The organism is Streptomyces sp. NPDC088810, from assembly GCF_044750305.1.
GTDB lineage: Bacteria > Actinomycetota > Actinomycetes > Streptomycetales > Streptomycetaceae > Streptomyces.
In genome coordinates, this window is record NZ_JBIVJQ010000015.1 from 57,672 (window position 1) to 173,014 (window position 115,343).

95 protein-coding genes, 1 pseudogene and 1 riboswitch (1 of these 97 only partly in view) are annotated in these 115,343 nt (G+C 71.6%); of the genes and pseudogenes, 70 read left to right on the forward strand and 26 right to left on the reverse strand.

Annotated elements, in window-relative coordinates:
- Positions 1–267: 267 nt before the first annotated feature.
- Positions 268–1,794, forward strand: a complete 1,527-nt coding sequence (gene miaB / locus ACIP4Y_RS34560) for a tRNA (N6-isopentenyl adenosine(37)-C2)-methylthiotransferase MiaB (protein ID WP_401399976.1) — start codon at positions 268–270, stop codon at positions 1,792–1,794.
- Between the two features lie 154 nt (positions 1,795–1,948).
- Positions 1,949–2,662, forward strand: a complete 714-nt coding sequence (locus ACIP4Y_RS34565) for a class III extradiol dioxygenase subunit B-like domain-containing protein (RefSeq protein ID WP_401399979.1) — start codon at positions 1,949–1,951, stop codon at positions 2,660–2,662.
- A 136-nt stretch (positions 2,663–2,798) separates the two neighbouring features.
- On the opposite strand, the gene ACIP4Y_RS34570 is transcribed toward ACIP4Y_RS34565, so the two are convergent.
- Both ACIP4Y_RS34570 and ACIP4Y_RS34575 read right to left on the reverse strand, forming a co-directional pair.
- On the reverse strand, positions 2,799–3,086 hold the full coding sequence (locus ACIP4Y_RS34570) for an antitoxin (protein ID WP_358642524.1): 288 nt from the start codon (positions 3,084–3,086) through the stop codon (positions 2,799–2,801).
- A 24-nt stretch (positions 3,087–3,110) separates the two neighbouring features.
- Positions 3,111–3,410, reverse strand: coding sequence for a hypothetical protein (locus ACIP4Y_RS34575; protein ID WP_401399984.1), 300 nt, complete (start codon positions 3,408–3,410; stop codon positions 3,111–3,113).
- A 183-nt stretch (positions 3,411–3,593) separates the two neighbouring features.
- On the opposite strand from ACIP4Y_RS34575, the gene miaA reads away from it, so the two are divergent.
- The 6 genes from miaA to hflX all read left to right on the forward strand — a co-directional run bounded on the left by miaA (position 3,594) and on the right by hflX (position 11,986).
- Positions 3,594–4,532: a tRNA (adenosine(37)-N6)-dimethylallyltransferase MiaA gene (miaA, locus tag ACIP4Y_RS34580; protein ID WP_401399987.1), complete on the forward strand. Its 939-nt coding sequence runs from the start codon at positions 3,594–3,596 to the stop codon at positions 4,530–4,532.
- Positions 4,533–4,864: 332 nt separating this feature from the next.
- Positions 4,865–5,347 carry a hypothetical protein gene (locus ACIP4Y_RS34585; RefSeq protein ID WP_401400197.1) on the forward strand — a complete coding sequence of 161 codons (483 nt, stop codon included), beginning with the start codon at positions 4,865–4,867 and terminating at the stop codon, positions 5,345–5,347.
- A gap of 47 nt (positions 5,348–5,394) precedes the next feature.
- Positions 5,395–6,264 carry a diaminopimelate epimerase gene (gene dapF / locus ACIP4Y_RS34590; RefSeq protein ID WP_401399990.1) on the forward strand — a complete coding sequence of 290 codons (870 nt, stop codon included), beginning with the start codon at positions 5,395–5,397 and terminating at the stop codon, positions 6,262–6,264.
- Between the two features lie 188 nt (positions 6,265–6,452).
- Complete coding sequence (locus ACIP4Y_RS34595) at positions 6,453–8,723, forward strand: RelA/SpoT family protein (protein ID WP_401399993.1); 2,271 nt, start codon at positions 6,453–6,455, stop codon at positions 8,721–8,723.
- A gap of 82 nt (positions 8,724–8,805) precedes the next feature.
- On the forward strand, positions 8,806–10,332 hold the full coding sequence (locus ACIP4Y_RS34600; protein WP_401399995.1) for a M1 family metallopeptidase: 1,527 nt from the start codon (positions 8,806–8,808) through the stop codon (positions 10,330–10,332).
- A gap of 163 nt (positions 10,333–10,495) precedes the next feature.
- Positions 10,496–11,986: a GTPase HflX gene (hflX, locus tag ACIP4Y_RS34605; RefSeq protein ID WP_401399997.1), complete on the forward strand. Its 1,491-nt coding sequence runs from the start codon at positions 10,496–10,498 to the stop codon at positions 11,984–11,986.
- Positions 11,987–12,077: 91 nt separating this feature from the next.
- On the opposite strand, the gene ACIP4Y_RS34610 is transcribed toward hflX, so the two are convergent.
- Positions 12,078–13,301 carry a trypsin-like serine peptidase gene (locus ACIP4Y_RS34610; RefSeq protein ID WP_401400000.1) on the reverse strand — a complete coding sequence of 408 codons (1,224 nt, stop codon included), beginning with the start codon at positions 13,299–13,301 and terminating at the stop codon, positions 12,078–12,080.
- A 512-nt stretch (positions 13,302–13,813) separates the two neighbouring features.
- On the opposite strand from ACIP4Y_RS34610, the gene ACIP4Y_RS34615 reads away from it, so the two are divergent.
- The 4 genes from ACIP4Y_RS34615 (at position 13,814) to ACIP4Y_RS34630 (ending at position 20,924) form a co-directional block, all read left to right on the forward strand.
- Positions 13,814–15,286 carry a diaminobutyrate--2-oxoglutarate transaminase family protein gene (locus ACIP4Y_RS34615; protein ID WP_401400002.1) on the forward strand — a complete coding sequence of 491 codons (1,473 nt, stop codon included), beginning with the start codon at positions 13,814–13,816 and terminating at the stop codon, positions 15,284–15,286.
- A gap of 182 nt (positions 15,287–15,468) precedes the next feature.
- Positions 15,469–17,643, forward strand: coding sequence for an IucA/IucC family protein (locus ACIP4Y_RS34620; RefSeq protein WP_401400005.1), 2,175 nt, complete (start codon positions 15,469–15,471; stop codon positions 17,641–17,643).
- A 109-nt stretch (positions 17,644–17,752) separates the two neighbouring features.
- The gene (locus tag ACIP4Y_RS34625) at positions 17,753–18,523 is read left to right on the forward strand and encodes a GNAT family N-acetyltransferase (protein ID WP_401400008.1); all 771 of its coding nucleotides are present in this window, start codon (positions 17,753–17,755) and stop codon (positions 18,521–18,523) included.
- 409 nt (positions 18,524–18,932) lie between these two features.
- Positions 18,933–20,924: an ATP-dependent DNA helicase gene (locus ACIP4Y_RS34630; protein WP_401400011.1), complete on the forward strand. Its 1,992-nt coding sequence runs from the start codon at positions 18,933–18,935 to the stop codon at positions 20,922–20,924.
- A gap of 185 nt (positions 20,925–21,109) precedes the next feature.
- Here the strand turns inward: ACIP4Y_RS34630 and lexA are convergent, their stop codons facing one another.
- The gene (gene lexA, locus ACIP4Y_RS34635; RefSeq protein ID WP_030342891.1) at positions 21,110–21,889 is read right to left on the reverse strand and encodes a transcriptional repressor LexA; all 780 of its coding nucleotides are present in this window, start codon (positions 21,887–21,889) and stop codon (positions 21,110–21,112) included.
- A 564-nt stretch (positions 21,890–22,453) separates the two neighbouring features.
- Here lexA and nrdR point away from each other — a divergent pair.
- Together nrdR and ACIP4Y_RS34645 are read left to right on the forward strand one after the other, a co-directional pair.
- Entirely contained in the window at positions 22,454–23,005 is a 552-nt protein-coding gene (gene nrdR / locus ACIP4Y_RS34640) for a transcriptional regulator NrdR (protein WP_401400015.1), read from the forward strand.
- Positions 23,006–23,170: 165 nt separating this feature from the next.
- Positions 23,171–26,065, forward strand: a complete 2,895-nt coding sequence (locus ACIP4Y_RS34645; RefSeq protein WP_401400018.1) for a vitamin B12-dependent ribonucleotide reductase — start codon at positions 23,171–23,173, stop codon at positions 26,063–26,065.
- 70 nt (positions 26,066–26,135) lie between these two features.
- On the opposite strand, the gene ACIP4Y_RS34650 is transcribed toward ACIP4Y_RS34645, so the two are convergent.
- Entirely contained in the window at positions 26,136–26,669 is a 534-nt protein-coding gene (locus ACIP4Y_RS34650; RefSeq protein ID WP_401400020.1) for a TerD family protein, read from the reverse strand.
- A 152-nt stretch (positions 26,670–26,821) separates the two neighbouring features.
- On the opposite strand from ACIP4Y_RS34650, the gene ACIP4Y_RS34655 reads away from it, so the two are divergent.
- The 3 genes from ACIP4Y_RS34655 to ACIP4Y_RS34665 all read left to right on the forward strand — a co-directional run bounded on the left by ACIP4Y_RS34655 (position 26,822) and on the right by ACIP4Y_RS34665 (position 29,155).
- On the forward strand, positions 26,822–27,427 hold the full coding sequence (locus tag ACIP4Y_RS34655) for a YdbC family protein (RefSeq protein ID WP_358642495.1): 606 nt from the start codon (positions 26,822–26,824) through the stop codon (positions 27,425–27,427).
- 150 nt (positions 27,428–27,577) lie between these two features.
- Positions 27,578–28,237, forward strand: a complete 660-nt coding sequence (locus ACIP4Y_RS34660) for a histidine phosphatase family protein (RefSeq protein ID WP_401400023.1) — start codon at positions 27,578–27,580, stop codon at positions 28,235–28,237.
- Positions 28,238–28,249: 12 nt separating this feature from the next.
- Positions 28,250–29,155, forward strand: coding sequence for an ADP-ribosylglycohydrolase family protein (locus tag ACIP4Y_RS34665; protein ID WP_401400026.1), 906 nt, complete (start codon positions 28,250–28,252; stop codon positions 29,153–29,155).
- A 343-nt stretch (positions 29,156–29,498) separates the two neighbouring features.
- On the opposite strand, the gene ACIP4Y_RS34670 is transcribed toward ACIP4Y_RS34665, so the two are convergent.
- Positions 29,499–31,049, reverse strand: a complete 1,551-nt coding sequence (locus tag ACIP4Y_RS34670; RefSeq protein ID WP_401400028.1) for an MFS transporter — start codon at positions 31,047–31,049, stop codon at positions 29,499–29,501.
- Positions 31,050–31,233: 184 nt separating this feature from the next.
- Between ACIP4Y_RS34670 and ACIP4Y_RS34675 the strand changes: the two genes are divergently transcribed.
- The 3 genes from ACIP4Y_RS34675 to ACIP4Y_RS34685 all read left to right on the forward strand — a co-directional run bounded on the left by ACIP4Y_RS34675 (position 31,234) and on the right by ACIP4Y_RS34685 (position 33,332).
- Positions 31,234–31,857: a TetR/AcrR family transcriptional regulator gene (locus tag ACIP4Y_RS34675; protein WP_401400031.1), complete on the forward strand. Its 624-nt coding sequence runs from the start codon at positions 31,234–31,236 to the stop codon at positions 31,855–31,857.
- A gap of 81 nt (positions 31,858–31,938) precedes the next feature.
- Positions 31,939–32,640 (forward strand): ribonuclease HII, encoded by a 702-nt coding sequence (locus ACIP4Y_RS34680; protein WP_401400034.1) that lies wholly within the window; start codon positions 31,939–31,941, stop codon positions 32,638–32,640.
- A gap of 68 nt (positions 32,641–32,708) precedes the next feature.
- On the forward strand, positions 32,709–33,332 hold the full coding sequence (locus ACIP4Y_RS34685; protein ID WP_358642487.1) for a hypothetical protein: 624 nt from the start codon (positions 32,709–32,711) through the stop codon (positions 33,330–33,332).
- 417 nt (positions 33,333–33,749) lie between these two features.
- Here the strand turns inward: ACIP4Y_RS34685 and ACIP4Y_RS34690 are convergent, their stop codons facing one another.
- Together ACIP4Y_RS34690 and ACIP4Y_RS34695 are read right to left on the reverse strand one after the other, a co-directional pair.
- A complete protein-coding gene (locus tag ACIP4Y_RS34690; RefSeq protein WP_401400038.1) occupies positions 33,750–34,370 on the reverse strand; it encodes a hypothetical protein in 621 nt (206 codons plus the stop codon).
- A 338-nt stretch (positions 34,371–34,708) separates the two neighbouring features.
- Positions 34,709–36,874: a RecQ family ATP-dependent DNA helicase gene (locus ACIP4Y_RS34695; protein WP_401400039.1), complete on the reverse strand. Its 2,166-nt coding sequence runs from the start codon at positions 36,872–36,874 to the stop codon at positions 34,709–34,711.
- A gap of 142 nt (positions 36,875–37,016) precedes the next feature.
- On the opposite strand from ACIP4Y_RS34695, the gene ACIP4Y_RS34700 reads away from it, so the two are divergent.
- The gene (locus ACIP4Y_RS34700; RefSeq protein ID WP_401400040.1) at positions 37,017–38,558 is read left to right on the forward strand and encodes a DUF4192 family protein; all 1,542 of its coding nucleotides are present in this window, start codon (positions 37,017–37,019) and stop codon (positions 38,556–38,558) included.
- A gap of 32 nt (positions 38,559–38,590) precedes the next feature.
- On the opposite strand, the gene ACIP4Y_RS34705 is transcribed toward ACIP4Y_RS34700, so the two are convergent.
- Entirely contained in the window at positions 38,591–38,965 is a 375-nt protein-coding gene (locus ACIP4Y_RS34705) for a hypothetical protein (protein ID WP_401400203.1), read from the reverse strand.
- A gap of 420 nt (positions 38,966–39,385) precedes the next feature.
- On the opposite strand from ACIP4Y_RS34705, the gene ACIP4Y_RS34710 reads away from it, so the two are divergent.
- From ACIP4Y_RS34710 to ACIP4Y_RS34735, 6 genes are all read left to right on the forward strand, one after another.
- Positions 39,386–41,581 (forward strand): glycogen debranching N-terminal domain-containing protein, encoded by a 2,196-nt coding sequence (locus ACIP4Y_RS34710; RefSeq protein WP_401400043.1) that lies wholly within the window; start codon positions 39,386–39,388, stop codon positions 41,579–41,581.
- 151 nt (positions 41,582–41,732) lie between these two features.
- The gene (locus tag ACIP4Y_RS34715; RefSeq protein WP_358647454.1) at positions 41,733–42,491 is read left to right on the forward strand and encodes an NUDIX hydrolase; all 759 of its coding nucleotides are present in this window, start codon (positions 41,733–41,735) and stop codon (positions 42,489–42,491) included.
- 162 nt (positions 42,492–42,653) lie between these two features.
- On the forward strand, positions 42,654–45,287 hold the full coding sequence (locus ACIP4Y_RS34720; protein ID WP_401400046.1) for an ATP-binding cassette domain-containing protein: 2,634 nt from the start codon (positions 42,654–42,656) through the stop codon (positions 45,285–45,287).
- Between the two features lie 162 nt (positions 45,288–45,449).
- Complete coding sequence (locus ACIP4Y_RS34725; protein WP_358647450.1) at positions 45,450–46,337, forward strand: FadR/GntR family transcriptional regulator; 888 nt, start codon at positions 45,450–45,452, stop codon at positions 46,335–46,337.
- Positions 46,338–46,783: 446 nt separating this feature from the next.
- Positions 46,784–48,325: an RNA polymerase sigma factor gene (locus ACIP4Y_RS34730; protein ID WP_401400050.1), complete on the forward strand. Its 1,542-nt coding sequence runs from the start codon at positions 46,784–46,786 to the stop codon at positions 48,323–48,325.
- A gap of 122 nt (positions 48,326–48,447) precedes the next feature.
- Positions 48,448–49,308 (forward strand): S1 family peptidase, encoded by an 861-nt coding sequence (locus ACIP4Y_RS34735; protein WP_401400053.1) that lies wholly within the window; start codon positions 48,448–48,450, stop codon positions 49,306–49,308.
- A 97-nt stretch (positions 49,309–49,405) separates the two neighbouring features.
- Here ACIP4Y_RS34735 and ACIP4Y_RS34740 read toward each other — a convergent pair whose 3' ends face one another.
- Positions 49,406–49,636: a hypothetical protein gene (locus ACIP4Y_RS34740; RefSeq protein ID WP_030342923.1), complete on the reverse strand. Its 231-nt coding sequence runs from the start codon at positions 49,634–49,636 to the stop codon at positions 49,406–49,408.
- A 441-nt stretch (positions 49,637–50,077) separates the two neighbouring features.
- Between ACIP4Y_RS34740 and ACIP4Y_RS34745 the strand changes: the two genes are divergently transcribed.
- From ACIP4Y_RS34745 to ACIP4Y_RS34770, 6 genes are all read left to right on the forward strand, one after another.
- Positions 50,078–52,201, forward strand: coding sequence for a type IIA DNA topoisomerase subunit B (locus ACIP4Y_RS34745; RefSeq protein ID WP_401400056.1), 2,124 nt, complete (start codon positions 50,078–50,080; stop codon positions 52,199–52,201).
- Positions 52,202–52,817: 616 nt separating this feature from the next.
- The gene (locus ACIP4Y_RS34750; RefSeq protein WP_401400059.1) at positions 52,818–53,339 is read left to right on the forward strand and encodes a DUF1453 domain-containing protein; all 522 of its coding nucleotides are present in this window, start codon (positions 52,818–52,820) and stop codon (positions 53,337–53,339) included.
- Positions 53,336–54,487, forward strand: coding sequence for a sensor histidine kinase (locus ACIP4Y_RS34755; protein ID WP_401400061.1), 1,152 nt, complete (start codon positions 53,336–53,338; stop codon positions 54,485–54,487). Before ACIP4Y_RS34750 ends, ACIP4Y_RS34755 begins: the two co-directional genes overlap by 4 nt.
- The gene (locus tag ACIP4Y_RS34760) at positions 54,484–55,173 is read left to right on the forward strand and encodes a response regulator (protein WP_401400064.1); all 690 of its coding nucleotides are present in this window, start codon (positions 54,484–54,486) and stop codon (positions 55,171–55,173) included. Before ACIP4Y_RS34755 ends, ACIP4Y_RS34760 begins: the two co-directional genes overlap by 4 nt.
- 162 nt (positions 55,174–55,335) lie before the next feature.
- The gene (locus ACIP4Y_RS34765) at positions 55,336–55,791 is read left to right on the forward strand and encodes a DUF485 domain-containing protein (RefSeq protein WP_401400067.1); all 456 of its coding nucleotides are present in this window, start codon (positions 55,336–55,338) and stop codon (positions 55,789–55,791) included.
- A complete protein-coding gene (locus tag ACIP4Y_RS34770; protein WP_401400070.1) occupies positions 55,788–57,380 on the forward strand; it encodes a cation acetate symporter in 1,593 nt (530 codons plus the stop codon). The genes ACIP4Y_RS34765 and ACIP4Y_RS34770 overlap by 4 nt, the downstream gene beginning before the upstream one ends.
- Before the next feature lie 18 nt (positions 57,381–57,398).
- On the opposite strand, the gene ACIP4Y_RS34775 is transcribed toward ACIP4Y_RS34770, so the two are convergent.
- Positions 57,399–58,091, reverse strand: a complete 693-nt coding sequence (locus tag ACIP4Y_RS34775) for a response regulator (protein ID WP_401400073.1) — start codon at positions 58,089–58,091, stop codon at positions 57,399–57,401.
- Positions 58,092–58,248: 157 nt separating this feature from the next.
- Here ACIP4Y_RS34775 and ACIP4Y_RS34780 point away from each other — a divergent pair, with 157 nt between their 5' ends.
- The 3 genes from ACIP4Y_RS34780 to ACIP4Y_RS34790 all read left to right on the forward strand — a co-directional run bounded on the left by ACIP4Y_RS34780 (position 58,249) and on the right by ACIP4Y_RS34790 (position 61,035).
- The gene (locus ACIP4Y_RS34780) at positions 58,249–59,064 is read left to right on the forward strand and encodes an ABC transporter ATP-binding protein (RefSeq protein ID WP_401400076.1); all 816 of its coding nucleotides are present in this window, start codon (positions 58,249–58,251) and stop codon (positions 59,062–59,064) included.
- Positions 59,054–59,917 carry an ABC transporter permease gene (locus ACIP4Y_RS34785; protein WP_401400079.1) on the forward strand — a complete coding sequence of 288 codons (864 nt, stop codon included), beginning with the start codon at positions 59,054–59,056 and terminating at the stop codon, positions 59,915–59,917. The genes ACIP4Y_RS34780 and ACIP4Y_RS34785 overlap by 11 nt, the downstream gene beginning before the upstream one ends.
- Positions 59,918–59,979: 62 nt before the next feature.
- On the forward strand, positions 59,980–61,035 hold the full coding sequence (locus ACIP4Y_RS34790; RefSeq protein WP_401400081.1) for an ABC transporter substrate-binding protein: 1,056 nt from the start codon (positions 59,980–59,982) through the stop codon (positions 61,033–61,035).
- Between the two features lie 26 nt (positions 61,036–61,061).
- On the opposite strand, the gene ACIP4Y_RS34795 is transcribed toward ACIP4Y_RS34790, so the two are convergent.
- From ACIP4Y_RS34795 to ACIP4Y_RS34810, 4 genes are all read right to left on the reverse strand, one after another.
- Positions 61,062–61,742, reverse strand: a complete 681-nt coding sequence (locus tag ACIP4Y_RS34795; RefSeq protein WP_358647424.1) for a response regulator — start codon at positions 61,740–61,742, stop codon at positions 61,062–61,064.
- Positions 61,739–63,418 carry an ATP-binding protein gene (locus ACIP4Y_RS34800; RefSeq protein WP_401400084.1) on the reverse strand — a complete coding sequence of 560 codons (1,680 nt, stop codon included), beginning with the start codon at positions 63,416–63,418 and terminating at the stop codon, positions 61,739–61,741. Before ACIP4Y_RS34800 ends, ACIP4Y_RS34795 begins: the two co-directional genes overlap by 4 nt.
- A 112-nt stretch (positions 63,419–63,530) precedes the next feature.
- Positions 63,531–64,472 (reverse strand): sucrase ferredoxin, encoded by a 942-nt coding sequence (locus tag ACIP4Y_RS34805; protein WP_401400087.1) that lies wholly within the window; start codon positions 64,470–64,472, stop codon positions 63,531–63,533.
- A 54-nt stretch (positions 64,473–64,526) separates the two neighbouring features.
- On the reverse strand, positions 64,527–65,783 hold the full coding sequence (locus ACIP4Y_RS34810) for a citrate synthase (protein ID WP_401400089.1): 1,257 nt from the start codon (positions 65,781–65,783) through the stop codon (positions 64,527–64,529).
- A 113-nt stretch (positions 65,784–65,896) separates the two neighbouring features.
- Here ACIP4Y_RS34810 and ACIP4Y_RS34815 point away from each other — a divergent pair, with 113 nt between their 5' ends.
- Together ACIP4Y_RS34815 and ACIP4Y_RS34820 are read left to right on the forward strand one after the other, a co-directional pair.
- On the forward strand, positions 65,897–67,063 hold the full coding sequence (locus ACIP4Y_RS34815; protein WP_401400092.1) for a citrate synthase: 1,167 nt from the start codon (positions 65,897–65,899) through the stop codon (positions 67,061–67,063).
- Positions 67,064–67,194: 131 nt separating this feature from the next.
- Positions 67,195–68,286 (forward strand): CobW family GTP-binding protein, encoded by a 1,092-nt coding sequence (locus tag ACIP4Y_RS34820; protein WP_401400095.1) that lies wholly within the window; start codon positions 67,195–67,197, stop codon positions 68,284–68,286.
- A 16-nt stretch (positions 68,287–68,302) separates the two neighbouring features.
- Here the strand turns inward: ACIP4Y_RS34820 and ACIP4Y_RS34825 are convergent, their stop codons facing one another.
- The gene (locus ACIP4Y_RS34825) at positions 68,303–70,762 is read right to left on the reverse strand and encodes a DNA topoisomerase (ATP-hydrolyzing) subunit A (protein WP_401400098.1); all 2,460 of its coding nucleotides are present in this window, start codon (positions 70,760–70,762) and stop codon (positions 68,303–68,305) included.
- A gap of 297 nt (positions 70,763–71,059) precedes the next feature.
- Here ACIP4Y_RS34825 and ACIP4Y_RS34830 point away from each other — a divergent pair, with 297 nt between their 5' ends.
- From ACIP4Y_RS34830 to ACIP4Y_RS34845, 4 genes are all read left to right on the forward strand, one after another.
- A complete protein-coding gene (locus ACIP4Y_RS34830) occupies positions 71,060–72,454 on the forward strand; it encodes a M16 family metallopeptidase (RefSeq protein ID WP_401400101.1) in 1,395 nt (464 codons plus the stop codon).
- Positions 72,451–73,839, forward strand: coding sequence for a M16 family metallopeptidase (locus ACIP4Y_RS34835; RefSeq protein ID WP_401400103.1), 1,389 nt, complete (start codon positions 72,451–72,453; stop codon positions 73,837–73,839). Before ACIP4Y_RS34830 ends, ACIP4Y_RS34835 begins: the two co-directional genes overlap by 4 nt.
- Positions 73,840–74,047: 208 nt before the next feature.
- Positions 74,048–74,208: riboswitch (cyclic di-AMP (ydaO/yuaA leader) on the forward strand.
- A gap of 12 nt (positions 74,209–74,220) precedes the next feature.
- Positions 74,221–74,976: a M23 family metallopeptidase gene (locus ACIP4Y_RS34840; protein WP_358645019.1), complete on the forward strand. Its 756-nt coding sequence runs from the start codon at positions 74,221–74,223 to the stop codon at positions 74,974–74,976.
- A 198-nt stretch (positions 74,977–75,174) separates the two neighbouring features.
- Complete coding sequence (locus ACIP4Y_RS34845; RefSeq protein ID WP_401400106.1) at positions 75,175–75,861, forward strand: GntR family transcriptional regulator; 687 nt, start codon at positions 75,175–75,177, stop codon at positions 75,859–75,861.
- A gap of 190 nt (positions 75,862–76,051) precedes the next feature.
- On the opposite strand, the gene ACIP4Y_RS34850 is transcribed toward ACIP4Y_RS34845, so the two are convergent.
- Positions 76,052–76,333 (reverse strand): HPr family phosphocarrier protein, encoded by a 282-nt coding sequence (locus tag ACIP4Y_RS34850; RefSeq protein ID WP_014675499.1) that lies wholly within the window; start codon positions 76,331–76,333, stop codon positions 76,052–76,054.
- A 178-nt stretch (positions 76,334–76,511) separates the two neighbouring features.
- Here ACIP4Y_RS34850 and ACIP4Y_RS34855 point away from each other — a divergent pair, with 178 nt between their 5' ends.
- The 5 genes from ACIP4Y_RS34855 to ACIP4Y_RS34875 are packed head-to-tail and all read left to right on the forward strand — an operon-like array spanning position 76,512 to position 82,241.
- Positions 76,512–79,322, forward strand: coding sequence for a GNAT family N-acetyltransferase (locus ACIP4Y_RS34855; RefSeq protein WP_401400109.1), 2,811 nt, complete (start codon positions 76,512–76,514; stop codon positions 79,320–79,322).
- A 19-nt stretch (positions 79,323–79,341) separates the two neighbouring features.
- Entirely contained in the window at positions 79,342–79,755 is a 414-nt protein-coding gene (locus ACIP4Y_RS34860; protein WP_401400112.1) for a hypothetical protein, read from the forward strand.
- Positions 79,756–79,765: 10 nt separating this feature from the next.
- Complete coding sequence (locus tag ACIP4Y_RS34865) at positions 79,766–80,353, forward strand: DUF5998 family protein (protein WP_234335867.1); 588 nt, start codon at positions 79,766–79,768, stop codon at positions 80,351–80,353.
- Positions 80,353–81,543 (forward strand): alkaline phosphatase family protein, encoded by a 1,191-nt coding sequence (locus ACIP4Y_RS34870; protein ID WP_401400115.1) that lies wholly within the window; start codon positions 80,353–80,355, stop codon positions 81,541–81,543. Before ACIP4Y_RS34865 ends, ACIP4Y_RS34870 begins: the two co-directional genes overlap by 1 nt.
- Positions 81,544–81,590: 47 nt before the next feature.
- A complete protein-coding gene (locus ACIP4Y_RS34875; protein ID WP_358645009.1) occupies positions 81,591–82,241 on the forward strand; it encodes a thymidine kinase in 651 nt (216 codons plus the stop codon).
- Positions 82,242–82,310: 69 nt separating this feature from the next.
- Here ACIP4Y_RS34875 and ACIP4Y_RS34880 read toward each other — a convergent pair whose 3' ends face one another.
- The gene (locus ACIP4Y_RS34880) at positions 82,311–83,102 is read right to left on the reverse strand and encodes a VOC family protein (protein WP_401400118.1); all 792 of its coding nucleotides are present in this window, start codon (positions 83,100–83,102) and stop codon (positions 82,311–82,313) included.
- Positions 83,103–83,420: 318 nt separating this feature from the next.
- Here ACIP4Y_RS34880 and ACIP4Y_RS34885 point away from each other — a divergent pair, with 318 nt between their 5' ends.
- Complete coding sequence (locus ACIP4Y_RS34885; protein ID WP_401400121.1) at positions 83,421–84,272, forward strand: sulfurtransferase; 852 nt, start codon at positions 83,421–83,423, stop codon at positions 84,270–84,272.
- A 55-nt stretch (positions 84,273–84,327) separates the two neighbouring features.
- Here the strand turns inward: ACIP4Y_RS34885 and sepH are convergent, their stop codons facing one another.
- The 3 genes from sepH to ACIP4Y_RS34900 all read right to left on the reverse strand — a co-directional run bounded on the left by sepH (position 84,328) and on the right by ACIP4Y_RS34900 (position 88,297).
- A complete protein-coding gene (gene sepH, locus ACIP4Y_RS34890) occupies positions 84,328–85,368 on the reverse strand; it encodes a septation protein SepH (protein WP_401400123.1) in 1,041 nt (346 codons plus the stop codon).
- 411 nt (positions 85,369–85,779) lie between these two features.
- Complete coding sequence (locus ACIP4Y_RS34895; protein WP_401400125.1) at positions 85,780–87,099, reverse strand: D-arabinono-1,4-lactone oxidase; 1,320 nt, start codon at positions 87,097–87,099, stop codon at positions 85,780–85,782.
- Complete coding sequence (locus ACIP4Y_RS34900; protein WP_401400128.1) at positions 87,059–88,297, reverse strand: MFS transporter; 1,239 nt, start codon at positions 88,295–88,297, stop codon at positions 87,059–87,061. The genes ACIP4Y_RS34895 and ACIP4Y_RS34900 overlap by 41 nt, the downstream gene beginning before the upstream one ends.
- A 172-nt stretch (positions 88,298–88,469) precedes the next feature.
- Here ACIP4Y_RS34900 and ACIP4Y_RS34905 point away from each other — a divergent pair, with 172 nt between their 5' ends.
- Both ACIP4Y_RS34905 and ACIP4Y_RS34910 read left to right on the forward strand, forming a co-directional pair.
- Positions 88,470–89,597: a ferrochelatase gene (locus ACIP4Y_RS34905; RefSeq protein ID WP_401400131.1), complete on the forward strand. Its 1,128-nt coding sequence runs from the start codon at positions 88,470–88,472 to the stop codon at positions 89,595–89,597.
- 8 nt (positions 89,598–89,605) lie between these two features.
- Positions 89,606–90,421, forward strand: coding sequence for an inositol monophosphatase family protein (locus ACIP4Y_RS34910; RefSeq protein WP_358644995.1), 816 nt, complete (start codon positions 89,606–89,608; stop codon positions 90,419–90,421).
- Positions 90,422–90,498: 77 nt separating this feature from the next.
- Here ACIP4Y_RS34910 and ACIP4Y_RS34915 read toward each other — a convergent pair whose 3' ends face one another.
- A complete protein-coding gene (locus ACIP4Y_RS34915) occupies positions 90,499–90,672 on the reverse strand; it encodes a hypothetical protein (protein ID WP_165951500.1) in 174 nt (57 codons plus the stop codon).
- A 412-nt stretch (positions 90,673–91,084) separates the two neighbouring features.
- On the opposite strand from ACIP4Y_RS34915, the gene ACIP4Y_RS34920 reads away from it, so the two are divergent.
- The 4 genes from ACIP4Y_RS34920 (at position 91,085) to ACIP4Y_RS34935 (ending at position 94,609) form a co-directional block, all read left to right on the forward strand.
- Entirely contained in the window at positions 91,085–91,738 is a 654-nt protein-coding gene (locus ACIP4Y_RS34920) for a response regulator transcription factor (RefSeq protein ID WP_007387794.1), read from the forward strand.
- 6 nt (positions 91,739–91,744) lie between these two features.
- Positions 91,745–93,001, forward strand: coding sequence for a sensor histidine kinase (locus ACIP4Y_RS34925; RefSeq protein ID WP_401400135.1), 1,257 nt, complete (start codon positions 91,745–91,747; stop codon positions 92,999–93,001).
- A gap of 392 nt (positions 93,002–93,393) precedes the next feature.
- Complete coding sequence (locus ACIP4Y_RS34930) at positions 93,394–93,690, forward strand: DUF4193 domain-containing protein (RefSeq protein ID WP_003997302.1); 297 nt, start codon at positions 93,394–93,396, stop codon at positions 93,688–93,690.
- 13 nt (positions 93,691–93,703) lie between these two features.
- A complete protein-coding gene (locus tag ACIP4Y_RS34935) occupies positions 93,704–94,609 on the forward strand; it encodes a hypothetical protein (protein WP_401400137.1) in 906 nt (301 codons plus the stop codon).
- A gap of 7 nt (positions 94,610–94,616) precedes the next feature.
- Here the strand turns inward: ACIP4Y_RS34935 and ACIP4Y_RS34940 are convergent, their stop codons facing one another.
- Positions 94,617–95,081, reverse strand: a complete 465-nt coding sequence (locus ACIP4Y_RS34940) for a DUF3093 domain-containing protein (RefSeq protein WP_358644987.1) — start codon at positions 95,079–95,081, stop codon at positions 94,617–94,619.
- Positions 95,082–95,139: 58 nt separating this feature from the next.
- Between ACIP4Y_RS34940 and ACIP4Y_RS34945 the strand changes: the two genes are divergently transcribed.
- From ACIP4Y_RS34945 to ACIP4Y_RS34980, 8 genes are all read left to right on the forward strand, one after another.
- Positions 95,140–95,724 (forward strand): PaaI family thioesterase, encoded by a 585-nt coding sequence (locus ACIP4Y_RS34945; RefSeq protein ID WP_358644985.1) that lies wholly within the window; start codon positions 95,140–95,142, stop codon positions 95,722–95,724.
- A complete protein-coding gene (dut, locus tag ACIP4Y_RS34950) occupies positions 95,721–96,272 on the forward strand; it encodes a dUTP diphosphatase (RefSeq protein ID WP_358644983.1) in 552 nt (183 codons plus the stop codon). The genes ACIP4Y_RS34945 and dut overlap by 4 nt, the downstream gene beginning before the upstream one ends.
- A 1-nt stretch (position 96,273) precedes the next feature.
- Positions 96,274–97,032: a DUF3710 domain-containing protein gene (locus ACIP4Y_RS34955; RefSeq protein WP_401400141.1), complete on the forward strand. Its 759-nt coding sequence runs from the start codon at positions 96,274–96,276 to the stop codon at positions 97,030–97,032.
- Positions 97,033–97,229: 197 nt separating this feature from the next.
- On the forward strand, positions 97,230–97,922 hold the full coding sequence (locus tag ACIP4Y_RS34960) for an ABC transporter ATP-binding protein (RefSeq protein WP_401400143.1): 693 nt from the start codon (positions 97,230–97,232) through the stop codon (positions 97,920–97,922).
- Between the two features lie 137 nt (positions 97,923–98,059).
- Positions 98,060–100,615 (forward strand): ATP-binding protein, encoded by a 2,556-nt coding sequence (locus tag ACIP4Y_RS34965; protein ID WP_401400146.1) that lies wholly within the window; start codon positions 98,060–98,062, stop codon positions 100,613–100,615.
- Positions 100,612–101,298 (forward strand): response regulator, encoded by a 687-nt coding sequence (locus tag ACIP4Y_RS34970; RefSeq protein WP_401400149.1) that lies wholly within the window; start codon positions 100,612–100,614, stop codon positions 101,296–101,298. Before ACIP4Y_RS34965 ends, ACIP4Y_RS34970 begins: the two co-directional genes overlap by 4 nt.
- Before the next feature lie 62 nt (positions 101,299–101,360).
- Positions 101,361–101,759 carry an OB-fold nucleic acid binding domain-containing protein gene (locus ACIP4Y_RS34975; protein ID WP_078629620.1) on the forward strand — a complete coding sequence of 133 codons (399 nt, stop codon included), beginning with the start codon at positions 101,361–101,363 and terminating at the stop codon, positions 101,757–101,759.
- A gap of 3 nt (positions 101,760–101,762) precedes the next feature.
- Positions 101,763–102,530 carry a DUF3159 domain-containing protein gene (locus ACIP4Y_RS34980; RefSeq protein ID WP_358644975.1) on the forward strand — a complete coding sequence of 256 codons (768 nt, stop codon included), beginning with the start codon at positions 101,763–101,765 and terminating at the stop codon, positions 102,528–102,530.
- Positions 102,531–102,593: 63 nt separating this feature from the next.
- On the opposite strand, the gene ACIP4Y_RS34985 is transcribed toward ACIP4Y_RS34980, so the two are convergent.
- Together ACIP4Y_RS34985 and ACIP4Y_RS34990 are read right to left on the reverse strand one after the other, a co-directional pair.
- A complete protein-coding gene (locus tag ACIP4Y_RS34985; protein WP_189305043.1) occupies positions 102,594–103,262 on the reverse strand; it encodes a TrkA family potassium uptake protein in 669 nt (222 codons plus the stop codon).
- On the reverse strand, positions 103,262–103,933 hold the full coding sequence (locus ACIP4Y_RS34990) for a TrkA family potassium uptake protein (protein WP_358644973.1): 672 nt from the start codon (positions 103,931–103,933) through the stop codon (positions 103,262–103,264). Before ACIP4Y_RS34990 ends, ACIP4Y_RS34985 begins: the two co-directional genes overlap by 1 nt.
- Before the next feature lie 371 nt (positions 103,934–104,304).
- Here ACIP4Y_RS34990 and ACIP4Y_RS34995 point away from each other — a divergent pair, with 371 nt between their 5' ends.
- From ACIP4Y_RS34995 to ACIP4Y_RS35015, 5 genes are all read left to right on the forward strand, one after another.
- Positions 104,305–106,353, forward strand: a complete 2,049-nt coding sequence (locus ACIP4Y_RS34995) for an APC family permease (protein WP_401400154.1) — start codon at positions 104,305–104,307, stop codon at positions 106,351–106,353.
- An 88-nt stretch (positions 106,354–106,441) separates the two neighbouring features.
- Positions 106,442–107,770 carry a class I SAM-dependent RNA methyltransferase gene (locus ACIP4Y_RS35000; protein WP_401400157.1) on the forward strand — a complete coding sequence of 443 codons (1,329 nt, stop codon included), beginning with the start codon at positions 106,442–106,444 and terminating at the stop codon, positions 107,768–107,770.
- A gap of 365 nt (positions 107,771–108,135) precedes the next feature.
- Complete coding sequence (locus ACIP4Y_RS35005) at positions 108,136–108,339, forward strand: cold-shock protein (RefSeq protein ID WP_014145516.1); 204 nt, start codon at positions 108,136–108,138, stop codon at positions 108,337–108,339.
- Between the two features lie 660 nt (positions 108,340–108,999).
- Positions 109,000–109,308 (forward strand): hypothetical protein, encoded by a 309-nt coding sequence (locus ACIP4Y_RS35010; protein ID WP_401400200.1) that lies wholly within the window; start codon positions 109,000–109,002, stop codon positions 109,306–109,308.
- 48 nt (positions 109,309–109,356) lie between these two features.
- Positions 109,357–109,683, forward strand: a complete 327-nt coding sequence (locus ACIP4Y_RS35015; RefSeq protein WP_401400160.1) for an SCO5918 family protein — start codon at positions 109,357–109,359, stop codon at positions 109,681–109,683.
- A 68-nt stretch (positions 109,684–109,751) separates the two neighbouring features.
- On the opposite strand, the pseudogene ACIP4Y_RS35020 reads toward ACIP4Y_RS35015, so the two are convergent.
- A pseudogene (locus tag ACIP4Y_RS35020) lies at positions 109,752–109,961 on the reverse strand (hypothetical protein); the annotation flags it as partial.
- Between the two features lie 811 nt (positions 109,962–110,772).
- Between ACIP4Y_RS35020 and ACIP4Y_RS35025 the strand changes: the two are divergent.
- The 3 genes from ACIP4Y_RS35025 to ACIP4Y_RS35035 form a co-directional block, all read left to right on the forward strand.
- Complete coding sequence (locus ACIP4Y_RS35025) at positions 110,773–111,111, forward strand: MerR family transcriptional regulator (RefSeq protein WP_401400163.1); 339 nt, start codon at positions 110,773–110,775, stop codon at positions 111,109–111,111.
- A gap of 548 nt (positions 111,112–111,659) precedes the next feature.
- Positions 111,660–113,345 (forward strand): ribonuclease J, encoded by a 1,686-nt coding sequence (locus tag ACIP4Y_RS35030; RefSeq protein ID WP_401400166.1) that lies wholly within the window; start codon positions 111,660–111,662, stop codon positions 113,343–113,345.
- 1,264 nt (positions 113,346–114,609) lie between these two features.
- Positions 114,610–115,343, forward strand: partial view of an erythromycin esterase family protein gene (locus tag ACIP4Y_RS35035; protein ID WP_401400168.1) — the 5' portion only. The gene runs 517 nt beyond the window's last position; only the first 734 of its 1,251 coding nucleotides appear in the window; the start codon lies at positions 114,610–114,612; the stop codon falls past the right edge of the window.

Here is a 115,343-nt window from a genome sequence, read left to right on the forward strand (position 1 = left end):
GGGACTCGTGGTGGCTCTCGCTCATTCTCTGCGGCCCCAGCCTGGTGGCCATGGGCAAGCTGTACGTGCTGCGCCGTAGCGACCCTGATGACGTGAAGGCTGTGTGCGCGGCCACCAGAAGCGCGACGAACGCGGGTCAGCAGGCACAGCCTCCGCCTGTCCCGTGACACGTCCTTGAGCTGGGACGCCCACGGCAACTCTCCGCGCAGGCAGCGCTACGCGGACAGAGGGCGGCAGTGGTCCACGAGAACCGCCTACCCTTGAGGAATGACCAGCAGCAGCGACCGGAGCCCGGCAGTGGACGTTCCCACCCCCAAGAGTTACGAGATCCGCACCTACGGGTGCCAGATGAACGTCCACGACTCCGAGCGATTGGCCGGGCTGCTCGAGGAGGCCGGATACGTGCGGGCCCCCGAGGGCTCGGACGGCGACGCGGACGTCGTCGTCTTCAACACCTGCGCGGTCCGGGAGAACGCCGACAACCGCCTCTACGGCAACCTCGGCCGGCTCGCCCCGAAGAAGGCCGGCCGCCCCGGCATGCAGATCGCGGTCGGCGGCTGTCTCGCGCAGAAGGACCGCGACACCATCGTGAAGAAGGCGCCCTGGGTGGACGTCGTCTTCGGCACGCACAACATCGGCAAGCTGCCCGTCCTGCTGGAGCGCGCCCGCGTCCAGGAGGAGGCGCAGGTCGAGATCGCCGAGTCCCTGGAGGCCTTCCCCTCCACGCTGCCGACCCGGCGCGAGAGCGCGTACGCGGCCTGGGTGTCGATCTCCGTCGGCTGCAACAACACCTGCACCTTCTGCATCGTCCCGGCCCTGCGCGGCAAGGAGAAGGACCGCCGCCCCGGCGACATCCTCGCCGAGATCGAGGCCCTGGTCGGCGAGGGCGTCTCCGAGATCACCCTGCTCGGCCAGAACGTCAACGCCTACGGCTCCGACATCGGCGACCGCGAGGCCTTCAGCAAGCTGCTGCGCGCCTGCGGGAACATCGAGGGCTTGGAGCGGGTCCGCTTCACTTCCCCGCACCCCCGCGACTTCACCGACGACGTGATCACCGCCATGGCCGAGACGCCGAACGTGATGCCCCAGCTGCACATGCCGCTGCAGTCCGGCTCGGACACCGTCCTGAAGGCGATGCGCCGGTCGTACCGGCAGGAGCGTTACCTCGGGATCATCGAGAAGGTGCGGGCCGCCATCCCGCACGCCGCGATCACCACGGACATCATCGTGGGCTTCCCCGGCGAGACCGAGGAGGACTTCGAGCAGACCCTGCACGTCGTCCGCGAGGCCCGCTTCGCCCAGGCCTTCACCTTCCAGTACTCCAAGCGCCCCGGCACCCCGGCCGCGACCATGGAGAACCAGATCCCCAAGGAGGTCGTCCAGGCGCGCTACGAGCGGCTGGTCGCCCTCCAGGAGGAGATCTCCTGGGAGGAGAACAAGAAGCAGGTCGGCCGCACGCTGGAGCTGATGGCCGCCGAGGGCGAGGGCCGCAAGGACGGCGCCACCCACCGCCTCTCCGGCCGCGCCCCCGACAACCGCCTCGTCCACTTCACCAAGCCGGACCAGGAGGTGCGCCCCGGTGACGTGGTCACGGTCGAGGTGACGTACGCCGCCCCGCACCACCTCCTCGCCGAGGGCCCCGTCCTCCACGTGCGCCGCACGCGCGCGGGCGACGCCTGGGAGAAGCGCAACGCCGAGGCGGCCGCCAAGCCGGCCGGCGTCATGCTCGGCCTGCCGAAGATCGGCGTCCCGGCCCCGCTGCCGGCGGCGGCGAGCGCCTGCGGCTGCGACTGAGGTCCTGGCACGCTGCCCGCCGGCCCGACTTCCCCTGGAGTACGTGACCGGTGACGGCAAGCCCGTGCAGCTCGTGCTGACGGTGATCGACGTGACGGACGTGCTGATCGAGGAGTGAGCCGGCGCCCGCCCGCGGCGGGTTACCCTGCCGATCATGCTTGTCGCCTCCGCCGTATGCCCCTGCCCGCCCCTGCTCGTCCCCGAGGTCGCCGCCGGTGCCGCACCGGAACTGGACGCCGCGCGCGCGGCGTGCACGGACGCGCTCGGCGTGCTCGCTGCCGCCCGCCCCGACCTGCTGGTGGTCGTCGGCACCGCCGAGCAGGGCCGGAGCGGTGCGTTCCCGCAGGGCAGCCCGGGCACCTTCCGCGGCTTCGGGGTCGACGTGGACGTCCGGCTCGGACCCGCCGCCCACCCCGTCCCGGAGCGCGAGCTGCCGGCCTCGCTGGCCGTCGGGGCCTGGCTGCTGGAGCGGACCGGCTGGGCCGACGCCCCGATCGAGGGACTCGGCGTGGCGGACACCCTGGAGCCGGAGCAGTGCGCCGGGACCGGGCGGGAACTGGCCGGCCGGGCCGGACGGGTGGCGCTGCTGGTGATGGCGGACGGCAGCGCCTGCCGCACGCTGAAGGCACCGGGTTACCTGGACGAGCGGGCGGCCCCCTTCGACGCGGAGGTCGCGCGGGCGCTCGGAGCGGCGGACGCGGCGGCCCTGCGGGCCCTGGACCCCGGGCTGGCCCGCGACCTGAAGGCGTCCGGCCGCGCCCCCTGGCAGATCATGGCCGGCGCCGCCGAGGACGCGCACCTCACGGGCAGCCTGCTGTACGAGGACGCGCCGTACGGCGTGGGCTATCTGGTCGCGACCTGGTCCTGAGCCCCGCACCGCCGGCTCTCCGTACGGCCGCCGGGGCGCCCCCAAGGTCACGGGACGCCCCGCGCACGGAGCCACCAGGACGGCCGCCGGCTCCTCAGGAAGTCGGCGGCGAACCCCTGCGAAGCCGGGCCGGATCTCACGAAGCCGGCGGCGGACCTTCCGGAGGTGCCGGGCGGGTCGGGGTCGTCGGGTCGTGGGGGGCCGCTCCCGGGCCGCTCTTGTGCGCGAGGCGGTCCATCGCCTCCTTGGCCTTGCCCGTGCCGGCCTGGATCTTGTCGCTGTACTTGTGCTTGGTCCGGTCGTCGACGGCCTTGGCGGCCTTGTCGAGCCCGTGCTGGACCTTGTCCCCGTGCTGCCGCGCGAGGTCCGACACCTTGTCCTTGGCCGGGCCGAGCTTGGCCTTCATGTTGTCCATCAGACCCATGGTCCACCTTCCCTCACGGGACAGTCATCTGCGGGCGTCCTCGCCGGCCTCGCTGTCGGCGGCCTCGCCGGCGGACTGCTGCCGGGGGATCCCGGCACCCTCGGACGCGTCGTCCGTACCGGAGTCCGACTGCACGGTCCCGTCCTCGGACGCGTCACCGGAGGCGTTCTCCGCCTCCGCCGACCCGGCCCGCGCCGTCACCGCCTCCGTCGCCTCGTCCTGCTCCGCCTCGGCTCCCGCCGGCTCCGCGCCGGAGTCCGCCGCTGCGGCAGACGCCTCCGGAGCCGCCTTCGACCTGCCGAGAAGCCGTGCAATTACGCCCATATCCACTCCATACGGTACTCGTGCGGGCGAATTCCCGCGTCGACCGGTGCGTACGGTTGCGCCGCCCGGGTCACCGCCTCCGGCACCCCGGCGGGCGGCACCTCGCCACGGGCAACGACCCGGGAAGCGCGCCGTCACGTAACTCGTTCGAGACCTCGCCAGGAGGTTTGCGAGACTGGTGCGGTGAGCAGCGCACCCCCCGCCCCCCGCGTCATCGCCGTCGTCGGACCCACCGCGGCCGGAAAGTCCGATCTCGGCGTCTTCCTGGCCCACCAGCTCGGCGGCGAGGTCGTCAACGCCGACTCCATGCAGCTGTACCGAGGGATGGACATCGGTACCGCCAAGCTGACGCCCGAGGAGCGCGACGGCGTCCCGCACCACCTGCTGGACATCTGGGACGTGACGGTCACCGCCTCGGTCGCCGAGTACCAGAAGCTCGCCCGCGCGCGGATCGACGCCCTGCTCGCCGAGGGCCGCTGGCCGATCCTGGTCGGCGGCTCCGGGCTGTACGTCCGCGGTGCCGTCGACAACCTGGAGTTCCCCGGCACCGACCCCGAGGTCCGGGCCCGGCTGGAGGAGGAGCTGGCGCTGCGTGGCTCCGGCGCGCTGCACGCCCGGCTGGCCGCCGCCGACCCCGATGCGGCCCGCGCCATCCTGCCGAGCAACGGCCGCCGCATCGTCCGCGCCCTCGAAGTGATCGAGATCACCGGCCAGCCCTTCACGGCCAACCTGCCCGGCCACGACTCCGTCTACGACACCGTCCAGATCGGCGTCGACGTGGCTCGACCGGAACTGGACGAGCGCATCGCGCGGCGCGTCGACCGCATGTGGGACGCGGGCCTCGTGGAGGAGGTGCGCGCACTGGAGGCGCAGGGGCTGCGCGAGGGGCGCACGGCCTCACGCGCGCTCGGCTACCAGCAGGTCCTCGCGGCGCTCGCCGGGGAGTGCAGCGAAGCGGAAGCGCGGGCCGAGACCGTCCGTGCCACCAAGCGCTTCGCGCGCCGCCAGGATTCATGGTTCAGGCGCGATCCCCGGGTGCACTGGTTGAGTGGGGCCGCCGCGGACCGGGGGGAACTTCCGCAGCAGGCCCTGGCGTTGGTCGAACGACCGGTTACAGCCTGATCACGTCATGGCATCGGGATGCGCCGCCGGTCATCGCGGCCTTCGGCGCCGTGCCATCATCGAGCTTCGATCGACCAAGTGGAGCCTAGTTGGGAGGGCGCGTGGCGATGGAGGCCGGCCCTCGCGACACCGCACAAAGTGCCGAGCACCTCACCACTGAGGGTGACGAACCGGACCGCGACGAGTCCTGCTCCGGCGAGGACCGCCCGCGGGTGAACGGTCTGTCCGACGGCGCTCCGCACGGCCACGGACCGATCCGCGACCACGGCCTGATCGGTGATCGCCTGACCGACGCGGGTCTGTCCGAGGACCCCCTGTCAGATGATCGTCTGATTGACGACTCGCTGCCCGGCGACTCCCTGTCCGACCTGTCGGACCTGTCGCAGGACAGTCTCGCCGACGACGGTCCCGACGACACCCCCGCGGGCGGTGTGACCGACGACGGGCCGGAGCCGGAGGAGATGTACCCGGGCGGTCCCGAGGTCGAGGTCGAGCTGCGCCCGCAGCGCCGGCTGCGCATCTGGCAGCTCGCCCCCATCGTGGGCCTCGCCGCCGTCGGCTCCCTGATGTTCGCCTTCCCGCTCGCCTTCGACTTCGGCGACAGCGGCGCGGTCATCGCCATGCTCGGCCTGCTGATCTGCTCCTGCGCGGCGGGCTGGGGCATGATGGCCGCCCGCCGGGTGGGCTACACCTGGCCCGGCCTGCCCCCGCGCGGCTCCGGCCGCCGCCCCGACTGGCGGGTCGTCCTCGCCTACGTCCTGCTGGTCGCCCTGGTGGTCGTGCTCGCGGTGTGGCGCGTGGCCCGGCTGCGCTAGCCCCCGCCCGGACGGGCACTGTCCTACCCACCCCGTACGATCGAGGAATGAGCACACGGATCGCCTTCCTCAAGGGGCACGGCACCGAGAACGACTTCGTGATCGTCCCGGACCCCGAGAACGCCCTCGACCTGTCCCCGGCCGCCGTCGCCGCCCTGTGCGACCGCCGGGCGGGCATCGGTGGCGACGGCGTGCTCCACGTCGTGCGGTCCGCGGCACACCCGGAGGCCCGGGAGATGGCCGCCGAAGCCGAGTGGTTCATGGACTACCGCAACGGCGACGGCTCGGTCGCCGAGATGTGCGGCAACGGCGTTCGTGTGTTCGCGCGCTACCTCCAGCACGCCGGGCATGTGGCCGAAGGTGACCTCGCGATCGCCACGCGCGCGGGCGTGCGGACCGTCCACCTGGCCAAGGACGGCGACGTCACCGTCGGCATGGGCCGCGCCCGTCTCCCCGAGGGGGAGGTCACCGTGACCGTCGGCGAGCGCAGCTGGCCCGCGCGCAACGTGAACATGGGCAACCCGCACGCGGTGGCCTTCGTCGCCGACCTCGCGCACGCCGGTGATCTGTACACCGCCCCGCCGGTCGGCCCGGCGGCCGCCTACCCGGACGGGGTGAACGTCGAGTTCGTCGTCGACCGCGGCCCCCGCCACGTCGCCATGCGCGTGCACGAGCGCGGCTCCGGCGAGACCCGCTCCTGCGGCACGGGCGCGTGCGCCGTCGCCGTGGCCGCCGCCCGGCGCGACGGCATCGACCCGGCCGTCACCGGCACCCCGGCGACGTACACCGTCGACCTGCCCGGCGGGCGCCTCGTCATCACCGAGCGGCCCGACGGCGAGATCGAGATGACCGGGCCCGCCGTGATCGTCGCCGAGGGCCAGATCGACGCCGACTGGCTGGCCCACGCGCTCGGCTGAATCGAAAACCTCAAACCTCGATTCCATCGCTCGAATGGGTGATCCGTTTCACGCTCGGCGAGAGGCGGTCGGTCGTGCGTGGTGGGCTCGGTAGCATCAAGCACCGGCACGGACGGGGGAACGTCGCCATTCCCTGAGCCGCGTATGCCCTGGGGCTCCGTCCGCCGGTCCACGAGCCGGAGGTGCCCATGAGTGCGGAGGCCACGAATCCTGCGACCGCTGGCCCGGTAGCGCCCGCAGCGCCACAAGCGCTCACAGCGTCCGTGGCGCCCGCGGCGGCGCGCAGAAAGTCCCGGCCCCGGATCGACCTGCGCCGGCTGGGCCGGGCCGCGCTGCTCGGCCCCGCCGGCCGCGACAAGCTGCCCGACGCGATCGGCCACGTCGTGGAGGCGCACCGGGCCCACCACCCCGACGCCGACCTCGAACCCCTGCGCCGCGCCTACGTCCTGGCGGAGTCCTCGCACCGCGGACAGATGCGCAAGAGCGGCGAGCCGTACATCACGCACCCGCTCGCCGTCACCCTGATCCTCGCCGAACTGGGCGCGGAGACCACGACCTTGACGGCCTCCCTGCTGCACGACACCGTCGAGGACACCGAGGTGACGCTGGATCAGGTGCGGGAACAGTTCGGCGAGGAGGTTCGTTATCTGGTCGACGGCGTCACGAAACTGGAGAAGGTCGACTACGGAGCCGCCGCCGAGCCGGAGACCTTCCGCAAAATGCTCGTCGCCACCGGCAACGACGTGCGCGTGATGTCGATCAAACTCGCCGACCGCCTGCACAACATGCGCACCCTCGGCGTGATGCGCCCCGAGAAACAGGCGCGGATCGCCAAGGTCACCCGCGACGTCCTCATCCCGCTCGCCGAACGCCTCGGCGTGCAGGCCCTGAAGACCGAGCTGGAGGACCTGGTCTTCGCCATCCTCCACCCCGAGGAGTACGAGCGCACCAGGGAACTCATCGCGGAGAACACCGCCCGCCCCGGCGACCCCCTCGCCGAGGTCGCCGAGGAGATGCGCGGGGTGCTGCGCGAGGCCGGCATCCCCGCCGAAGTCCTCATCCGCCCCCGGCACTTCGTCTCAGTCCACCGCGTGGCCCGCAAGCGCGGGCAGCTGCGCGGCACCGACTTCGGCCGCCTGCTGGTCCTGGTGAACGAGGACGCGGACTGCTACGGCGTCCTGGGTGAGCTGCACACCTGCATGACGCCGGTGGTCTCGGAGTTCAAGGACTTCATCGCCGTACCGAAGTTCAACCTCTACCAGTCCCTGCACACCGCCGTCGCCCGCCCCGACGGCCAGGTCGTCGAAGTCCTCATCCGCACCCACCAGATGCACAAGGTCGCCGAGGCCGGTGTCGTCGCCCTCGGCAACCCGTACGCACCCGCCTCCGACACCGCCGCCCCCGACTCCGCCACGGCCGGCCCCGCCACTTCCGACGCCCCGGCCGACGGCGAGCGCGCCGACCCCACCCGTCCCGGCTGGCTCTCCCGCCTCCTCGACTGGCAGCAGGCCGCCCCCGACCCCGACACCTTCTGGTCCACCCTGCGCGAGGACCTCGCCCAGGACCGAGAGATCACCGTCTTCCGCCCCGACGGCGGTACCCTCGGCCTGCCCGAGGGCGCCACCTGCGTGGACGCGGCCTACGCGCAGTACGGCGAGGACGCCCACGCCTGCATCGGCGCCCGTGTCAACGGCCGGCTGGCCACCCTCAGCACGGTCCTGCGCGACGGCGACACCGTCCAGCTCCTGATGGGCCAGGACCCGGCCTCCGAGCCCTCCCGGGAGTGGCTGGAGCACGCCCACACGCCGGCCGCCCGTATCGCCATCCAGCGCTGGCTGGCGGCCCATCCCGGCGGCGGTACCGGCACCGCCGAGCCGGGCACCCCCGCCGACTCCCTCCACCCGGCTCCGGCCCGGGACGGGGGGGCCGTCCCGGCCGAGCCCGGAGCCGCCCCCGCCGCCTCGTCCGCGCGCCCCTCGGACGGTGCACCGGCCCCGTACTCCCGGCGCGCCGACGTCCTCGTGGACCGGCCCGGCGCCGCCGTACGCCTCGCCGGGTGTTGTACGCCCGTACCGCCCGACGCAATCACCGGGTTCGCGGTGCGCGGGGGAGTGGTGACCGTGCACCGCATGGAGTGCGCCGCGGTGGCGCACATGAAGAGCAGGGGGCGCCCGGAGATCGGCGTGCGCTGGGGGGACACCACCGAATGCCGGGTCACCCTGGTCGCTGAATCGTTCGGCCGCCCCCACCTCCTCGCCGACCTCACCGAGGCGATCGCCCTCCAGGGCGCCGAGATCGTCTCCGCCACCGTCGAACCGCCCAGCCAGCAGCGGGTCCGCCACACCTACACCCTCCAGCTCCCCGACGCGGCCCACCTCCCGGCCCTGATGCGCGCCATGCGGGACGTACCCGGGGTGTACGACGTGAGCCGCGCCCAGCACCAGGCACCGGCCTCCTGACGACGGCGCCCGCCCTACCCGTTCGGGTGGGCCGGGCGCGCGTCGCCGCCGCGGGGCGGGCGCGCACTGGTAGCGGTGGTCCATGCTGCTCACCCCCCGCCCCCGGACCCAGCCTCCGCTCACCCGGCGCCGGATCCTGCGCACGCTCTCGCACCGGAAGGCGGCCCTGCTCGCCTCCGCCGTCTCCGTCTGCCTCGTCGCCGCCGCGGCTCCCGCCGAGCCGCTCGGCGTCGGCGACCGGCTCTACCCGTACCTGGGCAATCCCGGCTACGACGTCGCCTCGTACGACATCTCCCTCACCTACCCCGGCACCCACGACCAGCCGTTGCAGGCCGTCACCACCATCGACGCCTGGACCACCGACGACCTGGAGCGGTTCAACCTCGACTTCGCGCACGGCACCGTCCGGTCGGTCCAGGTCGACGGGCGTCCCGCGCGCTTCACCAGCGCCGGCGAGGACCTGGTCGTCACGCCCGAGCACCCCCTGAGCGAGCGCAGCTGGACCCGGATCACCGTGCGGCACACCAGCGACCCCGTCTACGGCAAGGACCAGCAGGGCGGCTGGGTACGCACCTCCGACGGCCTCGCCATGGCCAACCAGGCCGACGCCGCCCACCTGGTGTTCCCGTGCAACGACCACCCGTCCGACAAGGCGATGTTCACCTTCCGGATCACCGCGCCGAACGGCTACACGGCCGTGGCCAACGGCCTGCCCGCCGGCGCCGACCGGGTCGGCCGCACCACCACCTGGACCTACCGCACCCAGCACCCCATGGCCACCGAACTCGCCCAGGTGTCCATCGGCCGCTCCGCCGTGGTGCACCGCGAGGGCCCGCACGGGCTGCCCGTGCGGGACGTCGTGCCCGCCGGCGACCGCAAGGCCCTCGAACCATGGCTCGCGAAGACACCCGGCCAGATCGCCTGGATGGAGAGCAAGCTCGGCCACTACCCGTTCGAGACCTACGGCCTGCTCATGGCACAGGCCGACACCGGCTTCGAACTGGAGACCCAGACCCTCTCGCTCTTCGAGAAGGGCCTGTTCACCGAGCCCGCCTACCCGAAGTGGTACGTCGAGTCGGTCATGGTGCACGAGCTGTCCCACCAGTGGTTCGGGGACAGCGTCACCCCCCGCAGCTGGTCCGACGTCTGGCTGAACGAGGGCCACGCCACCTGGTACGAGGGGCTGTACGCCGAGGAGACGGCGCACCGGCCCATGGAGGAGCGGATGAAAGCCGCCTACGGCGCCTCGGACCGCTGGCGCCAGGCCGGCGGCCCGCCCGCCCGGCCCAAGCCCCCCGTGCCCGGCCAGAAGATCAGCATCTTCCGGCCCAACATCTACGACGGCGCCGCCCTCGTGCTCTACGCCCTCCGGCAGGAGATCGGTCGGCCGGCCTTCGAGCGGCTGGAGCGGATCTGGGTCCAGGAACACCGCGACACCACCGCCACCACCAGCGACTTCGTCCGACTGGCCACGGCCGTCGCCGGCCGCGACCTCAGGGGCTTCCTCACGCCCTGGCTGTACGGCGAGAAGACCCCGCCGATGCCCGGCCACCCGGACTGGAAGCCGCTGCCCCCGCCTAAGACCGCCCCGCCCCGAGCCCGGCGATAACCCGGTGACGAGACGGGCCGTGCCGTGCGACCATCTAGGGGTCGGCACGCGCACGGGACACGGGAATCTTCCGGGGTACTCGTACGTTGAACACGACGAGCGGCCAGGGCGACCGACCGCAGTACCGACGCCGCAACGGCAGTCCCATCGACGTAAGGATCCAATGACCTCCTCTTCTTCCTCTTCCCAGGACACCAAGCGCCTCGCGCACGCCTATCCCGAGGGTCTTCGGGCCGATGCCCTGATGGAAGAGGACGTCGCCTGGAGCTACGAGATCGACGGCGAGCGGGACGGCGACCAGTTCGACCGCTCCGAGCGCGCGGCCCTGCGCCGCGTGGCGGGCCTCTCCACCGAGCTGGAGGACGTCACCGAGGTCGAGTACCGCCAGCTCCGCCTGGAGCGGGTCGTGCTCGTCGGCGTGTGGACCACCGGCACCGCGCAGGACACCGAGAACTCCCTCGCGGAGCTGGCCGCCCTCGCCGAGACCGCGGGCGCGGTCGTGCTCGACGGCGTGATCCAGCGCCGCGACAAGCCCGACGCGGCCACGTACATCGGCTCCGGCAAGGCCAACGAGCTGCGCGACATCGTCCTCGAAACGGGCGCGGACACCGTCATCTGCGACGGTGAGCTGAGCCCCGGCCAGCTGATCCAGCTGGAGGACGTCGTCAAGGTCAAGGTCATCGACCGTACGGCCCTGATCCTCGACATCTTCGCCCAGCACGCCAAGTCCCGCGAGGGCAAGGCGCAGGTCGCGCTCGCGCAGATGCAGTACATGCTGCCGCGGCTGCGCGGCTGGGGTCAGTCGCTGTCCCGGCAGATGGGTGGCGGTCGCGGCGGCCTCGCCACGCGTGGCCCCGGTGAGACCAAGATCGAGACGGACCGGCGCCGGATCCGCGAGAAGATGGCGAAGATGCGCCGGGAGATCGCGGACATGAAGACCGGCCGCGAGATCAAGCGCCAGGAGCGCCGGCGCAACAAGGTGCCGTCCGTCGCCATCGCGGGCTACACCAACGCCGGCAAGTCCTCCCTGCTCAACCGCCTCACGGGCGCCGGCGTCCTGGTCGAGAACGCCCTGTTCGCGACCCTGGACCCGACCGTCCGCCGGGCCGAGACCCCGAGCGGCCGGCTGTACACGCTGGCGGACACCGTCGGCTTCGTCCGGCACCTGCCGCACCACCTGGTCGAGGCGTTCCGCTCCACCATGGAGGAGGTCGGCGACTCCGACCTGATCCTGCACGTGGTGGACGGCTCGCACCCGAACCCGGAGGAGCAGCTCGCCGCCGTGCGCGAGGTGATCCGGGACGTCGGCGCCACCGACGTGCCCGAGATCGTCGTGATCAACAAGGCGGACGCGGCCGACCCGCTGGTCCTCCAGCGGCTGCTGCGGGTCGAGAAGCGCTCGATCGCCGTCTCGGCGCGCACCGGCCGGGGTCTCGAGGAACTGCTCGCCCTGATCGACGACGAGCTGCCCCGCCCCTCGGTCGAGATCGAGGCGCTCGTGCCCTACACCCACGGCAAGCTCGTCGCCCGCGCCCACACCGAGGGCGAGGTGATCTCCGAGGAGCACACCGCGGAGGGCACCCTGCTCAAGGTCCGGGTGCACGAGGAACTGGCGGCGGACCTGGCGCCGTACGCCCCGGTCTCCGCGGCCTGAACCGCCTACGCACGAAGGCCCGCCACCCCGCAAGGGTGACGGGCCTTCGTCATGCTCACCGCGTCAGGCGGACCGCCGGCTCACGGTCGGCTCACCGCCCGGCGAACTGCTTGCTCACCGAGTCGTACACGCCCTTGGCCACCTCACCCAGCCGGGGACCGGCCAGCCAGCCCGCGCTCACCGGTCCGATGGACGTGTTGGACACCAGGGCGGGCTTGCCGTCCGCGCCCGTCTCCACCCAGCCGCCACCGGAGGAACCACCGGTCATCGTGCAGCCGATCCGGTACATCGTCGGGTCGGACTGCTCGATGGAGAGCCGGCCCGGCTTGTCCTGGCACTGGTACATCAGCTGACCGTCGTACGGCGCCGCCGCCGGGTAGCCGGACGCCGTGATGCTCTTGACCTGCGACACGGCCGGCGCGTCGAAGTCCACCGGCAGCGCCCCGCCGACAGTCTCCTCCAGGGACTTGCCGCCGCCGCCCTGCTCCGGCGTCACATGGATGACGGCGAAGTCGTACGAGGCACCGTTGCCGCCCGTCTGACCGCCCTCGCTGATCCACTGCTGCGAGGTCTTCGCCGCGTCGGCCCACCACACGCCGTACGGGGCGACCTCGGACCGGCTGGCGTTCTGCAGCGCGGCCGCCGACTTGCCCTGGTCGTTGTACGACGGCACGAAGGCGATGTTCCGGTACCAGCCGCCCTTCTTGCCGGCGTGCACACAGTGCCCCGCCGTCCACACGAGGTTGGACTTGCCCGGGTGCGCCGGGTCCGTCACGACCGTCGCCGAACAGACCATGGTGCCCTCGGGGGCGTCGAAGAGCAGCTTGCCCGAGGTGGCCGCACTGCTGTGGTACGGCGGCGCGACCGCCTGCGCCTTCACCGGCTGCGGTGTCGGGTCCGTCACGCCCTGGTCACCGGAGATGTCGCTGTCGTCGACGCCCTGGTCCGGGTCGTCGGCGTGACGCATCCGGTCCGGGTCCCACAGGCCCTTGATGATCGGGTTGATGAAGTCGTTGGCCTCGCGCAGCCAGTCCTGCTTGTTCCAGTTCTTCCAGGCGCCGTTCTTCCACTTGTCGACGTCGATCCCGTGCTCCTTGAGCCTCTTCTTGAGGTCGTCCGGGATCGTGATCTTTCCGTCGCCGGTGCCGGCCGCGGTCGCGGTGGAGGTCGGCTTGGCGTCGGCGTTGTCGTCGCCGTTGCAGGCGGTGGCGGTCAGCGCCAGCGCCGACACGAGGGCGACCGCCGTCAGCGAGGTGGAGGTGCGGCGACCGCCCCTCCCTCGCCGAGCGGTGAACGACGGCCGTATGGATCGCATGTTCTTGACTCCCCCTGCTGTGAAAGGAACTCGGCGCTTCGGCCCCGACACCGGCGGCGAACCGTTGGAAGGCTCATGCCGGTCTCACGACCTTCTGGGAACGGCAACACACACTATGCCGTCGCCGCAGGCAAGTTCTGACGGGAGGGCAACGGTTCCGTCACAGGGCGCCTGAACTGGGCGTTTTGCGCAGGTGGTCGTGCGGAGGTCCGGCCGGCGCTCGGGGCGGGGGCGTCGGGGCCCACCGGGTAACTCCGGTGTCGGCGTACAGCGGTTGGTGGATCCCGCGCGCCCCGCGTGGGCCGCCGGCCCACGCGCGCCACTGACGGCCGGCTGCGCGGCGGTGCTCTCCGGTGGGACGTCGAGACACGTGCCCCCCACCGTCCCGCCAAGGAACTCCGGGCGACCCCGTAACCGCCTGAACGGTCCGCGGTTGTAGCCGGTGGGGCCAGCTGTCCGTGTCCGGTCCCGAGGATCAACTCGTCCTTGAACAGCGGGGAGGACAACGCGCAGTGGCCGTTACGGAGTCGACCGCCGGAGGCACACCCGGGGAAGCGGGGGCCGGGCACGAGGGCATCCTGAGACGCCAGTCGGCGCGGGAGTCCTCTGCGCGCACCTACGCCCGCGCCCTGCCCATCGTGCCCGTCCGGGCACGCGGGCTCACCATCGAGGGCGCCGACGGCCGCCGCTACCTCGACTGCCTCTCGGGTGCCGGCACCCTCGCCCTCGGCCACAACCACCCGGTCGTGCTGGAAGCCATCCGCAGCGTCCTCGACTCCGGCGCCCCCCTCTCCGTCCTCGACCTCGCGACCCCCGTCAAGGACGCCTTCATCACCGAGCTGTTCCACACCCTCCCGCCCGGCCTCGCCGACCGCGCCCGCGTCCAGTTCTGCGGACCCGCCGGCACCGACGCGGTCGAGGCCGCCCTCAAACTGGTCCGGGCCGCGACCGGCCGTTCCGGCATCCTCGCCTTCACCGGTGCCTACCACGGCATGACCGCCGGCGCCCTGGCCGCCTCCGGTGGCGCCCGCGACATCCAGGTCGCCCGCCTGCCCTACCCGCAGGACTACCGCTGCCCCTTCGGCGTCGGCGGCCGGCCCGGCGCCGAACTCGCCGCCCGCTGGACCGAGTCCCTCCTCGACGATCCCAAGTCCGGCGTACCCCTGCCGGCCGGCATGATCCTCGAACCCGTCCAGGGAGAGGGCGGAGTGATCGCCGCGCCGGACGACTGGCTGCGCCGCATGCGCCGGATCACGGCGGACCGGTCCATCCCGCTGATCGCCGACGAGGTACAGACCGGAGTCGGCCGCACAGGCGCCTTCTGGGCCGTCGACCACAGCGGAATCACCCCCGACGTCATGGTCCTGTCCAAGGCCATCGGCGGCAGCCTCCCGTTGGCGGTGATCGTCTACCGCGACGACCTCGACGTCTGGCAACCCGGTGCCCACGCCGGCACCTTCCGCGGCAACCAGCTCGCCATGGCCGCGGGCACCGCCACCCTCGCCTACGTCCGCGAGAACGCCCTCGCCGAACGCGCCGCCGCCCTCGGCACCCGCATGCTGGCCCAACTCACGCAACTCATTCACCAGTTCCCCTGCGTGGGAGACGTACGGGGGCGCGGACTGATGATCGGGCTCGAACTGGTGGACCCGGACGCCGCCCCCGCCACCGCCCGCCAGACACCCCCGGCCGGCCACCCCGATGCCACCCCGGCCGCGCTGGGGCCCACCCGCACCCCGCACCCGGCCGCACCCGAACTGGCCGCCGCCGTACAGCGGGAGTGTCTCCAGCGCGGACTGATCGTCGAACTCGGCGGACGTCACGCGTCCGTGGTCCGGCTGCTTCCGCCCCTGACGATCAGCGACGAACAGGCGACCGCCGTACTCGACCGCCTGGCCGACGCGGTGGCAGCGGCTGCCCGCCACCACCAGACCCACGGCCCACACCAGCAACGACACCCCGGCCGTGCCCAGCGCACGGGCTGAACCCCACACACTCCCCGCCCTCATCCCGGCACCGGCCTGCAGACCACCACCCCAGTCCATCCCCTCTCCGTCCCCTCTCGTCCACGCCCCGCTCTCCACCCCGCCCGCCCTCGGCCACGAAGCAACGGCCACCGAGTGGGAGCGGACGACGCAACGCCCGCACCAGCCCCAGAGGAGCCGTCATGAACGCCACCCCCAGCCCCGACGGCCGCTCCGGCGCCCCCGACGACCAGGGAGCCTTTGGCGCTCCCTCCTCTGCCGTACCGCTCACCGAGTCGGTCCCGCAGCAGAAGAAGCGACAGGCGGACCCCACCCGGCGGACCGCATCCGGCGCCGACCCGCTGGAAGAGCCCGATCCCCGCGCCGTGGCCCAGGCCGCCGCCGTCGAGAACCTCCTGCGCTGCTGGGCCCGCGAAACCGGCCTCGCCGCTCCCACGACCGGCAGCCTCCGCATCCCACTGCCCGCCAGCGGCATCGCTCTCATCGCACCGGTCCGTTATTGGTCCCCGACCGGCTGGCACCGCTTCGGCCCACCACGCCTCGCCCACGCCGCCGACACGGCACCCCCCATCGACGCCGTCACCCTCGCCGCGCTGCTCGCCAGAGAGTCCGCCGGCAGCCCCGACAGCACCGGCCACTCCTCGGGTCACACGGCCACCGGGTCCTGCTACGGCACCGGTGACGACAGCGGCGACGGTGACGGCAGCGGCACCGGATACGGCACCGGCGACGGTGACGGCACGCCTCCTGGCTCCCGTGACGACACCGGTGAGTTCTGCCCCGGCCTTGCTCCCGGCAGTGCCACTGCTGTTGGCTCCGGCGAGGGTGCCGCCGTTGATGTCGGCATCGGCACCGCCCCCGGCAACGGCACCGCCCCCACCCCCGGCGACAGTGCCGCCCTCGTGGCCAGGGTGGCCGACTCCGTTCGCCGTACCGAAACCTTCGTCCGGCACCGGCGTGAACACCCCGCCGACACCCCCGACCTCTTCCTCAGCGCCGAACAAGCCCTCATCCTGGGGCACCCCCTGCACCCGACCCCGAAGAGCCGGGAAGGCCTCACCGAGGCCGAGGCCGACCGGTACTCACCGGAGTTGCGCGGCTCCTTCCCCCTGCACTGGCTGGCCGTCGCCCCCTCTCTCCTCGCGACCGACTCGGCCTGGACCGAGCGCGGCCGTCCCGTTCCCGCGCGCCACCTCATCCGACGGCTCGCCGGAGCCGAACTGCCCCTGCCCGACGGTTACACCGCCCTGCCGCTGCACCCCTGGCAGGCGCGCGAAGTGCACCTCCGCGCATCCGTAGCCGCACTGCTCGACTCCGGACTCCTCCGCGACCTCGGCCCTCTCGGCCCTCCCTGGCACCCCACCTCCTCCGTAAGAACCGTCCACCGATCCGGTGCCGCCGCGATGCTCAAGCTCTCGCTGGCCCTGCGCATCACCAACTCCCGCCGTGAGAACCTCCGCAAGGAACTCCACCGCGGAGTCGAGGTGCACCGACTGCTCCGCACCGGCCTGGCCCGTCAGTGGCAGGCGGTGCACCCCGGCTTCGACATCGTCCGGGACCCTGCCTGGCTCGCCGTCGACGACCCGGACGGCCTACCCGTGCCGGGACTCGACGTGGTGATCCGGCACAACCCGTTCGCCCCGGCCGACGACGCCGGCTGCGTAGCCGGACTGGTCTCACCCCGCCCGCTCGGCGAGCCGGCCGCCGGCACCCCGCCACGCCACACTGCATGGCCGATGCGGTCCCGCTTGGCCCAGCTCGTCGTAGGCCTCGCCACACGCACCGGCCGGCCCGTCGGCGCCGTGGCCGCAGAGTGGTTCCTGCGCTACCTGGAGCAGGTCGTCCGGCCCGTCCTCTGGCTGGACAGCGAGGCCGGCATCGCCCTCGAAGCGCACCAGCAGAACACGCTGCTCGTGCTGGACGGCCACGGCTGGCCGGCCGGCGGCCGTTACCGGGACAACCAGGGCTACTACTTCCGCGAGTCCCGGCGAGCCGAACTGGACGCCCGGCTGCCCGGCATCGGCGAGCACAGCGACACCTTCGTTCCCGACGAGGTCACCGACGAACGCTTCGCCTACTACGTCGCCGTCAACAACGTGCTCGGCCTGATCGGAGCGTTCGGCTCCCAGCGCCTCGCCGACGAGCGACTGCTCCTCGCGGCGTTCCGCCGTTTTCTCACCGACCTCGTCTCAGGGCCCGCCCCGCTGCGCACCTCCCTCCCCGGCCGCCTGCTCGACTCGCCCGTCCTGCGTTGCAAGGCCAACCTGCTGACCCGGCTGCACGGCCTCGACGAACTCGTCGGCCCGGTCGACACCCAGTCCGTCTACGTCACCATCGCCAACCCCCTCCACTTCTGAACGACACACCTCCGCGTACCGCCTGAGCGGACCGCACCTTCAACGAGCCGCACCGTCTCCCGCACATCCGAGGAACATGACCCACCTCGTCTCCTGAGAGGAGCGCACCGTGCCTCCCACCGACGCGAGCGCCGGAACCGGTCCCGCTTCTGCCCACCCGGACAGCGCCGGCCCCCGAGCGGACGCCGCAGGCCCGGGGAACTCTCGGTTCGGCCGGCTCACCGTCAACGACGACGACCCGGACAGCGAGGACACACTGGACCTGTGCCTGCCCGCCCAGTTCATCGCCCTCTACGCCGGGGCGCCGGGCGGCCTCCTCAGCCGACTCGCCACATGGGGTCCGGTCACGACGCCCGTCGGCTCCTTTCGACTCGTGCCCGTACGCATCGATCAGGACATTCCGCTCGTCCACCGCTGGATGAACGACCCCGCCGTCGCGGAGTTCTGGGAACTGGCCGGGCCCCGGAACCGGACGCAGGAGCACCTGCTGGCGCAACTTCACGGCGACGGGCGCAGCGTGCCGTGTCTCGGCGTCCTCGACGGCACACCGATGAGCTACTGGGAGATCTACCGGGCCGACCTGGATCCGCTGGCCCGCCACTACCCGGCCCGCCCGTACGACACCGGCATCCACCTCCTCATCGGTGACGCCGCAGGCCGGGGGCGCGGGCTGGGTTCCGCCCTGCTCCGAGCCGTGGCCGACCTGATCCTCGACCGGTGTCCCACCTGCGCAGGTGTCGTGTCAGAACCCGATCTTCGCAACACCCCCTCCGTCGCCGCGTTCCTGAGCGCCGGCTTCCGGTACGCGGCCGAGGTCGACCTGCCCGGCAAGCGGGCCGCCCTCATGATCCGGGACCGAGTCCTGCGCGATGTTCTGTAGCGCCTCGTGATCGGGCGCTCACAATGAGATACGAGTGGCGGGCCCGCGATGTTCCCGGCTCGGGAAAAAATTCGACGGACATCCGGCGGGCCCGTCCTGCGAGCCGAAGACCGGGGCCGGCACCGGCCGCGGTACAGCGCCGGCACCGCCCGTCACCGCCGTCCCGGCCAGCCCAAGCGCTGAGGTCCCGCACCGACGAGGTACCAGCGCCTTGCCCGGCACCGGCGCTTGGCCTGAGCCGCCGATGCTGCCCGAAAAGGCCGGGCGCCCGCACGTCCGAACCACTCCCCGCCGTCAACCGACTCCCAGTCCCAGCCCACCCTCGTCCCGGAGTCCCGGCCGTGATCCCACCCCCTCCCCCCGCCGTGACCACCCGCTTGTCAGTGCAGGGCCGTAGGGTGGTCTGGCTATGACGAAGCCCTCCCTCCCCGAACTCCTGCATGCCGCCGTCGCAGCCGTCGGCGGCACCGAGCGCCCCGGCCAGGTGACCATGGCCGAAGCGGTCGCCGAGGCGATCGACGACGGATCCCACCTGCTGGTCCAGGCCGGCACCGGCACCGGAAAGTCGCTGGGCTATCTCGTGCCCGCGCTCGCGCACGGAGAACGGGTGGTCGTCGCGACGGCCACGCTCGCCCTGCAGCGCCAGCTCGTGGAGCGGGACCTGCCGCGCACGGTCGACGCCCTGCATCCGCTGCTGCGCCGCCGCCCGGAGTTCGCGATGCTCAAAGGCCGGTCGAACTACCTGTGCCTGCACCGCCTGCACGAGGGCATGCCGCAGGACGAGGAGGAGGGGCTGTTCGACCAGTTCGAGGCCGCCGCGCCCACCAGCAAGCTGGGCCAGGACCTGCTGAGGCTGCGGGACTGGTCGGACGAGACGGAGAGCGGCGACCGCGACGATCTCACCCCGGGGGTCTCGGACCGCGCCTGGGCGCAGGTGTCGGTGTCGTCGCGGGAGTGCCTGGGTGCGTCGAAGTGCGCGTACGGCGCCGAATGCTTCGCCGAGATGGCCCGGGAGCGGGCCAAGCTTGCCGAGGTCGTGGTCACCAACCACGCCCTGCTGGCCATCGACGCCATCGAGGGCGCCCCGGTGCTGCCCCAGCACGAGGTGCTGATCGTGGACGAGGCGCACGAACTCGTCTCCCGTGTCACCGGCGTCGCCACCGGCGAACTCACGCCCGGGCAGGTCAACCGTGCCGTGCGCCGTGCCGCCAAGCTGGTCAACGAGAAGGCCGCCGATCAGCTCCAGACCGCCGCCGAGGGCTTCGAGCGGCTCATGGAACTCGCGCTGCCGGGCCGCCTGGAGGAGATCCCGGAAGACCTCGGCTACGCCTTGATGGCGCTGCGTGACGCCGCCCGCACGGTGATCACCGGGATCGGCGCGACCCGCGACAAGTCCGTCCAGGACGAGGACGCGGTCCGAAAGCAGGCGCTGGCCTCGGTGGAGACGGTGCACGACGTGGCCGAGCGGGTCCTGAACGGCTCGGAGTGGGACGTCGTCTGGTACGAGCGGCACGACCGCTTCGGCGCGTCCCTCCGGGTTGCCCCCATGTCGGTCTCCGGCCTGCTCAGGGAGAAGCTCTTCGCCGACCGGGCCGTCGTCCTGACCTCGGCGACGCTCAAGCTGGGCGGCGACTTCAACGGCGTCGGCGCCTCCCTGGGACTCGGCCCCGAGGGTACGGAGGGCGAGGACCTGCCGAAGTGGAAGGGCGTCGACGTCGGCTCGCCCTTCGACTACCGCAAGCAGGGCATCCTCTACGTCGCGAAGCACCTGGCGCGCCCCGCGCGTGACGGGGAGCGCGCCGACATGCTGGACGAGCTGACCGAGCTGATCCAGGCGGCCGGAGGGCGCACTCTCGGTCTGTTCTCGTCCATGCGGGCCGCCCAGCTCGCCGCGGAGGAGCTGCGCTCCCGGATTCCCGAGTTCCCGATCCTGCTCCAGGGTGAGGAGACGCTCGGCGAACTGATCAAGAACTTCGCGGCCGACCCGAAGACCTGCCTGTTCGGCACGCTGTCGCTGTGGCAGGGCGTCGATGTCCCGGGCCCCAGCTGCCAGCTCGTCGTCATGGACAAGATTCCGTTCCCGCGGCCCGACGATCCGCTGATGAGCGCACGCCAGAAGGCGGTGGAGGACGCCGGCGGCAACGGCTTCATGGCGGTGGCCGCCACCCACGCGGCCCTCCTCATGGCCCAGGGCGCCGGCCGTCTCGTCCGGGCGTCCGGCGACCGCGGCGTGGTGGCCGTCCTGGACCAGCGGCTGGCCACCGCGCGGTACGGCGGCTATCTCAAGGCGTCACTGCCGGACTTCTGGTACACCACGGACCGCAATCAGGTCCGCAAGTCGCTCGCGGCGATCGACGCGGCGGCGAAGCAGGCGGAGACGCAGTCAGCGGTGGCGAAGTGATCGCGGGGTAGCCCGACCGGCGCCGGTCGGGCTACCCCGCGAGAGAATCGGCCCCGGCCGCCCCGGCCCCACCCAGGACCACTGGTCACACGCACGGTCCGCCGGACACGTGCAGGGCCCCGGAACCGGCGCAGGGGTTCCGGGGCCCGGTCAGGGAGCGAGCGGTCGCCCGCCCGCAGCGGTCGTCACACGCGGCGCAGCACTGCGACGACCTTGCCGAGGATGGTCGCGTCGTCGCCGGGGATCGGCTCGTAGGCCGCGTTGTGGGGGAGGAGCCACACGTGACCGTCCTCGCGCTTGAAGCGCTTGACGGTGGCTTCGCCGTCGAGCATGGCGGCCACGATGTCGCCGTTCTCGGCGACCGGCTGGCGACGCACGGTGACCCAGTCGCCGTCACAGATGGCGGCTTCGATCATGGAGTCGCCGACGACCTTGAGGACGAACAGTTCACCGTCACCGACGAGCTGGCGCGGGAGGGGGAAGACGTCCTCGACGGACTCCTCGGCGAGGATCGGACCGCCGGCCGCGATACGGCCGACCAGCGGGACGTACGACGCGGCGGGCTTGCCGGCGGTGTCCGTCGGCTGCACGGTGACGGCCTGGTCGGATCCGCGCACCTCGTACGCGCGCGGGCGGTGCGGGTCGCGGCGCAGGAAGCCCTTGCGCTCCAGCGCCATCAGCTGGTGAGCGACCGAGGACGTGCTGGACAGGCCCACGGCCTGGCCGATCTCCCGCATCGACGGCGGGTAGCCGCGCCGCTGCACCGAATCCCTGATGACCTCGATCACCCGGCGCTGCCGGTCGGTGAGTCCGGAGCTGTCCGCCCGGATGCCCGGAGGTCGCCCCGGCAGGGAGCGCTTGTGTGCCTCGGGATTCGTGGCTTCGTTCATCGCGTGTACCGGCTCGACTCGGCCCTGGGAGCGGTCCTGGGCGGTGATGGTGGCACTGTCTGCGGTGGTGGTCACGTCGGCCCCTCTCGATGGTCTCCCTGCTGCACAACGGTAGTTGCTTTCGAAAGGTTGCGCCAAACACACGTTCGAGTGAAAAAGTGCGTTTTGCCTGACGCGATCATGAGTCTGGGTGTATGGCTGGCGTGACACTTGGCGGGCAAAAGCACCCATTGTTGTACTCTTCACCGCCGGGGTTGTTCGCCTCGTGGGCTGCGCCCCAGTCTGCCATCCGGAATCCCGCAGTCCGGGATCCGGGGTCCTTTCTGCGCGGGAGTGCCACGCGTCCTCCCTGTGGCGCCCACGGTATCCCCGCGAGCGCCCACGGCGACACCGCTCGGCGCCCGCGTGTCCCCCTCTGGTTGCCGCCGATGCCTGGGCCTGCTGTTTTCGCGCGACACGCGCGTGTGCCCCCGTTTGTGAGCCGAGCCCCACATGTAGTGGTTGGATGGCTACAGCAGCCCAGAAGTTGTGGTCCCCCGGGTCCGAGACGGCTCCGCGATCGCCTATGCTTAGGGCTGCTTCGCGGGGCCCCTGGGTTCAGCGAGGCTGATGAGTCTGCTGTGAGGAGGGTTGGAGAACATGCACTGCCCCTTCTGCAGGCACCCCGACAGCCGTGTGGTCGACAGTCGTACGACGGACGACGGCACGTCCATCCGCAGGCGCCGCCAGTGCCCTGACTGCTCCCGTCGTTTCACGACCGTGGAGACGTGCTCGCTCATGGTGGTCAAGCGGTCCGGAGTCACCGAGCCTTTCAGTCGTACCAAGGTCATCAATGGCGTGCGCAAGGCGTGCCAGGGGCGGCCTGTCACCGAGGACGCGCTCGCCCAGCTCGGCCAGCGGGTCGAGGAGGCGGTGCGCGCGACCGGAAGCGCCGAGCTGACCACCCACGACGTGGGGCTGGCGATACTCGGCCCGTTGCAGGAGCTCGACCTCGTCGCGTATCTGCGGTTCGCCTCCGTCTACCGGGCGTTCGACTCGCTCGATGACTTCGAGGCCGCCATCGCGGAGTTGAGGGAAGCGACGCGAGACCCCGCCGCGGACGAGAACGACGCGGGTACGGGGAGCCAAGAAGACGACCGCGGGCCCGGCGGGACCACTCAGGTCCCCGTGCCCGCCCGCGCCGCCGACTGACCGGCGGGCCGGAAACCGGGAGGAGACCCGGGTTCCGGTCGGGAGGCGGCGACCAAAGACCTGTTGCGGGCGGCAGCTGAGGGTGCCCGCAACGACAGACAGAAACACGTGCCCACGGGAACAAATGGGCACTTCAGGGCGTTTTTGCCCGTACAGGGAGGCGGCATGACAGAGACGGCGAGCGGTCCGGCACGAGGTTCCCGAGCCAAGGGCGCCAAGGCCACCAAGGGGCTGCGTGTCGAGCGCATCCACACCACCCCCGGCGTACACCCGTATGACGAGGTGTCGTGGGAGCGCCGTGACGTCGTCATGACCAACTGGCGCGACGGCTCGGTCAACTTCGAGCAGCGTGGCGTCGAGTTCCCCGACTTCTGGTCGGTGAACGCGGTCAACATCGTCACCAGCAAGTACTTCCGCGGTGCCGTCGGCACCCCGCAGCGCGAGACCAGCCTCAAGCAGCTGATCGACCGCATCGTGAAGACGTACCGGAAGGCCGGTGAGGACTACAAGTACTTCGCCTCGCCCGCCGACGCCGAGATCTTCGAGCACGAGCTGGCGTACGCCCTCCTGCACCAGATCTTCAGCTTCAACAGCCCCGTCTGGTTCAACGTCGGCACCCCGCAGCCCCAGCAGGTCTCCGCCTGCTTCATCCTGTCCGTCGACGACTCCATGGAGTCGATCCTCGACTGGTACAAGGAAGAGGGCATGATCTTCAAGGGCGGCTCCGGCGCCGGCCTGAACCTCTCCCGCATCCGCTCCTCCAAGGAGCTGCTCTCCTCCGGCGGCAACGCCTCCGGCCCGGTCTCCTTCATGCGCGGCGCCGACGCCTCCGCCGGCACCATCAAGTCCGGTGGTGCCACCCGCCGCGCCGCCAAGATGGTCGTGCTCGACGTCGACCACCCCGACATCGAGGACTTCATCGAGACCAAGGTCAAGGAGGAGGAGAAGATCCGCGTCCTGCGCGACGCGGGCTTCGACATGGACCTGGGCGGCGACGACATCACGTCCGTCCAGTACCAGAACGCCAACAACTCGGTCCGCGTGAACGACGAGTTCATGCAGGCGGTCGAGAACGGCGGCAAGTTCGGCCTGCGCGCCCGGATGACCGGCGAGGTCATCGAGGAGGTCGAGGCGAAGGCCCTCTTCCGCAAGATCGCCGAGGCCGCCTGGGCCTGCGCCGACCCGGGCATCCAGTACGACGACACGATCAACAACTGGCACACCTGCCCCGAGTCCGGCCGGATCACCGCGTCGAACCCGTGCAGCGAGTACATGCACCTGGACAACACGTCCTGCAACCTGGCCTCGCTGAACCTGATGAAGTTCCTAAAGGACGACGGCAAGGGCGACCAGTCCTTCGAGGCCGAGCGCTTCCAGAAGGTCGTCGAGCTGGTCATCACCGCGATGGACATCTCGATCTGCTTCGCGGACTTCCCGACCCAGAAGATCGGCGAGAACACGCGCGCGTTCCGCCAGCTCGGCATCGGCTACGCCAACCTCGGCGCCCTGCTGATGGCCACCGGCCACGCCTACGACTCCGACGGCGGCCGCGCCCTGGCCGGCGCCATCACCTCCCTGATGACGGGTACGGCCTACCGCCGCTCCGCCGAGCTGGCCGCGGTCGTCGGCACCTACGACGGCTACGCCCGCAACGCCGACGCCCACAACCGCGTCATGAAGCAGCACGCCGACGCCAACGGCAAGGCTGTCCGCATGGACGACCTGGACACCCCGGTGTGGGCCGCTGCCACGGAGGCCTGGCAGGACGTCCTGCGTCTCGGTGAGAAGAACGGTTTCCGTAACTCCCAGGCGTCCGTCCTCGCGCCGACCGGCACCATCGGTCTCGCGATGTCCTGCGACACCACCGGTGTCGAGCCCGACCTGGCGCTGGTGAAGTTCAAGAAGCTGGTCGGCGGCGGCTCGATGCAGATCGTCAACGGCACCGTCCCGCAGGCCCTGCGCCGCCTGGGCTACCAGGAGGAGCAGATCGAGGCGATCGTCGCCCACATCGCCGAGCACGGCAATGTGATCGACGCCCCCGGCCTCAAGCACGAGCACTACGAGGTGTTCGACTGCGCCATGGGCGAGCGCGCCATCTCCCCGATGGGTCACGTCCGCATGATGGCCGCCATCCAGCCGTGGATCTCCGGCGCCATCTCCAAGACGGTCAACATGCCGGAGACGGCGACCGTCGAGGAGGTCGAGGAGATCTACTTCGAGGCCTGGAAGCTGGGCGTCAAGGCGCTCGCGATCTACCGCGACAACTGCAAGGTCGGCCAGCCGCTCTCCGCCAAGACCAAGGAGAAGGAGAAGGCCGAGGTCACGGAGAAGGCCGAGGCGACCATCCGCGAGACGGTCGAGAAGGTCATCGAGTACCGCCCGGTCCGCAAGCGCCTCCCGAAGGGCCGCCCCGGCATCACGACGTCCTTCACGGTCGGCGGCGCCGAGGGCTACATGACCGCCAACTCCTACCCGGACGACGGTCTCGGCGAGGTCTTCCTGAAGATGTCGAAGCAGGGCTCCACCCTCGCGGGCATGATGGACGCCTTCTCCATCGCCGTCTCTGTCGGTCTGCAGTACGGCGTGCCCCTGGAGACGTACGTCTCGAAGTTCACCAACATGCGCTTCGAGCCGGCCGGTATGACGGACGACCCCGACGTGCGGATGGCGCAGTCGATCGTCGACTACATCTTCCGCCGCCTGGCGCTGGACTTCCTGCCCTTCGAGACCCGTTCCGCGCTCGGCATCCACTCCGCCGAGGAGCGCCAGCGTCACCTGGAGACCGGCTCGTACGAGCCGGCCGACGACGAGGTCGACGTCGAGGGTCTGGCCCAGTCGGCCCCGCGTGCCCAGGAGCTGAAGGCGGTCGCCACGCCGAAGGCCGAGTCGGAGGCGGCCAAGCCCGCCACGCGCCAGGCGCACACCAGCGCCGAGCTCGTGGAGATGCAGCTGGGCATTCAGGCCGACGCCCCGCTGTGCTTCTCCTGCGGTACGAAGATGCAGCGGGCCGGTTCCTGCTACATCTGCGAGGGCTGCGGCTCGACCAGCGGCTGCAGCTGATGACACGCCGCTCGTGAAGTAAGGGGCGCCGGCCCTTGCCGGCGCCCCTTACTCGTACGGGAGGAAGGCATCAGGACCGGTGCGCCCGGCCCATCACCCGGGTGAAGGCCGCCGGGTCCTCGTCGAAGCCGCGCACGCCGGGATGGAAAGTCCAGTCGGCGGCGTCGTCCCGGACGAACTCGGCGATCGTGGCGGCCGTCGACGCGAGGACCGAACCGAAGTCGTCCTCGGCGAGCACGGTGTAGCCCTCACGGACGCGTACGGCGGGACCGAGCACGTCGGCGAACGTCTTGGGCCCGGACCGCTGCTGGATGACGACACCCACCACCACGCGCGCGTAGCGGTCGCTCAGGCGGTCCAGTTCGAGCGTCATGACCTCGTCCCAGCCGAAACCCCTGCCGTCGGTGCTGTCACGGTTGAGGAGGATCGTGCCGTCCGGCGAACGGCTGTCGAAGTGCACCAGATAGGCCGGCGCTCCGTACGGGTCGCCGGACGAGAAGGTCGCGGCGACGATGTCGAGATCGGTCGGCGGGCGACCTGCCGGACTGGGGTCCCACTTGAGCGCGACCTCGACCTTGCGGATTCCCTTACTGAAGCCGGTCACCAGGCTCTTCCCTTCCCCCTGTGGCTCGCTCGAACCAACTCCCCATCCGTCGGGGTTCCTTGCCCATCGTGCCACGCGTGTGGGGGCGCATGCTCGGGCGATCTCCGCCGGAGCGTGACCGACGCCACGCCCGCTGGCCTTACGATGGCGCGGTGCTGGTCAAGTGGATTCGCTGCACCGTGGTGGACCGCCGCGGGTTCGAGCGGGGGCAGCGGAAATGGGCGGGGCTTCTGGGGGAGCCGGGTTTTCGGGGACAGGGCGGGGGCTGGAGCCGGCAGCGACCGGGGGTGGTGCACATCTTCGCCTTCTGGGAGAGCCGTGCCTTCTACGACTCCTTCATGGCTCGTTCCCACGACCGCCTGGCAGCCGCCCAGTCCGGCACCTTCAAGGACGCCCAGGCCAAGCTGTTCGAGTACCGCTTCGATGTGAAGACGGGCTTCGAGCCGCGGTTCACCGACGCGGACCTGATCCGCGTGGCGCTGTGCCGGATCCACGAGGAGCGCGTCGAGCACTTCACGCTCATGCAGGAGAAGGTCTGGAACCCCGCGATGGCCGGCTCGCCCGGCATGATCCGCGGCATGTTCGCCGAGGCCCCCGAGCAGGAGTTCCTGATCCTGTCGATGTGGCGCTCGGCGGCCGAGCACGGCAAGTACCGCACGGAGCGTGTGGAACGCCTAGCGCTGCGTGCCCAGACCGAGGCGGACGTCGCGGCGCTCTCCGGCGACATCGTGGACCTGGAGCCGTCCTGGACGGTTTGAGCCGTCCCTTGGTTTGATGAACGAATGCACCGCGGTGAGGTGCCGTACGCCAGGCCCGCAGACGGTCCCGGACACGCGAAACATGTGACCTACGCCGTATGAGGGCCGTACGAGTGCTCGACTCACCGCCGTTCGATCTAGGGTTTCGGCATGGCACGACCACGGCGCATCGTCCTTGTCCGACACGGCGAGTCAACGGGCAACGTCGACGACTCCGTGTACGAACGCGAGCCCGACCACGCCCTCGCGCTGACCGAGCGCGGCTGGCGGCAGGCCGAGGAGACCGGCAAGCGGCTCCGCGAGCTCTTCGGCCGGGAACGCGTGAGCGTGTACGTCTCCCCGTACCGCCGCACCCACGAGACGCTTCACGCGTTCCACCTCGACCCCGACCTCATACGTGTCCGGGAGGAACCCCGACTGCGCGAGCAGGACTGGGGCAACTGGCAGGACCGTGACGACGTGCGCCTGCAAAAGGCCTACCGCGACGCGTACGGCCACTTCTTCTTCAGGTTCCCCCAGGGCGAGTCCGGCGCCGACGTGTACGACCGGGTCGGCGGCTTCCTGGAGAGCCTCTTCCGCAGCTTCGAGGCGCCCGACCATCCTCCGAACGTCCTGCTCGTGACGCACGGGCTCGCGATGCGGCTGTTCTGCATGCGCTGGTTCCACTGGACGGTCGCGGAATTCGAGTCCCTGGCCAATCCCGGGAACGCAGAGATGCGGGTGCTCGTTCTGGGAGAGGACGGCAAGTACACACTCGACCGGCCCTTCGAGCGCTGGCGGGAGCCTGACCCGTACTGGGTGACCGGATAGAGTGGCAGGGCGATGACCGCTGACTCCTCTTCCCTCGGGCGCCTGGAGCGCGCCCTGGTGAGCCTCCGTGGCCTGGCCGTGGGGGACGCACTGGGCTCCCAGTTCTTCGTTCCCGTGAACTATCCCCTGCTGAAGCGCCGTGAGCTGCCCGCAGGACCCTGGCAGTGGACGGACGACACCGAGATGGCCTGCTCCGTGGTCGCCGTCCTCGCCGCCCATCAACGCATCGACCAGGACGCGCTCGCCCGCTCGTTCGCCGAGCACCACGACTTCGACCGTGGCTACGGCCCTGCAGTCAACCGGCTGCTGCGGCTGGTCCGGGAGGGCGGGGACTGGCGCGAGCTGGCTGCCGGCCTCTTCAACGGACAGGGGTCCTGGGGCAACGGCGCGGCCATGCGGATCGCGCCTCTGGGTGCCTGGTACGCGGACGATCCCGAGCAGGCGACCCACCAGGCGGAGATCTCGGCCTACACCACCCACCAGCACCGGGAGGCCGTGGTCGGCGCCATGGCCGTGGCCGCCGCGGCGGCACTGGCCGGCTCGCCGGACGGGCCGCCCACCCCCGAGGCCCTCCTGGACGGCGTCGTCGCACTCGTGCCGAAGAGCGCGGTAGGCCAAGGCCTGCGCCGCGCCCGGGACATGCTCGACTACGGCGACGCGGGCACTGTCGCGGCCGTCCTCGGCTGCGGACGCCGTACGACGGCCCATGACACCGTCCCCTTCGCCCTCTGGTCCGCCGCACGTGCCCTGGGGGACTACGAGACGGCGTTCTGGACGACTGCCCAGGTGGGCGGGGACGTCGACACCACCTGCGCCATCGTGGGCGGCGTACTCGCCGCCGGCAAGGCCGGGACACCGCCCGCCGAGTGGGTGCAGCGCACCGAGGCTCTGCCGGACTGGGTGCCCACGGGAGTCTGACGGCGTCGGCCGGCCCGGCGCCGGACCTGCACCCACCGCAGGAAAACTCTCCGTGCGCGTCGGGAACTCTGCGTGACCGTCGCCCGTTCTTCCGGTATCCGCCGTGCTTCCCGTCCGTGGGGGCGAGGGCCGGCGGAGCCGTGACGACGAGGGACGGAGGGGCGCGATGGCGATCGTCTCACCGGTGCCGGTGCTGCGCCTGGTCCCGGCTCTGTTTCTCGCCCTGTTCCTCGTTCCGGCATGTGTGCTGGTGGCCGTAGTGCGGCCGACCGGACCGCCGCGTGCGCCGTCTGCCCCCCGGCAGCGGTCCGGTCGGCCGCGGCTTCGCGCGGCCCGGCCTGGATCAGCCGAGGTGCGGGCCCGCCGTGCCCGCGAGGGAGTCGAGGTCGCTCTTGCGGACCCTCAGTACCAGCCAGGCGGTGAGGAAGGCGAGCGCGGCCATCGCGGCGGCCGGTATGAAGGCGGTGGAGATGCCGTGGGCGAGCACCTCGTGCCCCCAGGGCGCGGGCAGCTGGTGCGTCTCGGCGAACCGCGCCTTCTGCTCCGGCGAGGCTCCGGCGAGGAACTTCGGCAGCTGCTTCTTCGCCTCGTCCGTGCTGGCCGAACCGAAGACGGTCGTCAGGATGGACAGTCCGAGCGAACCGCCGACCTGCTGCATGGCGTTGAGCAGCCCCGAAGCCGCGCCCGCCTCGTGCGGGGCGACACCGGACACGGCGGTGACGGTGGCCGTCACGAAGTTCAGGCCCATGCCGAAGCCGAAGACCAGCATGGGTCCCAGTACTCCGCCCACGTAGGTGCTGTCGGGTCGGATGAAGGTCTGCCACACCAGCCCGATCACCACGAGCGCCGAGCCGCCCATCATGAACGGCTTGGGGCCGAGCACCGGCAGGAAGCGCTGCGACAGACCCGCACCCACCGCGATCGCGACTGTCACGGGAAGGAAGGCCACACCGGCCTCAATGGCGCTGTAGCCGAGCACGTTCTGCACGAACAGCACGATGTAGAAGAACATGCCGAACATCGCCGCGGCCAGGCTCAGCATGATCACATAGGTGCCCCAGCGGTTGCGGTCGGCGAACATCCTGAGCGGGGTGATCGGCTCCTTCGCCCGCATCTCGGTTACGACGAAGGCGAACAGCAGCACCACGGCCGCCCCGAAGGAGCCGAGGGTGAGCCCGTCGCGCCAGCCGTCCTCGGCGGCGCGGATGAACCCGTACACCAGCGAGGCCATGCCGACGGTGGAGGTCAGCGCACCGGTGAGGTCGAAGCGTCCCGGGTGCCGCTCGGACTCGTTGATGTACAGCGGCGCGAGCGAGGCGATCAGCACGCCGATGGGCACGTTGACGAAGAGCACCCACCGCCAGTCGAGCCAGTCGGTGAGCATGCCCCCCGCAAGGAGGCCGATGGCCCCGCCGCCCGCGGACACGGCGGCGAACACCCCGAAGGCCCGGTTGCGTTCGGGACCTTCGGGGAAGGTCGTTGTGATCAGCGCCAGCGACGTGGGCGACGCGATCGCGCCACCTACGCCCTGCAGGGCTCGTGCGGCCAGCAACTGCCAGGGTTCCTGGGCCAGACCGCCCAACAGGGAGGCGAAGGTGAACAGCAGGATGCCGGCCATGAACACCCGGCGGCGGCCGAGGATGTCACCGGCTCGCGCGCCGAGCAGCAGCAGGCCACCGAAGGTGAGCGTGTACGCGCTGACCACCCAAGTCAGGTCGGTGGTGCTGAACTTGAGAGCGTCTTGAATGTGCGGGAGCGCGATATTCACAATCGTCGCGTCGAGTACCACCATGAGTTGGCAGGCCGCGATGACGGTGAGTGCGATGCCGGGATGCCCCTCCCGGCGGGCCATGCCCGGCTTCCGGTCGTCCTTGAGCAGCTGAGAGGTCGTCACTATGGGTCCCCCCTAATGGCATTAGTGAACGCTCGCGTTCACTGTCGCGTCCACGGTAGTGAGTCCCCAACAGTGAACGCAAGCGTTCACTTAATCGCGCGTCGCGTCCCGCGTCCCCCTGTTGCTGCAGCGCGGCGCCACTGCCCCGGAATCCCCGCTTCCCACGCATGCTGGAGAAACACAGATGGTTACCTCGCGCTGGACGGCCGCGCCTGCCCGGACGGCTTCCCCTCGTCGGCGCGGTGCGGTACTGGAGCGCGCGATCCTGAACGCCGCTCTGGAACAGCTCAGTACGGTCGGCTGGAAGGGGCTGACCATGGAGGGCGTCGCGGCCGGCGCCCAGACCGGCAAGGCCGCGGTCTACCGCCGCTGGCCCTCCAAGGAGGACCTCGTCGCGGATGCCCTGGTGTCCGGACTGCCCCAGGTGGAGAAGGCTCCGGACCTCGGCAGCGTGCGCGAAGACCTGCTCACCCTGTGCCGACAGGTGCGGGAGATCATGTACTCCCGCCCCGGTGTCGCGCTGCGTTCAGTCATTCACGAATGCGACCATGTGCAAGCCGCGCGATTCGAAGGGGTCATCTTCGGGAGCGTCGTGGAGCCCACCGTCAAGCTCCTTCGTGAGGTCATCACCCGCGGGATAGAGCGTGAAGAGGTCCGTGCGGACGCGGCCAACGGATACGTCTTCGACGCCATTCCGGCCATGATGATGTATCGATCGAAGATGTGCGGCAGCGAATGGAGTGATCAGGATCTCGCGGAGATGGTCGACCAGCTGATGCTCCCGCTGCTGCGGCCCTACGGGACCTGATCGCCCGCGCCGGCTCTCCTGGCGCGGGCCGGGTGGCCGGGGTGTCGCGCGGCGATGGCGGCGGCGTACGCTAAGGGCGCCATGCCGTACGAACCCCCTACTCACACCGTCGAGCGCTCCCTGCGCGCCACGACCGGAGCGAAGGTCATTGCCGGTGTCGACGAGGTGGGGCGCGGCGCCTGGGCCGGGCCCGTCACCGTCTGCGCGGCGATCACCGGACTGCGCCGACCGCCCGAGGGGCTGACCGACTCCAAACTGCTGACCCTCAAGCGGCGCACGGAACTCGCCCAGACCCTGCAGTCGTGGGTGACGGCCTATGCGCTGGGGCATGCTTCCCCCGAGGAGATAGACGACCTGGGGATGACGGCCGCGCTGCGGCTGGCCGCGGGCCGTGCGCTGGACGCCCTGCCGGTCCGTCCCGAGGCCGTGATCCTCGATGGGAAGCACGACTACCTCGGTGCCCCCTGGCGGGTGCGCACAGTGATCAAGGGCGATCGGTCGTGCGTGGCCGTGGCGGCGGCGTCGGTGATCGCCAAGGTTCAGCGCGACAAAATGATGGCCGAACTGGGTGTCGACCATGCACACTTCGGATTTGCGGACAACGCCGGGTATCCGTCGCCCGTGCACAAGGCCGCACTGGCGGAGTGGGGGCCCACCCCGCACCACCGCTTGTCGTGGGCGTATCTTGATGCGTTGCCTCAGTGGCGGCACCTCAAGAAGGTCCGCAGCTGGGCGGACGGAAGCGTTCCGGAAATTGAGGGTCAGCTCGGCTTCGATTTCTGACGGTTCCGCTCGCACTGATGTGCCACCCGGTCATCCGCGCCGCACCAACGTTTGATAAATATCAGCTCATGCCTCTCATTCCCGAGGAGCCTCAGATTCACGAGAGTGCCCAGGGTCCCCGCGCCACTCCGGCCAGCAGCCGTACCGCGCCGACCCCCCGCCCCGTACCCGGCCCCCGCCCCGCGGCTCCGTCCCGCCCCGGTCGTCCCGGCCCTCTGCGGCCCACGCCTCCGGTGCAGCGCACGCCGCGTGACGTGGCTCCGGCCAATCCCGGCCCGGCCGCTCCCGCCGCCACCGCGGCGAGCCCGCAGATCCAGCTGATCCCGGCCTCGGCCGAGGGTGCGCTCGACGCCGCCGAAGAGGCGGTGGACCTGCTCCTGGACTCGGGCCGTGCCCCCGGTGACGTGCTGGTGATCACCACTGGTGCCCAGCACCCGTGGGCCGAGCACGAGCTGTCCTTCGGCGAAGCGTCCTACTGGGCGCAGCACGACGCCGGTGACGACGTGTTCTATGCGGACGCCGCCGTCGCCTCCCGTGCCGCGTCCCGCCCGGTGGTCGTCGTGGCCGTCAACGGAGGTCCCGCCTCCGCTGCTGCCACCGCCCTCCCGCTGGCGCACTCCCGAGCCGGTGCACTGCTGATCGTCTGCGGCGACCCGCAGCAGATCAACTCGGTGCTGGGCGCCGGCGTCTGAGCCGCGCCCGGCCCTCGGGACATCGGGGTGCCGAAGGAGCCGCTCCGGCGGAATCCGCACGGTGCGGCTTTTGGCATGCCCGGATGACGGGCTGCCGTCGTAATGGTGGTGAGGCTGCTCCCCTGGGTACGCCGGGGAGCGGCACCGGGGTTGTCCGGCGGGCTTGATCCAGCTCGCCGTGGTGGCGCGCCAAGGCCGAAGCGTGCGGCCGGCCTGCGCAGCCGTGGCGCAGACGACCGCGCCGGGCCGCTTCCGGAGCTGATTTCGTGCCGGAACTGCAGGCGCGAGCCCGTCTGTGCTCTTCGGCGCGGTTCGCGGTGCATGTCGGCTCGCCCCGGTCATCGCCACACCGGCCCCGAGCGCCGCTCGTGCCGCTGACCGGCGGCACGAGCCGTCGTACCGCCGGCCTCGCTCTCGTCAGCGGGCCGCCGCCCGGCGCAGCACATCGGAGACCGGGCCGCCGGTGCGCGGCGCCAGCGGCGGTGCCTCCGCGGTGGCGACGGGCTCCGGTACCGAGTGCGCGTTGGGCTGGCGTCCGCCGCGGCCCTCGCCGAGCACCTGCCAGCCCTCGTGCGTCAGCGTGATGTACGCCCCGCACCGCAGGCCGTGCAGTGTGCAGGCATCGCGCAGCCCCCACATCCAGGCGCCGTCCTCCTCGGTCCAACGCGCGTCGCCCTCCCGGCAGTAGAGCAGGACGGCCGTGCGCACGGGGGTACGGCGACGCAGGTCGTGGGGGATCACCCGGCGCAGCTGGGCCAGCAGCGCGTTGCGGAACATCCAGCCGTCGGCCGGGGCCGGACGGCGCGTGAACGAGGCGCTGGCCCGCAGCCGCTCGTCCGGGTCGAGAACCGCCACGATCGCCGTGAGCGGCTTCGGGTGGTGGCGGGCGTGCAGCCCGCTGACGACCTCTCGGGGGTTGCGCAGCAGAGGGATTCCGGCGGCGGCCCACTCGGCCGGCTCGAGCAGGCGACTGGCGGAAGCGGCGGACGCGGACGTCGACAAAGAGGCCGCCGAGGACGAGGCGAATCCGAAGGTCACGTTCCTCCCTTCGGCTACGCGCCCACACTGCGGGCGAGGTCGGATTCGGGGGAGCGCGCACCGCAGCGGAGCCCAACCGGATCACGGACGAGCCGTGCGGGGAGCGGACCTCAATTCTTCCTGTCGAACTTGGTTGCGGCAACGAGCAATTGGGGCCGCCGACTGTTATCAGGTGGTGCGTGGCTTATATCCCTACCCAAAGGGTTGGCTGATGACGCCTGACGTGTCCCGTCAGCGTCCGGCGACCCGCCGCGAGCGGCCACCCGGACGTCCCGGACTCGCGAGGCCCAACCACAACACACCGCTCGGTCCCGGGCGGCGCAGTGGCCACGCGCCAGTCACCCCTGAACCGCGAGGACGAGGGGCAGCACCCCGCGCGCCCCGGACTTCCGGAGCAGGCGTGCCGCGATGGCCAGGGTCCAGCCCGTCTCCGTGAAATCGTCGACGAGCAGCACCGGACCCTGCGCCTCGGCCAGCATGGACGCCAGTGCGGGCGGCACCGTCAACGCGCCGTCGAGGGCTTTCAGCCGTTGCGCGCTGTTGCTGCGCGGCAATCGGGGCGCGTCTCCGGCGTATTCCACCGAGCCGAGCAGCGGGAGCCGGCCGATCTCGGCGATTCGCGCGCCCAGGGAGTGGATCAGCCGGGGCCGGCTGCGTGAGGCCACGGTGACCACGCCCACCGGCCGGGGCCGGGCGTCGGACGCACCGGAGGCCCAGCCGCCGGGACCTCGGGCCCAGTCCGCCAGGACATCGACCACGGCTCGCGCCACGTCGTCCGGCACCTCGGCGTCCGGCGTCTGGGGCGCGAGCAGGGGTCGCAGCCGGTTGCCCCAGCCGATGTCCGACAGGCGTCCCAGGGCACGCCCCGGTGATGCCTGCTCCCCGGCAGGGATGCGGCCCTTGAGGTCGATGCCGATGGCCGGGAGGCCGGTCGGCCACATGCGACGGGGCTCCACCTCCACCCCCGCACGCCCCAGGTCGCTCCGCGCCGCGTCCAGCGCCGTGGTGGACAGGCTGGATGTGAAGCGGGGGCCCGCGCAGTTGTCGCAGCGGCCACAGGGTTTGGCACCCTCGTCGTCCAGGTGGCGTTGCAGGAACTCCATCCGGCACTCGGTGGTGGTCGCGTACTCGCGCATCGCCTGCTGCTCGGCCGCGCGCTGCCGGGCCACCCACGCGTAGCGCTCGGCGTCGTACGACCACGGCTGCCCGGTCGCGATCCAGCCGCCCTTGACGCGGCGCACCGCTCCGTCCACGTCGAGGACCTTCAGCATGGTTTCCAGGCGTGAGCGGCGCAGCTCGACCAGCGGTTCCAGAGCGGGCAGTGACAGGGGCCCGTCCGCCCGGGCGAGGACGTCCAGCGTGCGCCGCACCAGGTCCTCGGAGGGGAAGGCCAGCGAGGCGAAGTACTCCCAGATCGCCTCGTCCTCCTTGCCCGGCAGCAGCAGTACCTCGGCGTGGTCGACGCCGCGGCCGGCCCGGCCGACCTGCTGGTAGTAGGCGATGGGGGAGGAGGGCGAGCCGAGATGAACCACGAAACCGAGATCAGGCTTGTCGAAGCCCATGCCGAGCGCGGAGGTGGCGACCAGGGCCTTGACGCGGTTGGCGAGCAGGTCGTCCTCGGCCTGCTGCCGGTCGGCGTTCTCCGTCTTGCCCGTGTACGAGGCGACGGTGTGCCCGCGCTGCCGCAGGAAGGCGGTGACCTCCTCGGCGGCGGCGACGGTGAGCGTGTAGATGATGCCGGAGCCCGGCAGGTCGTGGAGATGGTCCGCGAGCCAGGCCATCCGATGCGCGGCGTCCGGGAGGCGCAGCACGCCGAGGCTCAGACTCTCCCGGTCGAGCGGCCCGCGCAGCACCAGCGCGTCGGAGGTGCCACCCGTGCCGAGCTGCTCGGCGACGTCCGCGGTCACCCGCGCGTTGGCCGTCGCGGTGGTGGCCAGCACGGGGACACCGGGCGGCAGGTCGCCGAGCATGGTGCGCAGGCGGCGGTAGTCGGGGCGGAAGTCGTGGCCCCAGTCGGAGATGCAGTGGGCCTCGTCCACGACCAGCAGGCCGGTGGCGGCGGACAGCTTGGGCAGGACCTGGTCACGGAAGTCGGGATTGTTCAGGCGCTCCGGCGAGACGAGCAGCACATCGACGTCGCCCGCCGCGATCTCGGCTTGGACGGCCTCCCACTCCTCGGTGTTGGCGGAATTGATGGTCCGGGCGTGGATGCCGGCCCGGCCCGCGGCCTCCACCTGGTTGCGCATGAGTGCGAGCAGCGGCGAGACGATCACCGTGGGCCCGCTTCCTCTGGCCCGCAGCAGCGACGTCGCCACGAAGTACACCGCGGACTTGCCCCATCCCGTGCGCTGCACGACCAGGGCACGGCGCCGGTCGGCGACCAGTGCCTCGATCGCCCGCCACTGGTCCTCGCGCAGCCGGGCGGCGCCGGTGGCATCCCCGACGAGCCGGGCGAGTACGGCGTCGGCCTGTGCGCGGAGATCCGCGTTGCTCGTGTGCTCCATGCGTCCCATACAACAGGACGGGACCGACAACCGGGCGGGCCCGGGGCGAAGCTGTGGACGACGACAGCGGCCTTGTCGTGTCCCTGATTCGACTTATCCACAGGCCCAACCGGAATCTCAAGATCCGCGAGATCGTCGGCGCATGACGAATCACAGCGAAACGACCGGACCCTTCGAAAGCAACGACATCTCGGGGCAGGAGCTGCCGGCCGGACCGACCGAACACGCCACGCAGGTCACTCTGCGCACCCCGGCCGAGCTGGCCGACGCCCTGCCCTACCTCCTCGGTTACCGCCCGGAGGACAGCATGGTGCTCGTCGCCCTGCACGACCACGCAGGCCGCGGCAGGTTCGGCGGCCGGGCCCGGCTCGGCATCCCCGCGAATGACGAGGACTGGGAGGCCGCCGCCCGGCAGCTGGCCCGCGGGCTGGTGACCGGCAGTGAGCGGCGCGGCGGCCGGCCCGAGCGGATGGTGGCCTACGTCTGCCAGGAGCCGGGCCCGGGGGAGTCCGGCCGGGACGTCAAACGGCGGCTGGAGAGGCTGACCCACCTGATGCGCACCGAGTGCGGCAACCTCGACGTGCCGGTCATCGAGGCCCTGTGCATCTCGGACGGCCGTTTCTGGTCGTACTGCTGCCCGGTCGAGGGCTGCTGCCCCGAGGACGGCTCGCCGATGGGCCTGCCCGGCACCTCCGTGCTCGCGGCGGCGGCCACCTACGCCGGCATCCAGGTGCGCGGCACCCTACGGGAGCTGCGCGCCAGGCTCCAGCCGTGGGAGACCGGCGCCGCCCTGGAACAGGAGATCGCTCTGGACGCGGCTGGCATGACCCTGGTGGCGCGCATGCTGGACGAGACGAGCCGCCTGGAAGTGGCGGAGGAGACCATCGCACTCGCCGAGCGGATCATCCGCCGCTACGCCACGGCCACACCGGTCTGCGGCACCCACCCCGCGGACGTACGCGACGACGACCTCCTCGCGGACGACGAGGCGGCGACCCTGATCCTCGGGCTCCAGGACCGCACGACCCGGGACAAGGCCGCCGCCTGGATGGAAGGGGACGAGGCCGGTCCGGCGCTCCGCCTCTGGCGCGCCCTGGCCCGCCGCTGTGTCGGACCCTACGGCGAGCACGCCGCCGCACCGCTGACCCTCGCGGGCTGGGTCGCCTGGTCCATGGGCGACGAACTGGAGGCGCGAGAAGCACTGGCCATGGCCTTGGCCGCGGACCCCGACTACCTCTTCGCCCGCCTGCTGCACCAGGCCTGCAACGAAGGACTCGACCCCGAGGCGGTCCGCCGCTGCCTGCGCGCGGAACGGGCGGAGGCCACGCAGGCACAGCCGACGACCCCGGCACCTCGGACTGCTCACTCCGAGCCCCCGCAGGCCCCGCCCCTGGCCTCCGGAGCCAACACCCAGGAGAGCGACCAGCGTGCCGAACCCGGCTCCAGGAAGGGCGGGCAGCGACGGCGCCGTACACGCAACGAGCAGGAAGACGGCCGCCACACGGCCCGGACGAAGCGAGACCGACGGAGGCCGGCCGACTCCCGCCCCCGAACGCCCGCCACCGGCGCCACCGGCCCCGGCACCCGCGGCCCGGCCGCCACGCGCACGCGTGCGGCGGCACCGGGCGAGGCCACGCCTGGCGGCGTCCCGTCGGACAGCCGACAGCCCGAGGTCGACGGATGAGCGTCGGCCGGTGGGAGTGGGAGGGGCGGGCTTCATCGGAACGGCCGTCGCCAGCCGAGGCCGCCGGGCCGGGCACCCGCGGTCCGAGTGCCGCGCGCATCCGTGCGGGTGGGCGGCGCCTTGTCGGCCAGCCGGCACCTCCGGTCCGAGGTGCACGGACGAGCGTCGGCCGGTGCGGGCCCGGCGAGCGGGGCGTCCTCGGCCGGTGCGGGGTCCACGGGGCGCGGGGTGCCGGCGGGCTGTCCGGTTCCGGGCTCGTAGGCGACCTCGCAGCGTTCGGTGCGCAGTTCGGTGACCCGCTGCTGGAGCAGGTCGAGCAGCTGCTCGACCGGGCAGGGCTCGGCCTCACGGGAATGGGTGTCGCTCGCCGATGCCGCCGGTCCCGGCGCCCGCGGCTCGGCCGGCACGCACCGCGGCGGCTTGTGGCGACGCCACGACCGGCGGTGTGCCGTCGGACAGCCGGTACCCGCAGCCTGTCGGATGAACGCCCCCGGCACGACTCCGGGCCGGCGTCGGCGCTCACCGGAACGGCCGTCGCTCCTGAGGTGGAGACCGGAGACGGCACCGCACGCCACCGGAGCGCGTTCCCGGCGCAGGGCCGAGGCCGGCGGGCCGGCCGCGCCCCGACGGCCACCCCAGCCGACCGGTCAGGCCGCCGTTCGGTCGGCTTCCGCAGAGCGAGCCGTGACCCGGGCGAGTCCGCTTCCGTTCACCTGAGTGGCGGAACGCCTGGACGGGCGCTGCCGCCGTACCTCCCCTGCCCTTCGGGGCGATGCACCAGCCGCCCAGCACGTCCGAGGCGCATCGAGCGCAGAAGAAGCGACGCCATGCACCAACAGCCGATTCCGCCCTCCGCCACCGGCGAACGTCCGCCCTGGAGCAGGCACGAGCCGTTCCCGGCGGCAGGCGCCCGCCACGGCACACCGACGACGGCCACCGATCCACCACCGCCGTCGTCCGCGGAACGACGTCCCCCGTCCCCGGCCAAGGGGAACCCCCCGCCCCCCGCCACCACCCGGCTCCGCCGTCCCACCGTGGCACCGCCGCCACGCACACCCCCGGCCGGCCGCCCGGCACCCGAGCTGCCGCCCACGCACACCGCGCTGATCTGTGTGGCTCTGCCCGGCCTCGTCATCTCCGGCCAGCCGGGCCAGCTGGCCGGCCGGGGACTGGAGGGCTACTACCGAGGCGGCAGACGGCTGCTCTCCCGGTGCCAGGTCCGGGTGGCGGGCCGTGAACCGCTGCCGGTGCAGGCCAGGATGACCGGCGCCGACAGCGCCCGCTTCGTGGGAACGCTGCGCGCTTCACCGGCCGCCGGCCCCGACCCCGATGTCGTCGTCGAGCGGACCCGCCACGCCGACGGCACCGAGCGCATCACACTCCGCAACGCCGCCCTGCGCCCGCTGCGCCTGCCCGTCGAGATCGCCCTCGGCACCGACCTGGCGGAACTCGCCGCCATCGCCGCCGGTGCCGCAGCCCCCGAACTCCCGGCCAGCGTGCACGACTCGGGCCTGCGCTGGGCCACGGCCGACGCGGCCGCCTGCGTCACCGCGGCCCCGCCGCCCTCCGACGCCCTGGCGTCCGCAGGACTGCTGCGCTGGGAACTGGATCTGCCACCGGCCGGGACGGCAACGGTGGAACTGCGGGTGCGGCTGGAAGGCGCAGGCCCCCTGCGACCGGCCGGACAGGCGGCCACCAGCCCCCTGGCCCCGGCGCGGGCGGCGGGCGACGACCCCCGAGTGGCCCCGCTGCTGCACTCGGCCGTCGCCGACCTCCAGGCACTGCTGCTGCGCGATCCCGCACACCCCTCCGACACCTACCTCGCGGCCGGCGCCCCCTGGCGCTGCGGAATGGCTCCCGCCGAGGCGCTCGCCGCCGCCCGCATGACGCTCCCCCTGGGCACCCGCCTTGCCGCAGGCACCCTGCGCACCCTGGCCCGCACCCAGCTCCAGCAACCGGGCCACCGGGCCGGCATGATCCCGGGCCCCCGGCGCGACGCCGGCCCGCATCTTCCACCGAGCTGCACCGGAACGGAGGCCACCCTGCTCTTCCCCGTCGTGCTCGCCGAAGCCCGCCGCTGGGGGCTGCCCGAGCAGGAGACACAGGAACTGCTGCCCGCGGCCGAGCGCTGCCTGACCTGGCTGCGGACCACCGTCGGCGACGGCACCTACCTCCCCGACCCACACCCCGGGGGTCCGGCCCGCTGCGAAACTCAGGCCCACGCGTATCGCGCCGCCCTGATCGGCGCCGATCTCCTCGACGCCTACGACAGACCGGGCGCCACGGAGCTACACCAGTGGGCCCAGACACTGCGGACCGCCTTCCGGGCCGATTTCTGGGTGGAGGACCGTGGCGGCGGACGCCCGGCCGCGGCCCTGGCCCCCGACGGCCGCCCCGTGCCCCATCTGTCCGCCACCGCCGTCCACCTCCTCGACACCGGTCTGCTCGGCGGCGGCCGACTGGCCCCCGGCCTGCTGGACAAGGTGCACACCGAACACCTCGCCCGGCTGCTCGGTACCCCCGCCATGGACGCGGGCTGGGGACTGCGAGGTCTCGGTGCCAAGGAGGCGGGACACAATCCGTTCGGCCACCGGACCGGAGCCGTGCGGGTCCAGGAGACCGCACTCGCAGTCGCGGGACTGGCGGCGGCCGGCTATGAGAAGGAGGCGGCCGGCCTGCTGAAAGGGCTGCTGGAAGCGGCGGAACACTTCGGTCATCGGCTGCCTGAGATGTTCGCCGGCGAACAGCGCTCCGCCGGCGCCGCGCCCCTCCCGCACCCCGCCGCCTGCCGCCCGGCGGCCACCGCCGCGGCCTCCGTGGTCCTGCTGCTCACCGCTCTGGCCGGTATCCGTCCCGACGTCCCGGCCCGCACGGTCACCCTGCGGCCCGTGCGGAGCGCCCCGCTCGGCGAACTCAACCTCAGCGGAATACGTGTCGCGGGCGCCCCCTTCGCCGTACGGATCAGCCGACTGGGACTGGCCATGGTGGAGGAGGCGGCGGACGGCCTGCAACTGGGCTCGTGACCTCTCCGCCAGGCTGGTGACCTCGAATGACACCACCGGTCTGGCCAACCGGGAGCCGGCCCTGCGCGCCGTACCGGAACGAAGCGGAACCACCAGTGATGCGCCCGATGGAGGGAGTGTTTATCGTCAGGAAGACGACTATGATCGCGGCATGCCCTACGACCCGTCAGCCTTTCCGCCCTTCGCCGTCACCGTGGACCTGGTCGTGCTGACCGTGCGCCGCGATGCCCTGTGCGCGCTGACGGTCCGCAGGGGCGAGCCCCCCTTCCAGGGGCGCTGGGCGCTGCCCGGCGGCTTCGTACGGGCCGACGAGGACCTGTCCCAGGCGGCGGCGCGAGAGCTGGCCGAGGAGACCGGGCTGTGTGCCCACGACCCCTCGGTCCCGGCCCAGGACAACGGAGCCCACCTGGAGCAGCTCGCCACCTACGGCGACCCCAAGCGGGACCCGCGCATGCGCGTAGTCAGCGTCGCGCATCTCGCGCTCGCCCCCGACCTGCCCGCACCGCGCGCCGGAGGCGACGCCAGCAACGCCCGCTGGGCCCCGGTCGAGGAACTGCTCCAGCAGGGTGGTTACGGCCGCGACGGCGAACCCGTGGCACCGCTCGCCTTCGACCACGCCCAGATTCTCGCCGACGGAGTGGAACGCGCCCGCTCCAAGATCGAGTACTCGTCCCTGGCCACCGCCTTCTGCCCGCCCGAGTTCACCGTCGGAGAGCTGCGCCGGGTGTACGAGGCGGTGTGGGGCGTGGCACTCGATCCGCGCAACTTCCACCGCAAGGTCACCGGAACCCCCGGATTCCTCGTCCCCACGGGCGGTACGACCACACGCCAGGGCGGCAGGCCGGCCCAGCTCTTCCGCGCCGGCGGCGCCACCCTGCTCAACCCGCCGATGCTGCGCCCCGAGGTCTGAGGGGCGCCGCGGCGGGCCTGCCGTACGACCGGCGCGCCGGTCGCCCCCGCCGAGCGCAAGCTCCATCGAACGGCGGACAGATGAGGCGACAGATCACGCGGCTTATGCTCACAAGACGCCTTATACCGGAAAAACCGGATATGTCGCGCTATCTTGCTGCAGGTGATCCAGGCCTTCGGACTGACCAGCAATCCCCGCAAGGCGCATCCGCCCGCCGTCGACGACGTCTCCTTCGAAGCGCGCGCCGGGCATGTCACCGCGCTCCTCGGGAGCCCCGGCGCGGGCAAGACGACGGCGCTCAAACTGATGCTTGAGCTCCAACAGGGGCGCGGCATCACCTGCTTCCGAGGTCGGCCCCTGCACCTGATCGCCCATCCCTCGCGGGAAGTCGGCGTACTCCTCGGCGACGTACCGGGCCACCCGGCCCGCACGGTCCGCGGGCACCTGCGCATGCTGTGCGCCGCAGCGGGGGTTCCCGCGCGACGAGCCGACGAGGTCCTCGAAGTGGTCGGTCTCGTCAGCCTCCGTGAAGAGCGCCTCGGCACGCTGTCCCGCGGGATGGACCGCAGGCTGGGCCTGGCCTGCGCCCTGCTGCCCGACCCGCACACGCTCGTCCTGGACGAACCGACGGACGGTCTCTCCGTCCGTGAGGCCCAGTGGCTGCACAGCATGTTGCGGGCCCACGCCGCCCAGGGCGGCACGGTGCTCTTCACCACGGCCGACACCAAGGAGGCCGCACGCACCGCCGACCGGGTCGTCACGCTCGACGGCGGCAGACTCGTCGCCGACCAGGAGGCCAGGGCCTTCGCCCGCACCCGGCTGCGCCCGCGCGTGGCCGTCCGCAGCCCCCACGCCGCCCGCCTCGCGGCCCTGCTCACCAAGGAGGCCCGCACCGCCCGCCGCTCCGTCGAAGTCGTACGCGAGGGCGGCAACCGCCTGTCGGTGTACGGCACGACGACCGCCGACGTCGGCGAGATCGCCTTCCATCACGGCATCCTCGTCCATCAACTGGCCGACGAAGTCGGCGACATGGGGCCGGGCGCCGGTACCGAGGGCGACGACGGGAAGTGTTCCGCCGGGCCCCAGCAGGCCGTACAGGACGCGTCGGCGGACCGGGAGGCCTCCCCGGAACACGGCCCTGCGGAACGGGACCCGGCAGCTCTGGACAACTCGCACGGGGAGCGGGAGCGCGCCTCGGCCGGCCGCGCGCGGGCGGGGGGCGAACGCGTGGCCTCCGGTGTCTCCACACTGGAATCAGGCCCCGCCGCGCTCGGCGGCTCACCTGCGGGTCCGAGCCGAGGCGTGGACGAGTTTCCCCCGGCACCCGCGCATGCAAGGGCGGAAGTGTCGCAGGAGCCCATGACTGCCGGCTCCCCGGCGGCGATGCCGCACATCACGGGTCCAACAGTGGAATCCCGCGCCACGGCGCCCGACCCGGCAGCGGCCGAACCGCGCACCGATGCCCTCGGCCGGTCCGCACCGGATCCGGACACCCCGGCGCCGGAGCCCGACCGGGCTGCGGCCGGCCCCTTCCCGGTCGATCAAGAGGGACCGGAAGCCGCCCTCTCTGCGCCGGAGCGGGCGCGGACCGCCGACAGCGAGTGGTCTGCACCGGGCCAAGCTGTCGATCAAGAAACCGCGCCGGACCGTCCGCCGGCCCACGACGCCTCACCGGCCGCCACGACCTCGCCGGAGGACGGTACGGCGCACAGCGTGACCGCATCCGGCGAGAAGGGCACGGCCGGTGGTGGCCCCGGCGAGACACCTGTCAGAGCCGTCGCCGGCCGGTCCGGCGGCCCGACGGCCACCCCGGACAGTGGCCTGGGCGCAGTGGTGACAGCCTCCGAGCCGCAGACCGGCAGTACCCGCACCCCGACCAAGACCGACGCCGGCACCCGCACCTTCCTCCCCGGAGCCAGGAACCCCGACGCCCGGCAGTGGCAGGCCCACCGCGCCCCCCGCTCCGACGGTGTCCGCCCCCTCGCCGCCGCCTCCCCCCTCCCGCCCCCCATCTCCGTCCGCCCTGCCCGCAGCCCCCTGCGTCCTCTGCGCTACGAGCTCCGGCGCGCCACCGGCATCGGTACCGGCTTCCTCACCTGCGGTGCCGTGCTGGTGTTGTCCGCGCTCACCGCCGTACTCCTGGCGCGGCTCGGTCACACCCCGAAGGAGCGGCTGTTCGCGGCATGGCCGCGGGAGCTGCCGCTGCCGCCCGCGGCGCTCGCGGCAGGGCTGCTCGGCGCACTGGCCTTCGGGGACGAGTTCCGCCACCCCGCCCTGGCGGCGGACCGCGGCACCGTCCCCCGCAGGCTGGGGCTGCTCACCGCGAAACTGCTCGTCTCCGGAGCCACCGCGGTGCTGCTGGCCTTCCTCACCGTGGGCTGCGACGCCGAAGTGCTCTACATCGTCTACGGACGGGAGCTGACGCAAGTTCCCGCGGACTGGCTTTCGCTCACCGCGAGTTGGTTCGGGCTGGTCGTCGGCTGCGCCTGGGCCGGTGTACTGGCGGCCGGTGTGTTCCGGTCCACGACGGCCGGACTGGCCGCCGTCCTCGCCGTACCCGTCCTGGTCGTACCCCTTCTGCACAAGGCCCTGCAGGGCCCGGCCGTGCGCATGGCGGCCGACTTCCCGGGGCGGTTGCGGGAGGTCTATCTGCTGCAGTGGCCGTTCGGAGGGGAGCGGTACCTGCTCGCGGGCGCGCGGGTCCTCGCTCAACCCGTGGGCGGAGCACTGGCGTTGTCGCTCACGGCGCTGCTCTGTGCCTACCTGCTCACGGCACTGCGCGCGCGGTTCCGATGACTACGGTCCGTACGGATCCGGATTCGATGTGCACACAACTCCCCGCAGAAAGCCCATTTCTTTCCGATAAGGCGTCAATTGCGACGGCGTGAGCGATCACCCTTTCGTGTGCTTTTCACCAAAGACCTCAAGGGAGTTGGAGGCGACGCCGACAAAGGATCCGTGAGTACCCTTGCGCACACCATGATGACCGCCGCCCGCTCCGCAGACTCTGGTCTGGCCGGCCCGGGCGAACTCGACCGCTACCCCTACGCCGAGGCCCCGGTGGCCGACCGCGTCGGCGCGCCCCACTGGGACACCGGGGAGCCGGAGCTGGGCCGTGTCGGCCGGCGGGCCGCGGGCAGCCGCGGACGCGGACTGCACGGCCAGCTCGTCCAGCAGCTGGGACAAATGATCGTCTCCGGTGACCTGGGGGCGGACCGCCCGCTGGTGCCGGAGGAGATCGGCCAGCGTTTCGAGGTGTCCCGCACCGTCGTCCGCGAGTCCCTCCGCGTCCTCGAGGCCAAGGGCCTGGTCAGCGCCCGCCCGAACGTCGGCACGCGCGTACGTCCCGTCAGCGACTGGAACCTGCTCGATCCGGACATCATCGAATGGCGGGCCTTCGGGCCGCAGCGCGACGACCAGCGCCGGGAGCTGAGCGAGCTGCGCTGGACGATCGAGCCGCTCGCCGCCCGTCTCGCCGCCGGGCACGGGCGCGAGGAGGTGCAGCAGCGCCTCTGTGACATGGTCGAGATCATGAGCCACGCCATGGCGCAGGGCGACGTGCTCACCTACTCGCGCGCCGACACCGAGTTCCACGCGCTGCTCATCCAGATCGCGGGCAACCGCATGCTGGAGCACCTCTCCGGCATCGTCTCGGCGGCGCTCCAGGTCTCCGGCGGCCCGGTCACGGCCTGTGACCGGCCGAACGAGGCGTCCCTGGCGCAGCACGCGCGGATCGTGGACGCGCTGGGTACCGGCGACGGCACGGCGGCGGAGACGGCCATGCGCCAGCTGCTCACGGTCCACCCCGAGGTGGAGCGCGTGGTGCCTGCCCCGCGCGAGCACTGACCCCGCGAGGGGTGCGGTGCGGTCGCCGGTGCGCGGCGTGCTCGTGGTGCTCATGGCCGCGCCGGGCCACGGGCGCCGGCCGTCGCCGGACCCCGTCGGACCTTCTGGAGTCCGGCGGGTCCGGCGGGTCCGATGGTGCGACGACAGGACCTGGTAGCGGGTGTGGCCGGGGCCGAGGCCAATAATGTCGCCATCTGCGTACGTCTGACCGCTTTTGACCGCTTACGGGGTGTGACTCGGGCCACGTAGATTGGGCGTAACGCTCGTGGAGACAGCGCGATGACCTAAGAGGTGATAGCCGCGGAGGGAATACGGACGCCGTACCAGGCGCTGTGCATCTTCCCGGCCCCCGCCCGCGCCGTCGGCCCATCCCCAGGCCGGTGGTCGGCTCCTGTCCGCAGTGGACGGTGCCGGAAGCCGTTTTCCAACGTTCCGAGAGGTTGTTCGTGTCGGCCAGCACATCCCGTACGCTCCCGCCGGAGATCGCCGAGTCCGTCTCTGTCATGGCGCTCATTGAGCGGGGAAAGGCTGAGGGGCAGATCGCCGGCGACGATGTGCGTCGGGCCTTCGAAGCTGACCAGATTCCGGCCACTCAGTGGAAGAACGTACTGCGCAGCCTCAACCAGATTCTTGAGGAAGAGGGTGTGACGCTGATGGTCAGTGCCGCAGAGCCCAAGCGCACCCGCAAGAGCGTCGCAGCGAAGAGCCCGGCCAAGCGCACCGCCACCAAGACGGTCGCGGCGAAGACGGTGACCACCAGGAAGGCCACCGCCGGCCCGGCCGCCCCCGCGGCGCCCGCCGCCCCGGCCGTTGCCGAGTCCGCCGAGGAAGCCGCACCCGCCAAGAAGGCCGTCGCCAAGAAGACGGCCGCCAAGAAGACGGTCGCCAAGAAGGCCGTCGCGAAGAAGACGGCCGCGAAGAAGACCACGGCCAAGAAGGACGACGTCGAGCTTCTCGACGAAGAGGTCCTCGAGGACACCAAGGTCGCCGACGAGCCCGAGGGGGCCGAGAGCGCCGGCTTCGTCCTGTCCGACGAGGACGAGGACGACGCGCCCGCGCAGCAGGTCGCCGCGGCCGGCGCCACCGCCGACCCGGTCAAGGACTACCTGAAGCAGATCGGCAAGGTCCCGCTGCTCAACGCCGAGCAGGAGGTCGAGCTCGCCAAGCGCATCGAGGCGGGCCTGTTCGCCGAGGACAAGCTGGCGAACGCCGACAAGCTCGCCCCCAAGCTCAAGCGCGAGCTGGAGATCATCGCCGAGGACGGCCGCCGCGCCAAGAACCACCTGCTGGAGGCCAACCTCCGACTCGTGGTCTCCCTGGCCAAGCGCTACACCGGCCGCGGCATGCTCTTCCTGGACCTCATCCAGGAGGGCAACCTCGGTCTGATCCGCGCGGTCGAGAAGTTCGACTACACCAAGGGCTACAAGTTCTCCACGTACGCCACCTGGTGGATCCGCCAGGCGATCACCCGCGCCATGGCCGACCAGGCCCGCACCATCCGTATCCCGGTGCACATGGTCGAGGTCATCAACAAGCTCGCGCGCGTGCAGCGCCAGATGCTCCAGGACCTGGGCCGCGAGCCCACCCCGGAGGAGCTGGCCAAGGAACTCGACATGACCCCGGAGAAGGTCATCGAGGTCCAGAAGTACGGTCGCGAGCCCATCTCGCTGCACACCCCGCTCGGCGAGGACGGCGACAGCGAGTTCGGTGACCTCATCGAGGACTCCGAGGCCGTCGTCCCGGCCGACGCGGTCAGCTTCACACTCCTGCAGGAGCAGCTGCACTCCGTACTGGACACCCTCTCCGAGCGCGAGGCGGGCGTGGTCTCCATGCGCTTCGGTCTCACCGACGGTCAGCCGAAGACCCTCGACGAGATCGGCAAGGTGTACGGCGTCACACGCGAGCGCATCCGCCAGATCGAGTCCAAGACCATGTCGAAGCTGCGCCACCCGTCGCGTTCGCAGGTGCTGCGCGACTACCTCGACTAGGTCCCGCGTCCACGACGCCGAAGGCCCGGTTCCCCTCGCGGGGGCCGGGCCTTCGTGCTGCGCGCGTGCGCAACGTGGATCACTCTGGGTGTCCCACGAGCACAGCGGAGTGAGGAGCATGCATGCGCCGTCCCATTGCCCGGGCACTGATCCGGCCGCTGGCCCTGGTGGCCACCCTGACGGGGATATCCGTGGCGAGCACCCCTCCCGCGGCTGCCGGCAGCGTGGTGGTCGGGGGGTTTCCGATAGACGTTTCCCAGGCTCCGTGGACGGTGGCCCTGGCCAGCCGTGACCTGTTCGGAGGAATGCGGGCGGGCCAGTTCTGCGGCGCAGTGGCCATCGGACGCAGCACGGTGGTCACAGCGGCCCACTGCCTGGCCGAGGAGGTCCTCGGGACACCGCCGGACCGTCTGCGCGACCTCAAGGTCATCGCGGGCCGCACGGACCTGCTGTCGGGGCAGGGCCAGGAGATCGCCGTACGGGAGATCCGGGTCAACCCCGCGTACGACCTCACGACCAACTCCGGCGACTTCGCGGTCCTCGGACTCGCCGGCCCCCTGCCGCGGAGCGCGGTGGTCCCCATGGCGGGCCCGGGCGACCCGGCCTACGCGCCGGGCACCGAGGCCCTGGTGTCGGGATGGGGTGACACGACCGGCGCGGGAACGTACGCACGCCGGCTCCGCGCCGCACGCGTGCGCGTGCTGCGCGACGAGGTCTGTGCCCGTGCCTACCCGGGCGGTCCCGACGGCGCCTACCGGGCCGGCACCATGCTGTGCGCCGGTGAGGCGAACGGCGGCCCCGACGGCTGCCAGGGCGACAGCGGGGGGCCGCTGGTGGCCGAGGGGCGGCTGATCGGCCTCGTGTCGTGGGGGAGCGGCTGCGGACGGCCGGGACTCCCGGGCGTCTACACGCGCGTCTCCGAGGTCGTACGGGCGCTCCAGCCGACCACAGCGGCCGGGGTGCAGCCCTCCAAGCCCGCGTAAGCGCGTGTGGGCATGAGCACGGGCGGCCGCTCCCTGGTGAGGAGCGGCCGCCCGTTCACCGGCCTGTGCCGGGGCTGGCTCGTCGTAGGTGCGAGATTCAGCGCTCTTCTTCCGAAACGGTGTTCGGAACGGAGGTCAGCCGCTCCGTCTCGTCCTGTATCTCAGCGGCGATCTTCTTGAGTTCCGGCTCGAACTTGCGACCGTGGTGGGCGCAGAAGAGCAGTTCTCCGCCGCTCAGCAGGACGACGCGCAGGTATGCCTGGGCGCCGCAGCGGTCGCAGCGATCGGCGGCCGTCAGCGGGCTCGCGGGGGTCAGAACAGTAGTCACGTCGCCTCTTCTCTAGCTCGACGAGCTGTCGTACCAGGGTCAACATCCAACCAGCCCGAAAACGTTCCCGCTCGTGGCTTTTCCTCGAAAAAATCTTTCCGGGGCGGCTGTCTGCTGCCGGTTGGCGGCGAATGTGCCGTATTGCGTCTCTTGTGTGCGTACGGGTTCGCGCTGTCTTGCTGTCTCGGTCCTCCCGGCCGGGTTGCCGGTTGTTCATGAGGACGTGCCCGGAGCCTAAATGGTTCATGCCTCGAAGGGAACGTGATGTGTACTTCACTCCATCGAGGGATCGAACGTGTATGCGAGTGTGGACTAGTGTGAGTTGCCGACGAGGGTGGCGTTACACCAGCTCTACCAGGGCTCGGTACCCTCTGAGCGGCGACCGAAGCCGCCCCCTTACCCACAAGGGGGCCACCTGAAATTCAGCGAGGAGCGAACCGCGTGACCGCCGATACGTCCGTGCCGTCCACAGCGCTGCTGGCAGGAGCAGACCGCGACGGTTCCAACTACACCGCGCGGCACCTGCTCGTCCTTGAGGGCCTTGAGGCCGTGCGCAAGCGCCCTGGCATGTACATCGGCTCGACCGACAGCCGCGGTCTGATGCACTGCCTCTGGGAGATCATCGACAACTCGGTGGACGAGGCCCTCGGCGGCTACTGCGACCACATCGAGGTCGTCCTTCACGACGACGGCTCCGTCGAGGTGCGCGACAACGGCCGCGGCATCCCCGTGGACGTGGAGCCGAAGACCGGCCTGTCCGGCGTCGAGGTCGTCATGACCAAGCTCCACGCGGGCGGCAAGTTCGGCGGCGGCTCCTACGCCGCCTCCGGCGGTCTGCACGGCGTCGGCGCCTCCGTGGTCAACGCCCTCTCCGCCCGTCTCGACGTCGAGGTCGACCGCAGCGGCCACACCCACGCCATCAGCTTCCGGCGCGGCGTCCCCGGCGCCTTCGCCGCCGACGGCGCCGACGCCAGGTTCGAGGCCAAGAGCGGTCTGCGCAAGGCCAAGAAGATCCCCAAGACGCGCACCGGTACACGGGTGCGGTACTGGGCCGACCGGCAGATCTTCCTCAAGGACGCCAAGCTCTCCCTGGAGAACCTGCACCAGCGCGCCCGGCAGACTGCCTTCCTGGTACCCGGCCTGACGATCGTCGTCCGGGACGAGTACGGCCTGGGCGAGGGTGGCAGCAAGGGCGAAGAGTCCTTCCGCTTCGACGGCGGCATCAGCGAGTTCTGCGAGTACCTGGCGAACGACAAGGCCGTCTGCGACGTCCTCCGCTTCTCCGGCAAGGGCACCTTCAAGGAGACCGTTCCCGTCCTGGACGAGCACGGCCAGATGACCCCCACCGAGGTCACCCGTGAGCTGGGCGTCGACGTCGCACTGCGCTGGGGCACCGGCTACGACACGACCGTCCGGTCCTTCGTCAACATCATCGCCACGCCCAAGGGCGGCACCCACGTCGCCGGCTTCGAGCAGGCGCTCACCCAGACGATGAACGATGTGCTGCGCGCCAAGAAGATGCTGCGCGTGGCCGAGGACAACATCGTCAAGGACGACGCGCTGGAGGGCCTCACCGCCGTCGTCACGGTCCGTCTGGCCGAGCCGCAGTTCGAGGGGCAGACCAAGGAGGTGCTCGGCACCTCGGCGGCCCGCCGCATCGTGAACAGCGTGGTCAGCAAGGAACTGAAGGCGTTCCTGACGGCGACCAAGCGTGACGCCGCCGCCCAGGCCCGGGTCGTCATGGAGAAGGTGGTCGCGGCTGCCCGCACCCGGGTCGCGGCCCGCCAGCACAAGGACGCCCAGCGCCGTAAGACGGCTCTGGAGTCCTCGTCCCTGCCGGCCAAGCTCGCCGACTGCCGCAGCGACGACGTCGACCGCAGCGAGCTGTTCATCGTCGAGGGCGACTCCGCGCTCGGTACGGCCAAGCTGGCGCGGAACTCCGAGTTCCAGGCCCTGCTGCCGATCCGCGGCAAGATCCTCAACGTGCAGCGGTCCTCGGTGACCGACATGCTCAAGAACGCCGAGTGCGGCGCGATCATCCAGGTCATAGGGGCGGGCTCCGGCCGCACCTTCGACATCGACCAGGCCCGCTACGGCAAGATCATCATGATGACCGACGCCGATGTGGACGGCTCTCACATCCGCTGCCTGCTGCTCACGCTGTTCCAGCGCTACATGCGGCCCATGGTCGAGGCCGGCCGGGTCTTCGCCGCGGTGCCGCCGCTGCACCGCATCGAGATCGTCCAGCCGAAGAAGGGGCAGGACAAGTACGTCTACACGTACTCGGACCGCGAGCTGCGCGACAAGCTCATGGAGTTCCAGAGCAAGGGCATCCGGTACAAGGACTCCATCCAGCGCTACAAGGGTCTGGGCGAGATGGACGCCGACCAGCTGGCCGAGACCACGATGGACCCGCGCCACCGCACGCTGCGCCGGATCAACCTGTCCGACCTGGAGGCCGCCGAACAGGTCTTCGATCTGCTGATGGGCAACGACGTGGCACCGCGCAAGGAGTTCATCTCCAGCTCGGCGGCGACGCTGGACCGGTCGCGCATCGACGCGTAACCGCCGCGCTGGGCTTCGGCCGACGGGGGCGGGGCAGGCTGGGGAGTCGCTGGGAGGCGTGTGCTTCAGGTAGGCGGGCGTTGCGGGGTGGCCGACGGGGGAGGCAGGGCTTGCTGGTGCGGCGGCCGACAGCGCCGCTGCCGGGGTGAGCGGGTTCGGCCTCGGTGACTCAGCCCCGGCGGCGTACGAGTGGATCGCCTGGCCAGGCCGCCTCCTGGAGCGGCCGGCCGCCACGGACCGGGCTGCTTGCCAGTGGCTTCCTGCCGTGGCCAGGCGCCATGCTCGTGGGCCGTCAGCCGTCAGCCGTCAGCCGTCAGCCGTCAGCCGTCAGCCGTCAGCCGTCAGCCGTCAGCCGCTTGCCGGGAGCGGGCCAGCGGCCATGCCCGTGAGCCGGGGGCAGGCCAGCCCTGGTCCGGCCGTGGCAGGGACCCCTCCGACTAGGCGTGTCCCCCTCACGACCCGGAGAATCCTCCACCCGTGGGTGGAGGGCAGGCGCTCCGGAGATTCCACCCTTGATCCACCCTGGCTCCGATCTCCTGGCCTGCGGATTTCCGTAGCTTCGAAGGCGTCGGCAGCACTCGCTTCCGGCACCGCCTTCTCGCTCACGGGGGTTCTGATGTCCGGGCTCGTCAACGCGCTGGTGATCGTGGCCGTCGTCGCCATAGTGATCGCGCGGCAGTTCCGCGCCCGGGTGATCGGCACGGACCGTCGCTGGTGGCTGCTGCCCGTGGTGCTCGCCGTCGTCGCGCTGCGCGAGCCCGGCGTCCTCGACTCCGATCACCGCATCGAATCCGGCGCCCTGCTCGCGGTGGAGCTGCTCATCGGGCTGGCCACCGGCGTCGGCTGGGGCTGGACCACCCGGATCTGGACGGAGCCGGACGGCGTCACATGGACCAAGAGCACGAAGGCGAGCGGCGCCGTCTGGGCCGTGGGCATAGCCCTGCGGGCCGGCGTCTTCGCCCTCGGCTCCGCACTCGGCCTGCACCAGGACAGCTCCGCGCTGATGCTGGGCCTCGCCGGCACCCTGCTGGTGCGCGGCGGGATCCTGGCCTGGCGCGCCCAGTCCGCCGGCGTCGTGGGCCGTCCCGCCCCGGCGTACGGTGACGACGAGCGGTCGGCCTGGAAGGAGCGCGCGTGACAGAGAACGCCTGGACACGCTGGCCGTCACGGGAAGCGCTCGGCCGCGCGGGAACCACCCGGGCCCGGCGCGTGCTCGTCTGGGCAGTCCGACTGCTCGTGCTGGCCCTGCTCCTCTGGGGTGCCTTCAGCCAGCGGCACGTCGGCATCTGGGGAGGGGTCGCGGCAGCGGCCGGAGTCATTCTCGCCGCTCTCGTCTCCTGGGCCTTCTTCCGGACCACCTACGAGCACCGGCTGGTGCCCTCCCTGGCGCTCATCGGCGTCCTCCTCGGTATCGCGGTCGCCGCCGAGGCCACGGGATTCAGAGGACCGGCCCTGGTGATCTGGTGCGGTTGCGGCGTCGGCGCGCTGGAGCGGCTGCCGCTCGGCGCCGCGGTCCCCGTCGCGTCGGTGGCCCTGGCCTCGTACGCCGCGTTCACCAATGACGTCTGGCTGTCCACGGCCGCCACCGTGGCCGGCATGGCCCTTGCCGGGTACGTGCTGCGGCTGGACGCGGAAGCCCGGGGCAATGCGCAGCGGCTGCTCGCCCAGGAGCGCGCCGCCCGCCTGGCCGAGGCCGAGTCCGCGGCCCTGGCCGAGCGGGCCCGCATCGCCCGAGAGATTCACGACGTGCTGGCCCACAGCCTCTCGGCGCAGCTCGTTCACCTGGAGGCGGCCCGGCTCCTGATCGAGAACGACGCGGACCGCGAACGGATCCTGGAGCGGGTGGTGGCCGCGCGGGGCATGGCCCGCGACGGGCTCGCCGAGACCCGGCAGGCGCTGTCCGCTCTGCGGGGAGAACTGACCCCACTGGAGGACTTCCTCACCGAACTCGTCAGCTCGGCCGACGGGGCCGAGGTCACCGTCACAGGTGAACGCAGACCCCTGCCGGCCGAGGCGTCCCAGGCCGTACGGCGGGTCGCGCAGGAGGCGCTGACGAACGTCCGCAAGCACGCCCAGGGCGCCAAAGTGGCCGTACGGCTCGACTACAGGGAGCACGAAGTGACGCTGAACGTCCGGGACTCGGGCGGACGGCCGGGCGAACTCAACGGAGCTGGAGGCGGGTACGGTCTGCTGGGCATGCGCGAGCGCGCCGAACTGCTGGGCGGTTCACTGGACGCGGGGCCGGACGAGGAGGGGTTCGTGGTGACGCTGAAGGTGCCCGTATGACGGAGGCGGAAGGAGAGAAGAAGCCCGCACGGGTGGTGGTGGCCGACGACCAGACGGTGGTCCGCGAGGGCATCGTGATGCTGCTCGGGCTGTTGCCGGGCGTGGAGGTCGTGGGGGCCGCCGGAGACGGTGAGGAGGCGGTGCGGCTGGTCGGCGAACTGGCTCCGGACGTCGTGCTGATGGACCTCAGGATGCCCCGCTGCGACGGCGTGGAGGCCACCCGGCGGATCCGGGCCCGGTACCCAGGAACCCAGGTCGTGGTGCTCACCACCTTCGCGGACGACGAGTCGCTGTTCCCGGCGCTGCGGGCCGGTGCCCGGGGATACCTGACCAAGGACGCCGGCGGCGACGAGATCGTACGGGCCGTGCACAGTGTGCTCTCGGGGGACGCGGGGCTGTCGCCGAGTGTCCAGCGCCGGCTGCTGGAGCGGCTGTCGCAGCCCGAACCCGAGCCCGTGCCGGCGGCCGGCGAGACGCCCGACGGGCTGACCGCGCGCGAGACCGAGGTGCTGGTGCTGATCGCCGAAGGCCTCAGCAATCAGGAGATCGCCCGCAGACTGCACGTATCGACCGCGACCGTGAAGACCCACATCAACAACCTCTTCGCCAAGACGGGCCTCAAGGACCGGGCGCAGGCCGTGCGGTACGCCTACAGCAAGAGGCTGGTGCGGCCACCCACCGGGTGAATCACCTGATGGGGTGAAGAGCGCGAGGAAGAAGAGTCAGGGATCTTCCCGTTCTGTCCATCCTTGGGCATGCAGTCAAGCAACGGTCGCCCCGGGGGCGCCGGGGACGGTCCCGAGAGAGCGGCCGAGAACCAGGAAGACCATGCCACGCCCTCCCGGGACGTGACGTACGAGGACCCTTGGTACGACGCGCTGGCCTCGGGCTGGGGTGAACTGGACGGCACCGGCAGGCCGGCGCCGGCTGTGCCGCCCGCGCACGGTGAGCCCGGTGCGACGGCGGCGGACGCCCGCGAGGTGTACGTCCAGGTGCAGCGCAGTCAGGCGTTCCAGGAGGTACGCGGCAGGTACCGGCGGTTCGTGGTGCCGGGGGTGGTCGGCTTCCTGGTCTGGTACGTGGGGTACGTGGTCGCCGCGACGACCGCGCCGGGATTCATGGCCCGGCCCGTGGCGGGGGCGGTGAACGTGGGGATGCTCGCGGGGCTCGGGCAGTTCCTCAGCACCTTCCTGCTCACCTGGGCGTACGCCCGGCATGCCCGGCTGCGCCGGGACCGGGCCGCGCTGGAGCTGCGCTGGGACACCCAGGAACTGGCCCGCGGTGCGCGAGGAGGCGCCTCGTGAGCGGTGACCATCAGACGCCGGCGCTGCTGTTGTTCACCGGGTTCGTGGCGGTCACCCTCGGGATCACGACTTGGGTGAGCCGCAGGCGGCACGGTTCGGCGGAGGAGTTCTACGCCGGCGGGCGGCTCTTCTCCCCGATGGAGAATGGTTTTGCCATCGCGGGCGACTACATGTCGGCCGCCTCCTTCCTCGGGATCGCCGGGCTCATCGCGCTGTACGGGTACGACGGGCTGCTGTACTGCGTGGGGTTCCTCGTGGCGTGGCTGCTCGTGCTGTTCCTGGTGGCGGAACTGGTGCGCAACTGCGGACGGTTCACCCTGGCCGACGTGGTGGCCGCGCGGATGCGCGAGCGGCCGGTGCGGATCGCGGCGGGAACCTCCTCGGTCACGGTGTCCGTTCTGTATCTGGTGGCGCAGATGGTCGGCGCGGGCAGCCTGGTGGCGCTGCTGCTGGGGCGGACGGGCGGCGCGGCCCAGGCGTGGACGGTCATCGGCGTCGGCGCGCTCATGGTGATCTATGTGTCGTTGGGAGGGATGCGGGCCACCACCTGGATCCAGATCGTGAAGGCGGTCCTGCTGCTCGGCGGGACGGTCGTGCTGACCGTGCTCGTCCTGCTGCGCTTCCACGGTGACGTCGACCGGCTGCTGTTCACGGCCGCGGAGCGCAGCGGCCACGGGAAGGCGTTCCTGGCGCCGGGCCTGAGGTACGGCGGGGACTGGACCGACCGGTTCGACTTCATCAGCCTGGGACTCGCGCTGGTGCTGGGCACGGCCGGACTGCCGCACATCCTGTCCCGCTTCTACACCGTGCCGACCGCACGGGCCGCGCGCCGCTCCGTGGTGTGGTCCATCGGTCTGATCGGCAGCTTCTACCTGATGACGATCGTCCTCGGATTCGGTGCGGCGGCGGTGGTGGGGCCCGAGGCCGTACGCGGATCCAACGCGGCCGGGAACACGGCGGTGCCGCTGCTCGCCCTCGACCTGGGCGGCGGGTCGGGCTCCACCGGTGGCACGGTGCTGTTCGCGGTGGTCGCCGCCGTGGCCTTCGCGACGATCCTCGCGGTGGTGGCGGGCATCACGCTCGCCTCCTCGGCCTCGGTGGCCCACGATCTGTACGCGTCGCTGCGCCGGCCGCACGGCAAGCCTCGCAGCGAGGTGGCGGTGGCCCGGTGGGCGGCGGTCGGCATCGGCGTCGTGGCGATCGCGCTCGGCCTGCTGGCCCGCGATCTCAACGTCGCCTTTCTCGTCGGCCTCGCCTTCGCGGTCGCCGCGTCGGCGAACCTGCCCGTCCTGCTCTACTCGCTGTTCTGGCGCGGCTTCACGACGCGTGGCGCGGTGTGGGCGGTGTACGGCGGGCTGCTCCCGGCGATCGGGCTGGTGCTGCTGTCCCCGGTGGTGTCCGGCAGCCCGGACTCCCTGTTCCCGGCCGTCGACTTCCAGTACTTCCCGCTGGACAACCCGGGCATCGTCTCCATCCCGCTCGGCTTCCTGGCCGGCTGGCTGGGCACGGTCACCTCGGACGAGGTAGCGGACGAGGGCAAGTACGCCGAGACGGAGGTGCGTTCGCTGACCGGGGCCGGAGCAGCGTAGCCCGGCCACGGTGTGTCGCTACGGCGCCACCCAGGCGTACCGGTGTTCCGGGCGGCCGGTGTCGCCGTACTTCAGGGAGAGGCGGAGCCGGCCCGCCTGTTCCAGGTGGCGGAGGTAGCGCTGGGCGGTGGAGCGGCTCAGGCCGGTCCGGGCGGCCACCTCGTGGGCCGAGAGCGGATGGCCGGCACGGTGCAGGACGCCGCAGATCAAGTCGGTCGTGGGCTCGGAGTGGCCGGTCGGCAGGCCGGGTGTGGAGGGGGCGGGGGCGGTGCGCAGGGCGCCGAAGATCCGGTCGACCTGTTCCTGGCCCGTCAGGCCTCGGCCGCCGACCCGGTCGACCGTGCGGCGCAGGGCGGCGTAGGAGTCCAGGCGGGCGCGCAGCGCGGCGAAGGTGAACGGCTTGACCAGGTAGTGCAGGGCGCCCAGGCGCATCGCCTGCTGGACGGTTGTCACATCGCCGGCCGCCGTGATCATGATGACGTCCGCGCCGTGTCCCTGCTCCCGCATGCGGTGCACGAGTTCCAGGCCGGTCCGGTCCGGCAGGTAATGGTCGAGCAGGACCAGATCGATCCCGCCGCGTTCGACGGCGGCCAGGGCCTGGGCGGCGCTGTGTGCGCGGGCGGCCACCCGGAAGCCGGGAACCTTTCCCACGTACTTGGCGTTGATCTCTGCGACGCGGAAGTCGTCGTCCACCACCAGGACGTCAATCATCAGGCCTCTCCTTCAAGGCCGGCGAGCATCGAGCCCGTGTTCGGCTCCGCAGTTGTAGCGCGAGCAAAACGAGCACAACAGGTCCCTGCGAGCAAAAGAACGGCTTGTGCTCACAAGACTGCTGCTGTGGCGGGGGCCACACCTACCGTCCCGGCCCATGAGCGCACACACCAGCCCCGCCATCGAGCTGCGGGGCGCGAGCAAGATCTTCAGAACCCCGTCCGGAGGGCTGCACACGGCCGTGCGCGGCCTGGACCTCACCGTCGGGCGCGGCGAGTTCGTGGCGGTCGTAGGACCGACGGGCTGCGGCAAGTCCACCACGCTGACCCTGGTCAGCGGCCTGGAGGAGCCCACCGAGGGCGAGGTGCTGGTGGCCGGGGAACCGGTCGACGGCGTCGGCGACAAGGTCGGCTTCGTCTTCCAGCAGGACGCCACCTTCCCCTGGCGGACGGTCCTGTCGAACGTCATGGCGGGCCCCCGCTTCCGGGGCGTGCCCAAGGCGGAGGCGAAGCAGAGGGCCCGCGAGTGGCTGGCCCGGGTGGGACTCACCGCCTTCGAGGACCGCTATCCGCACCAGCTGTCCGGCGGTCAGCGCAAGCGCGTCGCCCTGGCGGCCACGTTCGTCAACGACCCCGAGATCCTGCTGATGGACGAGCCGTTCTCCGCGCTCGACGTGCAGACCCGGGCGCTGATGTCGGACGAGCTGCTGGAGCTGTGGGAGGGCACCGGCGCCTCCGTCGTCTTCGTCACCCACGACCTGGAGGAGTCCATCGCGCTGGCCGACAAGGTCGTCGTGATGACCGCCGGGCCCGCGACCGTGAAGCAGGTCTTCGACATCGACCTGCCCCGCCCGCGGAAGGTCGAGTCGGTGCGCCTGGAGCCGCGGTTCATCGAGATCTACCGCGAGATCTGGGAGTCCCTCGGCGAAGAGGTCCGCATCACCCGCGAGAGGGGTGCCGCCCATGTCGCCTGAGGTTCTCAGCACTCCGGTCGTCGACACCGCCAAGACACCCGGCCGCGCGCAGACCCGCGCCCAGGCCGCCCGCCGGCGCAAGGTCCTCGTCGGCGTCGCGCGCGTGGTGCTGCTGGTGGTCGTCCTCGGACTGTGGGAGACGCTGTCCCGCGCCAAGGCCATCGATCCGTTCAACTTCTCGATGCCCTCGAAGATCTGGGACCAGATCTACACCTGGGTGGCCCACGGGACGGCGCTCGGCTCCCTGGGCGAGCAGATCTGGTACACGCTCCACGAGGCACTGCTCGGCTGGGTCATCGGTGTGGTCGCCGGTGTGCTCCTCGGTATTGCGCTCGGGCGGATCAGATTGCTCGCCGAGATTCTTGGTCCGTACATCAAGGTGCTCAACTCGATTCCCAGGATCGTGCTGGCGCCCATCTTCCTCATCTGGTTCGGCCTCGGTCCGTCTTCCAAGGTGGCCTCCGCCGTCGTGCTCGTCTTCTTCCCGGTGTTCTTCAACGCCTTCCAGGGCGCCCGCGAAGTGGACCGCAACCTGGTGGCCAACGCCCGCATCCTGGGCGCCAGCGACCGCCGGGTGACCCTCCAGGTGGTCATCCCGTCGGCCACCTCCTGGATCTTCACCAGCCTCCACGTCAGCTTCGGCTTCGCGCTCATCGGCGCCATCGTCGGCGAGTACATCGGTGCGACCAAGGGCATCGGCCTGCTCGTCGCGCAGTCGCAGAACACCTTCAACGCGGCCGGCGTGTACGCCGCGATGGTCATCCTCGCCGTCGTCGCCCTCGTCGCCGAAGGTCTGCTCACCTTCGCTGAGCGGCGCATCTTCCGCTGGAAGCCCAGCGGTTCCGACAGCTGACCGGCCCCCTCGCATCCCCGCTCCTTCCTCCCGCACCGCCCTCTCACAAGGACGTGAACCGCATGCGCAAGACCGCCAGATACGCCTCCCTCGCCGCCGCCGGACTGCTCGGCCTCTCCTCCCTCACCGCCTGCGCCAACGACGCGGCAAGCTCCACGGCCGACACCGGCAGCGGTGGCAGCGGCAGGGGCGAGAGCGTCAAGATCATGGTCGGCGGCCTGGACAAGGTCATCTACCTGCCCGCGATGCTCACCCAGCGCCTCGGCTACTTCCAGGCCGAGGGCCTGAAAGTCCAGCTCCTGAGCGAGCCCGCCGGGGTCCAGGCCGAGACCGCGCTCGTCTCCGGCCAGGTGCAGGGCGCGGTCGGCTTCTACGACCACACCCTCGACCTGCAGGTGAAGGGCAAGGCGGTGGAGTCGGTCGTGCAGTTCTCGCACGCTCCCGGCGAGGTCGAGGTCGTGTCCGACAAGGCCGCCGGCGACCTCACCTCGCCCAAGGACTTCAAGGGACGCAAGCTGGGCGTGACCGGCCTCGGCTCCTCGACCGACTTCCTCACCAAGTACCTGGCGGTCAAGAACGGAGTGAACGTCAGCGAGTTCACGCCGGTCGCGGTGGGGGCGGGACCGACGTTCATCGCGGCGCTCCAGAACGGCGCGATCGACGGCGGCATGACCACCGACCCGACCGTCGCGACGCTCCTGGACAAGAAGGCCGGGAAGATCCTCGTCGACATGCGCACCCCCGAAGGTTCGCAGGAGGCGCTCGGCGGGCCGTACCCCTCGTCAAGTCTGTACATGCAGACGGACTGGGTGAACGGACACAAGAACACCGTCCAGAAGTTGGCCAACGCATTCGTCAAGACGCTCAAGTGGATGTCCACGCACAGCGCCGACGAGATCGCCGCCAAGATGCCCGCCGACTACTCCCAGGGCGACAAGGCCCTCTACGCGCAGGCCATCAAGAGCACCCTGCCGATGTTCACCGACGACGGCGTGATGCCCCAGGGCGGTCCCGAGACCGTCGAGAAGGTGCTCAAGGCGTTCAACCCCAACATCAAGAACGCGAAGGTCGACTTGAGCAAGACGTACACGACGGAGTTCGTCAAGGCGGTCAAGTGATTGCTGCATGAATCAATGCATCGCGCTCAGGCGCGGGTCGCCCACACGTAACGGTGTTCCGGGCGGCCCGCGTCGCCGTACTTGAGGGTCAGCCGGGCCCGGCCGGTGCGCTCCAGCAGCTTCAGATACCGCTGGGCAGTCTGCCGGCTGACCCCCGTCCGCTCGGCGATCTCCTGGGCGGAGAGCGGGCGTTCGGCGCTCAGCAGCGCCTGGCGCACCAGTTCGGCCGTTGTGGGGGAGTGCCCCTTGGGCAGCCCGGGCTCCGACGGGGCGGACAGGGCTCCGAAGATCCGGTCCACCTCCGCCTGCTCGGCCTCCCCGCCACCGTCCAGGGTGCGCCGCAGCTCGGCGTACGCCTCCAGCTTCGCCCGCAGACCGGCGAACGCGAACGGCTTCACCAGGTACTGCAACGCCCCCTGTCGCATGGCCGCCTGCACGGTCGACACGTCCCGCGCCGCCGTCACCATGATCACGTCCGTCTGGTGGCCGCGCCGGCGCATCTCCTGGACGACCGCGAGCCCCGTGTCGTCGGGCAGGTAGTGGTCCATCAGGACCAGATCCAGCCGCGGCAGGGTCTCCACCTGGCGCAGCGCCTCGGCCGCGTTGTGCGCCTCGCCGGCCACATGGAAACCGGGGACCTTCTCCACGTAGGCGGCGTTGACCCGGGCGACGCGGGTGTCGTCGTCCACGACCAGGACCTCGATCATCGCGCCTCCTCCTCGGCGACGGCAGCGGCCCCGCGGGGCTTCTCGGGCACCGCGGGTTCCAGCTCCGGTTCGGTCAGCGCCTCGGGCAGGATCACGGTGAACTCCGCGCCACCGCCGGGCGCCGTGCCCACGGTCGCGCTCCCGCCCTGCCGTTCGGCGAGCCGGCGCACCAGGGAGAGCCCGATGCCCCGCTTGCCGTGCGCGGGCGGCTGCTTGGTGGACCACCCCTCCGTGAAGATCAACTCCCGCTGGTCCTCGGGGATTCCAGGGCCCGTGTCGTGCACCGTCAGGACGACCGTACGGCCCTCCGCGCGCAACTCGACCTCCACGCGCGCGTGGAGGGTGCCCGCGACCGCGTCGAGGGCGTTGTCCACGAGGTTGCCCACGACCGTGACCAGACCCCGGGGATCGATCAGCCGGTCCGGGAGCCGGGTGCGCTCCGACACCCACAGGGCGACTCCGCGTTCGGCCGCCACGGTCGCCTTGCCGACCAGCAGCGCGGCCAGGAGCGGGTCCTGGATCTTCTCCGTGACCTGTTCGGCGGTGGCCCGGTGGTCCCCGACCACCTCGCCGACGAACTCCACTGCGTCGTCGTACATCTCCAGCTCCAGCAGCCCCAGCAGGGTGTGCATGCGGTTGGCGTACTCGTGGTCCTGCGCGCGCAGGGCGTCGATCAGCCCGCGGGTGGAGTCGAGTTCGCGCCCCAGCTGCTCCAGTTCGGTGCGGTCGCGCAGGGTGGCCACGGCGCCGCCGTCGCCGGTGGGCATGCGGTTGGCGACCAGCACGCGCTGGCCGCGCACGGTGAGCAGATCGGTCCCGGTCACCCGGCCGGCCAGCACGTCCGTCGTACGGCCCGTGCCGAGCGCCTCGTCGGGGGTCCGTCCGACGGCCTCGTCGCCGATGCCCAGCAGCCGCCGCGCCTCGTCGTTGAGCAGGCGGATACGGCCGCCCTGGTCGAGCGCGACGACGCCCTCCCGGATGCCGTGCAGCATCGCCTCGCGCTCGGCGAGCAGCGCCGAGATGTCGGAGAAGGCCAGGTCCCGGGTCTGCCGCTGGACCCGGCGGGAGATCAGCCAGGCTGCCAGCGCGCCCACCGCGAGCGCACCGCCGGCGTACGCGAACAGCCCCGGGATCGCGCTGATCAGACGCGCCCGCACACTGTCGTAGGCGATGCCGACCGAGACCGCGCCGACGATGCGGTGGTCGGCGTCGTACAGCGGCACCTTGCCGCGCGCCGAGCGTCCCAGGGTGCCCTTGTCGATCTCCATGACCTCCTTGCCCGCCAGGGCGTCGGAGGGGTCGGTGGAGACGGGCCGGCCGATCTCCGAGGGCGTGGGGTGCGACCAGCGCACCCAGTCCCGGTTCAGCACCACGATGTACTCGGCGTGCGTGGCCCGCCGGATCCGCTCGGCCTCCCGCTGCACCGGGCCGTTCCTGGTCGGCGGGGTGGTGAGGACCCCCTCGGCGATCTGCGGGTCCTGGGCGGTGGTCTCGGCGATGGCCAGCGCGCGGCGCATCGCCTCCTGGTCAAGCTGCTTGCTGAGCGGAGCCAGGAAGAGCCCGGTCGCGAGCACCGCGACTCCCGCGGCGATCGCCACCTGCATCAGCAGCACCTGGGAGAACATCCGCCGGGGCAGTCCGAGGCGCAGACGGCGGGCGGGGGGAGTCGGACTCATACCCACGACGGTACGTGGGGCCGCCGGAAGCACCCCAGGGTGTGTGGTGTGGATCTCTTGATCCACCTGTTGATCAATGGTGGACGGCATGCGTGACGGCACCGGTGCGCGGCTAGCTCGCCAGCGCCGTCGGCCTCAGCTCGCGCACCTCGACCACGTCCATCCGTGCGGGCGTGCCGAGCACCGCCGCGCCACAGCTCTCCGGGCGGGGCGGCAGCGACGCCCCCTGCGCCACGGTGACCCGCCACCGGCGGCCGTCGGTGTGCACGACGGTGACCTCCCAGCGCGGGGCCGTGCCGGCCGTCCGTACGACGCTCAGCACACCCGTCCGGTACTCGCCCGCGGCCGACCGGACGGCCAGCTCCGCCGCCTGACCGGGCCGTTCCCACGCGGAGCACCCCCGGCACCCCTCGACGACCACGCGCCCCTCCTGGACGCCGTGCAGGGCCTCCTTGACGGTGTGCGCCTCGGCGCGGCCGTAGGCGTAGCCGTACGGCAGGACGAGCACCGTGGGCGCGAACCGGTGTCCACCCAGATGGGTGACCTCCCAGACGCCGCGCACCCCGGAGGCGACCAGCTCCGTGGCGAGGGGACGGCCCAGGAGGGCACAGCAGCGGTCGCGCTTGCCGTTGGTGCACACGAGCGCCAGCGGGTCACCGCGGTGCGGCTGCCCGCCGAGCACCGCGCCGAAGGAACGGTGGTCGCCGGTCCCGAGGCCGGCGAAGTCCAGTCCGAGCAGCCGCTCCGGATCGCGGGTGGTGGCACTGTGCAGCCATACGTTTCCCGGAACGGTGTGCGCGGCGTACACCCGCCGGACCGGGGGCGTGCCGGGGTCGGCGTGGCGCCCCGGGCGCCGGATCAGCGCGATGCGCACGCCGGTTCCGTCGGCGGCGGCCTCCAGCGCCCGGCCCAGCGCGGGGTCCAGGTGACTGGAGGTGAGCGCCTTGACGCCCCACGGACCGGGCTGTTCCAGCAGCAGCCACGTCGTCGCCGTGGCAGCAGTACCGGAAACCGGCTCGTCGAGGCTCCGGGAGACGGTCGCACACCTACTCACAGAGGTGAGCCTAACCTGACTCTCCCCGGGGGCACTTCCGGCCGGTGCCGTGTCCTACTCCGGGAGGGGCTGCGGCGGGCGCGGACCGACGTAGTGGCCGCTGGGGCGCATGCGCAGCGGGCGCTCGCCGTACTCCTCCAGGGCGTGGGCGATCCAGCCCGCGGTGCGGGCGACAGCGAAGATCGTCTCGCCGGCCGTGGCCGGCATGCCGGAGGACGCGGTGAACACCGCCAGGGCCAGGTCCACGTTGGCGTGCAGCGGGGCGTGCCGGGCGGTCGTGGCCACGATGTCGCGGGCCGCGAGCAGCGCGGACTCCGCGCGCGGGAGGTGTTCCAGGAGGCCGAAGAGCACCCGCGCGCGGGGATCCTCGCCCGCGTACAGGCGGTGGCCGAGGCCGGGGACGCGGCGGCCGGCGCGCAGTTCGGCGGCGATCACGGGGACCGCCGTGCCCTGGTCGAGCACGTCCAGCAGCATCCGGTGGGCCAGGCCGCTGGCGGCGCCGTGCAGCGGACCCTCCAGCACGCCCAGCCCGGCCGAGACGGCCGCGTACGCGTGCGCGCGGGCCGAAGCGGCGACCCGTACCGCGAGCGTCGACGCGGCCAGGTCGTGGTCGGCGAGCAGCGCCAGCGCGGTGTCCAGGACGCGCAGGGAGCCCTCGTCCGCGGGGCGGCCGGTCAGCCGGGTCCACAGGCGATGGGCCAGCGGGCCGTCGTCCTTGCGCTCGTACGCGGCCGGCGGCAGCGCGGCGACCAGGGTCGGGATGAGGATGCGCGCCGTGCTCAGCACGGCCTCCTCGGACAGGTCGAAGCGCAGCGGGTCCTCGGCCGCAGCGGCGATCGCCGCCACCCGCAGCCGGTCGGCGGGGGAGGCGTGCTCGGACAGGGCGTCCACCGCGCGGCGGGCGACCGCCACCGTGGTCTCGGGTGCGGAGAAGGCCGCCCCGGGGCTCATCCGGCCCGTCCACAGCCACTCCGCGACCTCCTCGTAGGGGTGGCGGGCGGCCAACTCGACGGCGTCCACGCCCCGGTAGAAGTACCGGTCCTGCTCGATCAGCGTGATCCGCGTGCGGACGGACAGGTCCCCGCCGGAGCCGGGACTCCCGGCCGCCTCGCGCCGGTTGCGGCGGGCGAGGGCCTCCACCTCCTTGGCCTCGAAGGTGCTGGCCCGGCCGCCGGGCTCGCGTCTGCTGCTGAGCAGGCCGCGGCTGACGTACGCGTAGACCGTCTCGGGCTTCACGCCGAGGAGTTCGGCCGTCTCCTTGGTGGTCAGCCGGCGCCCGGGCCGGTGGGGAGGGGTGTCGTGATCGCGCATGGGCGCCACGGTAGTCGTCTCTGCACACATTGATGACAGCACATTGATTCAATCAACATTGACAAGAAATCAGTCAAGCATGGACAGTCGGATCAAGTCCAGGGAGGAAACCAATGGCCATCAACAGGACCGCCACCCCGCTCGTCGACGCCCCGCGCGGTCTCGCGGGCGTCGTCGTCGCCGAGACCGAGATCGGTGACGTCCGGGGCCGGGAGGGCTTCTACCACTACCGCCAGTACTCCGCCGTCGACCTCGCCCGCACCCGCAGCTTCGAGGAGGTCTGGCATCTCCTCATCCACGGCACGCTCCCGGACGCGCGACGCGGCGCCGCGTTCGCCGCCGAGACGGCCGCCCTGCGACGCCTGCCCGACGGCGTCCGCACGGCCCTGCCCGCGATCGCCGGGGCCGGCCGGCTCTCCGGTCCACTGGCCGGACTGCGCACGGCACTCTCCCTGCTGGGCGCCGCCCAGGGCTTCCGGCCGGTGTACGACATCGACCCGGACCAGCGGCGCGCCGACACCGTGGCCGCCTGTGCGGCCGTACCCACCTTGCTCACCGCGCTGTACCGGCTGGGCCGGGGCCTCGATCCCGTACAGCCCCGCGAGGACCTCTCGTACGCGGCCAACTACCTGTACATGCTGACCGGTTCGGAACCGGATCCGCGTCGGGTCCGTGCGGTCGAGCAATACCTGATCTCAACCATTGATCACGGATTCAATGCGTCAACCTTCACCGCACGCGTCATCGCGTCCACCGGCGCCGACGTCACGGCCTGCCTGACCGGCGCCGTCGGCGCCCTGTCCGGCCCGCTGCACGGAGGCGCGCCCAGCCGGGCCCTGGACACGCTGGACGCCATCGGCACACCCGACCGGATCGACGCCTGGATCCGCGCACGGGTGCTCGCCGGCGACCGGATCATGGGCTTCGGCCACGCCGTCTACCGCACGGAGGACCCCCGTTCCCGGATGCTGCGCGAGATCGCGCTCGGCTTCGGCGGCCCCCGGGCCGAGTTCGCGGTGGAGGTCGAGCGCCGGGTGGAGGCGATCCTCGCCGAGCTGAAGCCCGGCCGCGAACTCCACACGAACGTCGAGTTCTACGCCGGTGTGGTCATGGAACTGTGCGGCCTGCCCCGGGAGATGTTCACCCCCACCTTCGCGGCGGCACGCGTGGTCGGCTGGAGCGCCAACATCCTGGAACAGGCCGCCGACCCGAAGATCATCCGCCCGGCGGCGCGGTACGTCGGCCCGGATCCCCAGGTGACGGTCGCCTCCGGCCGATGACGTGAGCCGGCGACGCGGCCGGCGGGCACAAGGACCGTTCCCTGCCGCTCGTATCCTGGACGACCAGTCCACGCCCGTCCGTGCGCCGGGCCGCGAGCCGGTGCACGCTGGTACGTCAGAGAGGTCGCCCGTTGGGGAACAGCTCGGTAGACAGCGGAAGTCCGCAGCAGATCCCGGTCGTCGTGCTCGCCGGTTTCCTGGGCTCCGGGAAGACCACGCTCCTCAACCACCTGCTGCACCGCAGCGGAGGCAGCCGGATCGGGGCCATCGTCAACGACTTCGGGGCCATCGAGATCGACGCCATGGCCGTCGCGGGAGCCCTCGGCGACTCGACCGTCTCCCTGGGCAACGGCTGCCTGTGCTGTGCCGTCGACGCCAGTGAACTCGACCTCTACCTGGACCGGCTCGCCGCGCCCGCCACCGGCATCGACGTGATCGTCATCGAGGCCAGCGGCCTGGCCGAGCCGCAGGAACTCGTACGGATGGTGCTGGCCAGCGAGCATCCCGGCATCGTCTACGGCGGTCTGGTCGAGGTGGTCGACGCCGCCGAGTTCGACGACACGCGGGCCAGGCACCCCGAGATCGACCGGCACCTCGCCCTCGCCGACCTGGTCGTCGTCAACAAGCTCGACCGAACCGACGACGCCGACCGGGTGCTGGGCCTGGTCCGCTCGCTCACCGACCGCGCCGCCGTCGTCCCCGCCACCTACGGCCGCATCGACCCCGAGTTCCTCTTCGACTGCCGGCCCAGCGAGGAGCGGGTCGGGCAGCTGTCCTTCGACGACCTGCACGACCACGGCGCCGATGACCACGCCGGGCACCTGCACACCGGCTACGACAGCCTGTCCTTCACCGCCGACGTTCCGCTGGAGCCCCGCCGGCTCATGCGCTTCCTGGACAGCCGGCCCGAGGGGCTGTACCGGATCAAGGGATACGTCGACTTCGGGCCGTACGACCCGCTCAACCGGTACGCCGTACACGCCGTCGGCCGGTTCCTGCGCTTCTACCCGGAGCCCTGGGCACCCGAGGCGGCCCGCCTCACCCAGCTCGTGCTGATCGGCTCCGGCATCGACGCGGACACCCTCGGCAAGGAGCTCCAGGGGTGCAAGAACGACGCCCCGCACGCCGACGAGCACGGCATGTGGGGCGTCCTGCGCTACGTACAGGGCCCGGACGAACCGGAAGCCGAGACGGAAGCGGACCTGGAGGATCCGCCCGCCTAGACCCGGGCCGCCCGGCTCAGAACACCGGCCCCGCCACCACGGCCACCGTCTTCGGCAGCGAGGTGCCCGAGCCGTCCCGGCGCGGGTCCACCTCGGGCAGCTCCACCGGGGTGCCGTTCTTCTGCGCCGCGCGCGCGGGCAGCGGGCCCGCCCAGGCCAGCGACAGACAGTCCTCGCCCTTCAGGAACCGCTGGCAGCGCACACCGCCCGTGGCCCGGCCCTTGCGCGGATACTGGTCGAAGGGGGTCAGCTTGGCCGTGGTCTGCACCGAGTCGTCCAGCGTGCCGCGCGAGCCCGCCACCGTGAACACCACCGCGTCGGCGGCCGGGTCGACCGCCGTGAAGGAGATCACCTTCGCACCCTCGGCGAGCTTGACGCCCGCCATACCGCCCGCCGGGCGGCCCTGCGGCCGGACGATCGAGGCCTGGAAGCGCAGCAACTGCGCGTCGTCCGTGATGAACACCAGGTCCTCCTCGCCGGTGCGCAGCTCCACCGCGCCGACGATCCGGTCCCCCTCCTTGAGCGTGATGACCTCCAACTCGTCCTTGCTGGACGGATAGTCGGGCACCACCCGCTTGACGACACCCTGCTCGGTGCCGAGCGCGAGACCCGGGGACGACTCGTCCAGCGTGGTCAGGCAGACCACCGTCTCGTCGTCCTCCAGGGAGACGAACTCCGCCAGCGGGGCCCCGCCGGAGAGGTTCGGCGCGGTCACCGGCTCGGGCAGTTGCGGCAGGTCGACCACGTTGATCCGCAGCAGCCGGCCCGCCGAGGTCACCGCGCCGATCACCCCGCGCGCGGTCGCCGGCACCGCCGAGACGATCACGTCGTGCTTGACGCGCTTGGCGCCCGCCGCCTCCGGGAACGGCTCCGCGGTCGCCGTACGGGCCAGCAGCCCTGTCGAGGACAGCAGCACCCGGCACGGGTCGTCGGCCACCTGCAGCGGCACCGTGGCCGCCGGGGCGCCCGCGGACTCCAGCAGGACCGTGCGCCGGTCGGTGCCGAACTTCTTGGCCACGGCGGCCAGCTCGGCGGAGACCAGCTGGCGCAGCTCCGCGTCCGACTCCAGGATCCGGGTCAGCTCCTCGATCTCCGCGGTGAGCTTGTCCTTCTCCGCCTCCAGCTCGATCCGGTCGTACTTGGTGAGCCGGCGCAGCGGCGTGTCGAGGATGTACTGCGTCTGCACCTCGCTCAGCGAGAAGCGCTCGATCAGGCGCTCCTTGGCCTGCGCGGAGTTCTCGCTGGACCGGATGATCCGGATGACCTCGTCGATGTCGACCAGCGCGGTCAGCAGGCCCTCGACCAGGTGCAGCCGGTCGCGCTTCTTGCCGCGGCGGAACTCGCTGCGGCGCCGGACCACGTCGAAGCGGTGGTCCAGGTAGACCTCCAGCAGCTCCTTCAGGCCCAGGGTGAGCGGCTGGCCGTCGACCAGGGCGACGTTGTTGATGCCGAAGGACTCCTCCATCGGCGTCAGCTTGTACAGCTGCTCCAGGACGGCCTCCGGCACGAAGCCGTTCTTGATCTCGATGACCAGGCGCAGGCCGTGCTCGCGGTCGGTGAGGTCCTTGACGTCGGCGATGCCCTGGATCTTCTTCGCGTTGACCAGGTCCTTGATCTTCGCGATGACCTTCTCGGGGCCGACCGTGAACGGCAGTTCGGTGACCACCAGGCCCTTGCGGCGGGCGGTGACGGTCTCGACCGTGACGGTGGCGCGCATCTTGAAGGTGCCGCGGCCGGTCGCGTACGCGTCCCGGATGCCGTCCAGGCCGACGATCCGGCCGCCGGTGGGCAGGTCCGGGCCCGGGACGTGCTTCATCAGCGCGTCCAGGTCGGCGTTCGGGTTCCGGATCAGGTGGCGGGCGGCGGCGATGACCTCGCGCAGGTTGTGCGGCGGCATGTTCGTCGCCATGCCGACGGCGATGCCCGAGGAGCCGTTGACCAGCAGGTTGGGGAAGGCGGCGGGCAGCGCCACCGGCTCCTGCTCCTGGCCGTCGTAGTTCGGCGCGAAGTCGACCGTGTCCTCGTCGATCGACTCGGTCATCAGGCTCGTCGCCTCGGCCATCCGGCACTCGGTGTACCGCATGGCGGCCGGCGGGTCGTCGTTGCCCAGCGAGCCGAAGTTGCCGTGGCCGTCGACCAGCGGCACGCGCATGGAGAAGGGCTGCGCCATGCGCACCAGGGCGTCGTAGATCGACGCGTCGCCGTGCGGGTGCAGCTTGCCCATGACCTCGCCGACGACACGCGCGCACTTCACATAGCCGCGCTCGGGGCGCAGGCCCATCTCGTTCATCTGGTAAACGATCCGGCGGTGCACCGGCTTGAGACCGTCACGGGCGTCCGGCAGGGCGCGCGAGTAGATGACCGAGTACGCGTACTCGAGGTAGGAGCCACGCATCTCGTCCACGACGTCGATGTCGAGGATTCTCTCCTCGAACGAATCGTCGGGCGGCGGGGTCTTCGTGCTGCGGCGGGCCATCGCTGCCTGGCTCCTTCTGATCTGGTCGCTCGCCTACGGGGCGCTCGTGCTGCTGAAGCGTTTGACGGATCTGACGCGGACCATTGTGGACCTAGGCACTGACAACCCGTGCCACCACCCGGTCGGGGCGGGCCTCGCCGGACCGGCGGAGCAGAGTCCGACGCAGGCTACGCGATCCGCTGTGGGCGTACGTCCCGCGGGAACTTCGCCGAGGCCCCGCACGCTTTGCATACAGTGGCAGGAACGGCAGGAAAACCGCGGTTTCCATCAACCGCCTCCGCTCGCGAAGGGACGTACATGCCCATGGGTCACACGACCACAGCCGAGGCAGGCTCCGGGGGCCTGACAGCGACCGAGCACCGCCTGGCCAACGGTCTGCGCGTGGTGCTCTCCGAGGACCACCTGACCCCGGTGGCGGCGGTCTGCCTCTGGTACGACGTCGGCTCCCGCCACGAAGTCAAGGGCCGTACCGGCCTGGCTCACCTTTTCGAGCACCTGATGTTCCAGGGCTCCGCGCAGGTGAAGGGCAACGGCCACTTCGAGCTGGTGCAGGGCGCCGGCGGCTCGCTCAACGGCACCACCAGCTTCGAGCGCACCAACTACTTCGAGACCATGCCCGCCCACCAGCTGGAGCTGGCGCTCTGGCTGGAGGCCGACCGCATGGGCTCGCTGCTGGCCGCCCTGGACGACGAGTCGATGGAGAACCAGCGGGACGTCGTCAAGAACGAGCGCCGCCAGCGCTACGACAACGTGCCGTACGGCACCGCCTTCGAGAAGCTGACCGCGCTCTCCTACCCGGAGGGCCACCCCTACCACCACACCCCGATCGGCTCCATGGCGGACCTGGACGCGGCCACCCTGGAGGACGCCCGCCAGTTCTTCCGCACCTACTACGCGCCGAACAACGCGGTGCTCTCCGTGGTCGGCGACATCGACCCCCAGCAGACCCTCGCCTGGGTCGAGAAGTACTTCGGCTCCATCCCGTCCCACGACGGCAAGCCCGCGCCCCGCGACGGCTCCCTGCCGGACGTCATCGGCGAGCAGAAGCGCGAGGTCGTCGTGGAGGAGGTCCCGGCGCGCGCCCTGATGGCCGCCTACCGGCTCCCGCACGACGGCACGCGCGCGTGCGACGCGGCGGACCTCGCGCTGACCATCCTCGGCGGCGGCGAGTCCTCCCGGCTGTACAACCGGCTGGTGCGCCGGGACCGTACGGCTGTCGCGGCCGGCTTCGGCCTGCTGCGCCTGGCCGGCGCGCCCTCCATGGGCTGGCTGGACGTGAAGACCTCCGGTGACGTCGAGGTGCCGGTCATCGAGACCGCCATCGACGAGGAGCTGGCCCGGTTCGCCGCGGAGGGTCCCACTCCGGAGGAGATGGAGCGCGCCCAGGCGCAGCTGGAGCGCGAGTGGCTGGACCGGCTCGGCACGGTCGCCGGCCGCGCCGACGAACTGTGCCGGTTCGCGGTCCTGTTCGGCGACCCGCAGCTCGCCCTGACCGCCGTCAAGCGCGTCCTGGAGGTGACCCCGGCGGAGGTCCAGGAGGTCGCCAAGGCCCGTCTGCGGCCCGACAACCGCGCGGTCCTCGTCTACGAGCCGAAGTCCCCGCAGGCCGCCCCGGACGCCGAGGTCCCCGAGGACCCGGAGCAGGAAGCCACCGTAGAGGCCGGCAACGAGAACGAGGAGACGGCCAAGTGACCGAGCTCGCCACCATGGACTTCCACCCCCAGCCGCAGCCGGGCGAGGCCAGGCCCTGGGCGTTCCCGGCCCCCGAACGCGGCACGCTCGACAACGGCCTGACCGTGCTGCGCTGCCACCGCCCCGGTCAGCAGGTCGTCGCCGTCGAGGTGCTGCTGGACGCGCCGCTGGACGCCGAGCCGACGGGCCTCGACGGTGTCGCCACGATCATGGCGCGGGCCTTCTCGGAGGGCACCGACAAGCACTCCGCCGAGGAGTTCGCCGCCGAGCTGGAGCGCGCGGGTGCCACCCTGGACGCGCACGCAGACCACCCCGGCGTCCGGCTCAGCCTGGAGGTCCCGGCCTCCCGCCTGGCCAAGGGCCTCGGGCTGCTCTCCGACGCCCTGCGCGCGCCCGCCTTCGCCGAGAGCGAGGTCGAGCGGCTGGTCCGCAACCGCCTGGACGAGATCCCGCACGAGCTGGCCAATCCCTCCCGCCGGGCCGCCAAGGAACTCTCCAAGGAGCTGTTCCCGGCGACCTCGCGCATGTCCCGGCCGCGCCAGGGCACCGAGGAGACGGTCGAGAAGATCGACGCCGCGGCCGTACGCGCCTTCTACGACCGCCACGTGCGGCCGGGCACGGCAACCGCGGTCGTCGTCGGCGACCTGACCGGCACCGACCTGGACGGGCTGCTCGGCGACACCCTGGGCGCCTGGACCGGCACCCCGGGCGAGCCCCGGCCGGTGCCGCCGGTGACCGCGGACGACACCGGGCGCGTGGTCATCGTGGACCGGCCCGGCGCCGTCCAGACGCAGCTGCTCATCGGCCGGATCGGCCCCGACCGGCACGACCGCGTGTGGCCCGCCCAGGTGCTCGGCACGTACTGCCTCGGCGGCACCCTCACCTCTCGCCTGGACCGCGTCCTGCGCGAGGAGAAGGGCTACACCTACGGCGTGCGCTCCTTCGGGCAGGTCCTCAGGTCCGCGCCGGACGGCACGGGCGCGGCGATGCTCGCCATCAGCGGCTCCGTGGACACGCCGAACACCGGCCCGGCCCTGGACGACCTGTGGAAGGTGCTGCGGACCGTCGCGGCGGAGGGCCTGACCGACGCCGAGCGGGACGTCGCCGTGCAGAACCTCGTCGGCGTGGCGCCGCTGAAGTACGAGACCGCGGCGGCCGTCGCGAGCACGCTGGCCGACCAGGTCGAGCAGCACCTGCCCGACGACTTCCAGGCGACGCTGTACCGGCAGCTGGCCGCCACGGGCACGGTGGAGGCCACCGCGGCCGTCGTGAACGCCTTCCCGGTGGACCGCCTGGTGACCGTCCTCGTCGGTGACGCGGCCCAGATCAAGGCGCCGGTGGAGGCGCTCGGCATCGGTGAAGTGACCGTGGTGGCGGCCGAGTAACGGCACGCGCGCGTGGGCCCTGGCGACCTTCGGGTCGTCAGGGCCCTGCTGTTCCACTCGTTCCCTCAGATGCCCGTTTTGGGGCGGAGGTTGCCTGTCTGCCCTGTGGGATGCGCTACAAAAGCCCCGCTGCGTTTGAGGATTGAAAGCGCGCCGCCGTAGCGTCATCCGGGCTGTTCGTCAGGCAGTGCGCCGCACCCGCGGCACCGGACAGTCATCGCCGAGTCCCCGTACGGCGCGAGCCAGGGGAGCCGGGGACCCACCGTCCCTGGGGTGAATCGGGCGCCCGCGCGGCTGCGAGGGGGCCCGTAGGAGACCTTCCTGCTCCGAACCCGTCAGCTAACCCGGTAGGCGAGAGGGAAGGAAAGGACCAGCCACTTCATGGCGTTCATGTGCGCCACCGGGAAGCACCGCAAGCCCGGCCGGGTCAAGCGGACCACGGCCCAGGCGGCCGGCGTCGCGGCCCTCACCACCACCGGCGTGATCGGCACCCTCGCCGCCTCCCCGGCGCTCGCCGCCGAGAGCCCCACGGAGCAGACCGGCCTCGTCCCCGTTCTCACCGTGACCGAGGACGTCCCCCGGCAGATCGACGCGCAGGCCACCGCCCAGCAGCAGGCCGCCGAGCAGAAGGCCGCCGAGGAGGCCGCGGCGAAGGCCGCCGCCAAGCGGGCCGAGGAGGTGCGCGCGGCCAAGGCCCGTGCCGCCCGCGAGGCCGAGCGCAAGCGGCTGAACACCTTCGTCGCCCCCATCGGGCACTCGTACGTCTCCACGGGCTACCAGGCCAGCAGCTCCCTGTGGTCCTCCGGTTCGCACACCGGCATCGACTTCCATGCGGCCAGCGGCACGGCCGTCCACGCGGTGGGCTCCGGCACGGTCGTCTCCACCGGCTGGGGCGGCGCGTACGGCAACCAGATCGTGATCCGGATGGCGGACGGCATGTACACGCAGTACGGCCACCTGTCCTCCATCGGCGTCACGGTGGGCCAGAAGGTCGTCCCGGGCCAGCAGATCGGCCTGTCCGGCGCGACCGGCAACGTCACCGGCCCGCACCTGCACTTCGAGGCCCGGACCACCCCCGAGTACGGCTCGGACGTCGACCCGATCGCCTACCTCCGCAAGCACGGCGTGAACGTCTGACGCCCCGCGCACGACCCTACGAAGCCCCGGCTCACCTAGCCGGGGCTTTCGCCGTTTTTCGCAGTGTCCGCCGGATCCGCTGACCAAAAAATATCCATGGATTACGACCCGCCGTCGGAAATTCCGGCTCATTGGAATAGAGTCACGGAACACACGTCCATCGTCGACGTTTCACGGGGATTAAGGCGGAGGTCGGTCATGCGTATTCCGGCGCACTCGGTGTGCACCGCTGTCCGGGACGACATCGTCGCGGGTGTCTACAAGCGCGGCAGCCGCCTCACCGAGGAAGTCCTGGCCCGCCGGTACGGCGTCTCGCGCGTCCCCGTGCGCGAGGCCCTGCGCACCCTGGAGGCCGAGGGCTTCGTGGTGACGCGCCGGCACGCGGGCGCGTGCGTGGCCGAGCCGACCGAGCAGGAGGCCGCCGACCTGCTGGAGATGCGGATGCTGCTGGAACCGCTGGGCGCCGCCCGGGCCGCCCAGCGCCGCACCGAGGCCCACCTGAAGGTGCTGCGCGGCCTGGTGCGGCTGGGCCAGGAGCGGGCCAGGCGGGGCGGCAGCGACGATCTGCGTTCGCTGGGCGGCTGGTTCCACGAGACGCTCGCCCAGGCCTCCGGCAGCCCCTCGCTCACCTCGATGCTCACCCAGCTGCGGCACAAGATCGCCTGGATGTACACGGTGGAGGCGCCGGCCAGCCCGATGGAGTCCTGGACGGAGCACGGCGCCATCGTGGACGCGGTGGCGCGCGGGGACGCCGAGCGCGCGCGGGCGCTCACCACGCTGCACGCCGAGCGCGCGACGGGCGCGCACCGGCTGCGCTTTTCCGGTGCCGCGGAGCGTGTGAGGACTTCGCAACAAGCCGTAAACATGTCGGGCCAGCGGCATTAACACGGGCGCCGTATACAAAGAGGGGTTATTCCGGGGCGGAGTGTTTTCTGCTGCCCGAATTCATGGTGCGGTAATTCATGCGGTTTTCCCGGGCCGCCGGTGAATCGACGGCACCGGGCGGACGCGCATACGGCGAAGCCGCGCCGCCCCGAAAGGCGAACGCGGCTCCGGCGCTCTGTGCGGTGCTCGCTCAGACGGTCTCGGGCAGCTCCTCCAGGCCCTCGGAGACCAGCTTGGCCAGCCGGTCGAGTGCGGCGTCCGCACCCTCGGCGTCGGAGGCGAGGACGATCTCCTCGCCGCCCTGGGCGCCCAGGCCCAGAACGGCGAGCATGGAGGCCGCGTTGACGGGGTTGCCCCCGGCCTTGGCGATCGTCACCGGGACGCCTGCGGCCGTGGCGGCTCGGACGAAGATGGAGGCGGGGCGGGCGTGGAGGCCCTCGGCCCAGCCGACGTTGACGCGGCGCTCAGCCATGTGTTGCTGCCCTTCGGTGTTCAGGGTTGTCTAGACCAGTTTCCCATATCGTGAAGCGTGCCCGGAGGGGACGTCCGTCCCCTTCCGCCGTGGCGCCGGACCGCGGCCTCGGTCCGGCTTCCCGTCCTCCACAGACTGCCTCGCGCCGTTGTCGTACGCGAGCCGTACTCTGGGGCCCATGCAGACCTCGGCGGACCGGCAGGACCGGCACCAGTACCCCGCCCACTGGGAGGCGGACGTGGTGCTGCGTGACGGGGGCACCGCACGCATCCGGCCCATCACCGTTGATGACGCCGACCGCCTGGTCAGTTTCTACGAGCAGGTCTCGGACGAGTCGAAGTACTACCGCTTCTTCGCGCCGTACCCACGGCTCTCCGCCAAGGACGTCCACCGCTTCACGCACCACGACTTCGTGGACCGGGTGGGACTCGCGGCCACCATCGGCGGCGAGTTCATCGCCACCGTACGCTATGACCGCATCGGCGCCGACGGCATGCCCGCCTCCGCGCCCGCCGACGAGGCCGAGGTCGCCTTCCTCGTGCAGGACGCCCACCAGGGCCGCGGGGTCGCCTCCGCCCTGCTGGAGCACATCGCGGCCGTCGCACGCGAGCGGGGCATCCGCCGCTTCGCCGCCGAGGTGCTGCCCGCCAACACCAAAATGATCAAGGTGTTCACGGACGCCGGGTACACACAGAAGCGCAGCTTCGAGGACGGTGTCGTCCGCCTGGAGTTCGACCTCGAACCCACCGACCGCTCCCTCGCCGTGCAGCGCGCGCGGGAACAGCGCGCCGAGGCCCGCTCGGTACGACGGCTCCTCGCGCCCGGCTCGGTCGCGGTCGTCGGCGTCGGGCGCGCACCCGGCGGAGTGGGCCGCAGCATCCTCGGCAACATCCGCGAAGCGGGCTACACCGGCGGTCTGTACGCCGTGAACAAGGTCTTCCCGGAGGACCTCAAGGAGGTCGACGGGGTGCCCGCGCACCGCTCGGTGCGGGACATCGGCGGGCCCGTGGACCTCGCCGTCGTCGCCGTACCGGCCGAGCAGGTGCCCGCCGTGGTCGCCGAGTGCGGCGACCACGGCGTCCAGGGACTGGTCGTGCTCTCCGCCGGATACGCCGAGAGCGGCCCCGAGGGGCGCGAACGGCAGCGGGCCCTCGTCCGCGCCGCGCGCGCGTACGGCATGCGGATCATCGGCCCGAACGCCTTCGGGATCATCAACACCGCCCTGGACGTCCGGCTGAACGCCTCGCTCGCCCCCGAGATGCCCCGCCCCGGCCGCATCGGCATGTTCGCCCAGTCCGGCGCCATCGGCATCGCCCTGCTGTCCCGGCTGCACCGGCGCGGCGGAGGCGTCACCGGGGTCACCGGCGTCTCCACCTTCGTCTCCGCCGGCAACCGCGCCGACGTCTCCGGCAACGACGTCCTGCAGTACTGGTACGACGACCCCGAGACCGACGTCGTCCTCATGTACCTGGAGTCCATCGGCAACCCCCGCAAGTTCACCCGCCTCGCCCGGCGGACGGCGGCGGCCAAGCCCCTCGTGGTGGTGCAGGGGACCGGCACGGCACCGCAGGGCCACGCGGTACGGGCCACGCGGCTGCCGTACGCGACCGTCTCCGCGCTGCTGAGGCAGGCCGGCGTGATCCGGGTCGACACGATCACCGAACTGGTCGACGCGGGGCTGCTGCTCGCGCGCCAGCCCCTGCCCGCGGGCCCGCGCGTGGCGATCCTCGGCAACTCCGAGTCGCTGGGCGTGCTGACGTACGACCGGTGTCTGGCCGAGGGGCTGCGGCCGGCCCGGCCCGTGGACCTGACGACCGGGGCGACCGCGGAGGACTTCCACCGGGCGCTCGCCGCCGCGCTGGCCGACGGCACGAACGACGCCGTCGTCGTCACGGCGATCCCCGCGATCGGGGAGGGCTCGCCGGGCGACGCCGAGCTGGCGGAGGCGCTGCGGTCGGCCGCGGCCGCCGTGCCGGGAAAACCCGTGCTGGTGGTGCACGTGGAACTCGGCGGACTGGCCGAGGCCCTGTCGGCCGCGGCGAGCACCGCCCCCGGGGCCGGCGACAGGGCGCCCGGCCCCGCGGGAGCGGCCGTCCCCGCCGCCCTCACCACCCCTCCCGAAGGCACCCACCTCATCCCCGCCTACCCCGCCGCCGAACGTGCCGTCCGGGCCCTCGCCGAAGCCGTGAAGTACGCCGGGTGGCGGCGGGAGGCGACCGACCCCGGGAAGGTGCCGGAGTACGACGACGTCGACGAGAAGGGGGCCGCCCGGCTGATCGGCGAGCTGCTCACACGCGGGCAAGGGCTCACCATCTCCGACGCGGAGACCTGCGAGCTGCTCGGCAAGTACGGCATACCCGTGCGCCGCGCCCTGCCCGCGCCGACCCCCGAGGCCGCAGTCGAGGCCGCCCGCGCGCTCGGCTACCCGGTCGCCCTCAAGGCCACCGCCCCGCACCTCAGGCACCGCGCCGACCTCGGCGGGGTCCGCCTCGACCTCGCCGACGAGGATCAACTGCTGCGGGCGTACACCGAGTTGACCGAGCTGTTCGGGCAGCCGGAGGAACTGCGGCCGGTGGTGCAGGGCATGGCACCGCGCGGCGTCGACACGGTCGTACGCGCGGTGATCGATCCGGCGGCCGGCGCCGTGCTGTCCTTCGGCCTGGCCGGCGCCGCCTCCCAGCTGCTCGGCGACATGGCCCACCGGCTGGTCCCGGTCACCGACCGGGAGGCGACCTCGCTGGTGCGGTCGATCCGGACGGCACCGCTGCTGTTCGGCTGGCGCGGCTCCACCCCCGTGGACACCCCGGCCCTGGAGGAACTGCTGCTGCGGGTGTCCCGGCTGGTCGACGACCACCCCGAGGTGGTCGCGGTCACCCTGGAGCCGGTCGTCGTCGCCCCGCACGGCGTGAGCGTCCTCGGCGCCACCGTCCGGCTCGCGCCCCCGCCGGCCCGCGACGACCTGGGCCCGCGCACGCTGCCGGCCTACTGAGCGGGACCAGGGGGGACGGATGGAAATCGCCGGACGGAAGCTGCCCGAGGGCAGTTGGTGGGACTGGGAGATCATCGCCTGCGACGCCGGGCAGCTGCGCCTGGCCGCCGGGTACGACCTCGCCCACCACCACGGACTAGAGGTGATCTTCACCGACCCGCTCTTCGTCTCCTGCCCGCCGGCCTTCCAGGACCCCGTCTTCCGGCCGCCCACGACCGAGGAGACGACGCGTCTCGCGCGGGTCCTCGGTGAGGAAGCGCCCCTCGTCGTCGCGTTCGAAGCCGACGCCGGCGGCCGGGAAGCCGTCCGCTGTCTGGTCGCCGCCGGACGGCTGGACGTCCGGCCGGGGCTCGTGCGCAGGCACCCGCGCGCGGATGCACAGGCCGCCCCCGGTCCGCGCGACTGGCCCGGACCGCCCTTGCCCACGGATTAGGATGGACGCCATGGCCAAGACCAGTACGACGACCCAGGGGCTGCGCGCGGCGATCGAGCGCAGCGGCTACTACCCGGCCCTCGTGGCCGAGGCGGTGGAGGCCGCGGTGGGCGGCGAGCCCGTCCGGTCGTACCTGGTCCACCAGGAGACGACGTTCGACCAGAACGAGGTGCGCCGGCACGTCACCGTGCTGGTCCTCACCGGCAACCGCTTCATCGTCAGCCACACCGACGAGCAGGCCGCCGACAGCACGTCCCCGACGCCGTACGCCACCACCTCCACCGAGTCCGTGAAACTCGACCGGATCTCCTCGGTCGTGGTCAGCCGGGTCGTCGCGAACCCGGAGCAGTACACGCCGGGCACGCTGCCCCGCGAGGTCGTGCTGACCATCGGCTGGGGCGCGGTCAGCCGCATCGACCTGGAGCCCGCCGCCTGCGGCGACCCCAACTGCGACGCCGACCACGGGTACACGGGCAGCTCCACGGCGGACGACCTCAGCCTGCGCGTCAGCGAGGCCGGGGACGGCCCGGAGACGGTGCGCCAGGCGCTCGCCTTCGCGCAGGCCATCTCGGAGGCGACCGCGGACCTCACGCGCTGATGTCCCAGCTCTCCGCCTGGGACCACCCGGAACCGCTCGCCCTGGACACCGCGCCGCTGCCCGAGTACGGCACCGGCTCCCTGGCCGACCTGCTGCCCACCCTGGCCGCCGGCATGGGCGTGCCCGGTCTGACCGCCACGATCGGGGAACTGACCGCCACCGACCGGGTCTGCGTCTTCCTGATCGACGGGCTCGGCTGGGAGCAGCTCAGGGCCCACCCGGACGAGGCTCCCTTCCTGACCTCCCTGCTCGGCAGCTCGCGCGGCGGCACCGGCCGCCCGCTCACCGCCGGCTACCCGGCGACCACCGCGACCTCCCTCGCCTCCGTCGGCACCGGCCTGCCGCCCGGCCTCCACGGCCTGCCCGGGTACACCGTGCGCAACCCGGGCACCGGCGAGCTGATGAACCAGCTCCGCTGGCAGCCGTACACGGAACCGCGCTCCTGGCAGCCGTACCCCACCGTCTTCCAGCTGGCCCACGAGGCCGGGGTACACGCCGCCCAGGTGTCCTCGCCCGCCTTCGAGCACACGCCGCTCACCAAGGTGGCGCTCAGCGGCGGCAGCTTCCACGGCCGGCTCACCGGCGAGGACCGCATGGACCTGGCGGCCGAGCAACTGGCCGCCGGGGACCGCTCGCTGGTGTACACGTACTACTCCGAGCTGGACGGCGCCGGACACCGCTACGGCATCGCCTCCGACACCTGGCGCGGCCAGCTCATGAACGTCGACCGGCTCGTCCAGCGCCTCGCGGAGCAGCTGCCGCCGCGCAGCGCCCTCTACGTGACCGCCGACCACGGCATGATCGACGTGCCGTTCGACGAGCAGCACCGCATCGACTTCGACGAGGACTGGGAGCTGCGCGCCGGCGTGGCCCTGCTGGGCGGCGAGGGCCGGGCCCGGCACGTGTACGCGGTGCCGGGCGCGGCGAACGACGTCCTGACCGTCTGGCGCGAGGTGCTCGGCGAGCAGTTCTGGGTGGCCTCGCGGGACGAGGCGATCGCGGCCGGCTGGTTCGGACCGCAGGTGGACGAGCGCGTGTATGCGCGGATCGGGGACGTGATCGCCGCCGCGCACGACGACGTCCTGATCATCGCCTCCGAGCGGGAGCCCAAGGAGTCGGCGCTGGTCGGCAACCACGGCTCGATGACCCCTGCCGAGCAGCTGGTCCCGCTGCTCGAAGTACGCTCCTGAAGCGTTCCGCCCCTCCCGACGACTCACCGAAAGGTGCTCAACCCCTCATGCCCGAGCTGGTGTTCTTCTCCGGAACGATGGACTGCGGGAAGTCGACGCTGGCTCTGCAGATCGAGCACAACCGCTCCGCGCGCGGACTGGCCGGCATGATCTTCACCCGGGACGACCGGGCGGGCGAGGGCAAGCTGTCCTCCCGGCTGGGCCTGGTCACCGACGCGGTGGAGGTGGAGGACGGCCAGGACCTGTACGCCTACCTCGTGGACCATCTCTCGCAGGGCGGCCGGGCCGACTATGTGATCGCGGACGAGGCGCAGTTCCTCGCGCCCGAGCAGATAGACCAGCTCGCGCGCGTGGTGGACGATCTCGGCCTGGACGTGTTCGCCTTCGGTATCACCACCGACTTCCGCTCCAAGCTGTTCCCGGGCTCGCAGCGGCTGGTGGAGCTGGCCGACCGGATCGAGGTGCTCCAGGTGGAGGCGCTGTGCTGGTGCGGCGCCCGGGCCACGCACAACGCCCGCACGATAGGCGGCGAGATGGTGGTCGAGGGCGCCCAGGTGGTCGTCGGCGACGTCAACCAGTCCGCGGGCGAGGTCGGCTACGAGGTGCTGTGCCGCCGCCACCACCGGCGCCGGATGACCGCCGCGTCGGCCCGCGCGGCGGCCCTGTCCCCGGACGTACTGCCCGTCTCGGCCTCCTGAGGGCTCCTGCGGACTCCCGAGGTCACCTGAGGGCTCCTGAGACTGAGGCAGGGCTCCGGCGCGCAGGACTCAACGCGGATCCTGGACCACCGAGAACTCGGCGCCCTCCGGGTCCGCCACCGTCGCCACCCGCCCGTGCGGGCTGTCGTGGGCCGGCCGGAGGATCCGCCCGCCCAGCCCGGTGACCTGCCGCAGCGTCGCACCGATGTCGGCGACCTGGAAGTACGTCCGCCAGTACGGCCCCCGGTCCCGGGGCAGGGCGTGGCCCACGCCGTGCAGCCCGGCCACCGGCCGGCCGTCCAGGCGCAGGGTCAGGTAGTCGAAGTCGGCGGAGACTACGGGCTCCTCCTCGTAACCGAACACGCTCTTGTAGAACTTCGCGACGCTCTCCGTCTCGAAGGTGACCAGTTCGTTCCAGACGGGCGTGCCGGGCACGCCGCTGATCGCCGTGCCGAAGAGCGCGGAGCCCTGCCAGATCCCGAACACCGCCCCGGAGGGGTCGGCGGCGATCGCCATCCGCCCGGCCTCGGCGGCGTCCAGCGGGCCGACGGCCACCGTGCCGCCGCACAGCCGTACCGTGTCGGCGGTCTGGTCCACGTCGTCCGAGGCGAGGTACGGCGTCCAGGCGACCGGCAGCCGGCGGTCCGGCGGCAGCTGGCCCATGCCCGCCACCTCCCGCCCGTCCAGCAGCGCCCGCACATACGGGCCGAGCTGCTGCGGGCCCGGCCGGAACTCCCAGCCGAACAGCTCACCGTAGAACTCCTCGGTGGCATCCAGCCCGTGCACCATCAGGCTCACCCAACTGGGCGTGCCGGGCACGCGCCGCGCGTGCGGACCGGCCGACTCCCGTGCATCGGTCATCGATCACTCTCTCCCCGGCCCCTCGCGGTGGCCGTGTCGCTTCCGCTCCCCGGAAGGGGTCCACGCCGCTGGCGCGTACGCCCGTGCCGGTGCCCGCATCCTCCGGCGGTGCCGCGGGGCCGTACCGCGCCGCTCGGCCGTCACTCCGGGAGGATGCCCGATCTGCCGTCTTTCGCCGCTTCCTGACGATGGCCGACGGGTGTCCGTCGGCTGTACAGCACGTGCTCGATCCGGTACGCCCGGTGATCGAGCCTGTCCGGCCGAGCAGAGTAGCCGGACCTGGACGCGGCGGCCACCCCTGACGTATGGATGGACGCCATGACAGCCATCATCACCGCATCCGATCTCGCCCACGAGCTGACCGGGGACCACCCGCCCACGCTGCTGGACGTGCGCTGGCAGCTGAGCGTGGCGAAGGCGGCGGGCGCGCCGGCCTTCGACGGCAGGGCCGCGTACGCGGCCGGGCACATCCCCGGCGCGGTCTTCGTCGACCTGGACCGGGAGCTGGCCGCCGCGCCCGGCGCGCGGGGCCGGCATCCGCTGCCCGACCTCGCGGATTTCGGTGCCGCGATGCGCCGCGCGGGCGTGTCGGCCGGGCGGCCGGTCGTCGTGTACGACGGCGGGCAGGGCTGGGCCGCCGCGCGCGCGTGGTGGCTGCTGCGCTGGACGGGTCACCCGGACGTGCGGGTGCTCGACGGCGGGTTGCCGTCCTGGCGGGGCGAGCTGTCCACCGAGGTGCCGGAGCCGGCCGAGGGCGACTTCGCCCCGGCGCCGGCCGCCGCGGGGCTGCTGGACGCGGACGGGGCCGCGGCCCTGGCCCGTACGGGTGTGCTGCTGGACGCGCGCGCGGGGGAGCGGTACCGCGGTGAGGTGGAGCCGATCGACCGGATCGGCGGGCACATCCCCGGCGCGGTGTCGGCGCCGACGACGGAGAACGTGGGCCCGGACGGCCGCTTCCTGCCCGCGGCGGAGCTGAGGGACCGTTTCAAGGCCCTGGGGGTGTCCGAGGACACCGAGGTGGGCGTGTACTGCGGTTCGGGCGTCTCCGGCGCCCACGAGGTCCTGGCGCTGGCGGTGGCGGGCATCCCGGCGGCCCTGTACGTGGGTTCGTGGTCCGAGTGGTCCTCGGACCCGGCGCGGCCGGTGGCCGTGGGGGCGGATCCGCAGTAGCGCACAGCCCGAAGAGGGGGCACGCGCGTGCCCCCTCCCGAGTCCGTACGGAGACCTACTCCTGCTTCTTGCGGCGGGTGCCGAACACGATCTCGTCCCAGCTCGGCACGGCGGCACGGCGGCCGGGGCGGACGCCGTCGGCCTCGGCCTGCCGGTCGGTCGCGCCGATGAGCCGGTCGCGGTGGCTGCCGACGGAGCGCGGCATGAGGACGTCCGCGTAGGCGGAGCCGGCGGAGGCGGCGGGCGCCGGGGGCTCCTCGGCGGCGGGCTCGTCGTCGGGCTCCTCCGAGGGCTCCGCCGGACGTTCCGGGACCACCAGGTCGCCCCGGAAGCTCGGTACGGCCTCCAGCAGGCTGGTCAGCGAGTCGCGCTCACCCGTGCTGTCCTCGTCCGGTTCCGACGACTGCGCGGGCAGGCTGGGCCGCTCGCGGTCGACCCGGTCGAGCGCGCGGTCCATCGAGCGCTCGCGCGGCAGCCGGGCGATGCGCGGGACGAACGGGAAGCTCGGCTCGGGCACGGCCAGGTCGTCGGTCTCGCCGATCAGCGAGCGCGCCTCCTCGTCCACGGCCTGGACGAGCCGCCGGGGCGGGTCGTACGTCCAGCTCGCCGAGTGCGGTTCGCCCGCGACCCGGTAGACGAGGAGCACCTCCCACGTGCCGTCGTCGCGGCGCCAGGAGTCCCACTGCACGGTGTCCTTCTCGGCGCCGCGCAGCAGCAGCCGCTCCTGCACGGCCTCGCCGAGCAGCGGGCCGGCATTCTCGCCGGGGCGGCGGACCGGGGTCTTGCGGGCCCGCTCGGCCATGAAGGCGCGCTCGGCGAGCACCGGGCCCTCGAAGCGCCGTACCCGGTCGACGGGGATGCCGGCGAGCTGGGCGACCTCTTCCGCGGTGGCACCAGCCCGTATCCGCGCCTGGATGTCACGCGGGCGGAGATGGCTCTCGACCTCGATCTCGATCTGGCCGAGGCGGGGACGGTCGCCGCGCACGGCGGCGCGCAGGCGTTCGTCGATCGGAAGCGTGTACTCCGTAGAGTCGGCAGCCTTCAGCACCAGCCGTGTGCCGTCATTCGAGACGGCCACGACACGCAGTTCGGGCATGGGGACCTCCCGGGTGGTGCCTGCCGACGTCACGTGCGTCGCTGCTTCCGCTAGTCGAGTGTGGCCTGCCCGGGTGCAGCCTGCCACAACCTTGCCGAGTTGCCCGGCGTGTCGGGCACGGGCCCGGGACCGCCGTTATGGCACGGTTACCTGTTCACAACGCTAAGTGACCAACTCCGTCACCCTGTGCAACTAGCCCCCTCCCGGCGGTCCTGCAAGGCCGCGGGCACCCTGGTGGGAGACCGGACCCAGGGCTCGCAACAGTACTCCATTCGGGCCACCTGCGTGGATCGGCGCGCCGCCCAACTTCTGGCAAGGCATGGGACTTGGCCCTCCGCAACCGGTTTTGTCGATCATGCGCGTGGCGAACTTCACGCAATCACCAGAAACGGAACTAATGGTTTCGTGGGCCTACGCCCCCAACACCCTCCGCAGGTAGTCGTTCTGGAACAGCCGATCCGGGTCCAGACGATCCCGCAGTGCGGTGAACTCGCCGAAGCGCGGGTACACCCGGGCGAAGTACTCGGCATCCCGCGTGTGCACCTTGCCCCAGTGCGGGCGCCCCTCGTGCGCCGTGAAGATGCGCTCGGCGGCGGTGAAGTACGCCTGATAGGACGTGCCCCGGAACATGTGCACGGCGATGTAGGCGCTGTCCCGGCCGGAGGCGGTGGACAGGGTGATGTCGTCGGCCGGGGCGGTGCGCACCTCGACCGGGAAGCTCACCCGCAGACCGGAGCGGTCGACCATGGCCTTCAGTTCGCGCAGCGTCGCCACCAGGGCCGCCCGCGGGACGGCGTACTCCATCTCCACGAAGCGCACCCGGCGCGGCGAGGTGAAGACCTTGTAGGGAATGTCCGTGTACGTGCGCGCGGACAGGGCCCTGCTGGAGACCCGCGCGATCGCCGGAACGGTCGCGGGGGCCGCGCGGCCGACCCACTGGGCCACCTGGAAGACGCCGTTGGAGAGGAACTCGTCCTCGAACCACCCGGCGAGCTGTCCCACCGGCTGTGCGGGGCCGGCGCTGCGGTTGTTCCGCTTGGTGTTGGTGCTGCCGGTGTGCGGGAACCAGTAGAACTCGAAGTGCTCGTTCTCGGCCCACAGTTGATCGAACTCGGCGAGGACCCGTTCGAAGGGCATGGGTTCCTCGCGCGCGGTGAGCAGGAAGAGCGGCTCCACGGCGAAGGTGATCGCGGTGACGATCCCCAGGGCGCCGAGGCCGATGCGGGCCGCGGCGAACACCTCCGGGTTCTGCTTCTCGGAGCAGGTGAGCAGCGAGCCGTCGGCCGTGACGAGTTCCAGCCCCTTGATCTGCGCGGCGATGGAGGCGGACGCGCGGCCCGTGCCGTGCGTGCCGGTGCTGGTGGCCCCCGAGACGGTCTGCTCCATGATGTCGCCCATGTTGGTGAGCGAGAGGCCCTCGCGCGCGAGAGCGGCGTTGAGTCTCTTGAGCGGGGTGCCCGCCTCCACCGTGACCGTCATGGAATCCCGGTCGATGCTGCGTATGCCGGTCAGCAGTTGAGGGCGTATCAACACGCCGTCGGTGGCGGCGATCGAGGTGAAGGAGTGCCCGGTCCCGACCGCCTTCACCCTCAGGCCGTCCTCCCGCGCCCGGCGCACCGCCGCGGCCAGCTCCTCCACCGAGGCCGGCGCGACCTGCCGGGCGGGCCGGGCGGAGACATTCCCGCCCCAGTTACGCCAGGTGCCGTTCTTCCCGCTCGCTGTGCTGCTCAACGGTGCCTCCCCGACCCGCGGCCGGCCTGCGCAGCCGGCGGTACCCGAGGAAACCGACCGCGACCGCGACGGCTCCGGACACGGCCGGAACCCCGTACCCGGCCCGTGCTCCGGCCGCGTCGATCACCCAGCCGGCCACGGAGGAGCCGACCGCGATGCCGACGGCGAGGCCGGTGCTCACCCAGGTCATGCCTTCGGTGAGCTGCGCGCGCGGTACGTGCTCTTCGATGAGGGACATCGTCGTGATCATCGTCGGTGCGATGGACAGCCCCGCAACGAACAGCGCCACGGCCAGAAGCGGCAGGTTTCCGACCAGTAGGAGGGGGATCATACTCACGGCCATCCCCGCCACGCCCAGCAGCCAGCGGCGTTCCGGCGCACCGCTGAAGCGCAGCAGTCCGAAGACCACGCCCGCCACACAGGAACCGGCCGCGTACAGCGCCAGGACCACGCTGGCGGCGCCCTTGTGACCGCGCTCGTCGGCGAAGGCGACGGTGACCACGTCCACGGCCCCGAAGATCGCGCCGGTCGCCACGAAGGTGGCCACCAGCACCTGGAGCCCCCGCGCGCGCAGGGCGCTGCCGCCGCCGTGCCGCTCGCGCGGGTGCGGCTCGGGCTCGGTGGCGCGCTGGGCGGTCAGCCAGAAGACGCCGGCCGCCAGGAAACAGGCGGCCAGCAGGGGGCCCGCCTCCGGGAACCAGGCCGTGGACAGGCCGATGGAGATGATCGGCCCGAAGATGAAGCAGACCTCGTCCACGACCGACTCGAACGAGTAGGCGGTGTGCAGCTTCGGAGTGCCCCGGTACAGCGCCGCCCAGCGGGCCCGGATCATCGCGCCCAGGCTCGGCACCGTGCCGATCCCGGCCGCGCAGACGAACAGCACCCAGTCCGGCCACCGGAGGTGGGCGGCGAGCAGCAGCCCGCCCGCCGCGACCAGGGCCACCAGGGTCGCGGGGCGCAGCACCCGGCGCTGCCCGTGCCGGTCCACCAGCCGGGAGATCTGCGGCCCGACCGCGGCGGCGGACAGCGCCATGGCGGCCGACAGGGCGCCCGCGAGCCCGTACCGCCCGGTGAGCTGGGAGACCATCGTGACCACGCCGATGCCCATCATCGACAGGGGCATCCGGCCGATGAATCCCGCGGCGGAGAAGGCCTTGGTGCCGGGCTCGGCGAACAGGGCTCTGTAGGGGCTGGACACGTGGTCTCCGGAGCGACTCGGTAAGGCGCGAATGCGGCTGATACAGCTTACGAGTTAGGGCACCCTCATTGCACCCGGTGCGACGCCCGAAGAAACCACCCCGAACCGGGTGGAACCCGACTCTTCGCCCCGCTGATTCCCCGCTGTCAGTGCCGGGTGGCAGGATCGACTCATGCCAGACGCGCTCGATGCCACCCCGTACGACGCCCTCCTCCTGCTCTCCTTCGGCGGCCCCGAAGGCCCGGACGACGTGGTCCCGTTCCTGGAGAACGTCACGCGCGGGCGCGGCATCCCCACGGAACGCCTCAAGGAAGTCGGGCAACACTACTTCCTGTTCGGCGGGGTCAGCCCCATCAACGACCAGAACCGCGCCCTGCTGGACGCCCTGCGCAAGGACTTCGCCGACCACGGCCTGAACCTGCCGGTCTACTGGGGCAACCGCAACTGGGCGCCGTATCTGACCGACACCCTGCGCGAGATGGTCGCCGACGGCCGCCGCCGCATCCTCGTCCTCGCCACCAGCGCCTACGCCTCCTACTCGGGCTGTCGCCAGTACCGGGAGAACCTCGCCGACGCGTTGGCCGCCCTGGAGACCGAGGGCCTGGAGCTGCCGAGGATCGACAAGCTGCGGCACTACTTCAACCACCCCGGCTTCGTCGAGCCCATGATCGACGGCGTGCTGCGCGCCCTGGAGGACCTCCCCGAGGACGTCCGCGCGGGCGCCCACATCGCCTTCACCACCCACTCCATCCCGACCTCGGCCGCCGACACCTCCGGCCCCGTCGAGGCCCACGGCGAGGGCGGCGCCTACGTCGAGCAGCACCTGGACGTGGCCCGGCTGATCGCCGACGCCGTCCGCGAGCGCACCGGCGTCGACCACCCCTGGCGGCTCGTCTACCAGTCCCGCTCCGGCGCCCCGCACATCCCGTGGCTGGAGCCCGACATCTGCGACCACCTGGAGGAGCAGCACGCGGCCGGTGTGCCCGCCGTGGTCATGGCCCCCATCGGCTTCGTCTCCGACCACATGGAGGTCCTCTACGACCTCGACACCGAGGCCAAGGCCAAGGCCGAGGAGCTGGGCCTGCCGGTGCGCCGCTCGGCCACCGTGGGCGCCGACCCGCGGTTCGCCGCGGCCGTCCGCGAGCTGATCGCCGAGCGCGCCGCCGTGGAACGCGGCCAGGAGGTCACCCCCTGCGCCCTGGGCGCGCTGGGCGCGAGCCACCACCTCTGCCCGGTCGGCTGCTGCCCCGCCCGTGCGCCCCGCCCGGCCGCCGCCGGTGCCGACAGCCCCTACGCGTGAGGAGACCCGTGACCGACGCCCTGCACCGGGACCTGCTCGCGCTCGCACAGGAGGCCGCCCGCCGCGCCGGCGAGCTGCTCCGCGACGGCCGTCCCGCCGACCTGGCCGTGGCCAGGACGAAGTCCAGCCCCATCGACGTGGTCACCGAGATGGACATCGCGGCGGAGAAGCTGATCACCGACCTGATCTCCGGACAGCGCCCGGACGACGGCTTCCTCGGCGAGGAGGGCGCCTCCGTCGAGGGCACGAGCGGCATCCGCTGGGTGATCGACCCGCTCGACGGCACCGTCAACTACCTGTACGGACTGCCCACCTGGGCGGTGTCCGTCGCGGCCGAACAGGACGGCGAGACCGTCGTCGGAGTGGTCGCCGCTCCGATGCGCGGCGAGACGTACCACGCCGTGCGCGGCGGTGGCGCGTGGGCGACCGGCGCGTGGGAGGGCGAGCAGGCGCTCGCCTGCCGTCCCGCGCCCCCGCTGGACCAGGCCCTGGTCTCCACCGGATTCAACTACGTCACCGAGGTCCGCACCCACCAGGCCGAGGTGGCCGCCCGGCTCGTCCCGCTGCTGCGGGACATCCGGCGCAGCGGCTCGGCGGCGGTCGACCTGTGCGACGTGGCCTGCGGCCGGCTCGACGGGTACTACGAGCGGGGTCTGCACGCGTGGGACGTCGCGGCCGGGGACCTGATCGCCCGGGAGGCGGGCGCGCTGACCGGTGGGCGGCCCGGAGAGCGCCCCTCGGGGGACCTGACCGTGGCGGGGACGCCCGGGGTGTTCGAGCCCCTCCAGCGGCTGCTGGAGGACTTCGGCGCCTGGCACGACTGACGGGGACACCGGCAGCCGCACGCAAAGGGACCCCGGCGCTGGATTCGCCGGGGTCCCTTCTTGCGCTTTCGGGCCGATCAGACGCGTGACGCGCCGACCTCCACACCGTGTTCGGCGGCGAGGCGTCGCAGGTCGTCGAGCTCTGCCTGCTCCACCTCGACGAGGAAGTCGTCGCCCTCGTCACGAGCCCGCGACAGGTCGGTCTCGGTCGCCCTTATGCGCTGCAGAAGTCCTGCGGTGAAAGCGTCCATGCTGCGCCCCCTCGTCCAGGGTCGTGGGTCGGGTGGCACGGGGGTGTGCCGTAGGGAAGGGGCGATCACGTCTCTCGCAGGTGCCCAGCGCTGCCCGGCCGGGCGGCGACGGTGCCGGACACCCACGCCCGCTCTGCGAAGCGGATGGCGGGGTACCGCATGGTGCTGCGGCACATGCAGAGCGTGATCGCGGGGTGTAAAGCCGTCCTCCCCCCGCTCCCTTCCGTGGAAACCTCAACCCGCGGAGAAATTCGCGTATTCCCGCCCCGGAAACCCCTTCCTGCCGCCCGGACCTCGCCTTACAGCCGACTTATGGCCGAAAAGGGCAGGATGGGGGTCACACCCACGGACATCCCTGCCCGCACGCGCTCACGGCGCGCTACGCGGGTGGACATGAGGAAGGACAAGCGACGTGCGCGTACTCGTCGTCGAGGACGAGCAACTGCTCGCCGATGCGGTGGCCACCGGACTGCGCCGGGAGGCCATGGCCGTCGACGTCGTGTACGACGGTGCGGCCGCCCTGGAGCGCATCGGCGTCAACGACTACGACGTGGTCGTCCTCGACCGCGACCTCCCGCTGGTGCACGGCGACGACGTGTGCCGCAGGATCGTCGAGCTGGGCATGCCCACGCGCGTGCTGATGCTCACCGCGTCCGGAGACGTCAGCGACCGCGTCGAAGGCCTGGAGATCGGCGCCGACGACTACCTGCCCAAGCCGTTCGCCTTCAGCGAGCTGATCGCGCGCGTGCGCGCCCTCGGCCGCCGCACCAGCGTGCCGCTGCCGCCGGTCCTGGAGCGCGCCGGCATCAAGCTCGACCCCAACCGCCGCGAGGTCTTCCGGGACGGCAAGGAGGTCCAGCTCGCGCCCAAGGAGTTCGCGGTGCTGGAGGTGCTGATGCGCAGCGAGGGGGCCGTGGTCTCGGCGGAGCAGCTGCTGGAGAAGGCCTGGGACGAGAACACCGACCCGTTCACCAACGTGGTGCGGGTGACGGTGATGACCCTGCGCCGCAAGCTGGGCGAGCCGCCCGTCATCGTGACCGTCCCCGGCTCCGGCTACCGGATCTGATCCCCCGTGGCCACGACACCCGCCCCGCCCCAGGCACCCCCGAAGCCCACCTGGGACCCGAGGAGGCCGCAGCCCCCCTTCCCCTGGCTGCGCCCGACCATCCGGATACGGCTGACGCTGCTGTACGGCGGCATGTTCCTGATCGCCGGCATCCTGCTGCTGTCGATCATCTACCTGCTCGCCGCCCAGGCGATCAGCACCGGCAACCAGCCGCTGTTCAAGATCGTCAGTGGTTCGGCGATCAAGGTCACCAGCGACAACTGTCCCGCGGTCACCGCGATCAACACCGGCCCGGTGCCGCTGTCGGACTTCAACGACGCGATCGCCCACTGTGTGGACCAGCAGCGCCAGGGGGCCCTGGACAACCTGCTCAGCCGCTCCCTGCTGGCCCTGCTGGGCCTCGCCGTGATCGCCTTCGCGTTCGGCTACGCGATGGCCGGCCGCGTGCTGTCCCCGCTCGGCCGGATCACCCGCACCGCCCGCCAGGTGGCCGGCTCGGACCTGTCCCGCCGGATCGAGCTGGACGGCCCGGACGACGAGCTGAAGGAGCTGGCGGACACCTTCGACGACATGCTGGAGCGGCTGGAGCGGGCCTTCACCGCCCAGCAGCGCTTCGTCGGCAACGCCTCGCACGAACTGCGCACCCCGCTCGCGATCAACAGAACGCTCCTCGAAGTGCATCTGTCGGATCCGAACGCGCCGGTGGAACTCCAGCAGCTCGGCAAGACGCTGCTCGCCACCAACGAGCGCAGCGAACAGCTGGTCGAGGGGTTGCTGCTGCTCGCCCGCAGTGACAACCAGATCGTCGAGCGCAAACCGGTCGACCTGGCCGAGGTCGCCACGCAGGCCATCGACCAGGTGCACGCCGAGGCGGAGGCCAAGGGCGTCTCGATCCGCGGCGAGCGCAAGCCGGCCGTGGTGCAGGGCAACGGTGTGCTGCTGGAGCGGATCGCGCTGAACCTCGTCCAGAACGCCGTGCGGTACAACGTTCCCGAGAAGGGCTGGGTCGAGGTGACCACCGAGATCCGGCACGGGCAGGCGGTGCTCACGGTCACGAACACGGGACCGGTGGTGCCGGCGTACGAGATCGACAACCTCTTCGAGCCGTTCCGGCGGCTGCGCACCGAGCGCACCGGCAGCGACAAGGGGGTGGGTCTCGGTCTGTCGATCGTCCGGTCCGTGGCCCGGGCGCACGGCGGTCACATCCTGGCCCAGCCCCGGGAGGGCGGTGGTCTGGTGATGCGCGTCACCTTCCCGGTGTGACCGAAAACGACACACGCGGAGGATGTTCGCTTTACGCGGAATTTTTGGACGGTAGGACGGGGTTCTTCCTGTGTGATCGATCACATGGGCGGAATTCCGGCCATGTACGCACAGTGATCATGATGGAAGGTGGAAAGCCGGGAAAGTCCTGGTTTTCAGGGCTCTTGATCACGGGAAGTACACGGTGAGGCGCCTTTGAGGTGCGGCATTCGAACCGTGTACGGTCCTCACCGCCAGCCAAGCCGATCACTCCTGAGGGGTCGGGTTGGGTGTCGATTGAGTAACAGACCTTGATGTGAGGCAAAATCTCCGCCTCAGGTCGGGCACAAGTCCGGCCTCTCACGCGTTACGTGCGCTGGAGACACCGCAGACACCCAGAGGGGGAGAGCGATATGGCAACCGATTACGACACTCCACGCAAGACCGACGACGACGTCGACTCGGACAGCCTTGAAGAGCTGAAGGCCAGGCGGAACGACAAGTCCACCTCGTCGGTGGACGTCGACGAGTTCGAGGCCGCCGAGGGCCTCGAACTGCCCGGAGCCGACCTCTCGAACGAGGAGCTGGCCGTCCGGGTGCTGCCCAAGCAGCAGGACGAGTTCACCTGCATGAGCTGCTTCCTGGTGCACCACCGCAGCCAGCTGGCCCGGGAGAAGAACGGTCAGCCGATCTGCCGCGACTGCGACTGAGGACGGGTCGGCCATGTCTGGCTCGACCCCTCCCCGGAAGCGCCGCTTCCCTCTGCGGAAAGCGGACCAAGGGCCGAACGACGGCCCGCACGGCACGCGTGACGACGAGCGGGGCTCACCCGGAGCGGGAGCCTCGCTCGGGCCGGCGCCCGACCGGGACGAGCTGCCGGCGCCGGCACACCACCCCGCCCCCGTCGCCCGGCGCCGGGCGGCGGCGATCCGTGAGAAGGCCCGGGAACTGACCCGGGAAGGCGCCCGCAGGGGCGGCAGCCGGGCCCGCGCGGGGCTGGGGTACCTCGCGGACCGCCTCATCGAGATGGCCCCGCGCATCCCCGTACGCGACCTCGCGGCCCTGCGCAGGCAGTTCCCCGGGCTCGGACCCGAGGAACTCGCCGACAAACTGGTGGCGGGCGCGGCGGCCGGCACCTCCACGGTCGGAGCCGGGATCGGAGCGGCGGCGATGCTGCCGGTGCCGCCGGCCATGCCGACCGAGCTGGCCGCCGAGATCACCGGGGTCGCCGCGATCGAGCTGAAACTGATCGCCGAACTGCACGAGGTCTACGGGGTCCGCCCGCCGGGCAGCCTCAAGGAGCGCACCGCCGCGTACCTGTCCTCCTGGTCGGAGGAGCGCGGGATCGACGTGATGAAGCCGTCGACGTACGACACGGCCCTGGGCGGCCGGATGAAGCGCCAACTGCGCCAGCAGATCATGAAACGGATGGTCCGCGACCTGCCCAACCTGATGCCGTTCATGGTGGGAGCCGCGGTCGGGGCGGTCATGAACCGCCGGGACACCAGGAGACTTGCGGGCCGCGTCCGGGCCGACCTGCGCAAGATCCAGGTGCCCTGGGACGCGCTGCCGGAGCTGCCGCCCCTGGAGAAGCCGGCCGAACCCCTCGAGCTGCCCGACGAGCTCTAGGCGCGCTTCAGGCCTGCGCCGTCCGCGCCGCCTCGATGGCCGCGGCCAGCCGCTCCGGCTCCCGCGTCGACAGGTACAGGTACGGCGTCGGGTCCTGCGGGTCCGTGACCTCCACCCGCAGCGCCGTCGGGATGTAGGCGCGCAGCAGCAGGAAGGCACGGGTGTCGGCCTTGTACGTCCGCCAGGCGCGGGCCTCCTCCGCGTCCAGCACCTCCGTCGCGCCCAGCGCCGAGACCGGGATCTTCGCCTCGCCCGCGATGAGGGAGTCGCCCACGACCCGGATGCGCGGGGAGCCGTACGCGCTGGCCACCACGGCCGCGGCCGCCGTACCGCCGACCAGGCCGCCGAGCAGCGGCAGGGTGCCGAAAGGCAGCAGGATCAGGGCGAACGAGACACCCACCAGAAAGCTGATCAGCCACCACGAGCGCGGGGCGGTGAGGCGTTCTTCGTAGGGGGTGGCGGAGAGCTGCATGGAGCCAAGCTTGGCACGGGATCCGCAGAGGTCCGAGGCGCGGGTAAGGTCTGCGGCTGTGAGTGGTAGTTCCGCAGCTCTTCAGCCTCCCGCCGACGCGGGGAAACCGGTACGGCACCCCGACGCGCCCGCGCCCGGGGAGCTTCTCGGCGCCCACTACGAACACTGTTTCGGGTGCGGCCCCGGGCAGCCGCACGGACTGCACCTGGAGGCCCGCGCCGGCGAGGGTGTCTCGCTGACCGCCGAGTTCACCGTGCAGCCCGCCCACCAGGGCGCCCCGGGCCTCGCGCACGGAGGAGTGCTCGCCACGGCCCTGGACGAGACCCTCGGCTCGCTGAACTGGCTGCTGCGGACCATCGCCGTCACCGGACGGCTGGAGACGGACTTCGTACGGCCCGTGCCCGTCGGCACCACGCTGTATCTGGAGGCCGAGGTCACGGCCGTCGCCGGACGGAAGATCTACTCCACCGCCACCGGGCGCCTCGGCGGCCCCGACGGGCCGCTCGCCGTGCGCGCCGACGCCCTCTTCATCGAGGTCAAGGTCGACCACTTCATCGACCACGGCCGCAAGGAAGAGATCCAGGCCGCCATGAGCGACCCCGACCAGAGCCGGCGCGTCCGCGCCTTCGAGGTGAACCCGTGAGCCGTGACCCGCTGAACGTGCTGATCCGGCGCGTTGACCCGGACGTACCGCTTCCGGCGTACGAGCATCCCGGGGACGCCGGAGCCGATCTGCGCACCACCGAGGCGTGCGAGCTGAAGCCCGGCGAGCGGGCCGTCCTGCCCACGGGGGTGTCGATCGCCCTGCCCGAGGGGTACGCGGCCTTTGTGCATCCGCGTTCCGGCCTCGCCGCCCGCTGCGGTGTCGCCCTCGTGAATGCCCCGGGGACGGTTGATGCCGGGTACCGTGGGGAGATCAAGGTGATCGTGGTGAATCTCGACCCTCGCGAGAGCGTGCGGTTCGAGCGCTTCGACCGGATTGCCCAACTGGTCGTCCAGCAGGTCGAGAGGGTCCGCTTCCAGGAGGTCGCGGAGCTTCCCGGCTCGGCGCGGGCCGAAGGGGGCTTCGGGTCCACCGGCGGCCATGCCGCGGTGGGCGGCGAGAGCGGCACAAGCGGTCAGGCCGCCGAGGGCGGTCCGACGGGTGGGAATCGATACGCTGCGGTCGTATCCGACCGGGAAGGACAGTGACGTGTTCGGACGTCGCAAGAAGAAGGGTGCCGCCGAGGACGCGGCCGGCGAGGCCGAGCAGGTCGTCGACAGCGTCGACACCGAGGCGGACGAGGAGGCCGAGCGCGAGCGCGTCCGGCTGGAGCCCGGGCCCCGGCCCGACGGTCCGTGGGACAGCAGCGAGGTGCGCGACCCGGCCGAGGGCCGCGTGGACCTCGGCGGTCTGTTCGTGCCGGGCGTCGACGGCATGGAGCTGCGGGTCGAGGTCGCCGGCGACGCGATCGTCGCCGCGACCGTCGTGCTGCGCGACAGCGCCATCCAGCTCCAGGCCTTCGCCGCGCCCAAGCGCGAGGGCATCTGGGGCGAGGTCCGCGAGGAGATCGCGTCCGGCATCACCCAGCAGGGTGGCATCGTCGACGAGGTCGAGGGCCCGCTCGGGTGGGAGCTGCGCGCCCAGGTGCCGGTGCAGCTGCCCGACGGCACCGGCGGTTTCCAGGTCGTACGGTTCGTCGGCGTGGACGGTCCGCGCTGGTTCCTGCGCGGTGTGATCTCCGGCCAGGGCGCGGTGCAGCCGCAGGCGGCCGGGCTGCTGGAGCAGATCTTCCGGGACACCGTCGTGGTCCGCGGCGAGGGTCCGATGGCCCCGCGCGACCCGATCGTCCTCAAGCTGCCCAACGACGCGCAGATGGTCCCCGAGGGGGTCCAGCAGGAGGAGAGTTCGCGCTTCTCCGGTGGGATGGGGCAGTTGCAGCGGGGGCCCGAAATCACCGAGGTCCGCTGACGGCTTCAGCAGCGATACACGGGCCGTGCCCCTCAGGGGGTGCGGCCCGTTCTCGCGCGCGGGACGGGCGCGCCGTTGGAGGTGCCTGGCCGTTGCCGGCTGCGGGTCTTCCGTGGTTGCTCACGCAGTTCCCCGCGCCCCTTACGGGCGCGACCCTGACCGGTGATACTGATGCGCGGTCGACTGGGGGAGGGGACATGAGCGACGTGGTCACCGAGACCATGGTGCGGGTCGAGGGCGTGCACAGGTCCTACGGGGCGGGGGCCGCTGCCGTGCACGCGCTGCGCGGGGTGTCCTTCGAGGTGCCGCGGGGGGAACTCGTCGCTCTCAAGGGGCGGTCGGGGTCCGGCAAGACCACCCTGCTGAACATCGTCGGCGGGCTCGACACGCCCGACCGGGGCCGGGTCGAGGTGGAGGGCCGGGATCTCGCGCGGCTCGGGGAGAGCGAACTGCTGCGGCTGCGGCGGGACCGGGTCGGATTCGTCTTCCAGTCCTTCGGGCTGATCCCGATCCTGAGCGCGGCCGAGAACGTCGGCGTACCGCTGCGGCTGCGCCGTGCCGAGCCGCGCGAGCGGGAGGAGCGGGTCGAGCTGCTGCTGTCCCTCGTGGGGCTCGCCGGGCACGCAGCGCAGCGGCCGGGGGAGTTGTCCGGCGGCCAGCAGCAGCGGGTGGCCATCGCCCGGGCCCTCGCCAACCGGCCGGCGCTGCTCATCGCCGACGAGCCGACCGGCCAGCTCGACGCCGAGACCGGGCACGCCGTCATGGAGCTGCTGCGGGCCGTCGTCCACAGCGAGCAGGTCACCGCCCTGGTCGCCACCCACGACGCGACCCTGCTGGACCTGGCCGACCGGGTGCTGGAGCTGTGCGACGGGGAGATCACCGAGCACTGAGCCCCTGCACGCCCGCGCTGCCCATCAGGGTTGCGTCAAAGTTGCCCGCTGCTCGCACTCCTGTCCCGATCGCCGTGTGCCGCCGGCCGTAAGGTCGACGCTGCGCAGGCAACAAGGCACGGGAAGACAATGGGGCCATGGCACGCGGCAAGCTTCGGATCTACCTCGGCGCGGCGCCGGGCGTGGGCAAGACCTACGCCATGCTCGCCGAGGCGCACCGCCGGGTGGAGCGGGGCACCGACTGCGTGGTCGCGTGGGTGGAGCATTACGGCCGGCCGCGCACCGAGGTGCTGCTGCACGGCCTGGAGCAGGTGCCGCGCCGGCAGCTGGAGCACCGGGGGGCCGCCTTCGGCGAGATGGACGTCGACGCCGTGCTGCGCCGGGCGCCCGCCGTCGCCCTCGTGGACGAGCTGGCCCACACCAACGTCCCCGGTTCCCGCAACGTCAAGCGCTGGCAGGACGTCGAGGAGCTGCTCGCCGCCGGCATCGACGTGGTCTCCACGGTCAACATCCAGCACCTGGAGTCACTCGGCGACGTCGTGGAATCGATCACCGGGGTGCGCCAGCGCGAGACCGTCCCCGACGAGGTCGTCCGCCGGGCCGACCAGATCGAGCTGGTCGACATGTCCCCGCAGGCCCTGCGCCGCCGCATGGCGCACGGCAACATCTACCAGCCGGACAAGGTCGACGCGGCCCTGTCCAACTACTTCCGCCCCGGCAACCTCACCGCCCTGCGCGAGCTGGCGCTGTTGTGGGTGGCCGACCGGGTCGACGAGTACCTGAACGCGTACCGCAGCGAGCACCGGGTGTCGAAGATATGGGGCTCCCGGGAGCGGATCGTGGTCGGCCTGACCGGCGGTCCCGAGGGGCGCACCCTGATCCGGCGCGCCGCGCGGCTCGCCGAGAAGGGCGCCGGCGGCGAGGTCCTCGCCGTCTACATCGCCCGCAGCGACGGGCTGACCTCGGCCTCCCCGAAGGAGCTGGCCGTCCAGCGCACCCTGGTCGAGGACCTCGGCGGCACCTTCCACCACGTGGTCGGCGACGACATCCCGGCCGCCCTGCTGGACTTCGCGCGCGGGGTGAACGCCACCCAGATCGTGCTCGGCTCCTCGCGCCGCAAGGCCTGGCAGTACGTCTTCGGGCCCGGCGTCGGCGCCACGGTGGCCCGGGACTCCGGCCCCGACCTGGACGTGCACATCGTCACCCACGAGGAGGTCGCCAAGGGCCGCGGGCTGCCCGTGGCCCGCGGCGGCCGGCTCGGGCGGGCCCGGATCGTCTGGGGCTGGGCGGTCGGCCTGACCGGACCCGCGGTCCTCGCGGTGCTGCTGAACGGCGTCGACCTGGGCCTCGCCAACGACATGCTGCTCTTCCTGGCCGTCACGGTCGCCGCGGCCCTGCTCGGCGGTCTGCTGCCCGCGCTGGCCTCGGCGGCCTTCGGCTCGCTGCTGCTGAACTACTTCTACACCCCGCCGCTGCACCGGCTGACCGTCGCCGATCCCAGGAACATCGTCGCCATCGCGATCTTCTTCGGGGTCGGCATGGCGGTCGCCTCGGTGGTCGACCTCGCCGCCCGGCGCACCCACCAGGCCGCCCGGCTGCGCGCCGAGTCCGAGATCCTGTCCTTCCTCGCGGGGAACGTGCTGCGCGGCGAGACCAGCCTGGAGGAGCTGCTGGAACGGGTCCGCGAGACCTTCGCCATGGAGTCGGCCGCCCTGCTGGAACGCGAGAGCGACGTGGCGCCCTGGACCTGCGCGGGCCGCGCCGGCTGCGGGCCGCCGCTGGAGCGCCCGGAGGACGCCGACGTCGACATGCCGGTCGGCGACCACATGGCGCTCGCGCTCACCGGCCGGGTGCTGCCCGCCGAGGACCGCCGGGTGCTGGCCGCGTTCGCCGCCCAGGCCGCCGTCGTGCTGGACCGCAGGAGGCTCCAGGAGGAGGCCGACCGGGCGCGCGCGCTCGCCGAGGGCAACCGCATCCGCACCGCCCTGCTGGCCGCCGTCAGCCACGACCTGCGCACTCCGCTGGCCGGCATCAAGGCCGCCGTGTCGTCCCTGCGCTCCGACGACGTCGCCTGGTCCGAGGAGGACCAGGCGGAGCTGCTGGAGGGCATCGAGGAGGGCGCCGACCGGCTCGACCACCTCGTCGGCAACCTGCTCGACATGTCCCGTCTCCAGACCGGTACGGTCACGCCGCTGATCCGGGAGATCGACGTGGACGAGGTCGTACCGATGGCGCTGGGTGGTGTACCCGAGAACAGCGTCGAGCTGGACGTGCCCGAGACGCTGCCGATGGCCGCCGTCGACCCCGGGCTGCTGGAGCGGTCGGTGGCCAACCTGGTGGAGAACGCCGTCAAGTACAGCCCGCGCGGGCGGCGCGTCCTGGTGGCCGCGAGCGCCATCGCCGACCGGGTCGAGGTGCGGGTGGTGGACCGCGGACCGGGCGTGCCGGACGAGGCGAAGGATCGTATCTTCGAGCCCTTCCAGCGGTACGGTGACGCTCCGCGCGGTGTCGGCGTCGGGCTCGGCCTCGCCGTCGCCCGGGGCTTCGCCGAGGCCATGGGCGGCACCCTCACCGCGGAGGACACGCCGGGGGGCGGCCTCACCATGGTGCTGACCCTCCGAGCGGCCGGATCACGCCCCGAGCCCCTTCCCGCCGGGGCAGGCATCGCAGAACCAGAAAGGCAGACCCTATGACCCGGGTGCTCGTGGTCGACGACGAGCCGCAGATCGTGCGCGCCCTCGTGATCAACCTCAAGGCGCGCACGTACGAGGTCGACGCGGCCCCCGACGGCACGACCGCGCTCGAACTCGCCGCCTCCCGCCACCCCGACGTGGTCGTTCTCGACCTGGGTCTGCCCGACATGGACGGCGTAGAGGTGATCAAGGGCCTGCGCTGCTGGACCCGGGTGCCGATCCTGGTGCTGTCCGCCCGCCACTCCTCCGACGAGAAGGTCCAGGCGCTGGACGCGGGCGCCGACGACTACGTGACCAAGCCGTTCGGCATGGACGAGCTGCTGGCCCGGCTGCGGGCCGCGGTCCGCCGGGCCGAGCCGGCCGGGCCGGGCGAGGACGACCTGACGACCGTCGAGACCGCGGGCTTCACCGTCGACCTCGCCGCCAAGAAGGTCAACCGTGGCGGCAAGGACGTGCGGCTCACCCCGACCGAGTGGCACCTGCTGGAGGTGCTCGTCCGCAACACCGGCCGGCTGGTCGGACAGAAGCAGCTGCTGCAGGAGGTGTGGGGGCCGTCGTACGGGACCGAGACCAACTACCTGCGGGTGTACATGGCCCAGCTGCGGCGCAAGCTGGAGTCGGACCCCTCGCACCCGCAGCACTTCATCACCGAACCGGGGATGGGCTACCGGTTCGAGAAGTAGGGCCGTCGGCCCGGGACCAGCGGGCTTACGGTCCTGCCGACGGTCCCCGGTACGCTTCAGATATGACTGCTGTTCCTCGTTCCGAAAAGCCGGCCGGCCGGTTCCGGCGCATGCTCGACCGGCTCTCCTCGTCGCAGGAGGACCTGGAGTCCGAGGAGCTGCGCGAAGACGCCGAGACGGCAGGCTGCACGAAGATCGGCGACTGTCACGACCGGCAGATCGTCACCGTTACTGGTACCTTGCGCACGGTCACCCTGCGTCCGCGCGCCGGAGTCCCGGCCCTGGAGGCCGAGCTGTTCGACGGCTCGGCCGCGCTGGACGTGGTGTGGCTCGGCAGGCGTTCCATCGTGGGCATAGAACCGGGGCGCAAGCTGATCGCATCGGGCCGGATCTCGATGAGCCGGGGCCGCCGGGTGCTGTTCAACCCGAAATACGAACTGCGACCCCTCGGACGGGAGTAGCCGGTGACGTCCCTCGACAAGCCGACCGAAGACACCGACCAGACTCAGCCCGACGACGCCCGCGCGGTGACCGAGGCGGCGCTGTTCGAGGCCTTCGGCGGGGTCCGCGGCATGGTCGAGACGGTCCTGCCGGGCCTGCTCTTCGTCACGATCTTCACGGTCAACAAGGACCTGCACCTGTCCGCGATCGCCGCGCTGGCGGTCTCCCTGGTGCTGGTCGTGGTCCGGCTGGCCATGAAGGACACCGTCAAGCACGCCTTCAGCGGTGTCTTCGGCGTGGTCTTCGGCGTGGTGTTCGCGATGTTCACCGGCAACGCCAAGGACTTCTACCTCCCCGGCATGCTCTACACGCTGGGCATGGCGCTGGCCTACATCATCACGACCCTGGCGGGCGTACCCCTGATCGGCCTGATCCTCGGCCCGATCTTCAAGGAGAACCTCTCCTGGCGCACCCGCAACCCCGGCCGCAAGAAGGCCTACGCCAAGGCCAGCTGGGCCTGGGGCCTGATCCTGCTCGCCAAGTGCGCGATCCTCTTCCCGCTGTACTGGTGGGCCGACACCGCGCAGCTCGGCTGGGTCCTGGTCACCCTGAAGATCCCGCCGTTCCTGCTGGCGGTCTGGCTGACCTGGGTCTTCCTGGCGAAGGCGCCTGCGCCGATCGACGTGTTCGCGGAGCTTGAGGCCGAGGAGAAGGCCGAGAAGGAGCGCCAGGCCGCGCAGGCCGCGGAGAGCGGCGAGGCGACCGGGGGACGGCACCGCCGGGAGGCGTGAGCGGTCCGCCGTACGACGCGGAAAGGGCGCCCCTGGCAGCAAGGGCGCCCTTCTCTCGTACGGTCAGTCCTCGCGCCGCACCGACAGCAGATCCTCCAGCTGCTCCTCCCGGGCCTGCGCGGCCACGAACAGCAGCTCGTCGCCCGGCTCCAGGGAGTCCTCCTTGGAGGGCGTCAGCACACGGGTGCCGCGGATGATCGTGACCAGGGAGGTGTCCTCGGGCCACTCCACGTCGCCGACCTGGGTGCCGGCCAGGGCCGACTCCTCCGGCAGGGTCAGCTCGACGAGGTTGGCGTCGCCGTGGCTGAAGCGGAGCAGCCGGACCAGGTCGCCGACGCTCACCGCCTCCTCGACCAGGGCGGACATCAGGCGCGGGGTGGAGACGGCGACGTCCACGCCCCAGGCCTCGTTGAACAGCCACTCGTTCTTGGGGTTGTTGACGCGGGCGACGACGCGCGGGACGCCGTACTCCGTCTTGGCGAGCAGCGAGACGACCAGGTTCACCTTGTCGTCGCCGGTCGCGGCGATCACGACGTTGCAGCGCTGCAGCGCCGCCTCGTCCAGGGAGGTGATCTCGCAGGCGTCGGCGAGCAGCCACTCCGCCTGCGGGACGCGCTCGACCGAGATGGCGGTCGGCGCCTTGTCGATCAGCAGGACCTCGTGGCCGTTCTCCAGCAGCTCGCCCGCGATCGAGCGGCCGACCGCACCGGCCCCGGCAATGGCGACCCTCATCAGTGACCGCCCTCCTCTTCCGGGCCACCGGCGAACGCCGCCTCGACCTTGTCCACGTCGTCCGTACGCATCATCACGTGCACGAGGTCGCCCTCCTGCAGCACCGTCTGAGAGGTGGGCAGGATCGCCTCGCCCAGGCGGGTCAGGAACGCCACCCGGACGCCCGTCTCCTCCTGCAGCTTGCTGATCTTGTGGCCCACCCACTTCGCGGAGGCGTGCACCTCGGCGAGCTGCACCCCGCCGGTGGGGTCGCGCCACAGCGGCTCGGCCCCGGAGGGCAGCAGCCGGCGCAGCATCTGGTCGGCGGTCCAGCGGACCGTGGCCACCGTCGGGATACCCAGGCGCTGGTAGACCTCGGCGCGGCGCGGGTCGTAGATGCGGGCGGCCACGTTCTCCACACCGAACATCTCGCGCGCCACGCGCGCGGAGATGATGTTGGAGTTGTCCCCGCTGGAGACCGCGGCGAAGGCGCCGGCCTCCTCGATGCCCGCCTCGCGCAGGGTGTCCTGGTCGAAACCGACGCCGGTGACCCGGCGGCCCCCGAATCCCGGGCCCAGCCGGCGGAAGGCGGTGGGGTCCTGGTCGATCACGGCGACCGTGTGGCCCTGTTGCTCCAGGGTCTGGGCGAGAGCGGAACCCACTCTCCCGCAGCCCATGATGACGATGTGCACGACCGTCCTTCCGGTGTCCAAAAGTTACTGCTCAGCATCAGGGTCTCAGACCGACGCCCAAAGCTACACACGGGCGCCACGCGGCGGGCACCCCCGTGCCGGGGCCGGTCGCAGGCGCCGGCGAGTGATGCTGCGCACGCTGCACAGGGTCAGGATTCCGAGGCCGCCGAGGGCGAGCAGCGCCCCGATCAGCTCCGCGGTCGCGGGCATGGAACCTCCGAAGTGCGATGACAGGCGGGGTTTGCCATCTAGGCACGGGGGGCACACGGACCACCGATTCCGCAGTTCCATGCGCCCTTGATTTCACTCGGGAGGCATATCCAGCACGCCGGGTGGGCGGGTGCCAGTTCGAAGGCTTACGATCCTCTCTCGTGTCCAAACTGACCGACGTGCCCAAACGGATCCTGATCGGGCGCGCACTGCGCAGTGACCGGCTGGGGGAAACGCTCCTGCCGAAGCGCATCGCACTCCCCGTCTTCGCCTCCGACCCGCTGTCCTCCGTCGCCTACGCGCCGGGGGAGGTCCTGCTGGTTCTGTCCATCGCGGGCGTGTCGGCGTACCACTTCAGCCCCTGGATCGCCGTCGCGGTCGTCGTGCTGATGTTCACGGTGGTCGCCTCCTACCGGCAGAACGTGCACGCCTATCCGAGCGGTGGCGGCGACTACGAGGTCGCGACCACCAACCTCGGCCCCAAGGCCGGCCTCACCGTGGCCAGTGCGCTGCTCGTCGACTACGTCCTGACCGTCGCCGTTTCCATCTCCTCCGGTATCGAGAACCTCGGCTCCGCGATCCCCTTCGTGGTCGAGCACAAGGTGTTCTGCGCGGCCGCCGTGATCGTGCTGCTGACGCTGATGAACCTGCGGGGCGTGAAGGAGTCCGGCAAGCTCTTCGCGATCCCGACGTACGTCTTCGTCGGCGGCGTCTTCATCATGATCGCGTGGGGCGCCTTCCGCGGAGTGGTCCTCGGCGACACCATGCGCGCCCCGACGGCCGGCTACCACATCAAGGCCGAACACCAGGGCCTCGCCGGCTTCGCGCTGGTCTTCCTGCTGCTGCGCGCCTTCTCCTCCGGCTGTGCGGCCCTCACCGGCGTCGAGGCGATCTCCAACGGCGTCCCGGCCTTCCGCAAGCCCAAGTCGAAGAACGCGGCGACCACCCTCGCGATGATGGGCCTGCTGGCCGTCACCATGTTCTGCGGCATCATCGCGCTCGCCATGGTCACCAAGGTCCGCATGGCCGAGCACCCGGCCAGCGACCTGCTGCGGAACGGCGTCCCGCTCGGCTCCGGCTACGTCCAGAACCCGGTGATCTCCCAGGTCGCCGAGGCGGTCTTCGGCAAGGGCAGCTTCCTGTTCGTCCTGCTCGCCGCCGCCACCGCGCTGGTGCTGTTCCTGGCCGCCAACACGGCCTACAACGGCTTCCCGCTGCTCGGCTCGATCCTCGCCCAGGACCGCTACCTGCCGCGCCAGCTGCACACCCGCGGCGACCGGCTCGCCTTCTCCAACGGCATCGTGCTGCTCGCGGGCGCCGCGATGCTGCTGGTGTTCATCTACGGCGCGGACTCCACCCGGCTGATCCAGCTGTACATCGTCGGTGTGTTCGTGTCCTTCACGCTCAGTCAGACGGGCATGGTCCGGCACTGGAACCGCCACCTCGCACTCGAGAAGGACCCGGCCAAGCGCAGCCACATGATCCGCTCCCGCGCGATCAACGCGTTCGGCGCCTTCTTCACCGGCCTGGTGCTCGTCGTCGTCCTCGTCACCAAGTTCACGCACGGCGCCTGGGTGGCCCTGCTCGGCATGTGCATCTTCTACGCGACGATGACCGCGATCCGGAAGCACTACGACCGGGTCGCCGACGAGATCGCCGCGCCCGAGGGCCCGAGCGACGACATGGTCCGCCCGTCCCGCGTGCACTCGGTCGTCCTGATCTCCAAGATCCACCGTCCCACGCTGCGCGCCCTGGCCTACGCCAAGCTGATGCGCTCGGACACCCTGGAGGCGCTCACCGTCAACGTCGACCCGGCCGAGACCAAGGCGCTGCGCGAGGAGTGGGAGCGGCGCGGGATCGACGTGCCGCTGAAGGTCCTGGACTCGCCGTACCGCGAGATCACCCGGCCGATCATCGAGTACGTCAAGGGCCTGCGCAAGGAGTCCCCGCGCGACGCGGTCTCCGTGATCATCCCCGAGTACGTGGTCGGCCACTGGTACGAGCACCTGCTGCACAACCAGAGCGCCCTGCGCCTGAAGGGCCGCCTGCTGTTCACACCGGGTGTCATGGTGACCTCGGTGCCGTACCAGCTGCAGTCGTCCGAGGCGGCCAAGCTGCGGGCCCGCAGGCGGCAGGAGTGGAACGCACCCGGTGCGGTCCGTCGCGGTCCGGCGGTGGAGCGGCCGAAGGAGCCTTCGGCCAAGGACTGAGGCGCGGCGGGGAGGCCGTAGACTGGTGGGCTGTTGTCGGGCCCGCCGGTGCGGGCCGTCCCCGCTGCCGATCTGGAGTCACCCCACCATGCCCGCAGAACCGAAGAAGTCGCTGGTGGGGGAGGAGTACGAGGTCGAGGTCGGCCCCGTCGCCCACGGCGGCCACTGCATCGCCCGTACGGCCGAGGGGCAGGTGCTGTTCGTCCGGCACACGCTGCCCGGCGAGCGGGTGGTGGCCCGGGTGACCGAGGGGGAGGAAGGCGCCCGCTTCCTGCGCGCGGACGCCGTACGGATCCTGGAGGCGTCCAAGGACCGCATCGAGGCCCCCTGCCCCTTCGCCGGCCCCGGCCGCTGCGGCGGCTGCGACTGGCAGCACGCCAAGCCGGGCGCCCAGCGCCGGCTCAAGGCCGACGTCATCGCCGAGCAGCTCCAGCGGCTCGCCGGCCTCACCCCCGAGGAGGCCGGCTGGGACGGCACGGTGGTGCCGGCCGAGGGCGACAAGCTGCCCGCCGGCCAGGTTCCGCAGTGGCGCACCCGCGTCCAGTACGCCGTCGACGCCGAGGGCCACGCCGGTCTGCGCCGGCACCGCTCCCACGAGGTCGAGCGCATCGACCACTGCATGATCGCGGCGGCGGGCGTGAGCGAGCTGGGCATCGAGAAGCGGGACTGGACCGGCATGGCCTCCGTCGACGCGATCGCCGCGACGGGGTCCCAGGACCGCATGGTGATCCTGGAGCCGCGCCCCGGCGCCCGGCTGCCCCTCGTCGAGCTCGACAGGCCCGTCTCCGTCATGCGCGTCGACGAGCGGGACGGTGGCGTCCACCGCGTCCACGGCCGCGCGTTCGTGCGCGAGCGCGCCGACGACCACACCTACCGGGTCGGCAGCGGCGGCTTCTGGCAGGTCCACCCGAAGGCGGCCGACACGCTCGTCACGGCGGTGATGCAGGGCCTCCTGCCCCGCAAGGGCGAGATGGCCCTCGACCTCTACTGCGGCGTCGGCCTCTTCGCCGGCGCCCTCGCCGACCGCCTCGGCGAGCAGGGCGCGGTCCTCGGCATCGAGTCCGCCAAGCGGGCCGTGGAGGACGCGCGGCACAACCTGGCCGACTTCCCGCGGGTCCGCATCGAGCAGGGCAAGGTCGAGTCCGTCCTGCCGCGCACCGGCATCACCGAGGTCGACCTCATCGTCCTCGACCCCCCGAGGGCAGGCGCCGGCCGCAACACGGTCGCCCACCTCGCCTCCCTCGGCGCCCGCCGCATCGCCTACGTCGCCTGCGACCCCGCCGCGCTGGCCCGGGACCTGGGGTACTTCCGGGAGGGCGGGTACCGGGTGCGGACGCTTCGGGCGTTCGATCTGTTTCCGATGACGCATCATGTGGAGTGCGTGGCGATTTTGGAGCCTGCTGAAAAGGGACTCTGACCTGCTGTTTTCCTGATTGCCCAGGATCCCGGTCGGCCGCGTCGACATGTCCTTGATGGTCTTCCCTATGGCCGCTCCTGCGCGTGCGCCGGAGACGGGCCGTGACGCTTGGCAGGGTCAATATCTGTGCCCGCGAGCTGAGATTTCAACGGAACAGGCAGACAGATTCTCTGCCGCATTAAGTGGAGTGGGATTCTTTACCGCACACAGGGCGCTGCGGCGTGCTACTGTCGGTGTCAGTTGCAGTTGTGGTTCCCGAAACGCGCTTTTGTTATCCGGTTCTTTTTCCGGGCGGGGTGATCATTGCGGCGACACGGGGTCCGCGCAGTGCGGATCCCGATGCACTGCCCCAAAGGAGAAATGACATGGCTGCTGGTACCGTGAAGTGGTTCAACGCGGAAAAGGGCTTCGGCTTCATCGAGCAGGACGGTGGCGGCGCTGATGTGTTCGCCCACTACTCGAACATCGCCGCCCAGGGCTTCCGTGAGCTGCTGGAGGGCCAGAAGGTGACCTTCGACATCGCGCAGGGCCAGAAGGGCCCGACGGCCGAGAACATCGTTCTCGCCTGACGCTGCCTGTCGCGTACTTGTAGCTGGGGCCCGCGTCCTTCGGGGCGCGGGCCCCAGCTACTCGCATATTCCCGCAGTGGTTTCGCCTGCGGACCGACAACCAGGAAACCCGTAGGCTCACCGCATACGGAGCATCCTTCAGGGGTGCACGCATCCCTTATAGCTTCATCGCGGCGGACGCCCGAACACTGCGTCCGCTTCAAGCCGCTCATCCCAGCTCCTGTGAGATCTGTTTTCCCATTTCACCGGTCCATGCTGGCAATTCTCTGTGCTGCTGATCGCTGCGGGAATTCCTTGATATGTGCCGCATCGAGGAAGGTTCCCCATGAACCGCACACGCACGAACGACCGCTTCGCCCGCCCCCGTGACGGCAGTACCGACTCCGGCAGGGGCGCCAGCCGATTCGGTTCGTCGGCCAGGAACCGCTCCGGTGGGCCGAGCCGTTCCGGTGGTTACGGCCGCAGTCCCGCCGCGGTCCAGGGGGAGTTCGCGCTGCCGAGGACGATCACTCGCGCGCTTCCCGCCGCAGAGGGCTTCGCCGATCTCGACATGCTCGGGGCACTGCTGGGCGCGCTCGGCTCGCAAGGCGTGAACTCCCTCGCCGGCCGGGACGTAGTGGCCGCACCGGCTCCGGCAAGACCCTCGCCTTCGGGCTGGCGCTGCCGGCCCGTACGGCCGGGCGGCGCGCCGAGGCCAGGCAGCCGCTGGCTCATCCACTGCTCGTCTGCGACGAGGACGGGATGTGCACCGGCCTGGTCACCCGGGCCCGGCTCACGGCCGTTCGTGACGGCTCCGGATGCACGGACCGGATCCGCCTGCGTGACATCGCCGACGTCATCGGGCCCTTCGCCTCGCCGCTGACCACGAGGGCGGAAGTCGAACGCGCGATGCACTGCCGCCGGCTCGGGGAGCCGCCCGTGGCCGACGAACACAGCAACGCTCGGGGCGTCCTCGCCCTCTCCCGCTGAACCGCCCTCACCTCACCCGGCTTCGTCTTCTCTTCCCCTGGAGGCATCATGCGCTGTGTCATCGCCCGCTTTCCGTTCGACCTGACCAAGAGCGGCGTGGTGGAATCGATGAAGGGCGTCACACCCGAGCCGGTCACCGGTGAGTTCGTCATCATCGGACGACGCCACTACCCCGCCAAGCAGGTCGGCCAGGTCATCACCCGCCAGGACCGGCGCGATTTCAGCACCGGTGAAGTCCTCAGGGCCATGACCCGACTCGGCTTCACCTGCCGCACCCGCCCTACCGGCGCGTCTGCGCCCATGGCCGGCCCGTCCGAGCCGGCCTCCGCAACGCTCGGCGCTCCCCCTGTCCGCCTGACGTACGGGCAGGTGTGAGCCGAACCGAGCAGTGAGGCCCCACCGGCGTGCCGGTGGGGCCTCACTGTGTGCCGGGGGTCGGTGGGTCAGTGGCCGGAGTAGCTGAAATCGCCCACGGTCCAGGCACTGACGTCCTCGATCGCAACGCGGTACATTCCGCCCGTCTCCGGGATCCCGACCGTACCCTGCAGGATCCGGGCGACGTGGAAGTGCAGATGCGTGGGCGGCCCGTCCTTCCTCGCGGGGGTGTCGAAGAAGGCGGAGAACTCGCCCAGGTCGGCGGAGTCCGTCGGCACCGGCTGCCGCAGGTCTTCGGTGAACCCTTGTGCGGTATCGCGTGCGTCGGCGACGGCCGCGTGGAACGGGCAGCTGTGGCGTTGACGGACATCGTGTTCATCAGGGTCACCCTCGTCTGCGGATCGTTCATGCCCGGGCCTCGTCCACCCGACCCTGGGCCCAGCCCGCCAACCCACCGAGCCGGATCTCATCCGTGCGTCGGACCTGCGCTGCGGACGGTCCCCAGCAGTCACAGATCGGCCCAGCGGGAGACCTCATCGTCGACGCGGAGCAAATCTGTACTCGCTGGAGTAGACATTCGATGTCTTCGCGATTATGGTTTCTTTCGTAGTCGAGATCGAGCAGGCCCGGCAGACACGAACTGCCGGGCAGTAGTCCACGCATGACGGTGCGGTGGTGGAGTTTCGAAGCCAGGTTGTTGTACGGCGGCGACGGGACTGACGACCGGACCGGGTGGCCTGAAGTGACGAGGGGCCGCCGTGAGCAGGACCGCGGTTGACGCGGTTGCAGTACCAGCAGTACGCAGTACCTGTTTGCAAGTGATTGGTTCCGAGGGAAGAACGGAGGAGTCGAGCACCATCAGGATCGCCCGGGCAGAAGACGCGAGCTCGGGTACCGCAGGACATCGATAGGTAGGTGGTCTCCGGTCACGCATCAGCGATCCCCGCACCCCCGTCGGAGTATCAGGCGGCTGGGCGGAAACAGAAGGCCGGCGCAGCACTAGGGCCGGCAGATGGTGTTGCAGTTCCTTCGGGGCCTTGGTGCCAAAACGGCACCAAGGCCCCTCAACGCGTTCCACAGAGAGGTGAGATGACAGCAGCCGAGTCGCTAAGCCGTCTCGACGACGACGACTACCCCGCCTACACGATGGGCCGGGCCGCCGAGTTGCTCGGTACCACTCCCGGCTTTCTCCGCGCCATCGGCGAAGCGCGACTGATCACACCACTGCGCTCCGAGGGCGGTCACCGCCGCTACTCCCGTTACCAACTGCGCATCGCGGCCCGCGCGCGTGAGCTCGTCGACCAGGGCACCCCGATCGAAGCCGCATGCCGCATCGTCATCCTCGAAGACCAGCTCGAAGAAGCCCAGCGCATCAACGCCGAATACCGCCGCGCCGGCGGATCGTCCAGTCCATCGGCCGCAGCCTGAGGTGAGCGGGCCCGCCGGTATCGGCGGGCTATCACACCCACCTCCCCTCCAGGCCCCCCACACGGCCCCAGTCGTTGATCGGGCCGCGAGTGCGGCGGCGACCGGGCGGCGTACCGGGCCGGCACACGCAAGGATCCGAACGGTGGAAGGCGACGGTCAGTAGTCCTTGCCGAGAGGACGGATTCGTCGTGGCACGGCCGCGGCCGTGGGCGTACGGGCTCGCCGCACCGTCCTGGTTCCTGAGCGCCGACGGCGACACTCCGCTGACCTGCGCACAGGGGGCCGGTGACGCCGCCTACGACCCGTACCTGCGGGGCGGGGCCGTCTCGAACCTCGGGTACCTCGGTCTCGCCGTAGCCGACGATACTCGCACGGCTGACCCACCGAAGGCGGTACCGCCTTGACCTCTCATGTCCGGTCCCTGTCCGGCCGCCGCCGTCACCCGGTCGTCCCGGAGGAGCCGCTGCCGGTGCCCCGCTCCGTTTCGGGAAGAAGAGATCACACAGGGAATGGATCATCCCGTCCCACTCTCCGGGTACCGTCAGGGTATGAGTCATCCGCACCCAGAGCTGAAAGCCGCCCCGCCCCTTCCCGAAGGAGGGCTGCGGGTCATCGCCCTGGGCGGCCTCGGTGAGATCGGCCGCAACATGACCGTCTTCGAGCACGCCGGCAAGCTGCTCATCGTCGACTGCGGCGTGCTGTTCCCCGAGGAGACCCAGCCCGGCGTCGACGTGATCCTGCCGGACTTCACCTCGATCCGGGACCGGCTGGAGGACATTGTGGCCGTGGTCCTCACCCACGGCCACGAGGACCACATCGGCGGCGTGCCGTACCTGCTGCGCGAGCGGTCCGACATTCCCGTCGTCGGCTCCAAGCTGACGCTGGCGTTCCTGGAGGCCAAGCTCAAGGAACACGGCATCCGGCCGCGCACGGTGCGGGTACGCGAGGGCGACCGGCGCAGCTTCGGGCCCTTCGACTGCGAGTTCGTGGCGGTCAACCACTCCATCCCCGACAGCCTCGCGGTCGCGATCCGCACCCGCGCCGGGATGGTGCTGCACACCGGTGACTTCAAGATGGACCAGTTCCCTCTCGACGACCGCATCACCGATCTGCGCGCCTTCGCCCGCCTCGGCGAGGAGGGCGTGGACCTGTTCCTCACCGACTCCACCAACGCCGAAGTACCCGGCTTCACCACCTCCGAACGTGAGCTGAACCCGGCGATCGAGCAGGTGATGCGGACCGCTCCGCGCCGGGTCATCGTCTCCAGCTTCGCCAGCCACGTGCACCGCATCCAGCAGGTTCTGGACGCCGCCCACCAGCACGGCCGCAAGGTCGCCTTCGTCGGCCGGTCGATGGTCCGCAACATGGGCATCGCCCGTGACCTGGGCTATCTCAAGGTGCCGTCCGGTCTGGTCGTGAGCACGAAGGAGCTGGAGAAGCTCCCGGACCACAAGATCACTCTCGTGTGCACCGGCTCCCAGGGCGAACCCATGGCCGCGCTGTCACGGATGGCCAACCGCGACCACATGATCCGCATCGGCAAGGGCGACACCGTCCTGCTCGCCAGCTCCCTCATCCCCGGCAACGAGAACGCCATCTACCGGGTGATCAACGGGCTCACCCGGTGGGGCGCCCACGTGGTCCACAAGGGCAACGCCAAGGTGCACGTCTCCGGACACGCCAGCGCCGGTGAACTCGTCTACTGCTACAACATCGTCAAACCCCGCAATGTGATGCCAGTCCACGGCGAATGGCGCCACCTGCGGGCCAACGGCGACCTCGCCATCCGTACCGGCGTCGACCCCGAGCGGGTCGTCATCGCCGAGGACGGCGTCGTCGTCGACCTCGTCGACGGGCGCGCGTCCATCACCGGCAAGGTCCCCGCCGGCAACGTCTACGTGGACGGCATGGAAGTCGGCGGCGCCACCGAGGCGTCCCTCAAGGACCGCCTCACCCTCGCAGAGGAAGGCGTCGTCACGGTGGTGGCGATCGTCGACGCGGACACCGGCGCCCTTGCCGAGGCCCCCGACTTCCTGGCCCGCGGCTTCGTCCACGACGACGCCACGTTCGAGCCGGTCGTCCCCGTCATCGAGAAGACCCTGGCCACCGCGGCCAAGGAAGGCGTCGGGGACGCGCGTCAACTCGAGCAGCTCCTCGCCCGCGCCGTGGCGAACTGGGCGTTCCGCACCTACCGCCGCAAGCCCCTCATCATCCCCGTCATCATCGACGCATGAGCCACAGCCCGGCAGGCGTCCGGGGTCGGACGCCGATGTGCACGAGGTGACACTCGGCGACGAGTCGTTGCTGATGTCCAGCCTCGTCACCGGCCACCGGGTCGGCCCCTACGAATCGCGCCCGGGTTCCGCCCCGGACGCGCCCGGGGCGGCCCGGTGGCGGGAGCGCTGCGCCGGGCATCCGCAGCCCCTCCAGCAGCTGACCTGCCGCCCGAGCAGCAACATGACGGCCACGGGGATCGGAAACGCGGACAGCCCGGTGTACCGGCCGGGGAGGAGAGAAAATTCGTCAGTTATGACGCTCCGGCCGCCTCACAGCCCGTGCGCAAGGCAGGGTGGCCTGCGCTTTCAAGGGACCGGCCTGGCTATGGCTCCGACCGTGCACCGGCACCCACATGCCGCGGTGGATGTGGCTGACCAGCGAGCAGGTGGTTTCCGCAGCCCTGAAGGACATGGAGCGTGGTCGCTTGATCAGTACCCCGAGTCTGCGTTACCGGCTGCTGTCCCAGGCGCTGCGTCACCTGCCCCGCGCAGTGACCACACGCTTCAGCCTCGACCGCGGCCTGCCTCCGCGTGGACACGACGGCCTCTCCCTTCGTGACACCGCCGGAGGTCCGCAGATGACGGCTCACCGGCCGACACAACGGGGCCCCAGGTACTGACGGTGCCGCCGTTCGACGCCTGGGCCCGGGACCGCCTCGGCCACCTCGCCACCCTCTTCGAGCTGTCATCCGTCACCCGCGGCCGCGTCATGCCCTACGCCACACCGGCCGGGACTGAGGACGTCGGCTGGGCGGCCCGACGTTGGCGCTGCTACGGACGGACGTGACGCTCGTTCGACACTTCGGGCGTCCGCGGAGTTCGCCTACCCCGCGGGCATGGGATTCCGTATCCCGTTCGGCACGGCCGTGACCCTGACGCCTTTGCGCCACCCCATGGAAGCAGTGACGCACGCCCGGTCCCGCGGAAAGCCGTAGGACAGCTTGAAAGCCGCGTGTGCCGACTTTCTCCAGCAGGTGCGCGGCTTTCTCACCGCGGAGCGGCACGCGGCGCCCGAGGCCGGTCGGCAGGCATCGGACCTGCCTGTTCTCGGCCATCCCGGTGTCGTGGCTGAATGTGCGGCCGGTGCAGGTCTTGTGCATGGCTGGAATGCGACCCTTGAGGACCTGGCGGGACTCTCGGCCAAAATGCGTGCGACTCGTTCGGGCCTGATCGCATAAGGGCTAGGCTCACGCGCCGAGAGGCGGCGTGAAAGGAAATGGCGATGACCGAAGATGTGCAACGATGGCTCAAAGAGAATGCGCTGCTGCTGAAGAACTTGCACCCCGAGGCGTCGGAACCGGGCCACGGTGACCTGGAGCCACTGCGCGAGGTTCTGGGCGACGTACGTGTCCTGGGTATGGGGGAAGCGACGCACGGGACATCCGAGTTCTTCCGGCTCAAGCATCTGTTACTGCGTTTTCTCGTCGAGGAGATGGGGTTCACCGCCCTGGCCATGGAGGCCAGTGTCTCCGCTGCCCAGGCGGTCGATGACTATGTGCTGTACGGAACCGGTGATGCCGCCGATGCATTGGCCGGTCTCGGATTCTGGACCTGGCGAACCCGGGAAATGCTCGGCGTCATCGAGTGGATGCGCGACCACAACCGAACGGTTCCGCAGGACCGGGCCGTACGCTTCGTCGGCATCGACCCCCAGCGGTGCGGTCCTTCTCTGGTGGCGCTGGCCGCCGTGCTGCGCACGCTGGCACCGGAACGGGCGGACATCACCGGCGGCCTGCTCGGCACACTGGCGGAGGCCAGCACGGGTTCCCTCGCGGCCCAGCGCCCCCAGCTCCTTGCCGAGGCAGGTGACCTGGAGCGATTCCTCCAGGAGGAGCGCCCCCGGCTTGCCTCGCGCATCGGGGGCGCGGCCGTCGATCGCGCGCTCCGGCATGCGCGCATGGTCGTCGCCGCAGCCGACGTGGCCTCCCGGCCGCCACGCGGCGAGGGTGGGGAGAC

Bases quoted from the DNA above. Each gene is read 5' to 3' on its own strand.
- ACIP4Y_RS34600 (WP_401399995.1), top strand. From the start codon at position 8,806: ATGCTGCTCACCCCCCGCCCCCGGACCCAGCCTCCGCTCACCCGGCGC.
- ACIP4Y_RS34785 (WP_401400079.1), top strand. From the start codon at position 59,054: ATGTCGCCTGAGGTTCTCAGCACTCCGGTCGTCGACACCGCCAAGACA.
- ACIP4Y_RS34830 (WP_401400101.1), top strand. From the start codon at position 71,060: ATGCCCATGGGTCACACGACCACAGCCGAGGCAGGCTCCGGGGGCCTG.
- ACIP4Y_RS34700 (WP_401400040.1), top strand. From the start codon at position 37,017: ATGACGAATCACAGCGAAACGACCGGACCCTTCGAAAGCAACGACATC.
- ACIP4Y_RS34975 (WP_078629620.1), top strand. From the start codon at position 101,361: ATGACTGCTGTTCCTCGTTCCGAAAAGCCGGCCGGCCGGTTCCGGCGC.
- ACIP4Y_RS34850 (WP_014675499.1), bottom strand. From the start codon at position 76,333: ATGGCTGAGCGCCGCGTCAACGTCGGCTGGGCCGAGGGCCTCCACGCC.
- ACIP4Y_RS34760 (WP_401400064.1), top strand. From the start codon at position 54,484: ATGACGGAGGCGGAAGGAGAGAAGAAGCCCGCACGGGTGGTGGTGGCC.
- hflX (WP_401399997.1), top strand. From the start codon at position 10,496: ATGACCTCCTCTTCTTCCTCTTCCCAGGACACCAAGCGCCTCGCGCAC.
- ACIP4Y_RS34880 (WP_401400118.1), bottom strand. From the start codon at position 83,102: ATGACCGATGCACGGGAGTCGGCCGGTCCGCACGCGCGGCGCGTGCCC.
- ACIP4Y_RS35030 (WP_401400166.1), top strand. From the start codon at position 111,660: ATGAGTCATCCGCACCCAGAGCTGAAAGCCGCCCCGCCCCTTCCCGAA.
- dapF (WP_401399990.1), top strand. From the start codon at position 5,395: ATGAGCACACGGATCGCCTTCCTCAAGGGGCACGGCACCGAGAACGAC.
- ACIP4Y_RS34775 (WP_401400073.1), bottom strand. From the start codon at position 58,091: ATGATTGACGTCCTGGTGGTGGACGACGACTTCCGCGTCGCAGAGATC.
- ACIP4Y_RS34885 (WP_401400121.1), top strand. From the start codon at position 83,421: ATGACAGCCATCATCACCGCATCCGATCTCGCCCACGAGCTGACCGGG.
- ACIP4Y_RS34970 (WP_401400149.1), top strand. From the start codon at position 100,612: ATGACCCGGGTGCTCGTGGTCGACGACGAGCCGCAGATCGTGCGCGCC.
- ACIP4Y_RS34595 (WP_401399993.1), top strand. From the start codon at position 6,453: ATGAGTGCGGAGGCCACGAATCCTGCGACCGCTGGCCCGGTAGCGCCC.
- ACIP4Y_RS34715 (WP_358647454.1), top strand. From the start codon at position 41,733: ATGCCCTACGACCCGTCAGCCTTTCCGCCCTTCGCCGTCACCGTGGAC.
- ACIP4Y_RS34680 (WP_401400034.1), top strand. From the start codon at position 31,939: ATGCCGTACGAACCCCCTACTCACACCGTCGAGCGCTCCCTGCGCGCC.
- sepH (WP_401400123.1), bottom strand. From the start codon at position 85,368: ATGCCCGAACTGCGTGTCGTGGCCGTCTCGAATGACGGCACACGGCTG.
- ACIP4Y_RS35025 (WP_401400163.1), top strand. From the start codon at position 110,773: ATGACAGCAGCCGAGTCGCTAAGCCGTCTCGACGACGACGACTACCCC.
- ACIP4Y_RS34660 (WP_401400023.1), top strand. From the start codon at position 27,578: ATGGCACGACCACGGCGCATCGTCCTTGTCCGACACGGCGAGTCAACG.
- ACIP4Y_RS34915 (WP_165951500.1), bottom strand. From the start codon at position 90,672: ATGGACGCTTTCACCGCAGGACTTCTGCAGCGCATAAGGGCGACCGAG.
- ACIP4Y_RS34810 (WP_401400089.1), bottom strand. From the start codon at position 65,783: ATGCGCGATCACGACACCCCTCCCCACCGGCCCGGGCGCCGGCTGACC.
- ACIP4Y_RS34620 (WP_401400005.1), top strand. From the start codon at position 15,469: ATGAACGCCACCCCCAGCCCCGACGGCCGCTCCGGCGCCCCCGACGAC.
- ACIP4Y_RS35000 (WP_401400157.1), top strand. From the start codon at position 106,442: ATGCCCGCAGAACCGAAGAAGTCGCTGGTGGGGGAGGAGTACGAGGTC.
- ACIP4Y_RS34860 (WP_401400112.1), top strand. From the start codon at position 79,342: ATGGAAATCGCCGGACGGAAGCTGCCCGAGGGCAGTTGGTGGGACTGG.
- ACIP4Y_RS34630 (WP_401400011.1), top strand. From the start codon at position 18,933: ATGACGAAGCCCTCCCTCCCCGAACTCCTGCATGCCGCCGTCGCAGCC.
- ACIP4Y_RS34940 (WP_358644987.1), bottom strand. From the start codon at position 95,081: ATGCAGCTCTCCGCCACCCCCTACGAAGAACGCCTCACCGCCCCGCGC.
- ACIP4Y_RS34675 (WP_401400031.1), top strand. From the start codon at position 31,234: ATGGTTACCTCGCGCTGGACGGCCGCGCCTGCCCGGACGGCTTCCCCT.
- ACIP4Y_RS34930 (WP_003997302.1), top strand. From the start codon at position 93,394: ATGGCAACCGATTACGACACTCCACGCAAGACCGACGACGACGTCGAC.
- ACIP4Y_RS34870 (WP_401400115.1), top strand. From the start codon at position 80,353: ATGTCCCAGCTCTCCGCCTGGGACCACCCGGAACCGCTCGCCCTGGAC.
- ACIP4Y_RS34575 (WP_401399984.1), bottom strand. From the start codon at position 3,410: ATGGGCGTAATTGCACGGCTTCTCGGCAGGTCGAAGGCGGCTCCGGAG.
- ACIP4Y_RS34695 (WP_401400039.1), bottom strand. From the start codon at position 36,874: ATGGAGCACACGAGCAACGCGGATCTCCGCGCACAGGCCGACGCCGTA.
- ACIP4Y_RS34795 (WP_358647424.1), bottom strand. From the start codon at position 61,742: ATGATCGAGGTCCTGGTCGTGGACGACGACACCCGCGTCGCCCGGGTC.
- ACIP4Y_RS34710 (WP_401400043.1), top strand. From the start codon at position 39,386: ATGCACCAACAGCCGATTCCGCCCTCCGCCACCGGCGAACGTCCGCCC.
- ACIP4Y_RS34685 (WP_358642487.1), top strand. From the start codon at position 32,709: ATGCCTCTCATTCCCGAGGAGCCTCAGATTCACGAGAGTGCCCAGGGT.
- ACIP4Y_RS34875 (WP_358645009.1), top strand. From the start codon at position 81,591: ATGCCCGAGCTGGTGTTCTTCTCCGGAACGATGGACTGCGGGAAGTCG.
- ACIP4Y_RS34865 (WP_234335867.1), top strand. From the start codon at position 79,766: ATGGCCAAGACCAGTACGACGACCCAGGGGCTGCGCGCGGCGATCGAG.
- ACIP4Y_RS34790 (WP_401400081.1), top strand. From the start codon at position 59,980: ATGCGCAAGACCGCCAGATACGCCTCCCTCGCCGCCGCCGGACTGCTC.
- miaB (WP_401399976.1), top strand. From the start codon at position 268: ATGACCAGCAGCAGCGACCGGAGCCCGGCAGTGGACGTTCCCACCCCC.
- ACIP4Y_RS34935 (WP_401400137.1), top strand. From the start codon at position 93,704: ATGTCTGGCTCGACCCCTCCCCGGAAGCGCCGCTTCCCTCTGCGGAAA.
- ACIP4Y_RS34960 (WP_401400143.1), top strand. From the start codon at position 97,230: ATGAGCGACGTGGTCACCGAGACCATGGTGCGGGTCGAGGGCGTGCAC.
- ACIP4Y_RS34735 (WP_401400053.1), top strand. From the start codon at position 48,448: ATGCGCCGTCCCATTGCCCGGGCACTGATCCGGCCGCTGGCCCTGGTG.
- ACIP4Y_RS35015 (WP_401400160.1), top strand. From the start codon at position 109,357: ATGCGCTGTGTCATCGCCCGCTTTCCGTTCGACCTGACCAAGAGCGGC.
- ACIP4Y_RS34570 (WP_358642524.1), bottom strand. From the start codon at position 3,086: ATGGGTCTGATGGACAACATGAAGGCCAAGCTCGGCCCGGCCAAGGAC.
- ACIP4Y_RS34845 (WP_401400106.1), top strand. From the start codon at position 75,175: ATGCGTATTCCGGCGCACTCGGTGTGCACCGCTGTCCGGGACGACATC.
- ACIP4Y_RS34750 (WP_401400059.1), top strand. From the start codon at position 52,818: ATGTCCGGGCTCGTCAACGCGCTGGTGATCGTGGCCGTCGTCGCCATA.
- ACIP4Y_RS34565 (WP_401399979.1), top strand. From the start codon at position 1,949: ATGCTTGTCGCCTCCGCCGTATGCCCCTGCCCGCCCCTGCTCGTCCCC.
- ACIP4Y_RS34665 (WP_401400026.1), top strand. From the start codon at position 28,250: ATGACCGCTGACTCCTCTTCCCTCGGGCGCCTGGAGCGCGCCCTGGTG.
- ACIP4Y_RS34815 (WP_401400092.1), top strand. From the start codon at position 65,897: ATGGCCATCAACAGGACCGCCACCCCGCTCGTCGACGCCCCGCGCGGT.
- ACIP4Y_RS34645 (WP_401400018.1), top strand. From the start codon at position 23,171: ATGACAGAGACGGCGAGCGGTCCGGCACGAGGTTCCCGAGCCAAGGGC.
- ACIP4Y_RS34905 (WP_401400131.1), top strand. From the start codon at position 88,470: ATGCCAGACGCGCTCGATGCCACCCCGTACGACGCCCTCCTCCTGCTC.
- ACIP4Y_RS34800 (WP_401400084.1), bottom strand. From the start codon at position 63,418: ATGAGTCCGACTCCCCCCGCCCGCCGTCTGCGCCTCGGACTGCCCCGG.
- ACIP4Y_RS34780 (WP_401400076.1), top strand. From the start codon at position 58,249: ATGAGCGCACACACCAGCCCCGCCATCGAGCTGCGGGGCGCGAGCAAG.
- ACIP4Y_RS34985 (WP_189305043.1), bottom strand. From the start codon at position 103,262: ATGAGGGTCGCCATTGCCGGGGCCGGTGCGGTCGGCCGCTCGATCGCG.
- ACIP4Y_RS34855 (WP_401400109.1), top strand. From the start codon at position 76,512: ATGCAGACCTCGGCGGACCGGCAGGACCGGCACCAGTACCCCGCCCAC.
- nrdR (WP_401400015.1), top strand. From the start codon at position 22,454: ATGCACTGCCCCTTCTGCAGGCACCCCGACAGCCGTGTGGTCGACAGT.
- ACIP4Y_RS34965 (WP_401400146.1), top strand. From the start codon at position 98,060: ATGGCACGCGGCAAGCTTCGGATCTACCTCGGCGCGGCGCCGGGCGTG.
- ACIP4Y_RS35005 (WP_014145516.1), top strand. From the start codon at position 108,136: ATGGCTGCTGGTACCGTGAAGTGGTTCAACGCGGAAAAGGGCTTCGGC.
- ACIP4Y_RS34825 (WP_401400098.1), bottom strand. From the start codon at position 70,762: ATGGCCCGCCGCAGCACGAAGACCCCGCCGCCCGACGATTCGTTCGAG.
- ACIP4Y_RS34840 (WP_358645019.1), top strand. From the start codon at position 74,221: ATGGCGTTCATGTGCGCCACCGGGAAGCACCGCAAGCCCGGCCGGGTC.
- ACIP4Y_RS34610 (WP_401400000.1), bottom strand. From the start codon at position 13,301: ATGCGATCCATACGGCCGTCGTTCACCGCTCGGCGAGGGAGGGGCGGT.